This window comes from Pseudomonas sp. GW823-FHT02E01, assembly GCF_058797535.1.
In genome coordinates this window covers 363,824-475,509 of sequence record NZ_JBXAJS010000001.1, presented here as the reverse complement: position 1 = coordinate 475,509, position 111,686 = coordinate 363,824, and the positions used below count along the sequence as shown (strand labels likewise).

General features: G+C 60.5%; 111 protein-coding genes and 3 pseudogenes (1 of these 114 cut by a window edge). 50 read left to right on the top strand and 64 right to left on the bottom strand.

Annotated elements, in window-relative coordinates; translation table 11 throughout:
• From nuoL to AC1RDQ_RS02110, 21 genes are all read right to left on the bottom strand, one after another.
• A protein-coding gene (gene nuoL, locus AC1RDQ_RS02210) for an NADH-quinone oxidoreductase subunit L (RefSeq protein ID WP_057714154.1) crosses the window boundary here: on the bottom strand, nt 1-22 show its start. Its footprint begins 1,832 nt before the window's first position; only the first 22 of its 1,854 coding nucleotides appear in the window; its start codon is at nt 20-22; its stop codon lies off the left edge, out of view.
• Complete coding sequence (nuoK, locus tag AC1RDQ_RS02205) at nt 19-327, bottom strand: NADH-quinone oxidoreductase subunit NuoK (RefSeq protein WP_007946416.1); 309 nt, start codon at nt 325-327, stop codon at nt 19-21. The genes nuoL and nuoK overlap by 4 nt, the downstream gene beginning before the upstream one ends.
• 2 nt (nt 328-329) lie before the next feature.
• Nucleotides 330-833, bottom strand: coding sequence for an NADH-quinone oxidoreductase subunit J (gene nuoJ, locus AC1RDQ_RS02200; protein WP_053161453.1), 504 nt, complete (start codon nt 831-833; stop codon nt 330-332).
• A 9-nt stretch (nt 834-842) separates the two neighbouring features.
• On the bottom strand, nt 843-1,388 hold the full coding sequence (nuoI, locus tag AC1RDQ_RS02195) for an NADH-quinone oxidoreductase subunit NuoI (RefSeq protein WP_191622226.1): 546 nt from the start codon (nt 1,386-1,388) through the stop codon (nt 843-845).
• 12 nt (nt 1,389-1,400) lie between these two features.
• The gene (gene nuoH / locus AC1RDQ_RS02190) at nt 1,401-2,408 is read right to left on the bottom strand and encodes an NADH-quinone oxidoreductase subunit NuoH (RefSeq protein WP_090456620.1); all 1,008 of its coding nucleotides are present in this window, start codon (nt 2,406-2,408) and stop codon (nt 1,401-1,403) included.
• Nucleotides 2,405-5,119, bottom strand: coding sequence for an NADH-quinone oxidoreductase subunit NuoG (gene nuoG / locus AC1RDQ_RS02185; protein ID WP_218496202.1), 2,715 nt, complete (start codon nt 5,117-5,119; stop codon nt 2,405-2,407). Before nuoG ends, nuoH begins: the two co-directional genes overlap by 4 nt.
• A 136-nt stretch (nt 5,120-5,255) precedes the next feature.
• Nucleotides 5,256-6,611, bottom strand: a complete 1,356-nt coding sequence (gene nuoF, locus AC1RDQ_RS02180; RefSeq protein WP_057714158.1) for an NADH-quinone oxidoreductase subunit NuoF — start codon at nt 6,609-6,611, stop codon at nt 5,256-5,258.
• On the bottom strand, nt 6,608-7,105 hold the full coding sequence (gene nuoE / locus AC1RDQ_RS02175) for an NADH-quinone oxidoreductase subunit NuoE (RefSeq protein WP_008020715.1): 498 nt from the start codon (nt 7,103-7,105) through the stop codon (nt 6,608-6,610). The genes nuoF and nuoE overlap by 4 nt, the downstream gene beginning before the upstream one ends.
• Before the next feature lie 2 nt (nt 7,106-7,107).
• Entirely contained in the window at nt 7,108-8,892 is a 1,785-nt protein-coding gene (nuoC, locus tag AC1RDQ_RS02170; protein ID WP_492586115.1) for an NADH-quinone oxidoreductase subunit C/D, read from the bottom strand.
• A 72-nt stretch (nt 8,893-8,964) separates the two neighbouring features.
• The gene (locus AC1RDQ_RS02165; RefSeq protein WP_046037844.1) at nt 8,965-9,639 is read right to left on the bottom strand and encodes a NuoB/complex I 20 kDa subunit family protein; all 675 of its coding nucleotides are present in this window, start codon (nt 9,637-9,639) and stop codon (nt 8,965-8,967) included.
• A 10-nt stretch (nt 9,640-9,649) separates the two neighbouring features.
• The gene (locus AC1RDQ_RS02160) at nt 9,650-10,063 is read right to left on the bottom strand and encodes an NADH-quinone oxidoreductase subunit A (protein ID WP_003223812.1); all 414 of its coding nucleotides are present in this window, start codon (nt 10,061-10,063) and stop codon (nt 9,650-9,652) included.
• 644 nt (nt 10,064-10,707) lie between these two features.
• On the bottom strand, nt 10,708-12,033 hold the full coding sequence (gene aceA / locus AC1RDQ_RS02155) for an isocitrate lyase (RefSeq protein ID WP_034146910.1): 1,326 nt from the start codon (nt 12,031-12,033) through the stop codon (nt 10,708-10,710).
• 473 nt (nt 12,034-12,506) lie between these two features.
• Nucleotides 12,507-13,268: a secretin N-terminal domain-containing protein gene (locus AC1RDQ_RS02150; protein ID WP_057714160.1), complete on the bottom strand. Its 762-nt coding sequence runs from the start codon at nt 13,266-13,268 to the stop codon at nt 12,507-12,509.
• 362 nt (nt 13,269-13,630) lie between these two features.
• Nucleotides 13,631-14,056, bottom strand: a complete 426-nt coding sequence (locus AC1RDQ_RS02145; protein WP_057714161.1) for a GNAT family N-acetyltransferase — start codon at nt 14,054-14,056, stop codon at nt 13,631-13,633.
• A complete protein-coding gene (locus tag AC1RDQ_RS02140) occupies nt 14,049-15,218 on the bottom strand; it encodes a ribosomal protein uL16 3-hydroxylase (RefSeq protein WP_057714162.1) in 1,170 nt (389 codons plus the stop codon). Before AC1RDQ_RS02140 ends, AC1RDQ_RS02145 begins: the two co-directional genes overlap by 8 nt.
• Nucleotides 15,219-15,305: 87 nt before the next feature.
• Nucleotides 15,306-16,676, bottom strand: a complete 1,371-nt coding sequence (gene purB, locus AC1RDQ_RS02135; RefSeq protein WP_007972090.1) for an adenylosuccinate lyase — start codon at nt 16,674-16,676, stop codon at nt 15,306-15,308.
• A gap of 124 nt (nt 16,677-16,800) precedes the next feature.
• Complete coding sequence (gene hflD, locus AC1RDQ_RS02130; RefSeq protein WP_057714163.1) at nt 16,801-17,424, bottom strand: high frequency lysogenization protein HflD; 624 nt, start codon at nt 17,422-17,424, stop codon at nt 16,801-16,803.
• Entirely contained in the window at nt 17,421-18,554 is a 1,134-nt protein-coding gene (gene mnmA / locus AC1RDQ_RS02125; RefSeq protein ID WP_150812620.1) for a tRNA 2-thiouridine(34) synthase MnmA, read from the bottom strand. Before mnmA ends, hflD begins: the two co-directional genes overlap by 4 nt.
• Nucleotides 18,555-18,613: 59 nt before the next feature.
• Nucleotides 18,614-19,060 carry an NUDIX hydrolase gene (locus tag AC1RDQ_RS02120; RefSeq protein WP_057714165.1) on the bottom strand — a complete coding sequence of 149 codons (447 nt, stop codon included), beginning with the start codon at nt 19,058-19,060 and terminating at the stop codon, nt 18,614-18,616.
• 215 nt (nt 19,061-19,275) lie between these two features.
• The gene (locus AC1RDQ_RS02115; RefSeq protein WP_090456611.1) at nt 19,276-21,501 is read right to left on the bottom strand and encodes an NADP-dependent isocitrate dehydrogenase; all 2,226 of its coding nucleotides are present in this window, start codon (nt 21,499-21,501) and stop codon (nt 19,276-19,278) included.
• A gap of 327 nt (nt 21,502-21,828) precedes the next feature.
• A complete protein-coding gene (locus AC1RDQ_RS02110) occupies nt 21,829-21,996 on the bottom strand; it encodes a hypothetical protein (protein WP_167362871.1) in 168 nt (55 codons plus the stop codon).
• Here AC1RDQ_RS02110 and icd point away from each other — a divergent pair.
• On the top strand, nt 21,995-23,251 hold the full coding sequence (gene icd, locus AC1RDQ_RS02105; protein ID WP_057399856.1) for an NADP-dependent isocitrate dehydrogenase: 1,257 nt from the start codon (nt 21,995-21,997) through the stop codon (nt 23,249-23,251). The two genes, AC1RDQ_RS02110 and icd, sit on opposite strands and share 2 nt — an antisense overlap.
• An 80-nt stretch (nt 23,252-23,331) precedes the next feature.
• On the opposite strand, the gene cspD is transcribed toward icd, so the two are convergent.
• Complete coding sequence (cspD, locus tag AC1RDQ_RS02100; protein WP_057714167.1) at nt 23,332-23,598, bottom strand: cold shock domain-containing protein CspD; 267 nt, start codon at nt 23,596-23,598, stop codon at nt 23,332-23,334.
• A 224-nt stretch (nt 23,599-23,822) separates the two neighbouring features.
• Here cspD and clpS point away from each other — a divergent pair, with 224 nt between their 5' ends.
• Together clpS and clpA are read left to right on the top strand one after the other, a co-directional pair.
• Complete coding sequence (clpS, locus tag AC1RDQ_RS02095) at nt 23,823-24,206, top strand: ATP-dependent Clp protease adapter ClpS (protein ID WP_020799529.1); 384 nt, start codon at nt 23,823-23,825, stop codon at nt 24,204-24,206.
• Nucleotides 24,207-24,236: 30 nt separating this feature from the next.
• Nucleotides 24,237-26,507, top strand: a complete 2,271-nt coding sequence (gene clpA, locus AC1RDQ_RS02090) for an ATP-dependent Clp protease ATP-binding subunit ClpA (protein WP_057714168.1) — start codon at nt 24,237-24,239, stop codon at nt 26,505-26,507.
• A 363-nt stretch (nt 26,508-26,870) separates the two neighbouring features.
• Here clpA and infA read toward each other — a convergent pair whose 3' ends face one another.
• The 4 genes from infA to trxB all read right to left on the bottom strand — a co-directional run bounded on the left by infA (nt 26,871) and on the right by trxB (nt 29,668).
• Nucleotides 26,871-27,089 carry a translation initiation factor IF-1 gene (infA, locus tag AC1RDQ_RS02085; RefSeq protein ID WP_002553999.1) on the bottom strand — a complete coding sequence of 73 codons (219 nt, stop codon included), beginning with the start codon at nt 27,087-27,089 and terminating at the stop codon, nt 26,871-26,873.
• Nucleotides 27,090-27,200: 111 nt separating this feature from the next.
• Nucleotides 27,201-27,908, bottom strand: a complete 708-nt coding sequence (locus tag AC1RDQ_RS02080; RefSeq protein ID WP_102670534.1) for an arginyltransferase — start codon at nt 27,906-27,908, stop codon at nt 27,201-27,203.
• 57 nt (nt 27,909-27,965) lie between these two features.
• Complete coding sequence (gene aat, locus AC1RDQ_RS02075) at nt 27,966-28,646, bottom strand: leucyl/phenylalanyl-tRNA--protein transferase (RefSeq protein ID WP_057714170.1); 681 nt, start codon at nt 28,644-28,646, stop codon at nt 27,966-27,968.
• A 62-nt stretch (nt 28,647-28,708) separates the two neighbouring features.
• Nucleotides 28,709-29,668: a thioredoxin-disulfide reductase gene (trxB, locus tag AC1RDQ_RS02070; protein WP_429521614.1), complete on the bottom strand. Its 960-nt coding sequence runs from the start codon at nt 29,666-29,668 to the stop codon at nt 28,709-28,711.
• A gap of 307 nt (nt 29,669-29,975) precedes the next feature.
• On the opposite strand from trxB, the gene AC1RDQ_RS02065 reads away from it, so the two are divergent.
• From AC1RDQ_RS02065 to cysG, 6 genes are all read left to right on the top strand, one after another.
• Entirely contained in the window at nt 29,976-32,387 is a 2,412-nt protein-coding gene (locus tag AC1RDQ_RS02065) for a DNA translocase FtsK (protein WP_057714172.1), read from the top strand.
• A gap of 65 nt (nt 32,388-32,452) precedes the next feature.
• Nucleotides 32,453-33,076, top strand: coding sequence for an outer membrane lipoprotein periplasmic chaperone LolA (gene lolA, locus AC1RDQ_RS02060; protein ID WP_008049385.1), 624 nt, complete (start codon nt 32,453-32,455; stop codon nt 33,074-33,076).
• Between the two features lie 221 nt (nt 33,077-33,297).
• The gene (locus AC1RDQ_RS02055; RefSeq protein WP_090456609.1) at nt 33,298-34,620 is read left to right on the top strand and encodes a replication-associated recombination protein A; all 1,323 of its coding nucleotides are present in this window, start codon (nt 33,298-33,300) and stop codon (nt 34,618-34,620) included.
• A complete protein-coding gene (crcB, locus tag AC1RDQ_RS02050) occupies nt 34,620-34,994 on the top strand; it encodes a fluoride efflux transporter CrcB (protein ID WP_057714174.1) in 375 nt (124 codons plus the stop codon). The genes AC1RDQ_RS02055 and crcB overlap by 1 nt, the downstream gene beginning before the upstream one ends.
• Nucleotides 34,995-35,010: 16 nt before the next feature.
• Nucleotides 35,011-36,291, top strand: a complete 1,281-nt coding sequence (gene serS, locus AC1RDQ_RS02045; protein WP_057714175.1) for a serine--tRNA ligase — start codon at nt 35,011-35,013, stop codon at nt 36,289-36,291.
• Nucleotides 36,292-37,686 (top strand): siroheme synthase CysG, encoded by a 1,395-nt coding sequence (gene cysG, locus AC1RDQ_RS02040; protein WP_090456605.1) that lies wholly within the window; start codon nt 36,292-36,294, stop codon nt 37,684-37,686.
• A gap of 114 nt (nt 37,687-37,800) precedes the next feature.
• Here the strand turns inward: cysG and AC1RDQ_RS02035 are convergent, their stop codons facing one another.
• The 9 genes from AC1RDQ_RS02035 to AC1RDQ_RS01995 form a co-directional block, all read right to left on the bottom strand.
• Nucleotides 37,801-38,802: a glutathione S-transferase family protein gene (locus AC1RDQ_RS02035; RefSeq protein WP_492586113.1), complete on the bottom strand. Its 1,002-nt coding sequence runs from the start codon at nt 38,800-38,802 to the stop codon at nt 37,801-37,803.
• A gap of 91 nt (nt 38,803-38,893) precedes the next feature.
• Complete coding sequence (locus AC1RDQ_RS02030) at nt 38,894-39,895, bottom strand: glycosyl transferase family protein (protein WP_057714178.1); 1,002 nt, start codon at nt 39,893-39,895, stop codon at nt 38,894-38,896.
• On the bottom strand, nt 39,892-40,227 hold the full coding sequence (locus AC1RDQ_RS02025) for a TusE/DsrC/DsvC family sulfur relay protein (protein ID WP_057714179.1): 336 nt from the start codon (nt 40,225-40,227) through the stop codon (nt 39,892-39,894). The genes AC1RDQ_RS02030 and AC1RDQ_RS02025 overlap by 4 nt, the downstream gene beginning before the upstream one ends.
• Nucleotides 40,224-40,517, bottom strand: a complete 294-nt coding sequence (tusB, locus tag AC1RDQ_RS02020) for a sulfurtransferase complex subunit TusB (protein WP_492586112.1) — start codon at nt 40,515-40,517, stop codon at nt 40,224-40,226. The genes AC1RDQ_RS02025 and tusB overlap by 4 nt, the downstream gene beginning before the upstream one ends.
• On the bottom strand, nt 40,517-40,879 hold the full coding sequence (gene tusC / locus AC1RDQ_RS02015) for a sulfurtransferase complex subunit TusC (RefSeq protein ID WP_154861339.1): 363 nt from the start codon (nt 40,877-40,879) through the stop codon (nt 40,517-40,519). The genes tusB and tusC overlap by 1 nt, the downstream gene beginning before the upstream one ends.
• A 1-nt stretch (nt 40,880) precedes the next feature.
• Nucleotides 40,881-41,273 (bottom strand): sulfurtransferase complex subunit TusD, encoded by a 393-nt coding sequence (tusD, locus tag AC1RDQ_RS02010; protein ID WP_150814752.1) that lies wholly within the window; start codon nt 41,271-41,273, stop codon nt 40,881-40,883.
• 200 nt (nt 41,274-41,473) lie between these two features.
• Nucleotides 41,474-42,178, bottom strand: coding sequence for a YoaK family protein (locus AC1RDQ_RS02005; RefSeq protein WP_492586110.1), 705 nt, complete (start codon nt 42,176-42,178; stop codon nt 41,474-41,476).
• A gap of 25 nt (nt 42,179-42,203) precedes the next feature.
• Complete coding sequence (locus tag AC1RDQ_RS02000) at nt 42,204-42,533, bottom strand: DUF6388 family protein (RefSeq protein WP_102670523.1); 330 nt, start codon at nt 42,531-42,533, stop codon at nt 42,204-42,206.
• Nucleotides 42,534-42,552: 19 nt separating this feature from the next.
• Nucleotides 42,553-42,801, bottom strand: a complete 249-nt coding sequence (locus AC1RDQ_RS01995; protein ID WP_008015571.1) for a hypothetical protein — start codon at nt 42,799-42,801, stop codon at nt 42,553-42,555.
• A gap of 148 nt (nt 42,802-42,949) precedes the next feature.
• On the opposite strand from AC1RDQ_RS01995, the gene AC1RDQ_RS01990 reads away from it, so the two are divergent.
• Nucleotides 42,950-43,300 (top strand): hypothetical protein, encoded by a 351-nt coding sequence (locus tag AC1RDQ_RS01990; protein ID WP_492586108.1) that lies wholly within the window; start codon nt 42,950-42,952, stop codon nt 43,298-43,300.
• A 133-nt stretch (nt 43,301-43,433) separates the two neighbouring features.
• Here the strand turns inward: AC1RDQ_RS01990 and AC1RDQ_RS01985 are convergent, their stop codons facing one another.
• Entirely contained in the window at nt 43,434-43,859 is a 426-nt protein-coding gene (locus tag AC1RDQ_RS01985; RefSeq protein WP_407515614.1) for a GNAT family N-acetyltransferase, read from the bottom strand.
• Between the two features lie 146 nt (nt 43,860-44,005).
• Between AC1RDQ_RS01985 and AC1RDQ_RS01980 the strand changes: the two genes are divergently transcribed.
• Both AC1RDQ_RS01980 and AC1RDQ_RS01975 read left to right on the top strand, forming a co-directional pair.
• Entirely contained in the window at nt 44,006-44,443 is a 438-nt protein-coding gene (locus AC1RDQ_RS01980) for a hemerythrin domain-containing protein (RefSeq protein ID WP_218496225.1), read from the top strand.
• Nucleotides 44,444-44,509: 66 nt separating this feature from the next.
• Nucleotides 44,510-45,103: an NUDIX domain-containing protein gene (locus AC1RDQ_RS01975; RefSeq protein ID WP_492586106.1), complete on the top strand. Its 594-nt coding sequence runs from the start codon at nt 44,510-44,512 to the stop codon at nt 45,101-45,103.
• A gap of 168 nt (nt 45,104-45,271) precedes the next feature.
• Here AC1RDQ_RS01975 and AC1RDQ_RS01970 read toward each other — a convergent pair whose 3' ends face one another.
• A complete protein-coding gene (locus tag AC1RDQ_RS01970) occupies nt 45,272-45,787 on the bottom strand; it encodes a methylated-DNA--[protein]-cysteine S-methyltransferase (RefSeq protein ID WP_150814737.1) in 516 nt (171 codons plus the stop codon).
• A 137-nt stretch (nt 45,788-45,924) separates the two neighbouring features.
• Here AC1RDQ_RS01970 and ggt point away from each other — a divergent pair, with 137 nt between their 5' ends.
• Both ggt and AC1RDQ_RS01960 read left to right on the top strand, forming a co-directional pair.
• On the top strand, nt 45,925-47,652 hold the full coding sequence (ggt, locus tag AC1RDQ_RS01965) for a gamma-glutamyltransferase (protein ID WP_492586104.1): 1,728 nt from the start codon (nt 45,925-45,927) through the stop codon (nt 47,650-47,652).
• Nucleotides 47,653-47,721: 69 nt separating this feature from the next.
• Entirely contained in the window at nt 47,722-48,255 is a 534-nt protein-coding gene (locus AC1RDQ_RS01960) for a cysteine hydrolase family protein (protein ID WP_057714191.1), read from the top strand.
• Between the two features lie 226 nt (nt 48,256-48,481).
• Here AC1RDQ_RS01960 and AC1RDQ_RS01955 read toward each other — a convergent pair whose 3' ends face one another.
• Nucleotides 48,482-49,384 (bottom strand): LysR family transcriptional regulator, encoded by a 903-nt coding sequence (locus tag AC1RDQ_RS01955; RefSeq protein WP_057714192.1) that lies wholly within the window; start codon nt 49,382-49,384, stop codon nt 48,482-48,484.
• Between the two features lie 199 nt (nt 49,385-49,583).
• Between AC1RDQ_RS01955 and AC1RDQ_RS01950 the strand changes: the two genes are divergently transcribed.
• The 7 genes from AC1RDQ_RS01950 (at nt 49,584) to AC1RDQ_RS01920 (ending at nt 59,071) form a co-directional block, all read left to right on the top strand.
• Nucleotides 49,584-51,083 carry a purine-cytosine permease family protein gene (locus AC1RDQ_RS01950; RefSeq protein ID WP_492586102.1) on the top strand — a complete coding sequence of 500 codons (1,500 nt, stop codon included), beginning with the start codon at nt 49,584-49,586 and terminating at the stop codon, nt 51,081-51,083.
• Nucleotides 51,080-51,922 carry a nitrilase-related carbon-nitrogen hydrolase gene (locus AC1RDQ_RS01945; protein WP_492586100.1) on the top strand — a complete coding sequence of 281 codons (843 nt, stop codon included), beginning with the start codon at nt 51,080-51,082 and terminating at the stop codon, nt 51,920-51,922. The genes AC1RDQ_RS01950 and AC1RDQ_RS01945 overlap by 4 nt, the downstream gene beginning before the upstream one ends.
• Before the next feature lie 87 nt (nt 51,923-52,009).
• Nucleotides 52,010-53,032 (top strand): helix-turn-helix transcriptional regulator, encoded by a 1,023-nt coding sequence (locus AC1RDQ_RS01940; protein ID WP_492586098.1) that lies wholly within the window; start codon nt 52,010-52,012, stop codon nt 53,030-53,032.
• 202 nt (nt 53,033-53,234) lie between these two features.
• Nucleotides 53,235-55,031 carry an amidohydrolase gene (locus AC1RDQ_RS01935; RefSeq protein WP_492586394.1) on the top strand — a complete coding sequence of 599 codons (1,797 nt, stop codon included), beginning with the start codon at nt 53,235-53,237 and terminating at the stop codon, nt 55,029-55,031.
• Between the two features lie 18 nt (nt 55,032-55,049).
• Nucleotides 55,050-56,789: an amidohydrolase gene (locus tag AC1RDQ_RS01930; protein ID WP_492586097.1), complete on the top strand. Its 1,740-nt coding sequence runs from the start codon at nt 55,050-55,052 to the stop codon at nt 56,787-56,789.
• 106 nt (nt 56,790-56,895) lie between these two features.
• Nucleotides 56,896-57,636 carry a TorF family putative porin gene (locus AC1RDQ_RS01925; protein WP_150814730.1) on the top strand — a complete coding sequence of 247 codons (741 nt, stop codon included), beginning with the start codon at nt 56,896-56,898 and terminating at the stop codon, nt 57,634-57,636.
• A gap of 46 nt (nt 57,637-57,682) precedes the next feature.
• A complete protein-coding gene (locus AC1RDQ_RS01920; RefSeq protein WP_492586095.1) occupies nt 57,683-59,071 on the top strand; it encodes a purine-cytosine permease family protein in 1,389 nt (462 codons plus the stop codon).
• Nucleotides 59,072-59,216: 145 nt separating this feature from the next.
• On the opposite strand, the gene AC1RDQ_RS01915 is transcribed toward AC1RDQ_RS01920, so the two are convergent.
• The 7 genes from AC1RDQ_RS01915 to AC1RDQ_RS01885 form a co-directional block, all read right to left on the bottom strand.
• Nucleotides 59,217-59,936 (bottom strand): L,D-transpeptidase family protein, encoded by a 720-nt coding sequence (locus tag AC1RDQ_RS01915; RefSeq protein ID WP_154861330.1) that lies wholly within the window; start codon nt 59,934-59,936, stop codon nt 59,217-59,219.
• Nucleotides 59,933-60,691, bottom strand: coding sequence for a M15 family metallopeptidase (locus tag AC1RDQ_RS01910; protein ID WP_492586093.1), 759 nt, complete (start codon nt 60,689-60,691; stop codon nt 59,933-59,935). The genes AC1RDQ_RS01915 and AC1RDQ_RS01910 overlap by 4 nt, the downstream gene beginning before the upstream one ends.
• A 33-nt stretch (nt 60,692-60,724) precedes the next feature.
• Nucleotides 60,725-61,714, bottom strand: coding sequence for a lipoyl synthase (lipA, locus tag AC1RDQ_RS01905; RefSeq protein ID WP_492586091.1), 990 nt, complete (start codon nt 61,712-61,714; stop codon nt 60,725-60,727).
• A 167-nt stretch (nt 61,715-61,881) separates the two neighbouring features.
• Complete coding sequence (gene glyA / locus AC1RDQ_RS01900) at nt 61,882-63,138, bottom strand: serine hydroxymethyltransferase (RefSeq protein WP_407515604.1); 1,257 nt, start codon at nt 63,136-63,138, stop codon at nt 61,882-61,884.
• Between the two features lie 41 nt (nt 63,139-63,179).
• A complete protein-coding gene (gcvH, locus tag AC1RDQ_RS01895; RefSeq protein WP_057714203.1) occupies nt 63,180-63,563 on the bottom strand; it encodes a glycine cleavage system protein GcvH in 384 nt (127 codons plus the stop codon).
• A gap of 404 nt (nt 63,564-63,967) precedes the next feature.
• The gene (gene gcsR / locus AC1RDQ_RS01890) at nt 63,968-65,476 is read right to left on the bottom strand and encodes a transcriptional regulator GcsR (RefSeq protein ID WP_492586089.1); all 1,509 of its coding nucleotides are present in this window, start codon (nt 65,474-65,476) and stop codon (nt 63,968-63,970) included.
• A gap of 68 nt (nt 65,477-65,544) precedes the next feature.
• Complete coding sequence (locus AC1RDQ_RS01885) at nt 65,545-66,459, bottom strand: LysR family transcriptional regulator (protein ID WP_492586087.1); 915 nt, start codon at nt 66,457-66,459, stop codon at nt 65,545-65,547.
• A gap of 151 nt (nt 66,460-66,610) precedes the next feature.
• Between AC1RDQ_RS01885 and speB the strand changes: the two genes are divergently transcribed.
• The 5 genes from speB to AC1RDQ_RS01860 all read left to right on the top strand — a co-directional run bounded on the left by speB (nt 66,611) and on the right by AC1RDQ_RS01860 (nt 73,365).
• Complete coding sequence (speB, locus tag AC1RDQ_RS01880; protein WP_057714206.1) at nt 66,611-67,612, top strand: agmatinase; 1,002 nt, start codon at nt 66,611-66,613, stop codon at nt 67,610-67,612.
• A 53-nt stretch (nt 67,613-67,665) separates the two neighbouring features.
• Nucleotides 67,666-69,177, top strand: coding sequence for an aldehyde dehydrogenase family protein (locus AC1RDQ_RS01875; RefSeq protein WP_492586085.1), 1,512 nt, complete (start codon nt 67,666-67,668; stop codon nt 69,175-69,177).
• 237 nt (nt 69,178-69,414) lie between these two features.
• A complete protein-coding gene (locus tag AC1RDQ_RS01870) occupies nt 69,415-70,989 on the top strand; it encodes a purine-cytosine permease family protein (RefSeq protein ID WP_492586083.1) in 1,575 nt (524 codons plus the stop codon).
• Between the two features lie 17 nt (nt 70,990-71,006).
• Entirely contained in the window at nt 71,007-72,695 is a 1,689-nt protein-coding gene (gene betA, locus AC1RDQ_RS01865; protein ID WP_090457955.1) for a choline dehydrogenase, read from the top strand.
• Nucleotides 72,696-72,906: 211 nt separating this feature from the next.
• The gene (locus AC1RDQ_RS01860; protein ID WP_218496250.1) at nt 72,907-73,365 is read left to right on the top strand and encodes a GNAT family N-acetyltransferase; all 459 of its coding nucleotides are present in this window, start codon (nt 72,907-72,909) and stop codon (nt 73,363-73,365) included.
• Nucleotide 73,366: 1 nt separating this feature from the next.
• Here AC1RDQ_RS01860 and AC1RDQ_RS01855 read toward each other — a convergent pair whose 3' ends face one another.
• Nucleotides 73,367-73,684, bottom strand: coding sequence for an NIPSNAP family protein (locus AC1RDQ_RS01855; protein ID WP_057714210.1), 318 nt, complete (start codon nt 73,682-73,684; stop codon nt 73,367-73,369).
• 206 nt (nt 73,685-73,890) lie between these two features.
• Here AC1RDQ_RS01855 and AC1RDQ_RS01850 point away from each other — a divergent pair, with 206 nt between their 5' ends.
• The 6 genes from AC1RDQ_RS01850 to AC1RDQ_RS01825 all read left to right on the top strand — a co-directional run bounded on the left by AC1RDQ_RS01850 (nt 73,891) and on the right by AC1RDQ_RS01825 (nt 77,678).
• On the top strand, nt 73,891-74,226 hold the full coding sequence (locus tag AC1RDQ_RS01850) for a hypothetical protein (RefSeq protein WP_090456550.1): 336 nt from the start codon (nt 73,891-73,893) through the stop codon (nt 74,224-74,226).
• Between the two features lie 182 nt (nt 74,227-74,408).
• Nucleotides 74,409-75,071, top strand: coding sequence for an ATPase (locus AC1RDQ_RS01845; protein ID WP_492586081.1), 663 nt, complete (start codon nt 74,409-74,411; stop codon nt 75,069-75,071).
• A 67-nt stretch (nt 75,072-75,138) separates the two neighbouring features.
• Entirely contained in the window at nt 75,139-75,477 is a 339-nt protein-coding gene (locus AC1RDQ_RS01840; RefSeq protein WP_057714212.1) for a hypothetical protein, read from the top strand.
• Between the two features lie 276 nt (nt 75,478-75,753).
• The gene (locus AC1RDQ_RS01835) at nt 75,754-76,683 is read left to right on the top strand and encodes a Ppx/GppA phosphatase family protein (RefSeq protein WP_492586079.1); all 930 of its coding nucleotides are present in this window, start codon (nt 75,754-75,756) and stop codon (nt 76,681-76,683) included.
• 24 nt (nt 76,684-76,707) lie between these two features.
• Nucleotides 76,708-77,151: an arsenate reductase ArsC gene (locus AC1RDQ_RS01830; protein WP_057714214.1), complete on the top strand. Its 444-nt coding sequence runs from the start codon at nt 76,708-76,710 to the stop codon at nt 77,149-77,151.
• A gap of 137 nt (nt 77,152-77,288) precedes the next feature.
• Complete coding sequence (locus tag AC1RDQ_RS01825; RefSeq protein ID WP_057714215.1) at nt 77,289-77,678, top strand: c-type cytochrome; 390 nt, start codon at nt 77,289-77,291, stop codon at nt 77,676-77,678.
• On the opposite strand, the gene AC1RDQ_RS01820 is transcribed toward AC1RDQ_RS01825, so the two are convergent.
• On the bottom strand, nt 77,679-78,554 hold the full coding sequence (locus tag AC1RDQ_RS01820; RefSeq protein ID WP_057714216.1) for a LysR substrate-binding domain-containing protein: 876 nt from the start codon (nt 78,552-78,554) through the stop codon (nt 77,679-77,681).
• Between the two features lie 134 nt (nt 78,555-78,688).
• Here AC1RDQ_RS01820 and AC1RDQ_RS01815 point away from each other — a divergent pair, with 134 nt between their 5' ends.
• Genes AC1RDQ_RS01815 through AC1RDQ_RS01800 form a run of 4 tightly spaced genes read left to right on the top strand, consistent with a single transcriptional unit; the run spans nt 78,689 to nt 82,929 of the window.
• Nucleotides 78,689-79,741 (top strand): agmatine deiminase family protein, encoded by a 1,053-nt coding sequence (locus tag AC1RDQ_RS01815; protein WP_057714217.1) that lies wholly within the window; start codon nt 78,689-78,691, stop codon nt 79,739-79,741.
• Between the two features lie 4 nt (nt 79,742-79,745).
• On the top strand, nt 79,746-80,654 hold the full coding sequence (aguB, locus tag AC1RDQ_RS01810) for an N-carbamoylputrescine amidase (protein WP_057714218.1): 909 nt from the start codon (nt 79,746-79,748) through the stop codon (nt 80,652-80,654).
• A 1-nt stretch (nt 80,655) separates the two neighbouring features.
• Nucleotides 80,656-81,756, top strand: coding sequence for an extracellular solute-binding protein (locus AC1RDQ_RS01805; protein WP_492586077.1), 1,101 nt, complete (start codon nt 80,656-80,658; stop codon nt 81,754-81,756).
• A 48-nt stretch (nt 81,757-81,804) separates the two neighbouring features.
• Complete coding sequence (locus tag AC1RDQ_RS01800; RefSeq protein ID WP_492586075.1) at nt 81,805-82,929, top strand: agmatine deiminase family protein; 1,125 nt, start codon at nt 81,805-81,807, stop codon at nt 82,927-82,929.
• Between the two features lie 145 nt (nt 82,930-83,074).
• Here the strand turns inward: AC1RDQ_RS01800 and AC1RDQ_RS01795 are convergent, their stop codons facing one another.
• The 9 genes from AC1RDQ_RS01795 to AC1RDQ_RS01755 form a co-directional block, all read right to left on the bottom strand.
• A complete protein-coding gene (locus AC1RDQ_RS01795; protein ID WP_090456533.1) occupies nt 83,075-83,503 on the bottom strand; it encodes a nuclear transport factor 2 family protein in 429 nt (142 codons plus the stop codon).
• The gene (locus tag AC1RDQ_RS01790; RefSeq protein WP_492586073.1) at nt 83,496-84,239 is read right to left on the bottom strand and encodes an SGNH/GDSL hydrolase family protein; all 744 of its coding nucleotides are present in this window, start codon (nt 84,237-84,239) and stop codon (nt 83,496-83,498) included. The genes AC1RDQ_RS01795 and AC1RDQ_RS01790 overlap by 8 nt, the downstream gene beginning before the upstream one ends.
• A 6-nt stretch (nt 84,240-84,245) precedes the next feature.
• Complete coding sequence (locus tag AC1RDQ_RS01785; protein WP_492586072.1) at nt 84,246-84,818, bottom strand: chorismate mutase; 573 nt, start codon at nt 84,816-84,818, stop codon at nt 84,246-84,248.
• 81 nt (nt 84,819-84,899) lie between these two features.
• The gene (locus AC1RDQ_RS01780; RefSeq protein ID WP_057714224.1) at nt 84,900-85,190 is read right to left on the bottom strand and encodes a DUF7693 family protein; all 291 of its coding nucleotides are present in this window, start codon (nt 85,188-85,190) and stop codon (nt 84,900-84,902) included.
• A gap of 320 nt (nt 85,191-85,510) precedes the next feature.
• Nucleotides 85,511-87,064 (bottom strand): amino acid permease, encoded by a 1,554-nt coding sequence (locus AC1RDQ_RS01775; protein WP_223503343.1) that lies wholly within the window; start codon nt 87,062-87,064, stop codon nt 85,511-85,513.
• Between the two features lie 162 nt (nt 87,065-87,226).
• The gene (locus AC1RDQ_RS01770) at nt 87,227-88,387 is read right to left on the bottom strand and encodes an iron-containing alcohol dehydrogenase (RefSeq protein ID WP_492586070.1); all 1,161 of its coding nucleotides are present in this window, start codon (nt 88,385-88,387) and stop codon (nt 87,227-87,229) included.
• Between the two features lie 3 nt (nt 88,388-88,390).
• Nucleotides 88,391-89,782, bottom strand: a complete 1,392-nt coding sequence (locus AC1RDQ_RS01765; protein ID WP_492586068.1) for an aldehyde dehydrogenase family protein — start codon at nt 89,780-89,782, stop codon at nt 88,391-88,393.
• Nucleotides 89,783-89,789: 7 nt separating this feature from the next.
• A complete protein-coding gene (locus tag AC1RDQ_RS01760) occupies nt 89,790-91,163 on the bottom strand; it encodes a glutamine synthetase family protein (protein ID WP_154862433.1) in 1,374 nt (457 codons plus the stop codon).
• Between the two features lie 237 nt (nt 91,164-91,400).
• Nucleotides 91,401-92,993 (bottom strand): winged helix-turn-helix domain-containing tetratricopeptide repeat protein, encoded by a 1,593-nt coding sequence (locus tag AC1RDQ_RS01755; protein WP_492586066.1) that lies wholly within the window; start codon nt 92,991-92,993, stop codon nt 91,401-91,403.
• Nucleotides 92,994-93,252: 259 nt separating this feature from the next.
• Between AC1RDQ_RS01755 and AC1RDQ_RS01750 the strand changes: the two genes are divergently transcribed.
• The 4 genes from AC1RDQ_RS01750 (at nt 93,253) to AC1RDQ_RS01735 (ending at nt 97,246) form a co-directional block, all read left to right on the top strand.
• A complete protein-coding gene (locus AC1RDQ_RS01750) occupies nt 93,253-94,005 on the top strand; it encodes an SDR family oxidoreductase (protein ID WP_057714229.1) in 753 nt (250 codons plus the stop codon).
• A gap of 44 nt (nt 94,006-94,049) precedes the next feature.
• Nucleotides 94,050-94,463 (top strand): cupin domain-containing protein, encoded by a 414-nt coding sequence (locus tag AC1RDQ_RS01745; protein WP_057714230.1) that lies wholly within the window; start codon nt 94,050-94,052, stop codon nt 94,461-94,463.
• 96 nt (nt 94,464-94,559) lie between these two features.
• Entirely contained in the window at nt 94,560-95,657 is a 1,098-nt protein-coding gene (locus AC1RDQ_RS01740; RefSeq protein WP_492586064.1) for an HlyD family secretion protein, read from the top strand.
• A complete protein-coding gene (locus AC1RDQ_RS01735; RefSeq protein ID WP_492586063.1) occupies nt 95,654-97,246 on the top strand; it encodes a DHA2 family efflux MFS transporter permease subunit in 1,593 nt (530 codons plus the stop codon). Before AC1RDQ_RS01740 ends, AC1RDQ_RS01735 begins: the two co-directional genes overlap by 4 nt.
• A gap of 69 nt (nt 97,247-97,315) precedes the next feature.
• Here AC1RDQ_RS01735 and AC1RDQ_RS01730 read toward each other — a convergent pair whose 3' ends face one another.
• The 5 genes from AC1RDQ_RS01730 to AC1RDQ_RS01710 form a co-directional block, all read right to left on the bottom strand.
• Entirely contained in the window at nt 97,316-97,717 is a 402-nt protein-coding gene (locus AC1RDQ_RS01730) for a hypothetical protein (RefSeq protein WP_407515584.1), read from the bottom strand.
• Between the two features lie 149 nt (nt 97,718-97,866).
• Nucleotides 97,867-98,559, bottom strand: a complete 693-nt coding sequence (locus AC1RDQ_RS01725; RefSeq protein WP_492586061.1) for an RES family NAD+ phosphorylase — start codon at nt 98,557-98,559, stop codon at nt 97,867-97,869.
• Nucleotides 98,553-98,957, bottom strand: coding sequence for an antitoxin Xre-like helix-turn-helix domain-containing protein (locus tag AC1RDQ_RS01720; RefSeq protein WP_090456513.1), 405 nt, complete (start codon nt 98,955-98,957; stop codon nt 98,553-98,555). The genes AC1RDQ_RS01725 and AC1RDQ_RS01720 overlap by 7 nt, the downstream gene beginning before the upstream one ends.
• Nucleotides 98,958-99,054: 97 nt before the next feature.
• Complete coding sequence (locus tag AC1RDQ_RS01715) at nt 99,055-100,551, bottom strand: methyl-accepting chemotaxis protein (RefSeq protein ID WP_492586060.1); 1,497 nt, start codon at nt 100,549-100,551, stop codon at nt 99,055-99,057.
• Nucleotides 100,552-100,847: 296 nt separating this feature from the next.
• Nucleotides 100,848-100,982 (bottom strand): hypothetical protein, encoded by a 135-nt coding sequence (locus tag AC1RDQ_RS01710; protein WP_256355847.1) that lies wholly within the window; start codon nt 100,980-100,982, stop codon nt 100,848-100,850.
• A 322-nt stretch (nt 100,983-101,304) separates the two neighbouring features.
• Between AC1RDQ_RS01710 and AC1RDQ_RS01705 the strand changes: the two genes are divergently transcribed.
• Nucleotides 101,305-101,577: a hypothetical protein gene (locus AC1RDQ_RS01705; protein ID WP_090456510.1), complete on the top strand. Its 273-nt coding sequence runs from the start codon at nt 101,305-101,307 to the stop codon at nt 101,575-101,577.
• A 500-nt stretch (nt 101,578-102,077) separates the two neighbouring features.
• On the opposite strand, the pseudogene AC1RDQ_RS01700 reads toward AC1RDQ_RS01705, so the two are convergent.
• A pseudogene (locus tag AC1RDQ_RS01700) lies at nt 102,078-103,375 on the bottom strand (ABC transporter ATP-binding protein/permease); the annotation flags it as partial.
• Between AC1RDQ_RS01700 and AC1RDQ_RS01695 the strand changes: the two are divergent.
• Nucleotides 103,373-103,537 (top strand): annotated as a pseudogene (locus AC1RDQ_RS01695) (DMT family transporter); the annotation flags it as partial. The pseudogenes AC1RDQ_RS01700 and AC1RDQ_RS01695 sit on opposite strands and share 3 nt — an antisense overlap.
• Nucleotides 103,538-103,624: 87 nt before the next feature.
• Here the strand turns inward: AC1RDQ_RS01695 and AC1RDQ_RS01690 are convergent.
• The gene (locus AC1RDQ_RS01690) at nt 103,625-104,653 is read right to left on the bottom strand and encodes an AraC family transcriptional regulator (RefSeq protein WP_489338801.1); all 1,029 of its coding nucleotides are present in this window, start codon (nt 104,651-104,653) and stop codon (nt 103,625-103,627) included.
• 516 nt (nt 104,654-105,169) lie between these two features.
• On the opposite strand from AC1RDQ_RS01690, the gene AC1RDQ_RS01685 reads away from it, so the two are divergent.
• On the top strand, nt 105,170-105,664 hold the full coding sequence (locus AC1RDQ_RS01685) for a lecithin retinol acyltransferase family protein (protein ID WP_492586058.1): 495 nt from the start codon (nt 105,170-105,172) through the stop codon (nt 105,662-105,664).
• On the opposite strand, the gene AC1RDQ_RS01680 is transcribed toward AC1RDQ_RS01685, so the two are convergent.
• A complete protein-coding gene (locus AC1RDQ_RS01680; protein ID WP_167362845.1) occupies nt 105,643-105,804 on the bottom strand; it encodes a hypothetical protein in 162 nt (53 codons plus the stop codon). The genes AC1RDQ_RS01685 and AC1RDQ_RS01680 overlap by 22 nt on opposite strands.
• A 152-nt stretch (nt 105,805-105,956) precedes the next feature.
• On the opposite strand from AC1RDQ_RS01680, the gene AC1RDQ_RS01675 reads away from it, so the two are divergent.
• The 7 genes and pseudogenes from AC1RDQ_RS01675 to AC1RDQ_RS01645 form a co-directional block, all read left to right on the top strand.
• Nucleotides 105,957-107,201 carry a dienelactone hydrolase family protein gene (locus AC1RDQ_RS01675; protein WP_492586056.1) on the top strand — a complete coding sequence of 415 codons (1,245 nt, stop codon included), beginning with the start codon at nt 105,957-105,959 and terminating at the stop codon, nt 107,199-107,201.
• Between the two features lie 10 nt (nt 107,202-107,211).
• Nucleotides 107,212-107,997: an SDR family oxidoreductase gene (locus AC1RDQ_RS01670; protein ID WP_057714242.1), complete on the top strand. Its 786-nt coding sequence runs from the start codon at nt 107,212-107,214 to the stop codon at nt 107,995-107,997.
• 79 nt (nt 107,998-108,076) lie between these two features.
• Complete coding sequence (locus AC1RDQ_RS01665; RefSeq protein ID WP_057714243.1) at nt 108,077-109,315, top strand: styrene monooxygenase/indole monooxygenase family protein; 1,239 nt, start codon at nt 108,077-108,079, stop codon at nt 109,313-109,315.
• 25 nt (nt 109,316-109,340) lie between these two features.
• A complete protein-coding gene (locus AC1RDQ_RS01660) occupies nt 109,341-109,883 on the top strand; it encodes a flavin reductase family protein (RefSeq protein ID WP_492586055.1) in 543 nt (180 codons plus the stop codon).
• A gap of 176 nt (nt 109,884-110,059) precedes the next feature.
• Nucleotides 110,060-111,007: a SphA family protein gene (locus AC1RDQ_RS01655; protein WP_057714245.1), complete on the top strand. Its 948-nt coding sequence runs from the start codon at nt 110,060-110,062 to the stop codon at nt 111,005-111,007.
• Nucleotides 111,008-111,348: 341 nt separating this feature from the next.
• Complete coding sequence (locus AC1RDQ_RS01650; protein ID WP_492586053.1) at nt 111,349-111,516, top strand: hypothetical protein; 168 nt, start codon at nt 111,349-111,351, stop codon at nt 111,514-111,516.
• A pseudogene (locus AC1RDQ_RS01645) lies at nt 111,492-111,625 on the top strand (methyl-accepting chemotaxis protein); the annotation flags it as partial. The gene AC1RDQ_RS01650 and the pseudogene AC1RDQ_RS01645, both read left to right, overlap by 25 nt.
• Between the last annotated feature and the right edge of the window lie 61 nt (nt 111,626-111,686).

Below are 111,686 nucleotides of genomic sequence, written 5' to 3'. Positions count from 1 at the left end.
AAGTCAGATAGAGAAGATTCATCCGCGCATCTCACTGGCAGCGTCGATATCGAGCGTGTGGAAGCGGCGATACAGTTGCAGCAGGATCGCCAGGCCGATACTGGCCTCGGCGGCTGCCAGGCTGATCACCAGGATGAACATGATCTGTCCATCCGGCTGTGCCCAGCGGCTTCCGGCAACGATGAACGCCAACGCGGAGGCATTCATCATGACCTCCAGGCTCATCAGCACGAAAAGGATGTTGCGGCGGACCATCAGGCCGACCAGACCGAGGCAGAACAGGATGCCGGCGACCGCCAGACCATGCTCCATGGGGATAGCAGGCATCGTCATTGCTCCTTGGCTTCGTTGCGGCCCAAGTGGAACGCCGTGACGGCTGCGGCGAGCAGCAGCATCGAGGCGAGTTCGACCACCAGCAGGTACGGACCGAACAGGCTGATGCCCACGGCCTTGGCGTCTACGGTGGTATGGCCGATGGCTTCACCGGTCTGGTGGGAGAACAGCACGTACAGCAGTTCCACCAGCAGCAGCGCAGCGAGGAGCACCGGGCCGCCCCAGATACCGGGCTTGAGCCAGACGCGCTCTTGCTGAACCGAGGCCGGGCCAAGGTTCAGCATCATCACCACAAACACGAACAGCACCATGATGGCGCCAGCGTAGGCGATCACTTCCAGGACGCCGGCGAACGGCGCGCCGAGGGCGAAGAAGGTCATCGCCACGGCAATCAGCGAAATGATCAGGTAGAGCAGGGCGTGCACAGGGTTGGTGTTGGTGATCACGCGAAGCGTGGACACCACAGCGATACCCGATGCGAAATAGAAAGCGAATTCCATCTTTCTTCCTTAAGGCAGCAAGCTCTTCACGTTGATCGGCTGGGCTTCGTTCTGCGCGGAGCCTTTCGGCTTCCCGGCAATCGCCATACCTGCAACACGATAGAAGTTGTAATCAGGGTTTTTGCCGGGGCCGGAGATCAGCAGATCTTCTTTCTCGTAAACCAGGTCCTGACGTTTGAACTCGGCCATTTCGAAATCCGGTGTCAGCTGGATCGCGGTGGTCGGGCAGGCTTCCTCGCAGAGGCCGCAAAAAATGCAGCGCGAGAAGTTGATGCGGAAGAAGTCCGGGTACCAGCGACCGTCTTCGGTTTCAGCTTTCTGCAGCGAGATGCAACCGACCGGGCACGCCACGGCGCACAGGTTACAGGCTACACAACGCTCTTCGCCGTCGGGGTCGCGGGTCAGGACGATACGACCACGGTAGCGCGGCGGCAGGTAGACCGGTTCTTCCGGGTACTGCAGCGTGTCGCGCTTGCGGAAGGCGTGGCCGAAAATCATCACCAGGCTGCGAAGCTGGGTGAAGAAGCCATGCACGATGTCAAATATGTACTTCATGATTCTCTATCCTCACTGAGCCGCGACGGCGGGCGTGTTGAGCAACACGATCGCAGCGGTCACCAGCATGTTGACGAGGGTCAGCGGCAGGCAGAACTTCCAGCTGAAATCCATCACCTGGTCATACCGTGGGCGCGGAATCGAAGCGCGCAACAGGATGAACATCATGATGAAGAACGCGGTTTTCAGTGCGAACCAGATGAACGGGATCTGCGGCAGGATGCCGAACGGACCGTGCCAGCCACCGAAGAACAAGGTCACCAGCAGCGCCGAGATCAGCACGATGCCGATGTACTCGCCGACGAAGAACATGCCCCATTTCATGCCGGCGTATTCAATGTGGTAACCGTCTGCCAGTTCCTGTTCCGCTTCCGGCTGGTCGAACGGGTGACGGTGAGTCACGGCCACGCCAGCGATGAAGAAGGTCAGGAAGCCGAAGATCTGCGGAATGATGAACCACAGGTTCTGCGCTTGATATTCAACGATGTCGCGCATGTTGAACGAGCCGACCTGGATCACGATGCCCATCAGCGACAGGCCCATGAACACTTCGTACGACACGGTCTGCGCCGAGGCGCGCAAGCTGCCCAGCAGGGCGAACTTGTTGTTGCTCGACCAGCCGGCGAACAGCACCGCGTAGACCGACAGGCCAGCCATGGCGAAGAAGAACAGGATACCGATGTTGATGTCCGCCACGCCCCAGGTCGGGGTGATCGGGATGATCGCGAAGGCAATCAGCAGGGCGCTCATGGCCACTACCGGTGCCAGGGTGAAGATCATCTTGTCGGCGAATGGAGGCGTCCAGTCTTCCTTGAAGAACATCTTGATCATGTCGGCGGCGATCTGGAACGCGCCGAACGGACCGACGCGGTTCGGACCGTAACGGTCCTGCCAGAGGGCGAGCAGACGACGCTCGACCCAACTCAGCAGGGCACCGCAAACCACCACGGCGAGCAGAATCACCACGGCCTTGAGGACCGTGATGATGATGTCGATCACTTCAGGAGTGAACCAGGTCATTGAGCTGCCTCCTGCAGACCGTCAACGGATTTGCCAAAGATCGCTGGCGGAATGCCGGCGATGCCCGCAGGCAGTGCCACCAGACCGGCGCCCAGCTCTTCGTTGATGCGCAGCGGCAGACGCAGGGTCTGGCCAGCGACATTCAAGCTCAGCATCGCGCCGTCATTGACACCCAGGCGGTCGGCTTCGGACTTGGCCAGCGACACGTAGGCGGCCGGGATGCGTTCCTGAACCGGAGCGGCTTTCGAAGAGTTCTCTTCGCTGCCGAACAGGTGGAAGAACGGCACGACTTGCCAGGTGCCTTGTGCCGGGTTGAACGCGCGCGGAACACTGGCGAACCAGTTCAGCGAGTCACCGCTGCTTTCGATCAGGCGGGTGCCCGGGTCGCCAGCGCGGATGTGACCACCGACTTCGTCCTGGAACTTGTTCCAGGCCTGCGGCGAGTTCCAGCCCGGAGACCAGGCGAATGGCACTTGCTGACGCGGTTCGACCGAGCCCGAGTAACCTTCCATCGAGAAGTTGAACGCGGTGTCGTTGTCTTGCGGGGCACGCGGTTCGTGCACGTTGATGTCAGCGCGCATGGCGGTACGACCGGAGTAACGCAGCGGTTCGCGGGCCAGTTTCATGCCCTTGATGCGGAACGCGGCGGACGGTGCGGCATCGACGATGCGATTCAGGATCGAAGTGCTGGAAGCGACGGCGGCGGTGGCGTGGTCCAGTTGGGTCCAGTCGATCGGCTGGTTCAGCAGGGTCGCGCGCAGGGCATGCAGCCAGCGCCAGCCTTCGTGAACCAGGATGCTCGCGTCCATGTACTTCGGATCGAAGACCTGGAAGAAGCGCTGGGCGCGGCCTTCCTGGCTGACCAGGGTGCCGTCGCCTTCAGCGAAGCTGGCGGCTGGCAGAACCAGGTGCGCGCGATCGCTGGTGGCAGTCTTCTGATGGTCGGCGACGATCAGTACTTTGGCGGCGGTCAGGGCGGCATCGACCTTGGCCTTGTCGGTACGGGTATACAGATCGTTTTCCAGCACGACGATGGCGTCGGCACGGCCATCGATCACGGCTTGCAGCGCGGCGTCGACCGATTCGCCACCGAGCATGGCCAGGCCGAGGCTGTTGGCCTCTGGCACGATCAGGCTGATGGAACCGTTCTTCTCGCGCAGCTTCAACGCTTTGGCGATGTTCGCAGCAGCTTCGATCAACGCCTTGGAACCCAACGAGGTACCGGCAATGATCAATGGACGCTTGGCAGCGAGCAGGGCGTCGGCAATGCGCTTGGCCAGTTCGAGTGCTTCAGCATCCAGGCCTTCAACGGCCGGAGCGCTGGCGTCGAGGGCGTGAGCCACGGCGAAACCGATGCGGGCCAGGTCGTCTGGAGCGGCGTGAACGCATTCTTCAGCGATGTCGTCGAGCTTGGTTTCAGCCAGGCTGGCGATGAACAGCGGGTTCAGCGCGTGCTGGCCGATGTTCTTCACCGCGGCGTCGAGCCAAGGCTGGACGCGCATGGCGTCGGCCATGTCTTCGGCCTTGCCCTTGACCGATTGACGCAGGGACAGCGCCATGCGCGCAGCAGTCTGGGTCAGGTCTTCACCGAGGACGAACACGGCGTCGTGGTCTTCGATGTCGCGCATGTTCGGTACTGGCAGCGGGCTGTCTTTGAGCACTTGCAGGACCAGGCGGATACGCTCCAGCTCGGCAGCTTCGATACCGGAGTAGAAGTGCTCGGCACCGACCAGTTCGCGCAACGCGTAGTTGCTTTCGAGGCTGGCGCGGGGCGAACCGATACCGACGATGTTGCGACCGCGCAGCAGGTCCGCGGCTTTATCCAGCGCTTCGTCGAGGCTCAGCTTGGTGCCGCCCGCCAACTGCGGCTGGCGTGGGCGGTCTTCGCGGTTGACGTAGCCATAGCCGAAACGGCCACGGTCGCACAGGAAGTACTGGTTCACCGAACCGTTGAAACGGTTTTCGATACGACGCAGTTCGCCGTAACGCTCGCCCGGGGAGATGTTGCAACCGCTGGAGCAGCCATGGCAGATGCTCGGCGAGAACTGCATGTCCCACTTGCGGTTGTAGCGCTCGGAGTGAGTCTTGTCGGTGAACACACCGGTCGGGCAGACCTCGGTGAGGTTGCCGGAGAACTCGCTTTCCAGGGTGCCGTCTTCAACGCGACCGAAGTACACGTTGTCGTGGGCGCCAAACACACCAAGATCGGTGCCGCCGGCGTAGTCCTTATAGAAGCGCACGCAGCGGTAGCAGGCGATGCAGCGGTTCATTTCGTGGGAAATGAACGGGCCCAGTTGCTGGTTCTGGTGGGTACGCTTGGTGAAGCGGTAACGGCGCTCGTTGTGGCCGGTCATTACCGTCATGTCTTGCAGGTGGCAGTGACCGCCTTCTTCACAGACCGGGCAGTCGTGAGGGTGATTGGTCATCAGCCATTCGACAACACTGGCGCGGAAGGCCTTGGATTCTTCATCTTCGATGGAGATCCAGGTGTTGTCGGTGGCAGGGGTCATGCAGGACATCACGATACGACCACGGGTGTCGTTCTCGTCGGTGTACTGCTTGACCGCGCACTGGCGGCAAGCGCCAACGCTGCCGAGGGCAGGGTGCCAGCAGAAATACGGAATATCGAGGCCCAGAGACAGACATGCCTGTAACAGGTTGTCTGCCCCATCGACTTCGAGCGCTTTGCCGTCTACGTGGATAGTGGCCATGGTTCAAAGTTCTTCGTTGGCCCGGTGTCAGCGGGCGTGGCTAATGGAATCTTGTTATCCGCGTGAATCAACACAGCCGTTAAAGGCGTCATCACACGAAAAGCGAAGGGCACGGACCCTTCGCTTTTTTAAGCGTTTACGCGCCGACTACGATCGGCCTTGCCAGAGGCGGGACGGCGGCGCTGACTGGCGCGATACCGGCTTCGAACTCATGGCGGAAGTATTTGATTGCGCTGCCCAACGGCTCCACGGCGCCCGGTGCGTGAGCACAGAAGGTCTTGCCTGGGCCGAGGAAACCGACCAGACCCAGCAGGGTCTCGATGTCGCCTGGCTGGCCCTCACCGTTCTCGATGGCCATCAGGAGCTTGACGCTCCATGGCAAGCCATCGCGGCAAGGGGTGCAGAAGCCGCAGGATTCGCGGGCGAAGAACTGCTCCATGTTGCGCAGCAGGGACACCATGTTGACGCTGTCGTCCACCGCCATGGCCAGGCCGGTACCCATGCGGGTGCCCACTTTGGCGATGCCGCCGGCGTACATTTGCGCGTCCAGGTGTTCCGGCAACAGGAAACCGGTACCGGCGCCGCCAGGCTGCCAGGCCTTGAGCTTGTAACCGTCGCGCATGCCGCCGGCGTAGTCTTCGAACAGCTCGCGACCGGTGACGCCGAACGGCAGTTCCCACAGACCCGGGTTCTTGACCTTGCCGGAGAAGCCCATGAGCTTGGTGCCCATGTCTTCGCTGCCTTCGCGAGCCAACGATTTGTACCAGTCCACGCCGTCGGCAATGATCGCCGGCACGTTGCACAGGGTTTCGACGTTATTCACGCAAGTCGGCTTGCCCCACACGCCAACGGCGGCAGGGAAGGGCGGCTTGGAGCGCGGGTTGGCGCGACGGCCTTCGAGGGAGTTGATCAGTGCGGTTTCTTCACCGCAGATATAACGCCCGGCGCCGGTGTGAACGAACAGCTCGAAATCAAAACCCGATCCCAGGATGTTCTTGCCCAGCAGGCCGGCTGCCTTGGCTTCTTCCACAGCACGGTTCAAGTGCTTGGCGGCGGTGGTGTATTCGCCACGCAGGAAGATGTAGCCACGGTAGGTTTTCAGTGCGCGGGCACTGATCAGCATGCCTTCGATCAGCAGATGGGGCAGTTGCTCCATCAGCATGCGGTCTTTCCAGGTGTTGGGCTCCATTTCATCCGCGTTGCACAGCAGGTAGCGGATGTTGATGGATTCGTCCTTTGGCATCAGGCCCCACTTCACGCCAGTGGGGAAGCCTGCACCGCCGCGGCCTTTGAGGCCGGAGTCTTTCACGGTCTGGACGATGTCGTCCTGGGCCATGTCGGCGAAGGCCTTGCGCGCAGCGGCGTAACCGTTCTTGGCCTGGTACTCGTCGAGCCATACGGCTTCGCCGTCGTCACGCAGACGCCAGGTCAGCGGGTGAGTCTCGGCCGAACGCTTGATGCGGTTGGCCGGACCGAAGGAAGTCAGGGTCATACGTAGCCCTCGAGCAATTTGGCAACGCCTGCAGGCTGCACATCACCGAAAGTGTCGTCGTCGATCATCAACGCCGGCGCCTTGTCGCAGTTGCCGAGGCAGCAGACCGGCAGCAGGGTGAAACGACCGTCGGCGGTGGTCTGACCCAGGCCGATGCCGAGCTTGCTCTGGATTTCGCTGACCACGGACTCGTGGCCGCCGATGTAGCAGACCATGCTGTCGCAGACGCGGATGATGTGACGGCCCACTGGCTGACGGAAGATCTGGCTATAGAACGTCGCCACGCCTTCAACGTCGCTGGCCGGGATGCCGAGGATCTCGCCGATGGCGTACAGGGCGCCGTCCGGCACCCAGCCGCGTTCCTTCTGGACGATCTTCAGGGCTTCGATCGACGCCGCGCGCGGGTCTTCGTAGTGATGCAGCTCGTGCTCGATGGCCGAGCGCTCGGTTTCACTCAAGGTGAAACGGTCTGTCTGGATAAGCGTGCTGTTCATGCTTAGCGGTCCACGTCGGCCATAACGAAATCGATACTACCCAGGTACGCAATCAAGTCCGCGACCATGCTGCCTTTGATCACCGAAGGGATCTGCTGCAAGTGCGGGAAGCTTGGGGTACGAATCCGGGTGCGGTAGCTCATGGTGCCGCCATCGCTCGTCAGGTAATAACTGTTGATGCCCTTGGTCGCTTCGATCATCTGGAAGGATTCGTTGGCCGGCATGACCGGGCCCCACGAAACCTGCAGGAAGTGCGTGATCAAGGTTTCGATGTGCTGCAGGGTGCGCTCTTTCGGCGGCGGCGTGGTCAGCGGGTGATCCGCCTTGTACGGGCCTTCCGGCATGTTGCGCAGGCACTGGTCGATGATCCTGATGCTCTGGCGCATCTCCTCGACACGCACGATGCAGCGGTCGTAGGCATCGCCATTGGCGGCCAGCGGCACTTCGAATTCGAAGTTCTCGTAGCCCGAGTACGGACGCGCTTTACGCAGGTCGAAATCGCAACCGGTCGAACGCAGGCCGGCACCGGTGACGCCCCATTCCAGGGCCTCTTTGGTGTTGTAGTCGGCGACGCCGATGGTCCGGCCACGCAGGATGCTGTTGTCCAGTGCGGCTTTCTGGTATTCGTCCAGACGCTTGGGCATCCACTCGACGAAATCCTTGACCAGTTTTTCCCAACCACGCGGCAGGTCGTGGGCGACGCCACCGATGCGGTACCAGGCCGGGTGCAGGCGGAAACCGGTAATGGCTTCGATCACCGTGTACGCGCGCTGGCGGTCGGTGAAGGTGAAGAACACCGGGGTCATGGCGCCGACGTCCTGGATGTAGGTACCCAGGAACAGCAGGTGGCTGGTGATCCGGAAGAACTCGGCCATCATGATGCGGATGACGTCGACCTTCTCCGGTACCTTGATGCCGGCCAGCTTCTCGACCGAAAGCACGTACGGCAGGTTGTTCATCACGCCGCCGAGGTAGTCGATACGGTCGGTGTACGGGATGAAGCTGTGCCAGGACTGACGCTCGGCCATCTTCTCGGCACCACGGTGGTGGTAACCGACGTCCGGTACGCAGTCGACGATCTCTTCACCGTCCAGTTGCAGGATGATGCGGAACGCACCGTGCGCGGACGGGTGGTTCGGGCCGAGGTTGAGGAACATGTAGTCCTCGTTCGGGCCGGAACGCTTCATGCCCCAGTCTTCCGGCTTGAAGCGCGCGGACTCTTCCTCGAGCTGTTGCTTGGCCAGGTTCAGGGTGAACGGGTCGAACTCGGTGGCACGGGCCGGAAAGTCCTTGCGCAGCGGGTGACCTTCCCAGGTCGGCGGCATCATGATGCGCGACAGGTGAGGGTGACCTTTGAAGTCGATGCCGAACATGTCCCAGACTTCACGCTCGTACCAGTTGGCGTTCGGCCAGATGCTGGTGACGGTCGGCAAGTTGAGGTCGCCCTCGGACAAGGCAACCTTGATCATTACGTCACTATTACGTTCGATCGACATCAAGTGATAGAACACGGAGAAGTCGACGCCGTTCGGCAGCCCTTGACGCTTGGTGCGCAGACGCTCGTCCACGCCGTGCAGGTCATAGAGCATGACGTACGGCTTGGGCAGGTTGCGCAGGAAGGTCAGGACTTCGACGAGTTTGGCGCGGGCAACCCAAAGCACCGGCATGCCGGTACGGGTCGGCTGGGCGGTGAACGCCTCCGGGCCAAAACGGTTGTTCAGTTCGACGACCACATCCTGGTCGTCTGCCTTGTAAGGCGGGATGTACAGAGCACTGCCTGTAGTCATGGTTATTTATCGCTTTCGGTCAACGTAAAGAATGAAGCCAGGTTCTCGTTCTATTTAAGAAGCAGATCTGGATCAGACTTCGTCGGGGCTGCGCAGGTTGGTGACTGCGATTCGCTGTTCGCGGCGCTTTTCCTTCTCGGAAGGCATCTCGGCGCGATAGACGCCTTGATCACCAACGACCCAGGAAAGCGGGCGACGCTCCTGTCCAATCGACTCCTGCAACAGCATCAAGCCTTGCAGGAAAGCCTCAGGGCGGGGCGGGCAGCCAGGCACGTAGACGTCCACGGGCAGGAACTTGTCCACCCCTTGAACGACGGAGTAGATGTCGTACATGCCACCGGAGTTGGCGCACGAACCCATGGAGATGACCCATTTAGGTTCGAGCATTTGCTCGTAGAGACGCTGAATGATCGGCGCCATCTTGATGAAGCAGGTACCGGCGATAACCATGAAATCCGCCTGGCGCGGCGATGCCCGGATAACCTCGGCGCCAAAGCGCGCGATGTCGTGGGGCGCCGTGAAGGCGGTGGTCATTTCCACGTAGCAGCACGAAAGACCGAAGTTATACGGCCACAGGGAGTTCTTGCGCCCCCAGTTGATCGTGCCGTTAAGCACGTCTTCGAGCTTGCCCATGAAAATGTTTTTGTGGACTTGATCTTCTAACGGATCGGAAACGGTTTCCCGCTGGCCAATCGGATACTGCTCGTTAGGAGCATCGGGGTCGATCCTGGTGAGATTGTATTGCATTGCCAAAGCCTCATTGTTTCAGCTTCGCTTGCCGCTTGCGCCGAGCTTCCGGAGCCCAGTCAAGGGCGCCCACTCGGAATAGGTAGACAAGGCCTGCCAACAGAATTGCTATGAAAACGAGAGCTTCGACGAATCCGGTCCAGCCGCTTTCGCGGACGGACACAGACCATGCAAAGAGAAAGAGGGCTTCGATATCGAAGATCACGAACAACATCGCGACCAGATAGAATTTGGCTGAGAGCCGCAAGCGGGCGCCACCTGTAGGTAGCATGCCGGACTCGAACGGTTCGTTTTTGCTGCGGCCCCAGGCTTTTGACCCAAGGAGGCTGGAGACGCCCAGCATGAAGGCACAGAGGCCGACGACGCCTAGAAGGAAAATGGCAAAGCCCCAGTTGTGGGCCATGAGTCCTGTCGCTTCGGGCATGCTGGTAATCCTTAACAGAGAGCAAAGGTCTCTGAGCTTGAAAAGAAACAAAAGCAGTGACGATATGTCGCAGCAATCAATCCCGCTGATTTTATGGCTAAACACCCGGCAAGTAAAATTCCTATAGCGAAATTATTTATAGGAATAAGGACATAGCGCGCTTCAAAAGCCCCGCAGGCCTTGCGCCTTGGGCATTAGCCGGCATTTCGTCAATTATGTTTTGTAGGGAATGTAACGAACATAGTTGGCGCTAAATGATAATCAATATTGTTTGGCTTGGTTTTTAAACTGCTTATCCTTCGGATACTCCGGAAGTTGTCTTATATGGGCGTTACAGCAAGTAGCGGCGGAGAGCGTTTTAGCGGATTTTTCTGACGGTCGTAGCGCTCTGGATCAATGTTTTTCCAGGTCGCCACCATCCCCTGTAGGAGCGAGCCTGCTCGCGATGGTGGTCAACGATGACGCTGGGGGCCTGAAACCCAGCGGCGTCCTCAGGTTCATCGCGAGCAGGCTCGCTCCTACAGAGGGGCGCTCATTGAATCGCAGGCAAAAAAACGCCCCGAACCAGTCGGGGCGTCAGAGGTGCAGCGCTGCGGTTAGCTTTCTATTCGGCCCGCAGCGGCTGATGTCTCAGGTGAAGCAGATCAGTGGAACTGTTCTTCTTCGGTCGAACCGGTCAGTGCGGTTACCGAGGACGAGCCACCCTGGATCACGGTGGTCATGTCGTCGAAGTAGCCGGTGCCCACTTCCTGCTGGTGCGCCACGAAGGTGTAACCCTTGGAAGCGTCAGCGAATTCCTGCTCTTGCAGCTTCACGTAGGCAGTCATGTCGTTGCGGGCGTAGTCGTGCGCCAGGTTGAACATGCTGTGCCACATGTTGTGAATGCCGGCCAGGGTGATGAACTGGTGCTTGTAACCCATGGCGGACAGTTCGCGCTGGAACTTGGCGATGGTCGCGTCGTCCAGGTTTTTCTTCCAGTTGAAGGAAGGCGAGCAGTTGTACGACAGCAGTTGGTCCGGGTATTCCTTCTTGATCGCTTCAGCGAAGCGACGAGCCTCGTCCAGATCCGGCTTGGCGGTTTCGCACCAGATCAGGTCGGCGTACGGAGCGTAGGCCAGGCCACGAGCGATGGCTTGATCCAGGCCGGCGCGCACTTTGTAGAAGCCTTCCTGGGTACGTTCGCCAGTCACGAATGGCTGGTCGTACGGGTCGCAGTCGGACGTCAGCAGGTCAGCGGCGTTAGCGTCGGTACGGGCCAGGATGATGGTCGGAGTACCGGCAACGTCAGCAGCCAGGCGAGCAGCGGTCAGCTTCTGTACGGCTTCCTGGGTAGGAACCAGTACCTTGCCGCCCATGTGGCCGCATTTCTTCACGGAAGCCAGCTGGTCTTCGAAGTGAACGCCGGCGGCGCCTGCTTCGATCATGCTCTTCATCAGCTCGTAAGCGTTCAGTACGCCACCGAAACCGGCTTCGGCGTCAGCCACGATTGGCGCGAAGTAGTCGATGTAGCCGTCGTCGCCCGGGTTCTTGCCGGCTTTCCACTGGATCTGGTCGGCACGACGGAACGAGTTGTTGATGCGCTTGACCACGGTTGGAACCGAGTCCACCGGGTACAGCGACTGGTCCGGGTACATCGATTCGGCGGAGTTGTTGTCCGCAGCCACTTGCCAGCCAGACAGGTAGATCGCCTGGATGCCGGCCTTGACTTGTTGTACAGCCTGGCCGCCGGTCAGGGCGCCCATGCAGTTGACGAAATCTTTCTCAGGACGGAAGGCTGGCTTGGCACCCTGGGTCACCAGGTTCCACAGCTTCTCGGCGCCCATTTTTGCAAAGGTGTGCTCAGGTTGAACCGAGCCACGCAGGCGGACGACGTCAGCAGCGGAGTAAGTGCGTGTCACGCCTTTCCAGCGCGGGTTTTCAGCCCAGTCTTTTTCGAGGGCTGCAATTTGCTGTTCGCGTGTCAGTGCCATGGGAGATAAACCTCGTCGCGTCTTTATGAAAAGTTGTTCTGCGGTGGAAAATTCCTGCGCTCGCTGACCAGAAGCTTAAGCGGTCAAGTCGGATTCGGCGGGGAGGGCGACGGGATGAACGATCGGCTCGAGGGGAAGTGAGCAGGTAAAGGCGAACTGCGGGCGCATTCGGGCGTCGTGGGCCTTGGTGCGAACATCAGTGTGGTGCCGGGTTACCTATTACGCTTCCGTCCCTCGGGACAACTTCGTTCCAGTCGACAACCTCGTCAAACACACCTTGTGGGCGGTACAGACACGAAGCGGTTCGCGGGGTAGGTGCGAACATCGCCTCGAAGGCCCTTGCCAGGGCCTCTGATTAGCGGGAGCGAGGCCATCATGCCTTCGCTTTTTTGGCTCGTCAAACGTTTTGTAGTGCTTTTTTTCAGGCACTACATCTTTGGTCTAATACGACTCGTCAGTCAGTTTTTGGTGCTTTAGTCCAAGGTGTCGACTTTCACCCGCAAAGTCATGTCGTTGCGGCTCTGGGTCGAGTAGCTGCGGGTCAGGCCCTGTTTGTCGGCCTGGGTCTGGCCGTTGACCCCGGCCAGCAGGATCCACTCACCGAGGTGGCCGGTGACGGTTGTGTCGGTGCTTTGTACGTTCACTACATCGGGACGTTCCTGGCTCATGCGGTCACGGTTGGTACTGATCGACAGATGAACGATGTCGCCGGTGACGTTTGCGGTGACGTAGAAGCCCTGAGTGACGTTGCGGTATTCGGTCTGGCTGCGCAGGTCGCCGTAGGAATCGGTCTGCGAACTGGTCAGCGGCACGCTCTGGCCGACCTGGATCAGCGCCGGTGTGCCTTCGCTGGCCTGCACCTGCTGAATGCCGCCGTCACGAGTGTCGGTGGTGTAGTTGATGATGCGGGTCTGGCTTGGCTTGGCGCCGTTCACCGAATGACCCTGGTCACCCTGGAAGTTGTTGTCGCTGGTGTCGACGGTGATCAGCAAGCGCTTGGGTGCGGTGTCGAGTTGGGAAAGAAGGGCTTTAAGTTCGTCGATCTTGCGTTGATCGGCGTTGACGATCAATTGATTACCGTAGGCGCTGACCTGTCCGTCCTTGCCGACGAAATCCTGCGCCACCGGCAGCAGGTCGGCACTGGTGTGGTATTTGAGGGGGATGATTTCTGTGGCAGCCAGCACCGAAAAACTACAGCCGAGCAGTAGGGTGGTGAGCAGGGTGCGTAGGGACATGTCCGTTATCTCCGCGTTCTAAAGGCTTGATATTGCCACTTTGTCGGCCCGGGGTTTGTAGGAGCGAGCTTGCTCGCGATGGGCGTGAACGATAATGCTGGAAGTCTGACACCCTCGCGGCGTTCTCAAGACCATCGCGAGCAGGCTCGCTCCTACAGTTTGTCGGCCCGGGGTGGGGTAAGTTGAATCGTAGACAGCAAAACGCCCCGGCATCTGGAGATGGCGGGGCGTTTTGTGGTGTTTCGTCGGGCCTCATCGCGAGCAAGCTCGCTCCCACAGGGATCGATGGTGTTGCTGAAATCTTCAGCAACTCACAAATCCAATGTGGGAGCGAGCTTGCTCGCGATGGCGGCACCTGGGCCTTATGCCGAATGGCGAACCATGTCCACGTGCGGAATCCCGGCTTCCAGGAACTCCTCACTGACCATGTGAAAGCCCAGCCGCTCATAGAACGCCGTGGCTTGTACCTGGGCGCTGAGCATCTGCTGCTTCAGCCCGCGCTCTTCGGCTTCACCAATCACTGCGTGCATCAGCGCATCGCCGACTTTCAGGCCGCGCCAGTCCTTGAGTACCGATACCCGGCCGACGTGACCGTCAGGCAGCAGGCGGGCGGTGCCAATCGGAAAGTCGCCTTCGAGGGCGAGGAAATGCACGGCCGTTACATCATCGGCATCCCATTCCAGCTCGGGCGGAACGGATTGCTCGGCGACGAACACCGTCTCACGAATGCGCCGGATCTCGGCGTTGTCCTTCTGCCAGTCTGCGACACGTACGTGAATCTTATTCATCGGCAAACCCCAGGCTTCCTTGCTTGACCAGTTCGCACAGCAGCCCGCGACCGTCTTCGTCGCTCAGCCAGTCGCCAAGGTTGTCGGCGTGCAGCGCGTCGGCGGCGCAGATCATCTTCAACAATTCGCGCAGTTTGCCCGGCAGGTAACGGCTCTGGCCGCTGGCGAACAGCAGCAGGTCGTCATCGACTTCAGACCACGCCAGGCGTGCGCTCGGGTTGCGAATCAGGATCGCGCCTTGTTCCAGGGCGGACATGAAGTCCTCTTCTTCGACGTCTTCCGGGCCCACCACCAGTTCCGGGTAGCGTGGCTCGGTCATGAACTGGCCGAACCAGGTCAGCAGCAGGCGCTCGTCGCTCATGTGCTCGGCCAGCAGGCCTTTGAGGCGGTCGAGTGCGTCGCGCTGGATCTGGTGAGGGTCGGCGGCCGGCAAGGCGTCGGCGTCGGTGTAGCGTTCTTCGTCCGACAGGAACTGGCTGAGGAAGTCGGTGAAGTGGGTCAGCACTTCAGCGGCGCTCGGTGCGCGGAAGCCGACCGAGTAGGTCATGCATTCATCAACGGCAACGCCGCAATGGGCCAGGCGCGGTGGCAGGTAGAGCATGTCGCCCGGTTCCAGCACCCATTCATCGGTGGCTTCGAATTCGGAGAGGATGCGCAGGTCGGCGTGGGCCAGCATCGGGCTCTCGGTGTTGCACATCTGGCCGATCTTCCAGTTGCGCTTGCCGTGGCCTTGCAGCAGGAACACGTCGTAGTTGTCGAAGTGCGGACCAACGCTGCCACCCGGTGCGGCGTAGCTGATCATCACGTCGTCGATGCGCCAGCTCGGCAGAAAGCGGAAGTTTTCCAGCAGTTCGCTGACTTCCGGGACGAACTGATCCACGGCTTGAACCAGCAGGGTCCAGTCAGTTTCAGGCAGCTTGCTGAATTCATCTTCGGCGAACGGGCCGCGACGCAGTTCCCACGGGCGCTCGCCATTCTCGATGATCAGTCGCGATTCGACTTCTTCTTCCAGCGCCAGGCCGGCCAGTTCGTCGGCGTCGATCGGGCTTTCGAAATCAGGAATGGCCTGACGGATCAGCAGCGGCTTTTTCTGCCAGTAGTCGCGCAGGAATTCCCGTGCCGTGATGCCGCCCAGAAGTTGAAGAGGAATATCAGGATTCATGTGTAACCTATTGAAAAAATGCACTTTTCAGACGGGAATAAAAACGCCCGGCGCGGCCGGGCGTCTTATATAGGGTCTAGCGGTCGATCAGATGCGTTTGGCTTGTTCTACAGCGTTGCCGATGTAGTTCGCCGGGGTGAGCAATTTCAGCTCGGCCTTGGCGGCGGCTGGCATGTCCAGGCCGTCGATGAAAGTCTGCAGCGCTTCCGGGCTGATGCCCTTGCCGCGGGTCAGTTCTTTCAGCTTTTCGTACGGGTTTTCGATGTTGTAGCGACGCATCACGGTCTGGATCGGCTCGGCCAGTACTTCCCAGCAGGCGTCCAGGTCAGCGGCAATCTTCTGCTCGTTGAGCTCAAGCTTGCTGATGCCCTTGAGGCTGGCTTCGTACGCGATCACGCTGTGGGCGAAGCCGACACCGAGGTTGCGCAGTACGGTGGAGTCGGTCAGGTCGCGCTGCCAGCGGGAGATCGGCAGTTTGCTCGCCAGGTGCTGGAACAGTGCGTTGGCGATACCCAGGTTGCCTTCGGAGTTTTCGAAGTCGATCGGGTTGACCTTGTGCGGCATGGTCGACGAACCGATTTCGCCAGCGATGGTGCGCTGTTTGAAATAACCCAGGGAGATGTAGCCCCAGATGTCGCGGTCGAAGTCGATCAGGATGGTGTTGAAGCGGGCGATCGCGTCGAACAGCTCGGCAATGTAGTCGTGCGGTTCGATCTGCGTGGTGTACGGGTTGAAGCCCAGGCCCAGCTCGTCTTCGATGAAGGCGCGGGCGTTGGCTTCCCAGTCGATCTCAGGGTAGGCCGACAGGTGGGCGTTGTAGTTGCCGACAGCGCCGTTGATCTTGCCCAGCAGCGGAACGGCAGCGACTTGAGCGATCTGGCGCTCCAGGCGGTAAACCACGTTCGCCAGCTCTTTGCCCAGGGTGGTCGGCGAGGCCGGCTGACCGTGGGTGCGCGACAGCATCGGCACGTCGGCGAAACGGATGGCCAGTTCGCGGATGGCGTTGGCAGTCTGGCGCATCAGCGGCAGCATCACGTCATCACGGCCTTCGCGCAGCATCAGGGCGTGGGACAGGTTGTTGATGTCCTCGCTGGTGCAGGCAAAGTGGATGAATTCACTGACCTTGGCCAGCTCCGGCAGCTTGGCCGCTTGCTCTTTGAGCAGGTACTCGATGGCCTTGACGTCGTGGTTGGTGGTGCGCTCGATCTCTTTGACGCGCTCGGCGTGCTCCAGAGAGAAGTTTTCCGCCAGGGTGTTGAGCACAGCGTTGGCTTCGGCGGAGAACGCCGGCACTTCACTGATGGCAGGGTGAGCGGCCAGGCGCTGGAGCCAGCGCACTTCAACCAGAACGCGGGCACGGATCAGGCCGTACTCGCTGAAAATTGGGCGCAGGGCCTGGGTTTTGCCGGCGTAGCGGCCGTCAACAGGGGAAACCGCAGTGAGCGAAGAAAGCTGCATGGGGTGTTCTCGGACAGTCGGGCAACGAAATGGGGCGCGTATCATACATGAAAAAATCCGCCGGTCCGTCGCCAACTGACCGGCGTATTACGCGTATTGCTGAGTTCGGTTCTGTCGATGCGGGTTATTCGTTACGCATCAAGGGGTAAAGCTCTTTGAGCAACTTGCGGCGGCTGATCACCAGTTGCCAGCGATGACCGCCCAACTGCCGCCACAGGCGTGCTGAGCGAATGCCGGCCAGCAGCAGGGCGCGAATTTTCGAGGCGTTGCTCGGTTGTTGCAGGTTGCGCATGTCGCCGTGCACCTGAATGCGCTGGCGCAGTGTGCTCAGGGTGTCCTGATACAGCGCGCCGCAGGCGGCGATCACGTTTTCGTGGGCCGGGCCGAAGTGTTCGACCTGGGACTGAATCTGCGGCAGGCGTTTGCCGATCACGTCGAGCATGTCGCCGCGTTTGGCCAGTTGACGCTCAAGGCCGAGCATGGCCAGGGCATAACGCAGTGGCTCGCGCTGCAGGGCACTTGGGTCGCGTTCGAGGGCGCCGATCAGCGCGCGGTAGCCTTCGCGCAGGTTGATGTCGTCGCCACCATAGACTTCCAGCGTGTCCTTGGGGTCGCGGATCAGCAGGCTGCCGAGCATGCAGCTCAGGCCGGCTTCGTTGGTCTGGCCGGTCTTGGCGATCCTGTCCACCAGCACCGCGGCGAGAAACACCCCACCCAGTGCCGTCAGTTGCTCCTGAATCGGGTTCATAGGGCCTGGCCCTTGCTCGTCCACGGCTCGGCTACTTCAATCACGCCGCCGCCGAGGCAGATTTCACCGTCATAGAACACCACAGACTGGCCTGGAGTGACCGCGCGTTGCGGATCATCGAAGGTCGCGCGATAACCGGTGGCGGTTTTTTCCAGGGTGCAGGGCTGGTCGCTCTGGCGATAACGCACCTTGGCGGTCAGTTTGCGCGGCTCGGTCAAATCGATCGGGTTGACCCAATAGATGTCCGAGGCGAGCAGGGCGCGGGAGAACAGGTAAGGGTGATCATTACCCTGGCCAACGATCAGTTCGTTGTGTTCCAGGTCTTTGATCAGCACATACCACGGCTCGTCACCGGCGTCTTTCAGGCCGCCGATGCCCAGGCCCTGACGCTGGCCGATGGTGTGGTACATCAGGCCGTGGTGACGACCGATGACTTCGCCTTCGGTGGTCTTGATCTCGCCTGGCTGGGCCGGCAGGTATTGCTTGAGGAAGTCGCTGAAGCGGCGTTCGCCGATAAAGCAGATCCCGGTGGAATCCTTTTTCTTCGCGGTCGCCAGCTCGTACTTCTCGGCAATGGCGCGCACTTGCGGTTTTTCCAGCTCGCCGACCGGGAACAGGGTCTTGGCGATCTGTTCGCCACCGACGGCGTGCAGGAAGTAGCTCTGGTCCTTGTTCGGGTCCAGGCCCTTGAGCAGTTCGGTGCGACCATCGATGTCGCGGCGACGCACGTAGTGGCCGGTGGCGATCAGGTCGGCGCCAAGCATCATGGCGTAGTCGAGGAACGCCTTGAACTTGATTTCGCGGTTGCACAGGATGTCCGGGTTCGGCGTGCGTCCGGCCTTGTATTCGGCCAGGAAATGCTCGAACACGTTGTCCCAGTACTCGGCGGCGAAGTTGGCGGTGTGCAGCTTGATGCCAATCTTGTCGCACACGGCCTGGGCGTCCGCCAGGTCATCCATGGCGGTGCAGTATTCCGTTCCATCGTCTTCTTCCCAGTTCTTCATGAACAGGCCTTCCACCTCATAACCCTGCTCGATCAGCAGGAGGGCGGAAACGGAAGAGTCCACGCCGCCGGACATGCCGACAATGACGCGCTTCTTTTGTGTGTCAGAAGGGGCTGGATCACGCATAGGGATTCAATGAGTGTCTTGAAAAAGGACGCGATTCTAGCAGGCTCGGGCCCGCAAGGCTAAAGAGAAGGACGGATCAATTCGAGGCCGAAGTGTTGGCCTGCCAGATAGTCGTCGATGCAGCGGATGATCAGCTCGCTGCGCCAGTTGTCGCGCTGCTCGATTAATTCCTCGCGGGTCAACCACTTGGCGCCGACGATGCCGTCATCCAGTTGATAATCCGCGTGGTGTTTCAGTGGTTTGGCGATGAAGCAGACCCGCTGGTAGGTCACGCCATTGCTCGGGGCGGTGTAGAGGTAAATGCCCAGTACGCCGGTCGGTTCGACGTCCCAACCGGTTTCCTCGAGGGTTTCGCGCACGGCGGCTTCGGTCAGGGTTTCATTCGGATCCAGATGGCCCGCGGGCTGATTGAGCACCACGCGTCCGTGCTTGAGTTCCTCGACCATCAGGAAGCGGCCGTTGTCTTCGACGATGGTGGCGACGGTGATGTGGGGTTTCCAGTCCATAAAACTTCCTCGGTTTTGAATGTTGAAACACTATCCCTATGGGGGCGAGCTTGCTCGCGATGGCGGCGAGTCAGTCACCAGAGGTGTTGGATGATATACCGCTATCGCGAGCAAGCTCGCTCCCACAGGGGGTGTGTGTTTATTCGGTATTGTGTGAGGTCCGGAAAACACAAACCCCGGCACAGGGCCGGGGTTTGTGATGTTCCCTTACAACCTTAAACCAGCGCAGCAACAGCCGCGTTGAAGGTTGCGCTTGGGCGCATGGCCTTGCTGATCAGCTCGGCGTCGGCGTGGTAGTAACCGCCGATGTCCACTGGCTTGCCCTGAACGGCGTTGAGTTCGGCAACGATGGTCGCCTCGTTCTCGGTCAGGGTCTTGGCCAGGGTCGCGAACTGCGCTTGCAGTGCAGCGTCTTCGGTCTGGGCAGCCAGGGCCTGAGCCCAGTACAGCGCCAGATAGAAGTGGCTGCCGCGGTTGTCGATGTTGCCGACTTTGCGCGATGGCGACTTGTTGTTGTCCAGGAACTGGCCGGTGGCCTGGTCCAGGGTCTTGGCCAGAACCAGCGCCTTGGGGTTGTTGTAGGTCACGCCCAGGTGTTCCAGGGACGCGGCCAGGGCCAGGAATTCACCCAGCGAATCCCAGCGCAGGAAGTTTTCTTCCAGCAGTTGCTGAACGTGCTTCGGAGCCGAACCGCCGGCGCCGGTTTCGAACAGGCCACCGCCGTTCATCAGCGGCACGATCGACAGCATCTTGGCGCTGGTGCCCAGTTCCATGATCGGGAACAGGTCGGTCAGGTAGTCGCGCAGTACGTTGCCGGTTACCGAGATGGTGTCCTTGCCGGCGCGGGTACGCTGCAGGGTGGACTTCATCGCGTCGACCGGGGCCATGATCTGGATGTCCAGGCCGGCAGTGTCGTGGTCCTTCAGGTAAGCCTGAACTTTCTCGATCACTACGCCGTCGTGGGCGCGCATCGGGTCCAGCCAGAAGATCGCCGGGGTGCTGCTGGCGCGAGCACGGTTGACGGCCAGTTTGACCCAGTCCTGGATCGGCGCGTCTTTGGTCTGGCACATGCGGAAGATATCGCCGGCTTCAACAGCCTGTTCCATCAGCAGGTTGCCCTTGCTGTCGGTGACGCGAACAACGCCGTCAGCCTTGATCTGGAAAGTCTTGTCGTGAGAGCCGTACTCTTCGGCTTTCTTCGCCATCAGGCCAACGTTCGGCACGCTGCCCATGGTGGTCGGATCGAACGCACCGTTGGCTTTGCAGTCTTCGATCACGGCCTGGTAGATGGTGGCGTAGCAGCGATCCGGGATCACGGCTTTGGTGTCGTGCAACTGGCCGTCGGTGCCCCACATCTTGCCGGAGTCACGGATCATTGCCGGCATCGAGGCGTCGACGATCACGTCGCTCGGCACGTGCAGGTTGGTGATGCCTTTGTCGGAGTTGACCATCGCCAGGGAAGGACGAACGGCGTAGACCGCCTGGATGTCAGCTTCGATCTGCGCTTGCTGCTCGGCAGGCAAAGCCTTGATGCGAGCGTACAGGTCGCCGATGCCGTTGTTCAGGTTGAAGCCGATCTGTGCCAGCACGTCAGCGTGCTTGGCCAGTGCGTCTTTATAGAACTCGGCAACGATCTGGCCGAACATGATCGGGTCGGAGACCTTCATCATGGTGGCTTTCAAGTGAACCGACAGCAGCACGCCTTGTGCCTTGGCGTCTTCGATTTCAGCCGCGATGAAGCTGCGCAGGGCGTTTTTGCTCAGTACCGCGCAATCGAGGATCTCACCGGCTTGTACGCTGGTCTTTTCTTTCAGGACGGTCGCGGTGCCGTCTTGGGCGATCAGTTCGATCTTCACGGCGTCAGCGGCGTCGATCAGGGCGGCTTTTTCGCTGCCGTAGAAATCGCCGGTGCTCATGTGCGCGATGTGGGACTTGGAGTCCTTGGCCCACGCGCCCATTTTGTGCGGGTGCTTGCGTGCGTAGTTCTTGACCGACAACGGCGCGCGGCGGTCGGAGTTGCCTTCGCGCAGGACCGGGTTCACGGCGCTGCCCTTGATCTTGTCGTAACGCGCCTTGGCTTCCTTGTCGGCGTCGCAGGTCACGGTTTCCGGGTAGTCCGGCAGTGCGTAGCCCTGGGCTTGCAGCTCTTTGATCGCGGCTTGCAGTTGCGGAACCGAGGCGCTGATGTTCGGCAATTTGATGATGTTGGCTTCAGGCGTAACGGCCAGGGCGCCCAGTTCGGCGAGGTGGTCGGCTACGGCTTTGTCACCCAGTTGCTCGGGGAAGCTGGCCAGGATGCGCCCTGCAAGAGAGATATCGCGGGTTTCAACGGCGATATCAGCCGAGGCGGTGAACGCCTCTACGATAGGCAACAGTGAATAGGTGGCGAGGGCAGGAGCTTCGTCGGTGAAGGTATAGATGATCTTCGAGCGGGTGGGCATATTCGGATTAACTCTCTCTTCTTTGCTAAAGCGTGCGCAGAAACTCGAGGGCGCCGGGTAAGCGCGTTCGTTCAAAGTCATCCATGAGCCGAATATCGAGGTTTCGTTGCTGTGATGTTGGGTGCATCAGTAGGGCGTCAAGTAGCCGGACTGCGATAACAGGCCGGCTTGCCGGGCGGAAAGTCTCATCGTAGAGCACTTCAGCCGTCGTGACCCTGTGGTCAGCGGGCGGCATTATACATAGGTAGCTGGCAATCTGCCGATGGTTCATATGCAACGAATGTCGTCCATTGGTCTAAAGGTCGCAGGGGCGAGCAGGGCGTAAGGTCACTCGTCGTGCTTGGTTTTGGCGCTTTTCCCTTTGCTTTCAGGCTTGTAGCGCGCGAGTTGCAAGGCTTTGCGCCAGATCGATGGAACATAGGGTTTGCGCGCCGATTCAACTGGGTTACGCTCGAACCAAGCCAGATGTTCAATCCAATCAATGGAGTTCAGCATGGGTTACAAGAAGATTCAGGTTCCAGCCGTCGGCGACAAAATCACCGTCAATGCAGACCATTCTCTCAATGTTCCTAATAACCCGATCATCCCCTTCATCGAAGGTGACGGCATTGGTGTCGACATCAGCCCGGTCATGATCAAGGTTGTCGATGCTGCTGTTAAGAAGGCCTACGGTGGCGAACGCAAGATTTCCTGGATGGAGGTGTACGCCGGGGAGAAAGCGACTCAGGTTTACGATCAGGACACCTGGCTGCCTCAGGAAACCCTGGACGCGGTCAAGGATTACGTGGTTTCCATCAAGGGCCCGCTGACCACTCCGGTCGGTGGTGGCATCCGTTCCCTGAACGTGGCCCTGCGTCAGCAGCTCGACCTGTACGTCTGCCTGCGCCCGGTGCGCTGGTTCGAAGGCGTGCCTAGCCCGGTCAAGAAGCCAGGCGATGTCGACATGACCATCTTCCGCGAGAACTCCGAAGACATCTACGCGGGCATCGAGTGGAAGGCCGGTACGCCGGAAGCCACCAAGGTCATCAAGTTCCTGAAAGAAGAAATGGGCGTTACCAAGATCCGTTTTGACGAGAACTGCGGTATCGGCGTCAAGCCGGTGTCCCTGCAGGGCACCAAGCGTCTGGCGCGAAAGGCCCTGCAATATGTGGTCGACAACGATCGCGATTCGCTGACCATCGTGCACAAAGGCAACATCATGAAGTTCACCGAAGGTGCCTTCAAGGAATGGGCCTACGAAGTGGCGGCTGAAGAGTTCGGCGCGACCCTGCTCGACGGTGGCCCGTGGATGCAGTTCAAGAACCCGAAAACCGGCAAGAACGTCGTCGTCAAGGATGCCATCGCCGACGCCATGCTCCAGCAGATCCTGCTGCGCCCGGCCGAGTACGATGTGATCGCGACCCTGAACCTGAACGGCGACTACCTCTCCGACGCCTTGGCGGCGGAAGTGGGCGGTATCGGTATTGCGCCGGGTGCCAACCTGTCCGACACCGTCGCCATGTTCGAAGCCACCCACGGTACGGCGCCGAAGTACGCCGGCAAGGACCAGGTCAACCCGGGGTCGTTGATCCTGTCGGCTGAAATGATGCTGCGCCACATGGGCTGGACCGAAGCGGCCGACCTGATCATCAAGGGCACCAACGGCGCGATTTCCGCCAAGACCGTGACCTATGACTTCGAGCGTCTGATGGAGGGCGCCAAACTGGTGTCGTCTTCCGGCTTCGGTGATGCGCTGATCTCGCACATGTAAGAAAACGCAGGCACACAAAAACCGCCTGATTCAAGTAGATGAGTCAGGCGGTTTTTTTATGGCGCTATGACGGTGTGGACTTACACTGTAACGGTCTGTTGCGGGGCGGATGCCGTCGCTTTCGAAGCGCCCACCGGGCTGCCGATGTTGACCGCGTGCAGGCCTTTGGGGCCCTGGATGATGTCGAATACGACAGCTTGCCCGGCTTTCAGGGTTTTATAACCTTCCATCTGGATGGCGGAGTAGTGGGCAAACAGGTCTTCTGTCTTGCCGTCCTCATTGATGAAACCGTAACCCTTGGCATTGTTGAACCATTTGACCTTGCCGCTGACCTTGCCGCCTGACATACCCAACTCCCTCTGCAACAGACTCCATCACTGGAGTATCATCCAGTACATCCGCAGTCGAATCTGTAAATAAGATTGACTCCGCGGACCTTTTTTACCCACTGTGGGCTCTATTGGTTGTAACACCGTTTTGCCGATAGTCAAGCTGACCCGGCAGTCGGAGTTGAAATCGCTGATAGCCGCCCCCACCACTGTATTTGAACAACTGACGAACCTTTCTTTCCATGCATGCAATCAGCCAGATTCGACTAACATTCAATCAGGATCGCCCGACTCTCCAGAAGGATCGCCCGGAGGAACACGACGACGATTCCGCAGGCATTGCTGTTCAGGAGGCCAAGCCTGCTTTACAGGCGCCGCCGATGTACAAGGTGGTTTTGTTCAATGATGACTACACACCGATGGATTTCGTCGTCGAAGTGCTCGAGGTGTTTTTTAACCTGAATCGCGAGCTGGCGACCAAGGTCATGCTGGCCGTCCACACAGAAGGACGGGCAGTATGTGGAGTGTTTACCCGCGACATCGCCGAGACCAAGGCCATGCAGGTCAACCAGTACGCCAGGGAAAGCCAGCATCCGCTACTCTGTGAAATCGAGAAGGACGGTTAATCGCCGGACACTTGGGTATGAGGTGAAGCTATGTTAAACCGCGAGCTCGAAGTCACCCTCAATCTTGCCTTCAAGGAAGCTCGTTCGAAGCGTCATGAGTTCATGACCGTCGAGCACCTCTTGCTGGCCCTATTGGACAATGAGGCTGCCGCCACCGTTCTGCGTGCGTGCGGCGCAAACCTCGACAAACTCAAGCATGACCTGCAGGAGTTCATCGACTCCACCACGCCATTGATCCCTGTTCATGACGAGGATCGCGAAACCCAGCCAACCCTGGGCTTCCAGCGTGTGCTGCAACGTGCTGTGTTTCACGTACAGAGCTCGGGCAAACGCGAAGTGACTGGCGCCAACGTGCTGGTCGCGATCTTCAGTGAGCAAGAGAGTCAGGCGGTGTTCCTGCTGAAACAGCAGAGCGTTGCCCGTATAGATGTCGTCAACTACATCGCCCATGGCATTTCCAAAGTGCCGGGGCATGGCGATCACTCTGAAGGTGAGCAAGATATGCAGGACGACGAGGGCGGTGAGTCTTCTTCCTCAGGCAATCCCCTGGATGCTTATGCCAGCAACCTCAACGAGCTCGCGCGCCAGGGTCGCATCGATCCGCTGGTGGGGCGTGAGCTGGAAGTCGAGCGCGTTGCGCAGATCCTGGCGCGTCGGCGCAAAAACAATCCGCTGCTGGTGGGCGAGGCGGGCGTGGGTAAAACCGCGATTGCCGAAGGCTTGGCCAAGCGCATTGTCGACGACCAGGTGCCGGATCTGCTGGCAAACAGTGTTGTTTATTCCCTCGATCTTGGCGCTCTGCTCGCGGGCACCAAGTATCGTGGCGATTTCGAGAAGCGCTTCAAGGCGTTGCTCAATGAACTGAAAAAACGTCCGCAGGCGATCCTGTTCATCGACGAGATCCACACCATCATTGGTGCGGGTGCCGCGTCCGGTGGCGTCATGGATGCCTCGAACCTGCTCAAGCCGCTGCTGTCCTCGGGTGATATCCGCTGCATCGGTTCAACCACCTTCCAGGAATTCCGTGGCATCTTCGAGAAGGATCGTGCCTTGGCCCGACGCTTCCAGAAGGTCGATGTGTCGGAGCCTTCGGTGGAAGACACCATTGGCATTCTGCGCGGCCTGAAGGGGCGTTTCGAAAGCCATCACAATATCGAATACAGTGATGAGGCCCTGCGCGCGGCTGCCGAACTGGCCTCGCGTTACATCAACGACCGTCATATGCCGGACAAGGCCATCGATGTCATCGACGAGGCGGGTGCCTATCAGCGCCTGCAACCGGTCGAGAAGCGTGTGAAGCGCATCGAAGTGCCGCAAGTCGAGGACATCGTCGCGAAAATCGCGCGGATTCCGCCAAAACACGTCACCAGTTCCGACAAGGAGCTGCTGCGTAACCTGGAGCGTGATCTGAAATTGACCGTGTTCGGTCAGGATGCCGCGATCGATTCGCTGGCAACCGCGATCAAGCTGTCCCGTGCCGGCCTCAAATCCCCTGACAAGCCTGTCGGTTCGTTCCTGTTCGCAGGGCCTACCGGTGTCGGTAAAACCGAAGCGGCGCGTCAGTTGGCCAAGGCCTTGGGTGTCGAGCTGATTCGTTTCGACATGTCCGAATACATGGAGCGCCACACCGTATCGCGTCTGATCGGTGCGCCTCCTGGTTATGTCGGATTCGATCAGGGCGGTCTGCTCACCGAAGCCATTACCAAGCAGCCACACTGCGTGTTGTTGCTCGATGAAATCGAGAAGGCGCATCCGGAAGTCTTCAACCTGCTGTTGCAGGTCATGGACCACGGTACGTTGACCGATAACAACGGGCGCAAGGCGGATTTCCGTAACGTGATCGTCATCATGACGACCAACGCCGGTGCCGAGACTGCAGCCCGCGCTTCGATCGGTTTCACCTATCAGGATCACTCGTCCGATGCGATGGAAGTGATCAAGAAGAGCTTCACGCCGGAATTCCGCAACCGTCTGGACACCATCATCCAGTTTGGTCGCCTCAGTCATGAGGTTATCAAGAGCGTGGTGGACAAGTTCCTTACCGAGCTTCAGGCGCAACTGGAAGACAAGCGTGTGTTGCTGGAAGTCACCGATGCAGCCCGCAACTGGCTGGCCGAAGGTGGCTACGACGCGGCGATGGGGGCTCGCCCAATGGCTCGCCTGATCCAGGACAAGATCAAGCGTCCGCTGGCGGAGGAGATTCTCTTTGGCGAACTGGCCGAGCATGGCGGTGTGGTACACATCGACATCAAGGACGGAGAGCTGACCTTCGAGTTCGAGACCACGGCCGAGATGGCCTGACGTTCAAAAGCAAAACAAAAAGGCGCCGAGAGGCGCCTTTTTGCTGTCTGTTGATCGGCATGTCTGCTGTCTGTGGGAGCGAGCTTGCTCGCGATGGTCGTCAACGATGATGCGGGGAGTCTGACTTGACGTGGTGCTCTCAGGTTTTTCGCGAGCAAGCTCGCTCCTACAGGAGGTGGGGGGGGTAAATTACAGGCAAACAAAAACGCCCGGCATAAGCCGGGCGTTTTGTATTGACTTGCTTAGCGAGTGAGCCCTATCTCTGTAGGAGCGAGCTTGCTCGCGATGTTCGTCAATGATGATGCGGGGACTCTGACTTGACGCGGTACCGTCAGGTTTTTCGCGAGCAAGCTCGCTCCAACCTTATCGAGCGCGGTAAGTGATGCGCCCTTTGCTCAAGTCATAAGGAGTCAGCTCTACGCGCACTTTGTCGCCGGTAAGAATACGGATGTAGTTCTTGCGCATCTTGCCGGAGATGTGCGCGGTTACGACGTGCCCATTTTCCAACTCCACACGAAACATGGTGTTGGGCAGGGTGTCGACGACAGTGCCTTCCATTTCGAAGCTGTCTTCTTTCGACATGCAGTAAAGCCCTCGGTGTCCAATGAATGGCCCGGTGCAACTGCGCCAGGCAAAAGCGGCGTGCATTGTGCCCGAAAAATGGGGTTTAAGCCAAGGGGTTTAGGGGCGGCTCTAGTTTAGAACCACCCAGCGCTGATTAATCAGCAACTCAATAGGGCGATATTGAGTCTTGTAGTTCATTTTTTTGCAGTTTTTGATCCAGTAGCCGAGGTAGACCGCATCCAGCCCCAGCCGCCTGGCCTCGGCGATTTGCCACAGGATCGCATAGCGCCCAAGGCTGCGGCGCTCTTCGGCCGGTTCGTAGAAGGTGTAGACCGCCGAAAGACCGTTCGGCAGTAAATCGGTGACGGCGACGGCCAGCAGCCGGCCATTCAGGCGAAATTCATAAAATCTTGAAAACGGCAGGTCCCGCACCAGGAACGTCGAAAACTGGTCGCGACTCGGCGGGTACATGTCGCCATCGGCGTGACGCTGTTCAATATAGCGCTGGTAAAGGTCGAAGTATTCTTCGTTGAAGCCGGGCTTGGCTGGACGTACCTGCAAATCCACGTTGCGCTTGAAGATGCGTTTCTGTTGCCGGTTGGGCGTGAACTGTCCCACGGGAATGCGCGCCGGAACGCAGGCATTGCAATTCTGGCAATGCGGCCGATAGAGATGATCGCCACTGCGACGAAACCCCATCTCCGACAGGTCTGCATAGACATGCACATCCATGGGCTGGCTAGGGTCGAGGAACAGGGTTGTGGCCTGCTCCTCCGGCAGATAACTGCAAGAGTGCGGCTGAGTGGCATAGAACTTCAATCGCGCCAACTCGGTCATGATCAACCCTCGGGATAATGCTTTTGAATAAGTGTAAGCCACCTGCGCAAAAGTCGCTCAGCAAACCCAGCTAGCGCGATTGGGCTGGTCCAGATGCCTGGCCAGATAGTTGGCAAATTCATGGCGGGGTATCGCCCGGGCTCCGAGACTGTGCAGGTGATCGGTGGGCATCTGGCAATCGATCAGTACAAAACCCGAGTCTTTCAGATGCCGCACCAGTGTGGCAAAGCCGAATTTCGAGGCGTTGTCAGCGAGGCTGAACATGGACTCGCCGAAAAACAGCTGGCCCATTGCCAGGCCGTAGAGCCCGCCCACCAGTTCGTCCCCGTCCCACACTTCCACCGAGTGCGCGTGGCCACGCCTGTGCAGTTCGATGTAGGCGTCCTGCATGGCCTCGGTGATCCAGGTGCCGTCGGCGTAATCCCGGGGCGCGGCACAGGCGCGGATGACGGCGGCGAAGTCCTGGTCAAAGGTCACTTGATAGCGTTGCTGGCGTAGCAGTTTGTTCAGGCTGCGCGAGACGTGCAATTCGTCGGGAAACAGCACCGTACGCGGGTCCGGAGACCACCAGAGGATTGGCTGGCCCTCGGAAAACCAAGGGAAGCAGCCGTGGCGATAAGCCGAGATCAGCCGATCGGCGGACAGATCACCACCGGCAGCCAGCAGTCCGTTGGGGTCGCGCATGGCCTTTTCCAGTGGAGGGAAATGCAAGGTATTGCGTTGTAACCAAGTCAGCATGGCATCCGGGCTTGCAGAAGGGGAGGGCAGTGGCGGGTGTTGGCCCGCCATAAAGTTTGCCTTCAAACGGTTGGAATGTCGTCCAGGTATTTTTCAGCGTCCAGCGCCGCCATGCAACCGGCACCGGCAGATGTAACGGCCTGGCGATAAACGTGGTCGGCCACGTCACCGGCGGCAAACACACCTGCAATCGCCGTAGCGGTGGCATCGCCTTCGCTGCCACCCTTGACCTGCAGATACCCGTCGCGCATTTCCAGTTGGCCCGTGAACAGGTCGGTGTTGGGTTTGTGGCCGATGGCGATAAACACCCCGGCCAGCGGCAGCTCCCGGGTTTCACCTGTGTGACTGTCCCGCAGGCGGGCACCGGTCACGCCGCTGGCATCGCCGAGCACTTCGTCCAGGTTTTGGTTCCAGTGCAGGCGAACATTGCCGTTGGCGGCCTTTTCAAAGAGTTTGTCCTGGAGGATTTTCTCCGAGCGCAGTTTGTCGCGCCGATGGATCAGGTGCACTTCTTTGGCGATGTTCGACAGGTACAAGGCTTCCTCGACCGCCGTGTTGCCGCCGCCGACCACAGCAACCACTTGATTGCGATAGAAAAATCCATCACAGGTCGCGCACGCCGAAACTCCTTTGCCGGCGAACGCTTCTTCCGACGGCAGGCCCAGGTATTGCGCGGAGGCGCCGGTGGCAATGATCAAGGCGTCGCAGGTGTAGGTGCCGCCATCGCCGATCAGCTCGAACGGTCGTTGTTGCAACTTGGCGGTATGGATGTGGTCGTAAACGATCTCGGTGGCAAAGCGTTCGGCGTGTTTTTGCATGCGATCCATCAGCACCGGTCCGGTCAGGCCTTCAACGTCGCCTGGCCAGTTATCCACTTCGACGGTGGTGGTGAGTTGACCACCTGCCTGGATGCCGGTAATGACAACCGGCTTGAGGTTGGCGCGGGCGGCATAAACTGCCGCGCTGTAACCGGCAGGGCCGGAGCCCAGGATAATCAGGCGGGAATGCTTCGCTTCGCTCATAAAAAACACCTCATAAGCCTTTGTCACCAAAGAGAATGCATGCTCAAATTGAATGGCATGTCATGTGCTGTTGACTATGCTGCATCCAAGGGTCTCAAGCATGGCGTCGTGCGTACAAACCCGTACAATGCCCTGCGTGTTACATATATTCAGTGTGCGCCGTGTTTATAGAAACAGGGGTGCAGTGTTAAAAGTAGTCCCGGTTACACGTGCTAACTTTATTACCTGCCTGGATTGGGCAGTTTTTTCGCGGTTTTTATAGACATTCACCAGATGGACGCGCCATTGGCGCAGGAAAAGAAGCGTTTTGAAGAAATCCACCGCAGCACCCAAACCAGCCGTCGTGCCGCTCTGGCGCCAGCACTTGCACTACCGACTCAAGGAAGGTGCGCTGATCGCCATCGGTGCCTTGTGCCTGTTCCTGATGATGGCCTTGTTGACCTATGGCAAGGACGATCCGGGCTGGAGTCATAACAGCAAGATCGACGATGTACAGAACTTCGGCGGGCCAGCGGGCTCCTACAGCGCCGATATCCTGTTCATGGTGCTGGGTTACTTCGCCTACATCTTTCCGTTGCTGCTGGCCATCAAGGCGTACCAGATCTTCCGCCAGCGTCACGAGCCGTGGCAGTGGAGCGGGTGGCTGTTCTCCTGGCGCCTGATCGGCCTGGTGTTCCTGGTGCTGTCGGGCGCCGCTCTGGCCCATATCCATTTTCATGCCGCGACCGGTCTGCCGGCCGGTGCGGGCGGTGCGCTGGGGGAAAGCCTCGGCGAACTGGCCAGGAACGCCCTGAATATCCAGGGCAGCACGCTGTTGTTCATTGCGTTATTCCTGTTCGGCCTGACTGTGTTTACCGACCTGTCGTGGTTCAAGGTGATGGACATCACCGGCAAGATCACCCTCGACCTGTTCGAACTGTTCCAGGGCGCCGCCAATCGCTGGTGGGCGGCCCGTACCGAGCGCAAACAGCTGGTTGCCCAGTTGCGTGAAGTCGACGACCGTATGGATGAAGTGGTTGCGCCGACCGTCACCGACAAACGCGAGCAGGCCAAGGTCAAGGAGCGCCTGATCGAACGTGAGCAAGCCCTGAGCAAGCACATGTCCGAGCGCGAGAAACAGGTGCCGCCGGTGATTGCGCCCGCGCCGCCAAAGCCCGCCGCACCGAGCAAACGCGTCGAAAAAGAGAAGCAGGCGCCGCTGTTCGTCGACAGCGCCGTGGAAGGCACCTTGCCGCCGATTTCGATTCTCGATCCGGCGGAAAAGAAACAGCTCAATTACTCGCCTGAATCCCTGGCTGCGGTTGGCCACTTGCTGGAAATCAAGCTCAAGGAATTCGGCGTTGAAGTCGCAGTGGATTCGATCCACCCGGGCCCGGTGATCACCCGTTATGAAATCCAGCCGGCGGCCGGGGTAAAAGTCAGCCGAATCTCCAACCTGGCCAAAGACCTGGCCCGTTCCCTGGCCGTGACCAGCGTGCGCGTGGTGGAAGTGATTCCGGGCAAGACCACGGTCGGTATCGAGATTCCCAACGAAGATCGGCAGATCGTGCGTTTCTCCGAGGTGTTGTCGACTCCGGAGTACGACAACTTCAAATCCCCGGTCACCCTGGCCCTGGGCCATGACATCGGCGGCAAGCCGGTCATCACCGACCTTGCGAAAATGCCGCACTTGCTGGTGGCCGGTACCACCGGTTCCGGTAAGTCGGTGGGTGTGAACGCGATGATCCTGTCGATCCTGTTCAAATCTGGCCCGGAAGACGCCAAGCTGATCATGATCGACCCGAAAATGCTGGAACTGTCGATCTACGAAGGCATTCCGCACCTGCTGTGCCCGGTTGTCACCGACATGAAGGACGCCGCCAACGCCCTGCGCTGGAGCGTTGCCGAGATGGAGCGACGCTACAAGTTGATGGCCAAGATGGGGGTGCGAAACCTGTCGGGCTTCAACGCCAAGGTCAAGGAAGCCCAGGACGCCGGCGAGCCGTTGAGCGATCCGCTGTACAAGCGCGAAAGCATCCACGACGAAGCGCCACTGCTGCAGAAGCTGCCGACCATCGTGGTCGTAGTCGACGAATTCGCCGACATGATGATGATCGTCGGCAAGAAGGTTGAAGAACTGATCGCCCGTATCGCGCAAAAGGCTCGTGCGGCCGGTATCCACTTGATCCTTGCGACCCAGCGTCCGTCGGTGGATGTGATCACCGGTCTGATCAAGGCCAACATCCCGACCCGCATGGCGTTCCAGGTATCGAGCAAGATCGACTCGCGGACCATCATCGACCAGGGCGGCGCCGAACAACTGCTGGGCCACGGTGACATGCTCTACATGCCGCCGGGTACCAGCCTGCCGATTCGTGTTCACGGTGCTTTCGTGTCCGACGATGAGGTTCACCGTGTGGTGGAAGCCTGGAAGCTGCGGGGTGCGCCGGAATACAACGACGACATCCTCAATGGCGTCGAAGAGGCGGGCAGCGGCTTTGAAGGCAGCAGCGGTGGCGGCGACGGTGACGATCCCGAGGCCGACGCGCTGTACGACGAAGCGGTCCAGTTCGTGCTGGAAAGCCGTCGTGCCTCCATTTCCGCGGTTCAGCGCAAGCTGAAGATCGGCTACAACCGCGCTGCGCGCATGATCGAAGCCATGGAAATGGCCGGGGTCGTGACGTCCATGAACACCAACGGTTCGCGTGAAGTCCTGGCCCCGGGGCCGGTGCGCGACTGACCCGAGTATGAAAGGGGGGGCGCCTTTGCGCCTCCCGCACTCCCACGAATGTTATGAGGACTCCCATGCGTCTGATCCGCATGCTGTTGCTGCCGGTACTGGCCTTGACCACGCTCCAGGCTAACGCCGATGACAAGGACGTGGCGCGCCTGACCCAACTGCTGGAAAAATCCCAGACCCTGACCGCACGTTTCTCGCAACTGACCCTTGATGGCACAGGCACCCAATTGCAGGAAACCGCCGGCGAGATGTCCCTGCAGCGTCCGGGCCTGTTCTACTGGCACACCGATGCGCCGGCCGAACAGACCATGATCTCCGATGGCAAGAAAGTCACCTTGTGGGACCCGGACCTGGAACAGGCCACCATCAAGAACCTCGACCAGCGCCTGACCCAGACCCCGGCCTTGCTGTTGTCCGGTGACGTGTCCAAGATCAGCCAGAGCTTCGACATCAGTGCCAAGGAAGCCGGCGGCGTGATTGACTTCACCCTGAAGCCGAAAACCAAGGACACCCTGTTCGACAGCCTGCGCCTGTCGTTCCGCAATGGCCTGGTCAATGATATGCAACTGATCGACAGCGTCGGCCAGCGCACCAATATCCTGTTCACCGGGGTGAAGGCGAACGAGCCGATCCCTGCGTCCAAGTTCAAGTTCGACATCCCCAAGGGAGCGGATGTGATCCAGGAATAAACGGCTGATGCAAAACCTGTGGGAGCGAGCTTTTGTGGCGAGGGGGCTTGCCCCCGTTGGGTCGCGAAGCGGCCCTAAAACCTGCTACTGCGGTATATCAGACATGCCGTGTGTAATGGTTTTGCGACTGCTCCGCAGCCGAACGGGGGCAAGCCCCCTCGCCACAGGATGTTTGACAGGCTTGAGTACCACGTAATAACCCGAGGTTTTAAACGTACGTCATGGATCTGTTTCGCAGCACCCCCATCGCCCAGCCCTTGGCCGCCCGCCTGCGTGCGGCCAATCTGGACGAGTACGTCGGTCAGGAACACGTGCTCGCTCGCGGCAAGCCCCTGCGCGAGGCGCTGGAGCAGGGTGCCCTGCATTCGATGATTTTCTGGGGGCCGCCGGGCGTGGGCAAAACCACCCTGGCGCGATTGCTCGCGGAAGTCTCGGACGCGCACTTCGAAACGGTCTCGGCAGTGCTGGCCGGGGTCAAGGAGATCCGTCAGGCGGTGGAAATCGCCAAGCAGCAGGCCGCGCAGTACGGCCGCCGCACCATTCTGTTCGTCGACGAAGTGCATCGATTCAACAAGTCCCAGCAGGATGCGTTCCTGCCCTATGTCGAAGACGGTACGCTGATTTTCATCGGCGCAACCACGGAAAATCCCTCGTTCGAACTCAACAACGCCTTGCTGTCGCGGGCGCGGGTCTATGTGCTGAAAAGCCTCGACGAAGCGGCCCTGCGCAAACTGGTGCACCGCGCGCTGACCGAAGAGCGTGGCCTGGGCAAACGTAACCTGACACTCAGCGACGAAGGCTTCCAGATGCTGCTGTCGGCCGCCGATGGCGATGGTCGGCGCCTGCTCAACCTGCTGGAAAACGCCTCGGACCTGGCGGAAGACAACGGCGAAATCGGCACCGATCTGCTGCAAAGCCTGCTCGGTGACACCCGCCGACGGTTCGACAAGGGCGGCGAAGCGTTCTACGACCAGATTTCCGCACTGCATAAATCGGTGCGCGGCTCCAACCCCGACGGCGCCTTGTACTGGTTCGCACGGATGATCGACGGCGGTTGCGACCCCTTGTACCTGGCCCGGCGCGTGGTGCGCATGGCCAGCGAAGACATCGGCAATGCCGACCCCCGCGCCCTGAGCCTGTGCCTGGCGGCCTGGGAAGTGCAGGAGCGCCTCGGCAGCCCCGAAGGCGAGCTGGCGGTGGCCCAGGCCATCACCTATCTGGCCTGCGCGCCAAAGAGCAACGCGGTGTACATGGGCTTCAAGACGGCATTGCGCGCCGCCGCCGAGCACGGTTCGCTGGAAGTGCCGCTGCACCTGCGCAACGCGCCGACCAAGCTTATGAAACAATTGGGCTACGGCGATGAATACCGTTATGCCCACGATGAGCCGGACGCCTATGCCGCTGGCGAAGACTATTTCCCGGAAGAACTCGACCCGATCCCGTTCTATCAGCCCGTGCCCCGTGGCCTGGAGTTGAAGATCGGCGAAAAACTCAATCACCTGGCGAAACTCGACCGTTTAAGCCCAAGGCAGCGGAGAAAATAGTGCTTCCCTTGATCGTTGCGGTTTCCGTCGGCGGGATGGCCGGCACGTTGTTGCGCTTCGTCACGGGCAACTGGATCAACGCGAATTGGCCTCGGCACTTCTATACCGCGACGCTGGCCGTTAATATCGTGGGCTGTTTGCTGATCGGCGTTCTATACGGTCTGTTTTTGATACGCCCGGAGGTGCCCATCGAGGTGCGTGCCGGGTTGATCGTTGGCTTCCTCGGGGGGCTGACGACTTTTTCATCCTTTTCACTGGATACGGTGCGCCTGCTGGAAAGCGGGCAAGTGCCGCTAGCCCTGGGCTATGCGGCGCTCAGCGTATTCGGCGGGCTGCTTGCCACCTGGGCCGGCCTGTCCTTGACCAAACTTTGATAAACGAGAAACCGACATGCTCGATTCCAAACTGTTACGTAGCAACCTTCAGGACGTAGCGGACCGCCTGGCATCCCGTGGCTATACCCTGGATGTTGCGCGCATCGAAGCGCTGGAAGAACAGCGCAAGACCGTCCAGACCCGCACCGAAGCACTGCAGGCTGAACGTAATGCGCGCTCCAAATCCATCGGTCAGGCCAAGCAGCGCGGCGAAGACATCGCGCCGCTGATGGCGGACGTCGAGCGCATGGCGGGCGAATTGAGCGCGGGTAAAGTCGAACTGGACGCGATCCAGACCGATCTGGACTCGATCCTGCTGGGTATCCCCAACCTGCCGCACGAATCGGTACCGGTCGGCGAAGACGAAGACGGCAACGTCGAAGTGCGCCGCTGGGGCACCCCGACTGCCTTCGATTTCCCGGTTCAGGACCACGTCGCCCTGGGCGAGAAGTTCGGCTGGCTGGACTTCGAAACCGCCGCCAAGCTGTCCGGCGCCCGTTTCGCCCTGCTGCGCGGCCCGATTGCCCGTCTGCACCGCGCCCTGGCGCAGTTCATGATCAACCTGCACGTCACCGAGCACGGCTACGAAGAGGCCTACACGCCTTATCTGGTCCAGGCCCCGGCGCTGCAAGGCACCGGCCAGCTGCCGAAGTTCGAGGAAGACCTGTTCAAGATCGCGCGCGAAGGCGAAGCCGATCTGTACCTGATCCCGACCGCCGAAGTGTCGCTGACCAACATCGTCGCCGGCGAAATCGTCGATTCGAAACTGCTGCCGATCAAGTTCGTCGCCCACACGCCGTGCTTCCGCAGCGAAGCCGGCGCATCGGGCCGCGACACCCGCGGCATGATCCGCCAGCACCAGTTCGACAAGGTTGAAATGGTGCAGATCGTCGAGCCATCGAAATCCATGGAAGCGCTGGAAGGCCTGACCGCCAACGCCGAGAAAGTCCTGCAACTGCTGGAACTGCCTTACCGCACTCTGGCGCTGTGCACCGGCGACATGGGCTTCAGCGCGGTCAAGACCTACGACCTGGAAGTGTGGATCCCGAGCCAGGACAAGTACCGCGAAATCTCGTCGTGCTCCAACTGCGGCGACTTCCAGGCCCGCCGCATGCAAGCGCGTTTCCGCAACCCGGAAACCGGCAAGCCGGAACTGGTACACACCCTGAACGGCTCCGGCCTGGCGGTGGGCCGTACCCTGGTCGCGGTGCTCGAGAACTATCAGCAGGCCGACGGTTCCATCCGTGTACCTGAAGTCCTCAAGCCCTACATGGGTGGCCTTGAGGTCATCGGCTAAATGAACTATCTGCCGCTGTTTCACAACCTTCGCGGCAGTCGTGTGTTGGTCGTCGGCGGGGGGGAGATTGCCTTGCGCAAATCCCGCCTGCTGGCCGATGCCGGTGCGCTGCTGCGGGTGGTTGCACCTGAAATCGAAGCGCAATTGCGCGAACTGGTTGCCGGCAGCGGTGGCGAGTGCCTGTTGCGTGGCTACGCCGAGGCGGATCTGGACGGTTGCGGGCTGATCATTGCCGCCACCGACGATGAAACGCTGAACGCACAAGTCTCCGCCGATGCCCATCGGCGTTGCGTGCCGGTCAACGTGGTGGACGCGCCGGCCCTGTGCAGTGTGATCTTCCCGGCCATCGTCGACCGTTCTCCCTTGATCATTGCAGTGTCCAGCGGCGGCGATGCGCCGGTGCTGGCGCGTTTGATTCGCGCCAAGATCGAAACCTGGATTCCTTCCACCTACGGTCAATTGGCCGGGCTGGCTGCGCGGTTCCGTCATCAGGTCAAAGGCCTGTTTCCGGATGTGCAGCAGCGTCGGGCGTTCTGGGAGGATGTTTTCCAGGGCCCGGTTGCCGATCGGCAACTGGCTGGGCAGGGCGGTGAAGCCGAGCGGTTGCTCCAGGCGAAAATCGATGGTGAGGCGCCAGTGGCGACCGGTGAAGTCTATCTGGTGGGTGCAGGGCCAGGTGATCCCGACCTGCTGACGTTCAAGGCATTGCGTCTGATGCAGCAAGCCGACGTGGTGCTGTACGACCGTTTGGTGGCACCGGCGATTCTCGAACTGTGCCGTCGCGACGCCGAGCGGGTTTACGTCGGCAAGCGCCGATCCGATCACGCGGTGCCGCAGGATCAGATCAACCAGCAATTGGTGGATCTGGCCAAGCAAGGCAAGCGTGTGGTGCGATTGAAGGGCGGCGATCCGTTCATCTTCGGTCGTGGTGGCGAGGAGATCGAAGAACTGGCGGCCCATGGCATCCCGTTCCAGGTCGTGCCGGGGATCACGGCAGCCAGCGGTTGCGCGGCCTATGCCGGGATTCCGCTGACCCACCGCGATTATGCGCAGTCGGTGCGTTTCATCACCGGCCACCTCAAGGACGGCTCCAGCGATTTGCCATGGGCCGATCTGGTCGCCCCGGCGCAAACCCTGGTGTTCTACATGGGGCTGGTGGGCTTGCCGATCATCTGCGAACAGTTGATCAAGCATGGTCGTGCTGCCGATACCCCGGCGGCACTGATCCAGCAGGGCACCACGGTCAACCAGCGGGTGTTTACCGGTACCCTGGCGGACCTGCCACGACTGGTGGCAGAGCATGAAGTGCATGCGCCGACCTTGGTGATCGTGGGTGAAGTGGTGCAACTGCGCGAGAAACTGGCGTGGTTCGAAGGGGCTCAGGGGCAGGTCTGAGACCGAGTTGCCCCATCGCGAGCAAGCTCGCTCCCACAGGGGATTTGTGAACGACACAAATCAATTGTGGGAGCGAGCTTGCTCGCGATGAGGCCTTCAAGTCCTCCGAAAATCTCAGGCCTTGCGCCAAACCCCTTTCCCACTCAACCGCTCCCGATCATGGGCCGCGGTGAAGTCCTGGGCTGGGCCTTTCGGCACCACACCCGTCGGGTTGATGGTGCGGTGGCTGGCGTAGTAGTGATTCTTGATGTGTTCAAAATCCACCGTCTCGGCAATCCCCGGCCACTGGTAAATCTCCCGCAGCCAGTTCGACAGGTTCGGATAATCCGCAATCCGCCGCAGGTTGCACTTGAAGTGCCCGTAGTACACCGCGTCGAAGCGAATCAGCGTGGTGAACAGGCGGATGTCCGCTTCGGTCAGGTACTCGCCCGCCAGATAGCGGTTGGCGCCCAGCAGCAGCTCCAGTCGGTCCAGCTCGGCAAACACATCATCGAAGGCTTGTTCATAAGCCTGTTGCGACGTGGCAAACCCGGCGCGGTACACGCCATTGTTCACCGCCGGGTAAATCCGCTCGTTCAACGCATCGATTTCTCCCCGCAGCGGCGCCGGGTAGAAGTCCAGGTCGTTACCGGTCAGATCGTCGAAGGCGCCATTGAACATGCGGATGATTTCCGATGATTCATTGTTGACGATGCGCTTTTGCTGTTTGTCCCACAGCACCGGCACGGTGACGCGACCGGTGTAGTCGGCGGTGTCGGCGGTGTAGCGCTGGTGCATGAATTCGAAATGGTCGAGCTTGTCGCCGGTCGACCCCAGGTGCTGGTCGAAGGTCCAGCCGTTTTCCAGCATCAACCAACTGACCACCGAAACGTCGATCAGGTTTTCGAGGCCTTTGAGTTTGCGCAGGATCAGTGTGCGATGGGCCCACGGACAGGCCAGGGACACGTACAGGTGATAGCGCCCGGGTTCGGCCGCGAAACCGCCGATGCCGGTCGGTCCCGGCTTGCCGTCAGCGGTCAGCCAGTTGCGACGCTGCGCCTGTTCGCGCTGGAACGCGCCGTCCTTGCTGCTTTCGTACCACTTGTCCTGCCAGCGGCCATCCACTAACAAACCCATGTTCAAGACTCCCGAAACCCATAATCGATGGAGTCGAGTCTATTCCGATGAGTTCGAACAAAAAGCGCAAAGATCGGGCGCGAATGATCGATTAAATCGATTTGTCCCGCGCAGCCCAGTATTTTTCAGCGGTTTCGAAGGCCTGTTCGCGGGTCTGGCCGAGGCCACGCAGGGCCAAGGCCATGGTCGAGATCAGGGCCATTTGCGGGTAGCTGTCGACCACGTCGCCACGCCAGACCGCTTTCAAATGCTCAGGATCAAGCGAGGCAGGTTTGACGTGACGCTGCGCCGACAACTGCGGCCATTCCTCGTCCCAGCTCTCGCCCCCGGTGGTGCCGTACAGGTGACTGTCGGCGTCCGGGTTGATCTCGATCTCGCCGCCATCGCCCTTGATCACAATGGCGGTATCACCGAGCAATCCACTGGCGTCGCGATGCACGGCCTGATAACCCGGGTGGAAAATGCTCTGCAGGCCACAACGGGCGCCCAGTGGGTTGAGGATCCGCGCCAGCGAGTGGATCGGCGAGCGCAGGCCCAGGGTGTTGCGCAGATCGATCATGCGTTGCAGCTGTGGCGCCCAGTCCATCAATGGCATGAAGGCCAGGCCGCCGTTATCCAGCGCCGAACCCACCTGTTGCCAGTTACGGCACAACGGGATGTTCAATTCGCCCAGCAGTTGCTCGCTGTACAAGCGTCCGGCCGTGTGGGCGCCGCCGCCGTGCATGAAAATCCGCACGCCGTTTTGCGCCAGGCACTTGGCCGCCAGCAGATACCACGGCAAGTGCCGCTTCTTGCCGGCATAGGTCGGCCAATCCAGATCCACTGCCATTGCCGGAGGATTCAGGCGTTCGCGCAATGCCTCGGTGAAACCCGCCATCTCCTCGAAGCTTTCTTCCTTGTGCCGCAACAGCATCAGGAAGGCGCCGAGCTGGGTTTCCTCGACCTTTTCATCGAGCACCATGCCCATGGCTTCGCGGGCCTCGACCCGGGTCAGGTCACGGGCGCCGCGCTTGCCTTTGCCAAGGATCCGTACGAACTGGGCGAACGGGTGCTCGGCGGGCGTTTCGAGTGTCAGTGCTGGGTAATCGGTCATAAGCAATTCGTCGGTTTGGGCAGGCCCGCCAGTTTCGCGGCGAGTTTGGCGGGAGTGCCTTTGAACAGTCGGTTTAGGTGCAGGCTGTTGCCTTTTTCCGGACCGAGTTTCAGGGCGGTGTACTTGATCAACGGGCGGGTGGCCGGTGACAGCTGGAATTCGGCGTAGAAACTGCGCAGCAGTTCGAGGACTTCCCAGTGTTCGGGCGTCAACTCGATGTCTTCGGCAGCCGCCAGGGCACTGGCCACATCGGCGGACCAGTCACTCAGTTCGACCAGGAAACCGTCCTTGTCCAGTTCGATGGCGCGGGGGCCGACCGTCAATGCCTTCATAGCCAACTGTTGACCTTGTCGTAGTGAATCGACAGCTCGACGAAGGCCGGGTAATCGATGGCACTGGCCCAGTCTGGAACCGCAAGCGCACGGGCCCGGGCATCTTCGGCCAGCACGAACAGCTTCAGGCCACGTGCGCTGAGCGCAGTGAACGGCGCGGTGCCTGGTTGCAACGCATAGGCGGCATCACCGGACAACAGCAACCCGTCGTTGGCGCCGATCACGCGCAGGCAACTGGTCAGGCGTTCGTCGCCGAACGGGGAATGAGACAACACATGCAAAGTCGACATCAGAGGGTGATCACCTGGTCGTAACGGTCAATGAGGGCGGTGATTTCGTGGGCGGCCAATACCTGGGCTTCTTCCAGCGACAGGCCGCTGGGGTCCAGGCCACGCTGGGTGATACTGTCGCCACAGGCAAACAGTTCCTCGACACCGAACATCGGCAGGGCTTGCAGGTTGGCGCTCAGGTCTTTCTGTTGCAGGGCCTTGGCGTTCTGACCGGCGGCCAGCTGGAACACGCCGTCATCGAGAAACAACAGGCCGATCGGCAGATCGAAAGCGCCCCCGGCCAGCACGATATCCAGCGCTTCCCGCGCGCCTGGGCCGGACCATGGCGACTGGCGGCTGATGATCAATATGGATTTGGCCATGTCATGCGCCTCCGAAACAGATCAGACGGTCGGCATCCTGCGCCGCGTCATGCAATTGGCCGAGGCCGGACAATTCCCACGGTGCGCCGACGGCTACAGCCTCACGCTGATAGCGCCTGGCTTCTTCCTCGTTCAACACGCCACGACGCAGCGCGGCGGCGATGCACACCACGCCATCGAGTTGATGGTCACCGACAAAGGCACGCCATTGCTTGGGCAGGTCCAGTTCATCCTGGGGCGTGACCACGCTGGCGGACGCGTTGTAGACGCCGTCCTGATAGAAAAACAGCCGGACAATCTCGTGCCCACCGGCCAGCGCGGCCTGGGCGAACAGCAGGGCGCGGCGCGAGGAGGGCGCATGGGCGGCGGAAAATACGGCGATGGCGAACTTCATGACGGACTCGATCAGCGAAACTGCCGCCATGATAATGCTTTATCGGCGGGGCGGCTAAAGTGATGTTGTCTGGGCGGGCCTCATCGCGAGCAAGCTCGCTCCCACAAGGGATTTGCGTCGGACACAAAATCAGCAACCACCACAGGTCCACTGTGGGAGCGAGCTTGCTCGCGATGAGGCCCGCCCAGTCAACACCAGACTCAGCGCGGCATATACCCCAACTGCCAACGCCGCGGGATCTTCAACGACAACACCCCGAGCCCGGCAGCCAGCAGGCCACTGGCAAACAACGCCTTGAGCCCCAGGTGATGTTCCAGCACGGCACCGAGTACCGCGCCGGCGAACATGCCGGTCCAGGGGATCAACTGCACCCGCCAGCCGCTACGGCGCTCGCCGAGCATCCAGCGGCCCAGCCCGCGGCCGAAACGCGACAGGGCACCGGTAACGTAGGTCAGGCCCACCGGCAGGCCATTCACTTCTTCCACCGCGGCGTTGAGCATGCCCATGGCGATGATCGCCGCCAGCAGGGCTGGCAGTTGCTCGTCATACGACCAGGCCGCGGCGGCGCACAGCAGGCCGGCAATGCACAGTAACAAGGGCAGGGTCCGGCGCCTGCCAAGGCGGCTGACGATAATGCCCAGCGCGTTGCCGACGATGAAGGTGGCGATGAGGATCACCAGGCGCAGGGTCAACCCAAGGTCGCCAGTACTGATGGCGACCGCCATCCGGGTGGTATTGCCGCTCATGAACGAGACGAAGTCGCCGCTGGCCATGAAACCGATGGCGTCGGTCATGCCGGCGAGTACCGAGAGCATGGCCACCAGGCTCAAGCCTATGCGCCCGCGCCATTTCTGTGTGTGCAAATGACCTGGGCTGGCGTGGGTCCTGGCGGTGTTGGGCAGCATCGGCGATGGCCTCCATGAACAGTGTTTACGGTTTTATCCCATTCAACTCGCAATATTCCAGCCAGTCCATGCCGGCCATTTCCGCCACTTCCCGGTGCACTTCAAGGCGCTGCGCTTCGTAGTCCCGGGGCGTGGCGGCAGTTAACTGCAACGTCAGTTCCCAGGCGAACAACTGCTGGCGTTCAGCTTCAGCTTCAAATGCTTCGTGCAGCCGTTCTTCGCGATACTGTGCCGCCGTTTCACCCTTGGCCTGGGCCAACAGCGGGTTGAGGTGGTCGAGTTCTTCGCGCAACTCGGGGCGCGCATCAAGAAACCGCTTCAGTGCCTGCTCATGTTGCTGCTCGGTTGCCGCCATGGTCGCTCCTTGGATGGGATTACGAAGACTGCTTCTTACTGGCCTTGGCCGCTGCCGCCAGACATTCGAGGGCAAACTGTTCGGTGTAGGTCATCTGGATCGGCGTGGTTTCGCCTTTGACGGTTCTTTCGCCGTCGAGGATGTAGCGAATCCGCTTGTCGGTGACGCCGATTCGCTTGGCAATCCAGGAAGGCGTCTGACCGATCTGGCTGATCAGCTTGTCGGCATATTCAGTGCTCGGTTTGTAGAACTCGGCATTAGGTGTCATCAGGGTTCCAGTCATGGGTGCGATGGGGCGTTATTGGCGCGACAGGGTGCGCGAATCGTTGCGCGCTGTCGCGGTATAAATGCAGTAAAGCAGAACGATACGGCCCGCCGGGGTGATAAAGTCCGCTTTTTCCTGATGAGTGAATGCAATGCGAATTCTGATGGTGGCGCTGGCCGTGACGTTGCTGGTCGGATGCGCCGGCTCGGCGATGAACGACGCCCGCACCAAGGCCCCGTACAAGACCCTGAACTCGGAAAAACCGGGCAAAGACGTCGCCCAGTGCGTGCAGTTTTCCTGGCAGGACGAGGCCGTGTTCGGCGTCGATGCCGCTGCCTATCTGCAACCAAGGGAGAAGGGCGGAACGACCGTTTACACCCGTTCGGCGGAGTCTTTCGTCGACGTGACCACCGACGCCTCGGGCACGGTGTTGAGCTACTACGCACAGAAGGACGATTTCGTGGCCAAGCGCCGCTTGGCGGCGTTGGCGACTTGCCTCTGATTTGACGCTGTACCCCCTGTAGGAGCGAGCTTGCTCGCGATGGTCATCAACGAAAACGCTGGATGCCTGACACCCCGCGGCGTTCCGGTTTTTTTCGCGAGCAGGCTCGCTCCTACAGGGGGGGCGGTATGGATCAGTAGCTCAAGCGTTTCTGGAAGAAGAAGTGCTTGTGGCCCGGCGGGTAATCGGCAATGTGCCCGATCTCGCTGTAGCCGCATTTCTTGTAGAACCCAGGTGCCTGGAATTCGAAGGTGTCGAGCCACAGCCCGACGCAGCGCCGTTCCCGCGCCAGGTCTTCGGCCATCTGCATCAGTTTCGAACCCAGGCCCTGTCCCCGGGCCTGTTCCGGCACCACCAGCAAGTCGATGTACAGCCACTGGTAAAACAATCGGCCATGCAGGCCGCCGAGGATCTCGTCGTTGTCGTCGCGCACCAGCAAGGCGATGTGCTCGGGCACGTTGCCTTCGGCTTTCGAGCTGTTGTACGCGCGCAATGGCTTGAGGATGGCCTGGCGTTGTTCTTCCGTGGGGTTTTGCGACAGTTCGATACGCAGGTTCATGGCTATATCCTTATGGCAGTGAAACCGCAGCCTAGCGTGGTCGCCGCGAATGTTCCATCGGCACAAAGCAGGTGGAACCGTCGCCTGCGCGCAGATGTCACTCATTAGTACGCGTCATTCCAGAGTGCGACCGATGAGGACACGCCGTGAATATTTTCGAAGCCCTGCGCGAAAGCCATGAACGCCAACGTACTTACGCCAAAGCCCTGATCCACACCAGCGGCGACAGCCCCGAACGCGTCGAGGCCTACAAACAACTCAAGTCAGAACTGCAAGCTCACGCCACGGCCGAAGAGCGGCATTTCTACATCCCGTTGATGGAGCTCGACAACGGTGTCGACCTCAGCCGTCATGGCATCGCCGAACATCACGAAATGGACGAAATGATGGAGGAACTGGACGACACCGAGATGTCCAGCCCGGCCTGGCTGGTGACCGCGAAGAAACTCTCGGAGAAAGTGCATCATCACCTCGAGGAAGAAGAGCAGAAGTTCTTCCAGATGGCTGGCAAGCTGCTCAACGACAAACAGAAAGAGTCATTGGCCGGACAATACGAGAAGGAGTACAAGGCGCAGCTTGCCTGAGGGGGCAAAGGCTGTGCGTTTTCACTTAACATGTGGACCCTCAGACAAATAACAGGACGCGTTGTCATGTCGAACACAGCCGAGCGGGTCAACATCCTTGAGTCTCAGGTGTTGTCCCACGACTGGTACCTGCTCAAGAAAATCACCTTCGATTACCAACGCAACAACGGCGAGTGGCAACGCCAGGTCCGGGAGGTCTACGACCGTGGCAATGGCGCGGCGATTCTCCTGTACAACCGCGAAAAGAAAACCGTGGTACTGACCCGGCAATTTCGCCTGCCGGTATTCGTCAACGGTCACGATGGGCTGTTGATCGAAGTCGCGGCGGGGTTGCTGGAAGGCGCGGCACCTGAAGACCGCATCCGCGATGAAGCGGAGGAGGAGACGGGTTACCGCGTGCACCATGTGCAGAAGGTGTTCGAGGCGTACATGAGCCCCGGTTCGGTGACGGAAAAACTGCACTTCTTCATTGCCGAATACGACGCGAAGTCAAAAGTCAGTGACGGTGGCGGGCTGGAGGCGGAAACCGAAGAGCTGGAAGTGCTGGAGTGGAGGTTCGAGGACGCGCTCGAAGCGTTTTACCGTGGCGAAATCTGCGACGCCAAGACCATCATGCTGTTGCAGTATGCGGCGATGAAAAACCTCTTCGCCCCAACCTGATCCTGTGGTGGAAGGGCTTTTGTGGCGAGGGGGCTTGCCCCCGTTCGGCTGCGAAGCAGTCGTCATCGCGGAGCGTGCGAACGTCCAGAATAAAAGTACAAATGCTTTTGGGACCGCTGCGCAGTCCAACGGGGGCAAGCCCCCTCGCCACAAAGATGCAGTGCGTCCCTAAAACAAATCATCCATGCGACTGGCGCCTGACCACTCGCAGCCCTCCAGGGTCAGCAACAACGCCTTCGCCTCAAGCCCACCGGCAAACCCGGTGAGCTTGCCTGACGCGCCAATCACCCGATGACAGGGCGCCACGATCGAAATCGGGTTCTTGCCATTCGCCGCACCCACCGCCCTGACTGCCGCCGGGTTGCCGATCTGTTCGGCGATCTGGCTGTAGCTGCGGGTCTCGCCGAACGGGATGGTCAGCAGCGCCGCCCAGACCTTCTTCTGAAATTCCGTGCCGGCAAAATCCAGATCCAGTTCGAAGCGATCGCGGGTGCCGGAAAAATATTCGTGTAGCTGCGCAGCCGTACGCACCAGGATCGGATTGTCCGGCGCTTCGCTCATCGGTCCCAGGCACACCCGCCCGGGTTTGTCGTTTTCCCAGAGGATGGCCGCCAGTCGTGAACCGTTCGCGACCAGCTTCAACTGGCCCACGGGGGAGGCCACGGTGGTGCAGGTATAGGTCATGCAAGGGCTCGCGCAAAATTGCTGAACAGGCGTTAAGGATACTGCCTCGGCGGGGAGGCGCAATACGTAATCCCGACCATACTTGCCTACTGCTTTCGAAACGTTCCCCCTGTTTAATAACAAGAAGAGACCGACTCATGAAGTACGAACCTTTTGCCAAATCGCTGATTGCGACCTCCTTGGCGCTCAGCTGCCTGACCGCCCATGCCGCCTCCGTGGCCCCGGCTACCGGGGAAAACGGCATGGTGGTCACGGCCCAGCACCTGGCCAGCCATGTGGGCGTGGATGTGCTCAAGAACGGCGGCAATGCCGTGGATGCGGCGGTCGCGGTCGGCTATGCGCTGGCAGTGGTGTACCCCGCGGCAGGCAACCTTGGCGGCGGTGGTTTCATGACCATTCAACTGGCGGACGGGCGCAAGACCTTCCTCGACTTCCGTGAAAAAGCCCCGCTGGCCGCAACCGCCAACATGTACCTGGACAAGGAGGGCAATGTCGTCCCCGATCTGAGTACCCGTGGCCACCTGGCCGTGGGTGTGCCGGGCACGGTATCGGGCATGGAACTGGCGCTGTCCAAGTACGGCACCAAGCCGCGCAAGGAAATCATCGCCCCGGCCATCAAGCTGGCCGAAGACGGTTTCGTGCTGGAGCAGGGGGATGTCGATCTGCTGGATTACGCCACCGACATGTTCAAGAAGGACATCAAGGATTCCGGCTCGATCTTCTTGAGTAACGGCGAGCCGATGCAGGTCGGCCAGAAACTGGTGCAAAAGGACCTGAGCAAAACCTTGCGGGAGATCTCCGAGAAAGGCGCCGACGGTTTCTATAAAGGCTGGGTGGCCGACGCCATCGTCACCTCCAGTCAGGCCAACAAGGGCATCATCACCCAGGCCGACCTCGACAAATACAAGACCCGTGAACTGGCGCCCATCGAGTGCGACTACCGTGGCTATCACGTGGTTTCCGCACCGCCACCGAGCTCCGGCGGCGTGGTGATCTGCGAGATCATGAACATCCTCGAAGGCTACCCGATGAAGGAACTGGGCTACCACTCGGCCCAGGGCATGCACTATCAGATCGAGGCAATGCGCCATGCCTATGTGGACCGCAACAGTTACCTGGGCGACCCGGATTTCGTGAAGAACCCGATTGCCCATCTGCTGGATAAAAACTACGCGACCAAGCTGCGCGAGGCGATCAAACCACAAAAAGCCGCGGTATCCAGTGAACTCAAGCCCGGCGTAGCGCCCCATGAAGGCAGCAACACCACCCATTACTCCATCGTCGACAAGTGGGGCAACGCGGTGTCGGTGACCTACACCCTCAACGACTGGTTCGGTGCCGGCGTGATGGCGAGCAAGACCGGGGTCATCCTCAACGATGAAATGGACGACTTCACCTCGAAGATCGGCGTACCGAACATGTACGGCCTGGTGCAGGGCGAGGCCAACGCCATCGCGCCCGGCAAGGCGCCGCTGTCGTCCATGAGCCCGACCATCGTCACCAAGGACGGCAAAGTGGTGATGGTGGTCGGCACTCCGGGCGGCAGCCGCATCATCACCGCGACATTGCTGACCATGCTCAACGTGATCGACTACGGCATGAACATCCAGGAAGCGGTGGATGCACCGCGTTTCCACCAGCAGTGGCTGCCGGAGGAAACCAACCTGGAAACCTTCACCACCAGCCCGGACACGGTGAAAATCCTCGAGAGCTGGGGCCACAAGTTCGCCGGTCCCCAGGATGCCAACCACCTGGCGGCGATCCTGGTCGGCGCGCCATCCCTGGGTGGCAAACCGGTAGGCAATAACCGTTTCTACGGGGCGAACGACCCACGGCGTAACACCGGGTTGTCGCTGGGTTATTGAGGGTTGTGTCCGGAGGGGGACGGGCTTATGTTCGTCTCCTGACCCCTCGACATATCAAGGAAGGAAATCATGACCACTGCGTTGTTAATCATCGACGTCCAACAGGCTTTGTGTTCCGGGGAGTACGAGTGCTTCGAGATTGGACGGGTCATCAACACTATCAATGACCTGTCTGCCCGGGCGCGCAAGGCCGGCGTTCCGGTGGTGCTGATCCAGCATGAAGAAGCGGGCAGTCCGCTGGCGCATGACGCTGCCGGTTGGCAACTGGCGGAAGGGCTGCAAACCTCGCCAAAGGACCACCGCGTGCGCAAGACCACCGGGGATTCGTTTTATCAGACCAACCTGCAACAGTTGGTGCCGGTACAGGACTTCGAACGCTTGGTCATCTGCGGCCTGCAGACCGACTATTGCGTCAACGCCACCGTGCGCCAGGCCCTGAAGCTGGGCTACGACGTGGTGTTGGCGGCAGACGCACATTCCACCGTCGACAACGGCAACCTGACCGCCGAAGACATCATTTCCGAGCACAACAAGGACCTGGCGCACCTGACCGGTTCCGTGGCGCGGATCGACGTGGTTCCGGCCAAGGATATCCACTTCTGAAACCACCGCATTTCCCCTGTGGGAGCGAGCTTGCTCGCGATGACGTCATTACAGCCAGCATTGATGTCGGCTGAACCTCCGCTATCGCGAGCAAGCTCGCTCCCACAGTGATTTCGGTTGCTGGCAGATGTTGCGTACACCCACCACCCCCTGTGGGAGCGAGCTTGCTCGCGATGGCGTCATTACAGCCAGCATCGGGTTGACTGACCCACCGCTCCCACAGGACCTACACCGCTCCGAAAATCTCGATCAGCTCGTTCAGGAACGCACTCACCAGGTCCCGCTGCCGCGCCGAATGCCGCACCGCCGCATGAAAACTTACCTCATAGCGCAGCAGATCCGGGTTCAGCGGGTGCAACTGCCCCAGCTGTTCATGCCGGGTCGCGTAGTGCTGCGGCAGAAACCCCAGGTGCTGGCCAGACAGAATCAGCAGGGCCGCGCCGTCCATGCTGTCGGTGAGCACGGTCAGGCGTTCGATGGAGGTGGGGGCCGGCATTTCCGGCAACGGATGGCTCGGCCAGACCCAGTCAAACCCGCTGACATCTTCCCGGGTCAGCGCGCCAACCTGGTCGAACAGTGGATGCGATGGCGCGCAGTAGGCAATCTGGGTTTCCGGGAACAGCGGGAAATAATCGATGCTGGGCAAGCGGTGCCAGAAGTAACCGATGGCCAGGTCGATATGGCCATTGATGATTTTTTCTTCCAGCAGCGACGACGACAGCTCGGTGAAGTGGAAGTACAGCCCCTCGTGCCGCGCCCGCAAACGGGCAATGGCCTGGCCGATTTTCCTGTTCGCCACCGGGTCGATTTGCCCTAGCAAACCGATGTTGATGCTGCCCGAGACTTTGCGGTTGATGTGTTGCACTTCCACCCGGAAACCCTCGGCAGCCGCCAGCAGGCGTCGGGCCGCCTCGATGAATTGAGTACCTTTGGGCGTCACGGAAAACCCGCCGCGCCCACGCTCGCACAGGCGGAAACCGACCCGCGCTTCCAGCGTTGCCAGTTGCGCGCTGATCGTGGGTTGCGTGGTGTTGAGAGCGGTTTGTGCCGCCGAGATGCCGCCCGCTTCGACGACGGTCAGAAATACCCGGATCAGACGCAGATCCAGCTCCGTTACAGTTCCCAGCATGGGGGCTCCCGATTCTCGCTTACATAGGTGCTGATCTATGTGAACAGTGTGCCTGCGATATTTTACTGCCAGAACTCACGCCCTACATTGCCGTGAAACCAGCGTCATCGTCAGCTTTTTCCGGAGTTTCACCTGATCTGGACGTCGTAGCGAGCGCTGTACCCACAAAAACAACAAACAACAGCATAGGAACAATCGTATGTCAGGTTCCCCAGTGTCTGCGCACGCCACCGAGGCGGGCGGCGGGTTGGCCATCGAAGGCCACTCCATCGATTACATTCCGGAAAACGAACGTCACGCCAAACTCAGCAGCCAGGGCCCATTCTGGTTCCTCGGCAATTTCCACTTCTTCACCATCTCCATCGGCTTTGTTGGCCCGAGTCTCGGCTTGTCGGCGCTGTGGACCATGCTCGCCGGTGCCCTGGGCATCATGTTCGGCACCATTTTCATGGCGTTCCACGGCTCCCAGGGCCCGGAAATGGGCCTGCCGCAGATGATCCAGTCCCGTGCGCAGTTCGGTTATCGCGGGGTGATCCTGGCGTTGATGGCGACGATGTTTGTGTTCGTGGGTTTCAACGTGGTGAACATCTCGCTGATCATGAACGGCCTTGAACATGTGTTCGGCATCGACCCGACCATCGTCGCCGTGGCCGTGGTGCTGATCGGCGCACTGTTGTCGATCTACGGCCACGACCTGATGCACAAGGCCTTCAAGTGGGCCTTGCTGGCGACCTTGCCGCTGTACGCACTGGTGACCATCGCCCTGATGTTCGGCGCAGGTTCCGAAGGCGTCACCCCGGCAACCAACCTGGGCTTCAACTGGGTGGCCTTCGCCACGTTGTTCGCCATCGGTGCCAGCTACAACATTTCCTATGCACCCTACGTGTCCGACTATTCCCGTTACCTGCCGAAAAACACCAGCCGGACGAAACTGATTGCGGCGGTGTTCATCGGCGCCTCGTTGTCGGGCAGCTGGATGATCGGCCTCGGTGCCTGGCTGGCGCAGCAATTGAAAGCGGCGGATGCGCTGGTGGCGTTGAATCAGGTCGGCTCGTCGATGATTCCAGGGCTGGGCAATCTGCTGGTGATCGTTTCGGTGGCGGGCTTCCTGCCGATCATCGCGCTCAACACCTACAGCGCCATGCTGACGCTGCTGACCGGCGTCGACTCGATCAAAAAAATCACCCCGACACCCCGCGCCCGTGTGCTGTCGATCAGTGTGATCAGCGTCATCCTGTTGACCTGCGTGCTGTCGATCAAAGGTGACGGCATCGCTCTGCTGAACACCTTCCTGGTGTTGCTGCTGTACTTCCTCGTGCCGTGGACCGCCGTCAACCTGGTGGACTACTTCTTCGTGCGCAAGGGCCGTTATGCGATCCCGCATTTCTTCACGCCAAAAGGCATCTACGGCGCCTGGCAATTTCGCGGCATCGTTTCGTACCTGATCGGCTTCGCCGCGATGGTGCCGTTCTTCTACATCTTCAACGCAGCGGCCAACAAGGAAGTGTTCGTTGGTCCGTTGGCGCGGATGCTTGAAGGCGTGGACATCGCCTGGCTGGTGGGGCTTGTGGTGTCGGGGCTGACCTACTACCTGCTCAGTCGCTCGATTGATCTGGCCGCCGAACGCCGGGTGATCGACGCGCTGAGCGAAAGCGACATCGTCGCCATGACCCATTCATCTGCGGAGACAGTGCGTTGAACAACGCTAAAAACACAGTGGTCGCCTGCTGCCAACTGGCACCGAAAATAGGCGACCTGGCCTACAACCGCACGCTCACCGAACGCGCGATTCGCCAGGCAGCCTTTCAGGGCGCGCAAGTCGTCGTGCTGCCCGAACTGGTGCAGAGCGGCTATCTGTTTGCCGACCGCTTTGAGGCGCTGGGCCTGGCGGAAACCGTTGATGGTCCGACCTTGCAACTGTGGCAGGCCCTGGCCCGTGAGTTGAACCTGGTGATCGTCGGCGGCTTCTGCGAGCGCCTGCCCGCTGATGAATTGGCCAACAGCGCGGCGATGATCGACGCCAACGGCCTGCGCGCGGTGTACCGCAAGGCGCATCTGTGGGATGCCGAGAAGGACATCTTCACGGCCGGCGATGCGCCACCGCCGGTGGTCGAAACGCTGCTTGGACGGCTCGGTATGCTGATTTGCTACGACCTGGAGTTCCCCGAGTGGGTGCGTCTTGCGGCGCTGGCCGGGGCCGAACTGTTGTGCGCGCCGGTCAATTGGCCCGACGGTCCGCGGCCGCAAACCGAGCGCCCGGCCGAAGTGCTGCGGGTGCAGGCCAATGCCTCGGTCAACCGCATGTTCATCGCCGCCTGCGATCGCTATGGCCATGAGCGTGGAGTCGCTTGGGTCCAGGGCTCGGTCATCGTCGATGCCGACGGCTACCCGTTGGCCGGGCCGGCGGAGCAGGGTGGCGAGCAGATGTTGCTGGCCACGCTGAACCTCGCCGAGGCGCGCAACAAACGCATCAGCGCCCGCAATGACCTGCATCAGGACCGCAGGCCACAGCTGTACGGGTTGCACAGCACTTTGTAACCGATGATGTCATTGCGTGCTGGACGCTCGTCACGGGCCTATGGCATCGTCGAAACCAAAGGCCATGCAGTGAACGGGAACGCAATGATGGGGGAGGGAAATAAAGTCGAGGGCGACGCAACGATGGTCACGCTCAAGGCGTTCAATCATTGCGTATTGCACCTGGGCCGGCTGGCGCGGGAGAGCGGGGCGTCGCGATTCATCGCCGATGGCCTGCAGGCATTCGGTCAGCTGGTGCCCTTCGCATCTGCCTGGTGGGGCGAAATGTCTGCACCAGGTCCTGAGGTGCCCATGCAAAGCTGGATGCATGGCAGCATCAATCTTCCTGAATCCTTTGCCGCCGAATGGCATCCGGTGGCGGCCAACGATCAGTTCTCCTACGCCACGCTCAATCGTCCCGGTGAGGTGGTGTGCGACACGGGTTTCAACGACCCTTGCGAGGCGGTCAATGATTTCGCCCGGCGCTTCGACCTCTATCACTTGATGAGCATCACCTACGAATTGCCCGAAAGCGGCCTGATGTTTTTCGTCTGCCTCTACCGGGGGCAGGATGAACAGGCGTTCGAGGAGAACGAAGCCGAGCTGTTTTTGGCGTTCTGCGATCACCTGTTCCAGCTGTGGCGGTTTCAGGTGCAGGACATGATTCGCTTCGACAGCGAAAACGGCGCGAGTGATTTTGGCGTCGCACGCATGGACGGCAGTCTGCTCTATGTGGGGGCCAGGCTGTGCGTCGCCATCCAGCGCGAACTGCCCGGCTGGAGCGGTTCCACGCTGCCACCGGAGGTGATCGCGCAATTGTCCAAAGCCCCCTGCGTGATCCGTCTGGGCCGCTGCGCCCTGACCCTGAGCCCCAACGCCGAACACGTCATCCTGTCCCTGGAAGCACCCTCGGGCGGGGACGGCCTGGCACCTCGGGAGCGCACGGCGGCGATGCTGTTCGCCGCGGGCCACTCCTACAAGGAAATCGCCAGAATGCTCGCCTTGAGCCCGTCGACCGTGCGCACCTACCTGCGCAATTGCTACTTGCAACTCGGTGTGAAAAGCAAGGTGGAACTGGGCTCCGTCCTGCGTTCGCCGGGCGCGCTGACGGAGTCCGTGCGCCGGGACTGATCCCCGCCGTTTCAATTATTTGCCTGACCCCTCCTCATTTGCAGAGGTCCATTCGAACGCTGCGCCCTATAGGGTAGGCCTTGTCTATACAAGGGCTGGCGCAGTCGCTTCGGGCCGCTTCAAAACAATAAGAACAGGGGTGAGGCATTTGAAACTTTCCAGGTTGTTCATCGCCGTTGCGTCGACAACGGCGTTTTCCTGCATGGCATTGGGCGCGACGCCCGCCGACACGGTCCTGCGCAATGGCTACGTCTACACCGTCGATGGCCAGAATTCCGTGCAGCAGGCCATCGCCATTTCAGGTGGCAAGATCGTCTATGTCGGCAGCGATGCCGGGGTCGACGGCTACATCGGCAAGCAAACACAACTGATCGACCTGGCCGGACGCATGCTGATGCCGGGCTTCGTCGATGCACACATGCACCCCGGGGATGGCGGTCGAGCCATGACCTTGTGCGACCTGAAATACCAGACCATGACCCGCGCGCAGTTTCAGGCAAGCATCCAGGCCTGCCTCGATGCCGAAAAGGACAAGGGCCCGGACGTCTGGCTGGAAGTAGGCAGCTGGGACCGCATGGGCATGACCGGGCTCGACGGCGACGCCGACAAATCGACCCTGGACGCGCTCAAGACCCAGCGTCCGATCCAGGTGCGCTCCACCGATTTCCACACCGTGCTGACCAACTCCCGCGGCCTGGAACTGGCCGGGATCAACAAGAACACCGCCGACCCCGAGGACGGCAAATACCGACGCGACAGCGCCGGCAACCCGAACGGTATTTGTGAAGACGGCGCCGCCGAATCGTTGGCCGCCGTGGTGCCGCCGGCGACCGACGCGGAAAAACTCAATCAGATGCGAGCGGCCCTCGACGCCATGCGCCAGCAAGGCATCACCAGTTTCTTCGATGCGCTGGCGGGGCCGGAAAACGGCAAGGCCTTCACCAGTCTGCAAAAGTCCGGCGAACTGACCGCCCGGGCCTTGCTGGCGATCAAGCTGGACCCGGCCGCCGCGGCCGCCGACCCGGTGAAAACCATCGCCGAGGCCAAGGCCCTGGCCAGCACCTACGACCAGGGCGACGCGAAGGTCGCGCCGGGCGTGAGCATGCGCCACGTCAAACTGTTCTTGGACGGCATCATCAATGCCCCGGCGGACACCGGCGCCATGTTGACCCCGTACCTGCACAACAGCGGCACCGACAAGGCGCCGCAGTGGACGCCGGGCAAGAACCTGGGCGAGCTGTACTTCCCGCCGCAGGTGCTCAATCCACTGGTGCTGCAAGCGGTCAAGGCCGGTCTCGATCCGCACCTGCACGCCACCGGCGAGCGTGCGGTGCGCGATGCACTGGACAGCGTCGCCTACGTGCGCAAGGAACTGCCCGGTCAAGACTTCCGCCCGGCCATCGCTCACGCCGAGTCAGTCGACCCTGCCGACTACGCACGCTTCAAGGCACTGGACGTCACGGCCACCATGTCGTTCCAGTGGGCACAGCAGGCACCGTCCACGGTCGACGGCACCAGCGATCACCTTGGCGCCGCGCGATTTGCGCGCATGGAACCCTCGGGCAGCATCGCCCATGCCGGCGGTCGCGTGGCGTTCGGCAGCGATTGGCCAGTCGATCCCCTCGATGAGTTCCTGGCGCTGAAAGTCGGTGTCACCCGTTCCGGCGACCCGACCAATCCGCACAGCTATGGGCCCAAGTATGCCGGGCGACTCAACGCCGATCCGGCGCTGTCGCGAGCCGAGGTGCTGCGCAGCATCACCCTCAGCTCCGCCGAACAGCTGAAGCTGGACGCGGTGCTGGGCTCGGTCGAAGTCGGCAAGTTCGCTGACCTGATCGTGCTCGACAAGAACTTCATGCAGGTGCCCGAGGAGGAGCTGGGCCGTAATGACGTGCTGCTGACGCTGGTCGGCGGCAAGGTCGTGTGGGCCAAGGTGCCGTTCCTGGGACTGGCGCCACAGGTTGTTTCCCAAGTTGTCACTTCTCGATCCGTCCAATAAAAACTAGAGAGCGTTCCGATGCGATTTATTCCAAACCTGTTGGCCGCCGCGCTGGCCTTGTCGTCGGTGCAGGCGATGGCCGCCGCTGACCTGGTGTTGTTCAACGGCAAGGTCTTTACTGCCGAACCCGGCCAGGCGCTGGTGCAGGCTGTTGCGGTGCAAGACGGCAAGATTCTGAAAGTGGGCAGCGATGCCGAAATCAATGCCCTGGCCGATGCCAAGACCCAGCGCATCGACTTGGCGGGCAAAGTGTTGATGCCGGGCATGATCGACACCCACAGCCACCCGGTGGTGGGCGCTTTCGACAGCATGAAAGCCAACCTGCTGGACGAGGTCAAACCCTTACCGGAACTGGAGCAATGGTTGATCGAAGAAGACAAGGCCGGACGCGCACGCGCCGGTGATGTGATCAGCGTGGCCGGGGTCAGTTCGGCTTACTGGGAGAAAAGCCGTGAACTGGGCAAGGTGTTCAACCAGGGACGCTGGGCGGACCAACCGATTGTCTTCAGTGGCATCGACGGGCACACCGGTTGGGCCAACAACGCGATGCTCAAGCGCCTGGACATCGACACGGCGCTGGTCAAGAGCCTGCCGGAAAAGGAACGCGGTTACATCGGCCATGAAGCGGACTTCACCCCTAACGGCTACTTTGCCGAATCCCGTTGGGACGTGGTGCGCAACGGCATTCCTGCGCCAAGCCCCGAGACCATGCTTAAAGCCGCGAAAGAGGCGGTGAGGGTCAACAATCAATACGGCGTCACCGCCTGGATGGACGCAGCGGCAAACGGCGGCAGTGAAGATTCGCTGTTCGATTTCCATGCCACCGCCGAAAGTGTCGGCGTGCTGCCGCTGTACAAGGAACTGGCGCAGAACGGCGAACTCAGTGCCCACGTCGCCGCGCTGATGGTCACCAATCCGAAGAGCAAACCTGCCGACCTGGAGGTGATCGCCACGGTAATGAAACAGTTCGAGGGCGTGCCTAACCTGACGTTCCCCGGCGTCAAGGTGTTTGTCGACGGCATTCTCGAATTCCCGGGGCAAACAGCGGCGGTCGTCGTGCCGTACAAGAACAGCAACAAGGACGGTCAGCTGCTGACCGACCCGGCGCACTTTGGCGAACTGGTGGTGGCAGCGGAAAAACGCGGCTGGATCGTGCACATGCATGCCGTCGGCGACCGCGCGGTGCGTGAAGCGCTCAATGGCGTGGCGTATGCGCGCAAGCTCAGCCCGACACCCGTGCCCCACAGCATCGCGCACCTGCAACTGGTCAACCCCAAGGAGTTTGCGCGCTTCAAGCAACTGGGCGTGATTGCCTCGATGCAACTGCTGTGGGCCACCGGCGAGTCCTACACCGTCGAACTGGTCAAACCTTACATCAGCGCCTTTGCCTACGGTTACCAGTATCCCGCGCGGTCCTTGCATAACGCCGGCGCGACGATTGCCGGTGGCAGTGACTGGCCGGTGTCGAGCGCCAATCCGTTCAACGCCATTGCCCAGGCCAGCACGCGCAAGGGTCCGTTGGGCGTACTCAATGCCAAGGAAAGCATCGACCGCCAGACCATGTTCTACGCCTACACCATCAACGCGGCGAAAACCCTACGCCTGGATCAGCAGATCGGTTCGCTGGCACCGGGCAAGCAGGCCGACCTGATCATCCTCGACCGCGACGTGTTCAAAGTCAGCGATGACGACCTGTTCGAAACCAAAGTCCTGAACACCTTCTTCGCCGGCAAGCAGGTCTACGCCCCCGCGTCCTGACCTGCGTACACCCAGCACACGCAAAAACCGCCAGCCCCTCGTAGCGCGAGGGGCCTGGCATCGCCATGCCTGAAATTCCCGTACGCCATAACAACAAGAGAATTGTATGAACGCACTTTCAGCATTGACCCTCGCGACACTGGCATTGATCCCCCTGAGCAGCCAGGCCCTGACCCTCAACGATGATTTCAGCCTGGACATGACCCTGGGCGTGGTCAGCGATTACCGCACCCGGGGCATCTCGCAAACCCTGGGCGATCCGGCAGTACAGGGCGGCGCAACGCTGTTGCACAGCAGCGGCCTGTACATCGGAGCCTGGACCTCCAACGTGGATTTCGGCGGCGGATTCGATACCCGCCAGGAGCTTGAGTACTACGCCGGTTATTACTGGCAGGCGACCGACGCAATCAGCCTGGATCTGGGCTACATCAAGTACGACTACCCGAAGAATTCCGACTTCAACCTCAGCGAGGTCTACGCCGTCCTCGACCTGTACGGCGTGAAGCTGGGTGCCTATTACTCCAAGGACACGCCGAACTTCTTCGGCGAGGACCAGGACACTCTTTACACCTACCTGGGCTACAAAATCGATTTGCCGGCCGAAGTCGGCCTGGACCTGCGCTTTGGGCGCAACGATGTAAATGACCCCGCGTTCTGGTCCGCCAATGGCGATAGCCGTGAGTCTTACTACGAGTGGGAAGCCAAGCTGACCCGCGACTTCGTCGGTGTCACCTGGGGCCTGAGCTATATCGACACGGACTTGTCGAAAAGCGAGTGCGCCAGTTGGTACGGGTATGACGACCTCTGCTCTGCAACGGTTGTAGCCAGTGCAACCAAGACGTTCTAACTTCCATCCCTGACAACAAAAACAGTTCCTCAAAGGAAACATCGTCATGAGTGCGCAACGAAGTCCGCTGATCGAGACTCGCTCGATCGATTTCATTCCCGAGGCTGAGCGTCACGGCAGCCTCTATAGCCAGTTCACCTTGTGGCTCGGCGCCAACCTGCAGATCACCGCCATCGTCACCGGCGCTCTCGCCGTGGTGCTGGGCGGCGATGTGTTCTGGTCACTGATCGGCTTGCTGATTGGGCAGGTGCTGGGTGGTGCCGTAGTGGCGCTGCACGCGGCGCAAGGTCCGAAGCTCGGACTGCCGCAAATGATCTCCAGCCGAGTGCAGTTCGGGGTGTATGGCGCGGCAATCCCGATTGTGCTGGTGTGCCTGATGTACCTCGGTTTCAGCGCCACCGGCGCGGTGCTGTCGGGGCAGGCGATTGCGCAATTGATCAGCGTCAGCGACAGCGCCGGCATCCTGATTTTCGCCGCGTGCATCGCGTTCCTGACGATCTTCGGTTATCGGGTGATTCACCTGGTCGGGCGGGTGGCCAGCGTGCTGGGGATCATCGCGTTCGCCTACCTGTTCACCCGGTTGATGACCCTCAACGACATCGGCTTGCTGCTCGACAATCGTCATTTTGGCTGGAGCACCTTCCTGCTGGCGGTTTCGCTCTCGGCATCCTGGCAGATCGCCTTCGGCCCCTACGTGGCGGACTACTCACGTTACCTGCCGAGCAAGACTTCGTCGTGGAAAACCTTCGCCGCCGTGGGCCTCGGCACCGTGCTGGGGGCCCAGACTTCGATGGTGCTGGGGGTGTTCGCCGCCGCACTGGCCGGGGCGAATTTCCGTGGGCACGAAGTGGCGACCGTTGTCGGCCTGGGCAGTAGCGGTGTGATCGCGTCCTTGCTGTACCTGAGCATTGTGTTCGGCAAAGTCACGGTGTCCACCCTCAACGCCTATGGCAGTTTCATGTGCATCGCCACCATCATCAGTGGCTTTCGCCGTCGCCTGGAAATCACCGCCCGCCAGCGCATGCTGTTTGTGCTGCTGATTGTCGCGGCATCCACCGCGCTGGCATTGCTGGGGCAGTACTCGTTCCTCAACTCGTTCAAGTACTTCATCCTGTTTTTGCTGACGTTCTTCACCCCGTGGAGTGCGATCAACCTGGTGGATTACTACTTCATCAACAAGGAACGTTACGACATTCCTGCGTTGTCCGACCCGAACGGTCGCTACGGTCGCTGGAACGTGCTGGGGATCAGCGTGTACGTGATCGGCGTGTTGATCCAGTTGCCCTTTGTCGACACCCATTTCTACTCCGGGCCGATGGTTGCGCAACTGGGCGGCGTGGACATCTCCTGGATCGTCGGGCTGCTGGTGCCGGGTGTGATTTATTACGCGCTGGCCAAGCCGTCGATGAGTGGCGTGGTGGTTGAGCGGGGTTAAATCCCGCATTTGTGGCGAGGGGGCTTTTGTGGCGAGGGGGCTTGCCCCCGTTGGACTGCGTAGCAGTCCCTTTTTTGGGTGCACTTCGTGCCCCAACGGGGCGATGCGGCGTTCCGACAAGCCCCCTCGCCACAGGGTTCAGCGTTTACTCGCGTTCGGGAAGTTCCCAGCGCTGGCGCAACTGTTCGTACTGCGCTTCGGGCAGTTGCACCAGCATCGGGGATTTTCCCGGGTCCAGCCAGTTGAACAACCGCGCGATATCCGCCGGGTCCATGGCCGTACAGCCACGGGTCGGCGCCGTGGGGCCGCGCCAGATGTGGAAGAAAATGCATGATCCGGCAGCGGGAGTGGCCAGGGTGTTGTGCCGGATGAAAATGCCCTGGCGATACAAGTCATCGCTGCGGCGCATGCGTTCGGAACTGTTCCAGTCTCTTGCAATGACCGAGCTGTCGACCAGCTCGTTGTAGCGAGCCGACTGGCTGTCGTCCACGCATTCGATGGTCGCTGTCAGCGCCAGGTAGGGCAGGCGGGTATTGGCCGAAGGCTCGTAGCCAAACGCCGTGCCCAGGCTGAACATCCCGGCCGGCGCCTTGCCGTCGCCTTCCTTTTTGATCGGCCCTTCAGGTCGCCCGGGGTTGAGTTGGCCCTTGCCCCAGCCCATGCCATTCTTGCCGAGCACCACTGCAAAGGGCGCTTCGAATTTCTGCAAGGTCTGCCCGTGCCGTTCATAGCGCTGGGCAGTACCCTGGATGTCATCCCAGCCTTTACTGGTGACCACGATCAGTTGGTCACTGCCGTCGAGTCCCTGGGCCATGGCGGCCAGCGGAAAAAACGCCACCAACAGGGTCTTGAAGAGAATGTTCATGGTGCGAGCGGCGTGATGGGGAAGTTCATGACGTCCGGCTTCGGCGGATTCCCGCTGTACGTGAAGTGCCACCACTCGGCCGAATAACCCACAAAGCCTTCCTTGGCCATGGCACTGGTCAGCCGCTGGCGATTGGCCTTGGCCGTGGCGTTGATCAGCGCCGAGTCGGTGTGCGCCCGCTCATCGAAGCAATCGAAACCGGTGCCCATGTCGAGCGCGCCGTCGTGCCAGCGCTCGCCGTAGGGGGCGGTGCAATCCGCCGGTATCGCCGAAGGTGTCCAGGTGTCGGCGGGCAGGGCGTCGGGGCCGGTCAGGGTCAGGTCGACGGTGTTGCCTCGGGAGTGATTGGACACCCGGGCCACATAACCCAGGCGCCAGAAGTCCTGCTTGTCGACCCGTGGATAGAACTCGGTCTTGAGCGGGTCGCCGGGTTCGCTGGCGAAGCGTCCCATGTCCGCCACCGCGCGGGTCGGGCGATAGCAGTCGAATACCTTCAAGCCGTAGCCTTCGGCTTTCAGTGAGTTTTGCACTCGGGCTAACGCCTTCGCCGCGTCCTGCGACAGCAGGCACTCCGCCGCCTGGTAGCCGTCGAGCGGGTGCCCGGTGAAGTTGTGCGCGCTGGCGTAGCGGATGTCCTGCGCGATGCCCGGGTCGACGCTGCGCACATACACCATGTGCCCGGGTTTCGACTCGTCGGCCATGCACGGCGTGGCAAGGCTCAGGCACAGCAACATCAGACAGGGTGAACGCGACATCGGGAACGGCTCCATGCATGACCGGTCATTCCATCATGGCTTGAAACCGTCCGTACCTCCATGAAGTTGTTGATCGGCGTGATAGGACGAACGCACCAGCGGCCCGGACGCTACGTTCTTGAAGCCCATGCGCGTGCCTTCTTCGGCGAACCAGGCAAAGGTGTCCGGGTGCACGAAGCGCTGGACCGGCAAGTGGCTGCGGGACGGTTGCAGGTACTGGCCGAGGGTCAGCATGTCGATGTCGTGCTCGCGCATGCGCTTCATGACTTCGATGACTTCTTCGTCGGTCTCGCCCAGACCCAGCATCAGGCCGGACTTGGTCGGAATGTGCGGCATCATCTGCTTGAATTTCTGCAGCAGGTCCAGCGACCACTCGAAGTCCGACCCCGGCCGCGCGGCCTTGTACAGGCGCGGTACCGTTTCCAGGTTGTGGTTGAACACATCCGGCGGCTCATTGGCGGTGATCGCCAGGGCCACGTCCATGCGTCCGCGATAATCCGGCACCAGGGTTTCCAGTTGAATGCCGGGCGACAGCTTGCGGATCTCGCGCAGGCAATCGACAAAGTGTTGGGCGCCGCCGTCGCGCAAATCGTCGCGGTCCACCGAGGTGATCACCACGTACTTCAGGCGCAGCTCGGCGATGGCCACGGCGAGGTTCATCGGCTCGTTGGCGTCCAGCGGCTTGGGCCGGCCATGGCCGACATCGCAGAACGGACAGCGACGGGTGCAGATGTCGCCCATGATCATGAAGGTCGCCGTGCCACCGGAGAAGCACTCGCCCAGGTTCGGGCAGGACGCCTCTTCGCAGACGCTGTGCAGCTTGTGTTTGCGCAACAGTTGCTTGATGCGGTCGACCTCGGGAGAGATCGGCATGCGCACGCGAATCCAGTCGGGTTTGCGCGGGAATTCATCCGTGGGAATGATCTTCACCGGAATCCGCGCAACCTTTTGCGCACCGCGCAGTTTGGTGCCGACCTCCACTTTGGCTGGACCTTTTTGCGCCGCTTCAGCAATGACAGTCATGGTTTTTCCTTGTGCAGACAGCTAATCAGGCAGGGCACGGAACCTGTGGGAGCGAGCTTGCTCGCGATGGCGGACTTTCATTCAACATCAATGCTGAATGCATTGGCCTCATCGCGAGCAAGCTCGCTCCCACAGGGTTTTTCCCACAGGGTTTTTGTGTGGTGTGATCAGTCGCGATAGACCGGGAAGTCGGCACACAGGGCGGCAGCCTGCCGTGCGACATTGGCCTCGATATCGGCATCGCCCAGGTGATCGAGGATGTCGCAGATCCAGCCAGCCAAGGCAATGCTCTGCGCCTCCTTGAAGCCACGGCTGGTGATTGCCGGGGTACCGATGCGCAGGCCGGAGGTCACGAATGGCGATTGCGGATCGTTGGGCACGGCGTTCTTGTTCACGGTGATGCCGGCGCGACCGAGGGCGGCGTCGGCGTCCTTGCCGGTCAGGCCCTGGCGGATCAGGCTGACCAGGAACAGATGGTTGTCGGTGCCGCCGGACACCACGTCATAACCACGCTCGATAAACACCTGCGCCATGGCCTGGGCGTTGCGGATCACTTGCGCCTGATAGGTCTTGAAGCCGGGCTCGAGCGCTTCCTTGAAACACACGGCCTTGGCGGCGATCACGTGCATCAGCGGGCCACCCTGACCACCTGGGAACACCGCGGCGTTGAGCTTCTTCTCCAGTTCCGGATTGGCCTTGGCCAGAATCAGACCGCCACGGGGGCCGCGCAGGGTCTTGTGGGTGGTGGTGGTGACCACGTCGGCGTAGGGCAGGGGATTGGGGTACAGACCGGTCGCCACCAGGCCGGCGACGTGGGCCATGTCGACGAAGAAGTACGCGCCGACCTTGTCCGCGATCTGACGGAAGCGCGGGAAGTCCAGGGTCTTCGAATAGGCCGAGAACCCGGCGATGATCATCTTCGGCTTGTGCTCGACAGCCAGGCGCTCGACTTCGTCGTAATCGATCAGGCCCGTGGTGGTGTCGATGCCGTATTGCACGGCGTTGTACAGCTTGCCGGAAAAACTCACCTTGGCGCCGTGGGTCAGGTGACCGCCGTGGGCCAGGCTCATGCCGAGCACGGTGTCGCCGGCTTGCAGCAGGGCCAGATAAACCGCCGCGTTGGCCTGGCTGCCGGAGTGCGGCTGGACGTTGGCATAATCGGCGCCGAACAGCTGCCTGGCGCGGTCGATGGCCAATTGCTCGACCACATCGACGTGCTCGCAACCGCCGTAATAGCGCTTGCCCGGGTAGCCTTCGGCGTACTTGTTGGTCAGGCCGCTGCCCTGGGCTTGCATCACCCGCTGGCTGGTGTAGTTCTCCGAGGCGATCAGTTCGATGTGGTGTTCCTGCCGCGCATCCTCGGCGTTCATCGCCGCCAGCAGTTCGTCGTCATAGCCTTTGATCTGGTCGTGCTTGCTGAACATGGTGTGGTCCTTTTTCGGATTCGGGAAATGCGTAGGGGGCTTCAAGCGTCGGCGTGTTCTGCGGTCAAGCGTTCATAGGCGTCTTGATCCAGTAGATCGCTCAACGCCTGGACATCGACCGGTTTGAAGCGAAAGAACCAGCCTTCGCCCAATGGGTCTTCGTTGACCAGTTCCGGGGTGTTCTCCAGTGTCGCGTTGATCTCGACCACTTCACCGTCCAGCGGCATGCCGATACTGCTGGCGGCTTTCACCGATTCCAGCACCGACACTTCAGCGCCTGCATCGAAGGCGCCCAGCTCAGGCACCTGAACGAATACCACATCCCCCAGCGCCTGCTGGGCAAACGCCGTGATGCCGACGGTGACCAGGCCATTGCTCTCAAGGCGCAGCCATTCGTGATCGACGGTAAAACGCAATTCGCTCATCTCAACTCCTTATTGTTTTAAGGCTCGTGGCGGGGCGACGAGCGGGGTTGGAGGAGTGATAGCAAGGGTGGTGCCAATGTTTTTTATTTGTTTTAAATCAATAGGTTGAGTCGTTTGTGCGGAGTTTGTGACATCTCGCTCGTATTGAATTCAATACAAGCAGGTATGGCCTTGGGGGCAAGCGCCGTGATTGCAGGCGTGGAAGGGATTGTCTTGATTTCGCTACGCTGTATCGATTTACAGACGAAGAATTCAGCAACACCACTGATCCCCTGTGGGAGCGAGCTTGCTCGCGATTGCGGTGTGACAGGCAAAATTGATATCGACTGACACGGCCTCATCGCGAGCAAGCTCGCTCCCACAGGGGAATGTGTTGTCGGTGACAATGTGTTCCGACAGATCACTCAGGGCTTGGCGGGAATGCCGTACTTGCGCAGGCGAATGGCAATGGCGCTATGGGACGTCTGCAATCGTGCAGCGAGCAACCGGCTGGACGGGTAGCTGCGATAAAGCTGTTCCAGCAGATTCTTTTCAAAGTCACCCACAGCCTCTTCCAGGCTGCCGACTTCGCCGTCATTTTGCCGCTCTACCGCCGTGCGGGCGATGTCCAGATCGTCGATGTCCACCAGCGGATTTTCGCAAATCGCCGCTGCACGGAAGATCACGTTCTGCAATTGCCGCACATTGCCCGGCCAGCGGTTGCCGAGCAGGGCGCTGAAGGTGCTCGGTGCCAAACGACACGCCGGTCGCTGGATCTGCGCACAGGCCTGTTGCATGAAGTGATTGGCCATCAGCAGGATGTCGTGACCGCGCTCGCGCAGTGGCGGCACTTGCAGGTTGAGCACGTTGAGGCGGTAGAACAGGTCTTCGCGAAAACGCCCTTCGGCGACCATTTTTTCCAGGTCGCGGTGGGTCGCGCTGAGCACCCGCACATTGACCCGGACCTCTTTATCGCCACCGACCCGACGGAAGCAGCCATCGCTCAAAAAACGCAGCAACTTGGCTTGCAGGTACGGCGACATTTCCCCGACTTCATCGAGGAACACCGTGCCCTGGTCGGCCAGTTCCAGCAGGCCGAGCTTGCCGCCCCGTTGCGCGCCGGTGAAGGCGCCGGGAGCGTAGCCGAACAGCTCGCTCTCGGCCAGGCTCTCCGGCAGTGCCGCGCAGTTCAGGGCCAGAAAAGGCGCGTCGTGCCGTGGGCTGATGGCGTGGCAGGCGCGGGCCACCAGTTCCTTGCCGGTGCCGGTTTCGCCCTGGATCAACAGCGGCGCATCAAGGGCCGCCACTCGTTGGGCACGCGCCTTGAGCGCGCGGATCGGCGGTGATTCGCCCAGCAGTGCATCGAAGCCTTCGGCATGGTCATGGTGCAGCGCCGACAGGCGTTCGCCGATGCGATTGGGTTGATACAAGGTGAGCAGGGCGCCGGCGTCGGTGATCGGCATCGCGTCCAGGAGCAAGGTCTGGCCACCGAGGCTGACCTCGTGCATCGGCAGGCGGAAATGGTGAGCGATCAAGGTGCGTTGCAAATCGACATCGTCGAACAGCGCGGTCAGCGATTCACCGGCCGGTTCGCGCCCGCACAGGGCGATCAGCGCCGGGTTGGCCAGCAGCACATGACCCCGGTCATCCACCGCCAGCACCGGGTCTGAACTGGCTGCCAGCAACGCGTCCAGTTGCAGGCGCCGGCGTTGCCCCGGAAGGATGTCGACCATGGTCACCGCTTGCACGCCGCGCACACCGAAAAGCGCCTCCCGCAGTTCTTCGAGCACGTCGGCGCCGAGGGTCGGGGCGTCGATGTAGACGTTCGGCGGCACCATCTCGACGGCGTCCAGATTGAAACTGCGTCCACCGAGCAGGGCCAGCACTTCCTGGGTGATTCCGACGCGGTCGATGAAGGTGACGTGGATGCGCATGACGGGCCTGCAAGGTTGGCGAACCGAATCAGTATGCCCGGCAAAATTTGAATTTGGCGAGTGTCACCTCACGGCTTGCCGGTTTTACGGGTGCTGGCGGCCAGGTCCTCGAGGAACGCCTGGAGGATCGGTGGCGGTGCCGTGCCGCGACGGGTGATCACGTCGAACGGCGATTTCAGGCGCAGGCTTGCGGGTGCCAGTTGGTGCATCTCGCCGCTTTTCACCCACTGGCTGGCGAAGTGCTCCGGCAGGAAACCCACATAAGCGCCGGAGATGATCAGGATGGCCGACGCCTCGATGTTGTCCACGGTGGCCGCCGCTTTGGTGATACCCAGGTGTTCCAGGTCGTATTGCTGCATGTAGCCGCGCACGACGATGCGCCCCGCGCCGACCTCTTCGAGCAGCTCGGCGCCCTCGGCCTGGCTGCCGTACAACGGGTGACGCCGCCCGCAATACAAGCCCAGGGCTTCCTGGTACAGCGGTGATTGCAGCAGGCCCGGCACATGGATCGGGAAGTGCCCGATGGCCAGGTGCAGGCGACCGTCGAGCACCCGTTCTTCGAGTTCCGCCGGGGTGCCGACGTACACGTTCAGGTGCACGTCATGCCCGCGGGAGACGAAGCGCTGGGTGGTGCGCGGAATCGGCGAGTCGGGGTCGGTAATCGTGGTGTCGATGATCCCCAGGTTGAGCTTGCCGCTGATGTGCTGCTTGAGCACGTCGGCGTCCATGCAGAAGTTTTCCACCGCCGACAGCAGGCGCTGGGTGGCTTCATGAATCGCCACCCCTTGTTCGGTCAGGCGAAAGCCGCTGCGCCCACGCTGGCAGAGTTTCACCCCAAGACGGGTTTCCAGGTGGGTCATCTGTTCGCTGATGGTCGACTGCCCGGCATTCAACGCCGCCTGCGCGGCCGAGAAGCCACCGCAGCGCACAATCGTGGCAAACACCCTGAGCAGTTTCAGGTCGACGTCGTGCAGCTGGATCATCTTGGACCTCCGGCATGTGGATGCATCGGGAATGCCGATATGAGTATCTGATGTTTAGCATTTTTTCCACGAAAACCTGCGCCCATAGTCTTTCCAACGGCGGTCGCCTTGCAGTCCGTCAAGCCGATAACAAGAAGTGGAGAGGCTAGAAATGTCGAACAACGGTTATGAATCCGGTCGCCTGAACCTGCCATTCGTGGGTCATTGCACCTTTGGCAAATCCCCGGTGTGCACCGATTGGGATGCACTGGATGCCGACGTCGCGGTGCTTGGCGTGCCCAACGACATGGGCACCCAGTGGCGCTCCGGCGCACGCTTCGGACCACGCGGGATTCGCGAAGCATCGACGCTGTTTTCCTTCGGCCACGCCGGCGCCTACGATCATGAAGATGACGTGATGTACCTCACCGCATCGGACGTGCGCATGGTTGACGTCGGTGATGCCGACATCGTCCACACCGATATGGCTACCAGCAACAAGAACACCGAGTACGCCGTGCGCAAGATCCTCGACGCTGGTGTCATGCCGGTTGTTCTCGGCGGCGACCATTCGGTGCACGCACCAGTGATCAAGGCCTTCGAGGGCCGTGGCCCGATCCACATCATTCACTTCGATGCGCACCTGGATTTCGTCGACGAGCGCCACGGTGTTCGCTATGGCCACGGCAACCCGCTACGCCGCGCCTCGGAAATGAACCACATTGTCGGCATGACCCAAATGGGCATTCGCAACGTGTCGTCGTCCAACCGTGATGACTACGAAGCGGCCCACGAAGCCGGCTCGAAAATCCTCTCGGTGCGCGATGTGCGTCGCCTCGGCGTCGAAGGCGTGCTGGCGCTGATCCCGCAGAACATCAACTACTACATCACCATCGACATCGACGGTTTCGACCCGTCCATCGCCCCTGGTACCGGCACCCCGAGCCACGGCGGCTTCCTCTACTACGAAGTGCTGGAAATCATCCAGGCCCTGGCCAAGCGCAGCAAGGGCAACATCGTCGGCATGGACCTGGTGGAAGTGGCACCGGTCTACGACCCGACCGGCATGACCTCGATCCTGGCCGCACAACTGCTGCTCAACAGCATCGGTTTCATCTTCCACGAACGAGGCAAGGTGCGGGCGGCCGCCGAAAGCGAAACCGCATCAGCCTGATCATCGAAACCAGTGACCCGGCAGGCTCTGACTGCCGGGCAGAGAGAACAAAAATGGACACGATCGTCAAAAGTTACCTGCAAAAATTCGGCGTCAGCGAAGCCACCCAGACCTTCCTTGGCAAGGTCCAGAAAATGTTCATCGGCGGCGCCTGGGTCGAGGCCAGCGACGGCCAGACTTCCGATGTGATCGAACCCTCGACCGAAGGCCTGATCACCCGCATTCCCATGGGCACCACCGATGACCTGGACCGTGCCGTGCAAGCCGCCCGCGCCCAGTTCGACGGCGGCGCCTGGCGCCAGGCCAAACCGGCGGAACGCGAGCGCATGATGCAGCGCCTGGCCGACCTGATCGAGCAGAACGCTGATGAACTGGCGCAAATCGAATCCATCGACATGGGCAAATCGGTTGCCTTCGCCAAGGACGTGGACATCCAGGGCACCGTGGATACCCTGCGCTACTTCGCCGGCTGGGCCACCAAGCTGCACGGCCGTACTGTCGAACCTTCGCTGCCGGGCAACTACCTGGCCTATACCCGCAAGGAAGCGGTAGGTGTGGTCGGCGCCATCGTGCCGTGGAATTTCCCGCTGCAAACCATGGCCTGGAAGCTCGGCGCGGCGCTGGCGACCGGTTGCACTGTGGTGGTCAAGCCCGCCGAACTGACTTCGTTGTCGGCCCTGCGCTTCGCTGAACTGGTGCAGGAAGCGGGCATCCCTGACGGCGTGATCAACATCGTCACCGGGCGCGGCAGCGTGGTCGGCGCGGCCATGGCCACCCATCCCGGCATCGACAAACTGACCTTCACCGGATCGACCCCGGTCGGCCAGACTGTCGGCCGCGCAGCGCTGGATGACATGAAGCGGCTGACGCTCGAACTCGGTGGTAAATCACCGGTCATCGTCTGTGCCGACGCCGACATCCCGGCCGCCGCCCAAGCAGTCGCCAACGGCGTGTTTTTCAACTCCGGGCAGGTATGCGACGCCGGTACACGGGCCTATATTCATAGCAGTGTCTACGACGAATTCCTGCGTGAGCTGATCGCCTACACGCGCACCCTGAAAATGGCCCCGGGCCTGGACCCGGACTGCTTCATCGGCCCGCTGGTCTCGGCCCTGCAAAAGCAGCGCGTGACCGAGTACATCGAAACCGGCAAGGCCGAAGGCGCCGAACTGGTCTACGGCGGTCAACCGGTCGATGGCCCTGGCTTCTTCGTCGAGCCGACCATTTTCGCCCACTGCCGTAATGACATGCGCATTGTCCAGGAAGAAATCTTCGGTCCGGTGCTGGTCACCGCACCGTTCGACGATGAAGAGCAGGCACTGGCCCTGGCCAACGACTCGCCTTACGGCCTGGCTGCCGCACTGTATTCCAACGACCTCGGGAAAGTGCACAGCCTGATCCCGCGCCTCAAGGCCGGTTCGGTCTACGTCAACGCCCACGGCACCCTCGACCCGTCGATGCCGTTCGGTGGCTACAAGCAGTCCGGATTCGGCAAGGACCTGGGCGCCGAGCAGCTCGACTACCTGCTCGAAACCAAGGCGGTGTGGATCACGCTGCCGAGCTGACGATCGTCATTTGTAGGAGCGAGCTTGCTCGCGATGAACCCAAGGACAACACGGGGTGTCAGGTTGCCAGCGTTATCGTTGACGACCATCGCGAGCAGGCTCGCTCCTACAAGGTTATTCACCATCTGCGCCATCGGCGCCTTTGAAAAAACGGGAACGGCAAGGAAGCTCCCGGGCGTCGTTCACCCGAAAGAACGCGGTTATCTCGTCATGATCTTCCAACAATAAGAGTCCATCATGAACACTAACGCCAAGTCCGCCCCGAGCGTGTCCAGCCTCGATGAAAAATCCGTCGTCGAGGGGCATTCGATCGACTTCATCCCCGAGAACGAGCGCACCGACAAACTGTCGAGCCAGGGCCCGTTCTGGTTTCTCGGCAATTTCACCTTCTTCACCATGACCATCGGCTTCGTTGGCCCAAGCGTCGGCCTGACCGCGCTCTGGACCACGCTCGCCGGCACGCTGGGCATCATGTTCGGCACGCTGTTCATGGCGTTTCACGGCTCGCAAGGCCCGCACCTTGGCCTGCCGCAGATGATCCAGTCCCGCGCGCAGTTCGGTTATCGCGGGGTGATCCTGGTGCTGCTGGCGACGCTGTTCGTGTTCGCCGGCTTCAACATCGTCAACCTGGTGCTGATGATGCAGGGGCTGCACACACTATTCGGGTTCAACCCCGCGGTGATCGCGGTGGCGGTGACCATACCGGCGGCGGTGCTGGCGATTCTCGGCCATGACTGGATGCACCGCAGCTTCAAATGGGCGTTGTTCCTGTCGCTGCCGCTGTATGGCCTTGTCACCGTGGCGGTGTTGATGGGTTGGGTGCCGGACGCGGTAATGCCGGCGCTGGCGGCGGGCGAAGTGGCCCGGGAGCCGCTGGGTTTCAACTGGACCGGTTTCATCGCGCAGTTTGCGGCGGCCGCCAGCTACAACATCGCCTATGCGCCTTATGTGTCGGACTACTCGCGCTACCTGCCGAAGAATACTTCCAGCGGCAAGCTGATCGCCGTGGTGTTCCTTGGGGCGTCGCTGTCCGGTGCGTGGATGATTTCCGTGGGTGGCTGGCTGGCCGATCACCTGCACTCCACTGACGTGCTGGTGGCCCTCGGGCAAGTCGGCAACACCGTGTCGCCGCTGGTGGGCACGGCGGTGGTGGTCGTCACCATCCTGGCGTTCCTGCCGGTGATCGCGATGAACATCTACAGCGCCAAGCTGACCACGCTGACCTGCGTCGACTCGATCAAGCACATCGAGCCAACCCGCAAGGCACGCATCCTGGCCATCGGCTTCGTGATCCTGCTGCAACTGGGCGTGGCCCTGAGCATCCAGAGTTCCGGCAAAGGCCTGTCGGTACTGGGGATCTACCTGGTGGTGATGCTGTACTTCCTGGTGCCCTGGACCTCGGTCAACCTCACCGACTACTTCTTCGTGCGCAAGGGCCGCTACGCCATCCCGCACTTCTTCATGCCCCACGGCAACATTTACGGCAGCTGGGGGCTGCGCGGTATCGCCGCCTATGCCATCGGTTTTATCTCGATGATCCCGTTCTTCTACATCTTCGACGGCGTTGAACAGCGCGAGGTGTATGTCGGTCCGCTCGCCAAGGCGCTGGGCAGCATCGACATCGCCTGGCTGGTCGGGCTGATCGTATCGGGCCTGGCGTACTACTGGCTGAGCCGCTCGCTCGACCTCAAGCGCGAAGAAGCGGTGATCCAGCAGATTGAGAAAAACTCCCCGCAATACACCACCGGCGACACGCTGACCCACAAACAGCAGCCTATGCCGGTATTCACTGAATCAACGGTCGGGAGATAGTCATGACCACGCAAAAAATGGCTACGCAAAAATACGACTACATCATCATTGGCGCAGGCTCGGCAGGTTGTGTGTTGGCCAACCGCCTGAGCGAAGACCCGGCCACCTCGGTGCTGGTCCTGGAATTCGGCGGCAGTGACAAGAGCGTAGTGATCCAGATGCCGAGCGCATTCTCGATCCCGATGAACACCAAGAAGTACAACTGGCGTTACGAAACCGAGCCGGAGACCCACCTCAACGGCCGGCGCATTCACTGCCCGCGGGGCAAGGTGCTGGGCGGCTCTTCGTCGATCAATGGTCTTGTGTACATCCGTGGCCATGCACTGGACTTTGACGAGTGGGAATCCCTGGGTGCCGAAGGCTGGGGCTATCGCAACTGCCTGCCGTACTTCAAGCGCGCCGAGAGCTACGAGTCGGGTGGTGATAGCTATCGCGGGCAAACCGGGCCGCTGCACACCACCAACGGCAACCATATGAAAAACCCGCTGTACGGTGCCTGGGTCGAAGCCGGCGCGGAAGCGGGCTACATCAAGACCGAAGACTGCAACGGCTACATGCAGGAAGGTTTCGGCGCCATGCACATGACTGTGAAGAATGGCGTGCGCTGCTCCACGGCCAACGCCTATCTGCGCCCGGCCATGGGCCGTCCGAACCTGACGGTGATCACCCATGCGATGACGCGCCAGGTCATCCTCGAAGGCAAGCGTGCGGTGGGGGTCATGTATGACCACGGCGGCCAGACCCACCAGGTGTATTGCAACCGCGAAGTGCTGATCTCGTCCGGGCCGATCGGTTCGCCGCACCTGCTGCAACGCTCGGGCATCGGCCCGGCGGACGTCCTGCGCAAGGCCGGGATCGGCGTGCGCCATGACCTGCCGGGGGTAGGGGAGAACCTGCAGGATCACGCCGAGGTGTACATCCAGTTCGGTTGCAAGGAGCCGGTGACCCTCAACAGCAAGATGGATCCGCTGAGCAAGCTGATGATCGGTCTGCGCTGGCTGCTGTTCAAGGACGGCCTGGGCGCCACCAACCATTTCGAGGCCGGTGGTTTCATTCGCTCCGAGAAGGGCCTGCGCTGGCCGGACATCCAGTTCCACTTTTTGCCGGCGGCGATGCGCTACGACGGCAACAAACCGATCAAGGGCCACGGCTTCATGGTGCTGACCGGGCCGAACAAACCGAAAAGCCGTGGTTATGTGCGCGTGCGCTCGGCCGATCCGTACGAGCATCCGGAAATCCGCTTCAACTATCTGGAGCGGGAAGAGGACCGTGAAGGTTTCCGCCGCTGCATTCGCCTGACCCGCGAGATCATCGGCCAGAAAGCCATGGACCGCTTCCGCGACGGCGAAATCGCCCCGGGGGCGCAAGTGACCAGCGATGAAGACCTCGACGCCTTCGTGCGTGACAACCTGGAAAGCACCTACCATCCGTGCGGTTCGTGCCGCATGGGCGAGGACGACATGGCGGTGGTCGATTCCGAGTTGCGCGTGCGTGGCATCGCCGGTCTGCGGGTGATCGATTCGTCGGTGTTCCCGACCGAGCCGAACGGCAACCTCAATGCGCCGACCATCATGCTCGCCGAACGGGCATCCGACCTGGTGCGTGGCGTGCAGATGTTGCCATCGGCGGATGTGCCGGTGGGGCTGGTCGAGGGCTGGGAAAGCAGCCAGCGTACTTCGCTGCCGGGGCGTAATGTGCGGGTCTGACCACAATCTGCAATCCAATGTGGAAATCCAATGTGGGAGCGAGCTTGCTCGCGATGGCGGAGTGTCAGGCAGCGTCAATGTCGACTGATCCACCGCCATCGCGAGCAAGCTCGCTCCCACAGTGGACGGCGGTGCTTTCAGAAAATTTTACGTCGCTGTTGCCTCGCCATTGCTAGTCTGTAATTCCTTGAGACCGCAATGGAGCACCCTCATGGCTATTCAGGCCCTGCGCGCCGACGCATCGCACATCGACCAGATCGCCCCTTTGTTTGACGCCTACCGGATGTTCTACCAGCAGCCGTCGAATCTTTCGCAATCGCGCGCCTTTATCGCCGAGCGCCTCGCCCGGGATGAATCGGTGATTTTTCTTGCCCGGGACAGCGATGGTGAAAACCTCGGCTTCGTCCAGCTGTTCCCGACCTTTTCCTCGATCGACGCCCATCGCACCTGGCTGCTCGGTGACCTGTTCACCACACCCGCCGCCCGGGGCAAAGGCGTCGGCACCGTGCTGATGAACACCGCCCGGGATTTTGCGAAGCTGGCCGGTGGCAAAGGCATGACCCTGGAAACCGCCACCGACAACTTCACCGCCCAGCGCCTGTATGAATCCCTGGGCTGGGTGCGCGACCCCGGTTATTACACCTATTGCCTGGATCTGCAAAAAGGCTGACTCAGCGCGCCTGCTCGCCAAACACCGGCCGCATGAATGAACGCTCGTAGCTGAGGATGAATTTCTTCTCCTCCGCGTACTTGAAGGCTGCGATGCACTCTGGATCGTTCATCGACTGCTGCCGGTAATGTTCGTACGCCGCCAGGCTGGGGAAGGTGAACAGCGCCAGGGCGATGTTGTTGGCACCCTCCGACGGCAAAAAGTAGCCGTGGTGCTGGCCGCCGAACTTTTCCACCAGGGGAATCCACAACTTGCCGTAGTGCTCGAACGCTTCGAGCTGGTAGGGATCGAGCACGTATTTCAGGTAGCAAGTGACCATTGTTTCTCTCCTTGATAAAGCGTCTGACTATCCGCTGATTGCAGCTGTCGCCACAGCAATGTATGCGCCATAGACCGGTAAATTTGCGCCAACTGAACACTATTGCTGTGGTCAGCTTCAAGGGTGATATCAATGAGGCATCATTTTCGCTAGGATGCGCACCGCCCGAGAATTGATCTCGGGCGTTCCCCCTCTGGAGTTGTTCAGTGAAATACCTCAGTAAAGTGGCTGCCGTTACCCTGTTCGGTCTGGTACTGGCCGGTTGCAACAGTGCCCCGATGAATACCCAGCATTACGACAGCAGTCAGTACACCGTGCTGGGCCACAGTGAAGCGAGCGCCACCGGCCTGTTGTTGTTTGGCATCATCCCGATCCGTCAGAACAGTCGTTTTGTGCGCGCACAGGACGAGGCAATCAAGGCCAAAGGCGGCGATGCCATGATCAACACACAGGTGCAGGAGCGCTGGTTCTGGGCGTGGGTCCTAACGGGTTACACCACCAAGATTTCCGGTGATGTGGTTAAGCTGAAGAACGTTCAATAAACGCAATACCTGTCGCGTTGACGTGAAAAGCCCGGTCGAGCCGGGCTTTTTTTCGCCCGCGGGAACCCCGCCGCCACACTATTGGTTCAATCAATAGTCACCATCAAGAATCGCAAGTTCTGTTTTGTGCGCAAAGGCGGAAAATTGCCTGCATTGAACACGCTGCTCAAGGAACCTGCGCGATGAAAATCTTGACCCGACTGGCTGTGATTGCCCTGTTACTGGGCAGTGTTGCGTCCACCGCATCGGCCTTTGCCGAAGATGCACGCGCCTGCCATCTGCCGCCGATCACCGGCGGTCACAGCGGGCTGCAATACGGTCAGACGGTCGGGGTGCTCTACAGCGACAACACTGTGGAAAACCTGCAATACCTTGAGCAATACCACTCGGTGGCCGTCAACGGTGCGAAGAACGCACTGGATACGCGGATTCGCCAGGCGTTCGTCAACAGTTCCGATCCGGACCTGGCCATCGACTGGCTGATGGGTTCGTTGCACCACACTTTTCTGTCGGTGACGGTCTACGACAATCTCGATGCCCTGGTGCAGGCCCATCCCGATGTGGTGGTGATGCTCGATACCCACAATCAGTTGCTGACTCAGCGTAACGACCGGGTCGAGGCGCGTTTCGCCGCGCGGTTCTACGACGCCAACCTGCAGTACATCGGCAAGGCCGAAGGCGCGGTGGAAAAACAACTGCCGTCGGTATGGGTGCATGACAAGACCGCGCCCGAGATCGCCGCGCAAATCGAACAGCAACGCGACCTGCAACTGACCGCGCTGAAACAGTTCGATGCGTCGTTGAAGGCGCTGGTAACCGCCGGATTGACCGCAACAACAAACTAACAAGCCCGACGTCCATTGAGCGGCGGGCAACCCGATCCACCGTGGATTTCTATTCAGGACCTGATTCATGCGCACTGTTTTTGCCCCGACCCTGGCCTTCGCTTCGCTGCTGCTGGCCGGTTGTGCCACGCCGAACGATCCGACCATGACCTTGCAGACCAGCAAGTCGCCGGAGGAGTACACCCATTGCGTGGTGCCGAAGTTGCAGCACGATGCGCTCAACCCAACGGTGTCGCAGACCCAGCGCAGCTACCGGATCGTCGTATCAAGCAAAGTGTCGGCGGACAACGTGCTTGAAACCTATAAAGCCTCGAACGGCGGCAAGGTATTCCTGTACGAGCGCAAGCTGCTGGCGTCGACCTTCGTGCCGTCGACGTTCGAGCGTGCGGCGCAGGAGTGTTTGTAAGGGCAATTTCAGGCAAAAAAAAGCTGCCGGGACTGGCAGCGGAAAGTTAAAGCACGCATTGGATGGACTGAGTATGGCGCTCGGTCCATGACGATTCGATGACAGCTTCATGGCCATCCATCAGGATGCCGAAAATCCTGCCACTGTTGTGGTGTGGGTCAGAACTCCAGGCCTGTCATCCGGGTGTCATCAAAGCAATGGCAAGATCCTCGCAATCCGTCTTGAGTGACCGGCGGCCGTCAGTCCGCCGGCAGATGAATGTGCAAGGAACCCCGTATGAAAGACGCCCCGCTGTTTGCCGCCATCGACCTGGGCTCTAATGCGTTTCGCCTGATGATTGGCCAGTCGGTGAGACGGAACCAGCAGATGGTCATCCAGGAAGTGAAAACCCTGCGTGAACCGGTGCGTCTGGCCGAGGGCCTGCAGGGCGGGGCGCTCGATGAATTGGCGCTGGACCGTGGCTGGCAGGCGCTGGCGCGATTCGGCAAGAAACTGCGCGGCTTCGAGGCCGGGCGCGTGCGGGCGGTGGCCACCAGCGCGGTACGCGAAGCGGACAATGCGCCGCTGTTCCTGGCCAGTGCCGAGCGGCACCTGGGCTTTCGCATCGACGTCATTTCCGGTCACGAAGAGGCGCAACTGGTCTACGCCGGCGTCGCCCACACCTTGCCGGCGCAAACCACGCGGCTGGTGGTGGATATCGGCGGTGGCTCCACGGAAATGATCATCGGCCGTGGCGACCGGTTGCTGGTCACCGAGAGCATTGCCATCGGCAGCGGCACCTTCGGTGCGCATTACTTCCACGGCGGGCGGATCGTGGCCGAAGCGCTGCTGGAGGCCGAACGCGCAGCCACCGTGCAATTCGAACGCATTGCCCGCCGCTATCGCGCCATGGGTTGGCAGCAGGCGATCGGTTCTTCAGGGACGGCGCGGATGTTGGCCAAGGTGCTCAAGGCCAATGGCCTCAATGATGAGGGCCAAGGCGGCATCACCTACGGTGGCCTGTTGCGCCTGTCGTTGCGCCTGCTGGAAGTCAAACATGTGAAACACCTCAAGTTGGCCGGTTTGCCCATCCACCGCCTGAGCATTCTGCCCGGTGGTCTGGTGGTGATGCTGGCGGCGTTCAAGGTGTTCGGGATCACGCATATGATTGCGTCGGAACCGGGTCTGCGGTTCGGCGTTCTGCATGGATTGATGAGCAAACACTAAAAACCTGCCAGCCGAGGTAAACCCATGACCGACCCCCGTCGCGTGCTGTTCGTCTGCGCTCGAAACGATGTCCGCTCACCCATGGCTGAAGCCCTGCTTCGCCACACCGATCCTGCCGATTTCCAGGCCTTCAGCGCCGGGCTTGAGGCCAGCGAGATCGACCCGCGCACATTCGAATCCCTCGATCACATCGGCGTCGATGCCAGCGGCTTGCGCAGCAAGTCCCTTGAAGATTTCGAAGGCCAGGAATTCGACTACGTCATCACCCTGTGCGACAAGTCTTGCGAAGAGGCCTCACGCATGCCGTTTACCGGTGAAGTGATGGTCTGGAGCTTCGAAGACCCGACCACCAGCGAAAGACACGACCCGTTCCGCCATACCCTCCAGGAAATCGGCGACCGCATCAAAATGTTCGTCACCGTGAAAACCCGCCCCGTGCCCCAGGCGCCGTCAGGCAGCGATTCCTGAAACCCTCGAACACCGTCTACCCTCATCGGTCACAACCATCATGATGAGCACAGGGATTGCGTCCATTTGACCACTTGGGATATCCCCGGCCCGCATGTTCCAATAGCCATCCGGCAACACCCGACTGGAAACGGAACATGAAGAAACTCGCAGCACTGACCCTCGCCTCGGCGCTCACCGCGGGCCTGTTCAGCACACCCACCCTTGCTGCGGGCGATGTCCAGGCCGGGGAGAAAGTGTACAAGCGCCTGTGCAGCGGCTGCCATCAGATCGGTGAATCGGCTCGCGCCTTCTTTGGCCCGCAACTCAATGGCGTGATCGGTCGCCATTCCGCCGTCACCACGGACTACGTGTATTCCGACGCGATGAAATCCGCCAACCTGGTCTGGGACCGCGAAACCCTGATCGCCTACCTCGAAGCGCCGAAGAAAGTCGTGCCCGGCACCCGCATGATTTTCTGGGGCCTCAGCGACCCGGAAAAAATCGAAGACCTGCTGGCCTACCTGCAAACTTTCCCGGCGCAATGATCACGCCGTGGTCTGCTGCTCGGCCGCCAGGTTGTCGACCAGCCACTGGGTAAAGGCCCGCGCCATCGGGATGTTCTCGCTGTCACGGTGGGTCAGCAGCGCCCAGTTCGGGCCGCGGATGGTTTGCTCCACCATCGGCTGCAACAGCCCGGTGGCCCGTGCCTGCCGACTCAGCAACTGGCTCACCAGCGCAATGCCCAGTCCGGTACAGGCTGCGTCCAGCAGCAAACCCGGATCGGAAAAATTCAGCCCCTGATCCATCTGCCCCACATCTATGCCCGATTCCACCGCCCAGTGGCTCCAGTCCATTTCCCGCTCGCCATGCAAGGTGGTGCGCTGTTCCACGGGCACGGCCAACAGGCTCGGGTGACACGCCGGGTAGAGGCGGTCGGCGTGCAGCACCTTGAAACTGCATTCGGCCTGGGAACTGATGTCGTCGCGCACCGCCAGGTCGATGGTCTGGCTGGCCATGTCCGGCACTTCATCGGTGCTGAAAATCCACAGATCGACCTGCGGATGCTGTCGGCGGAAATCCCCCAACCGTGGCAACAACCAGTGCCGGGCAAACGCCGGTGTGGTGTTGAGCACCAGTTGATTGGGCTTCTGGTATTGCCCCAGGCGGCGAATGCCCACCGCCAGTTGCTGCAACAACGCCTGGGTGGTGCTGAGCAAGTCGTGACCGGCATCGGTCAGGCTGACGCTGCGCCCGCTGCGATGGAACAACGGTTGCTCCAGGTACGCCTCAAGGCTGCGGATCTGCTGGCTGATCGCCGATTGGGTGAGGTGCAACTCGTCGGCAGCCTTGTGAAAACTGCCCAGCCGGGCGGCGGCTTCGAAGCCGCGCAGGGTGCTCAGGGGCGGCCAGTGTTTGAGCATATCGATAAGCTCCTCTAATCAGTTGTCTGCAAAATCCATCGTTTGTTTGCCTGTTTTTCCAGCCGTAGCATGCATGCCAAGACCGCCAAGGCCGTTTTCATTGAACACAATGACTTAACTCAGAGGTGCTTGTCATGCAGCAGAACGTAATTCAAAACAGCGGTTGGACGATGCCGGCCGAGTGGGTCACTCACGCCGCCACCTGGATGGTCTGGCCGCACAACAAGACCCTGTGGGAGTCAGGCTGGCGGGTGACACTGCCACAGGTTCAAGAAGATTTCGCCCGGGTGGCCAACGCCATCGCCCGCTTCGAACCGGTGAAACTGGTGGTCGATCCTTCAGCTATCGCCAGTGCCAAAGCCTTGTGCGGACCGAACATCGAGTTGATCGAACTGGCGGTCAACGACAGCTGGTGCCGCGACTCCGGCCCGAGCTTCGTCTGCCACCCGCAGCAAGGCCTGGCCGGTGTGAGCTGGCGCTTCAATGCGTGGGGCGGCAAGTCGGCTCACGATCTGGACGAAAGCCTGGCCCGCCGTGCGCTCAATCATTTGGGACTGGAGTGCTTCGGCACGGCGTTGAGCAACGAGGGTGGCGCGATTCATGTGGACGGCGAGGGCACGCTGATCACCACCGAATCGGTGTTGCTCAACCCCAATCGCAACCCGGGCGTGAGCAAGGCCGAGATCGAAGAGATCTTCACCCGCCTGCTGGGCGTGAAGAAAACCATCTGGCTGCCGGGCGATCCGGACTATGTGACCGGCGACATGACCGACGGCCACGTCGATGGCGTGTGCGCCTTTGCCCGTCCCGGCGTGTTGCTGGTGGACGCCACCCACGACAAGCAGTCGGTGTACGCCGAAGTGGCCCGGGAGAACCGCCGCGCCCTTGAACTGGCCACCGACGCCCAGGGCCGCCAGTTCGAACTGATCGAACTGTTCGAAGCCACCGATGCGGTGGACACCGAGGCCGAAGTGTTCTGCGCCTCCTACACCAATTTCTATATCGCCAACGGCGCGATCATCATGCCGGCCTACGGCATCGATGCCGACAAGGTCGCTGCCGAAGTGCTGGCGCAGGCGTTCCCCGGTCGTGAAGTGGTGCCGGTGCGGATCAACCATCTGGCCCATGGCGGTGGCGGTGTGCATTGCATCACCCAGCAACAGCCGGCCTGGCCGGTGCGGGGTTGATGCCATGACACTGCTGACCATCGCCACCACCCAGATGCCCTGCACCTGGGACCTGAAACACAACCTCGACCAGGCCGAGCAACTGGTCCGCGAAGCTGCGGCCAAGGGCGCGCAGGTCATCCTGTTGCAGGAGCTGTTCGCCACGCCGTATTTCTGCATCGAGCAACACCACAAACACCTGGCACTGGCCGAGGAGTATCGCGAAAGCCACGTGCTCCAGCGCTTCGCCGCATTGGCGAAAGAGTTGGGCGTGGTGCTGCCGCTGAGCTGGTATGAGAAGGCCGGCAACGCCTACTTCAACTCACTGAGCGTGGCCGACGCCGACGGGCGCCTGTTGGGTGTGTACCGCAAGACCCACATCCCCAACGCCATCGGCTATCAGGAGAAAGAATACTTCAGCCCCGGCGACAGCGGTTTCCGGGTCTGGGACACCGCGTTCGGGCGCATCGGCCTGGGCATCTGCTGGGATCAGTGGTTCCCCGAAACCGCTCGCTGCCTGGCGTTGATGGGGGCCGAAGTGCTGCTGTTCCCGACGGCCATCGGCTCCGAACCGGGTTGTGCCACTCTCGATTCCCGGGATCACTGGCAGATGACCATGCGCGGCCACGCCGCCGCCAACCTGCTGCCGGTGGTGGCGGCCAACCGGGTCGGCCGGGAAGCGGCGACCACCGACCCGACTCTGCAAATGAGCTTCTATGGCTCGTCGTTCATCTGCAACCACAAGGGCAAGTTGCTCGCCGAAGCCGACCGCGACAGCACCGGCGTGCTGGTCCACAGCCTGGACCTGGCGGCTATGCGCGAGGACCGCCTGACCTGGGGTATCTACCGCGATCGCCGTCCGGAAATGTACGGCGCCTTGTTGACCCAGGACGGTCGTCAGATCCACTCACGCTGGGCAACCCAAGGGGTGTGACATGAACACGATCAACAAGCTGTGGCTGGCCATGGGGCTGGCGCTGAGCTGTGCGGTGCCTGCGTTGCACGCCGAAGAGAAAACCCTGCGGCTGTACAACTGGGCCGACTATTTCGCCGAGGACACCTTGAGCAAGTTCACCGCCGAAACCGGCATCAAAGTGATCTACGACGTGATGGACGGCAGTGAAACCCTGGAAGCGAAAATGCTCGCTGGCGGCAGTGGCTACGACCTGATCTTCCCCGGTGACACCGTGGCCGAACGCCTGATGCGCGCCGGCAGTTTGCAGCCCTTGGATCAGTCAAAACTTACTGCTCTGAACGACGTCGAGCCAGGGTTGCAGAAATTGCGCTCGCACTACGAGCAGTCGCGCCAGGCCACGGTCCCGTACACCTGGGGCACCATCGGCCTGACCTACAACGCCGGACAGATCGCCCAGCGTGCGCCGGATGCGCCGGTCGACAGCCTGGACATGCTGTTCAAACCGGAACTGGCGGCGAAATTCGCCGACTGCGGCATCTCGATGATCGACTCGCCGGACGAAGTGCTGGCCGTGGTGCTCAATTACCTGGGCCGCGACCCGCGGAGCGCCAAACCGGCGGACCTGGCGGCGGCCAGTGACTTGCTGATGAAACTGCGGCCGTACATTCGCAAGTTCCAGTCGCAACCGGTGACCGACCTGGTCAACGGCAACCTGTGCATGTCCCTCGGCTACAGCGGCGACATGACCCAGGCGCAACGCACGTCTGATAGTGCCGGCAAGAAAACCGCCTTCCACTACCGCATCCCCCGCGAAGGCACCACGGTGTGGATGGACACCATGGCCATTCCCGTCGACGCCCGGCATCCGGAGTACGCCTACGCGTTCATCAACTTCGTGATGCGCCCGCAGAACATGGCAGCCATCAGCAACTTCACCGGCTACCCGACCTCCAACGCCAAGGCACGCCCGGATGTCGATGCCGCGATGCGCAACAACCCGGACATCTATCTCGATGATGCCACCTACGCGCGGCTGATTCCCGGCAAGGACATTCCCCAGGCCGACATGCGGGCACGCATGCGCACCTGGACCAAATTCAAGACCGCTACAGTCAAATGATCACTGGCCGGCCCGAGGGCCGGCCAAACCTCGATTTCAGGAAACCACATGCCGACACGTCGAACATTCATCAAGCAGGTATCGGTCGCAGCCGCAATGGGCACGGTGGCGTCCATGGGATTGGGCCTTGGGTCCATGCCCGCGCGAGCGGCCGGCAAAGGCAATTGGTACATGCCCGATGAAGGGGACAAACACCAGCGGGCCTTCATCGCCTTCGGGGCACAGGCCGCGATCTGGGAGGACTTCACGCCCCACGTGCAAGACGCCCTTGGCCGGATCGCCCGCAGCATTGCCCAATACGAGCCGGTCACCGTGTTCTGTCGCCAGAGCGAACGGCGCCTGGCCGAAGCCAAATGCGGCAGCCACAACACGACCTTCGTGATCACCGAACTGGATGACATCTGGATGCGCGACATCGGCGCCAATTTTGTCGTCGACGGAAGCGGCGGCCTTGCTGCCGTGGACTTCAACTTCAACGGCTGGGGCAACAAACAGCAGCATGCGGACGATGCGCAACTGGCCGCCCTGGTCGCCGAAAACGCCAAGGCGGATTACCAGCGAAGCGAACTGGTGGGCGAGGGCGGTGGCATCGAAGTGGATGGCCACGGCACAGGGATCATGACCGAAAGCAGCTGGATCAACCGCAATCGCAATCCGGACTGGAGCAAGGCTGAGGTCGAAGAGGAACTGAAAGAACGGCTGGGCTTGCGCAAAATCATCTGGCTGCCGGGCATCAAGGGCAAGGACATCACCGACGCCCATGTCGATTTTTATGCGCGCTTCGTCAAGCCCGGCGTGGTGATCGCTAACCTCGACAATGACCCCGAGTCCTACGACTACAAGGTCACTCGCGCCCATCTGCAGATCCTGGAAAACGCCACGGATGCCGATGGCCGCAAGTTGCAGGTGCATACCGTGTCGCCGCCGCTCAACCCGCGCAACAGCCGGTTCAGCAACGACAACCCGGACTTCGCCGCGGGCTACATCAACTACTTCGTGATCAATGGCGCGATCATCGCTCCGCAATTCGGCGACGAAGAAGCCGATGCCAAGGCCTTCGACCTGCTGTCCGAACTCTACCCGCAGCGCAAGGTGGTGCAACTCGACATCGACGCGATCTCCGCAGGCGGTGGCGGCATTCACTGCGTGACCAGTCACCAGCCGATGGTGTGATGACTTCCGGTTTTACACAAAACCTGTACCTGTAGGAGCGAGCTTGCTCGCGATGGACTCAAGAGCGCCGCGTTGAGCCAGCAAGCACGCGTTTTTGTTAACGCCCATCGCGAGCAAGCTCGCTCCTACAGGGGGGATCAGGATGTCAGGCTTTTGTGGCCTTCAGGTAAGCCCCCAACCGCCGCCCCATTTCCTCACCCAGCGCCTGCAAGCCACTGAGCGGCCGCACCATCACTTCAAACTCGACAATCTTGCCCTGTTCGTTGAAGCGGATCATGTCGATACCCTTCAGTTCTTTCTCGCCGACCCTGGCGCTGAATTCGAGAATCACGTTCAAGCCATCCGCCGTCGCCAGCTCACGGTGATAGGCAAAATCCTCGAACACGTCCATGACCGTATTGAGGATCATCGACACCACCGGCGCTCCCGGATACGGCGTGTGCGCCATCGGCGAACGGAACACCGCCTGCGGATCGAGCATTTCGGGCAAACCGCTCAAGTCGCGGTTGTCGAGCATCGCGTGCCACTGCTTCAGGGACGCTGCGACATTGGGGTTCAGTTTCAGCTCAGACATCTTCAACTCCTGTTTTTATTGTTGTGGTGCGAAAGCGTTGGTCGATCACCCTGGCGGCATCGTCGGCCCATTGCCGATAAAGCATCGGCCCCGGATGAAAACCATCGCTGGCCATCAAGCCCGGTTCGGGCGCCAGCGGGGTGGTCAGCATCGTACATTGATCCAGGCGTGCGGCCAGATCCGCAAGATGTGCATTGAACCGCCGCGCCCTGAAACCCAGAAACCAGCGCAGCGGCTGGGGCAGCGCGGGGAACAAATGCATCGGCGGAAGCGGCGACACCACGATCTGCCTCACCGCGTATTTATCGCACAGCAGCGCCATCAAGCGCCGTTGCCGAGCGAGCCACTGATCCAGGGTGAGAGAGCTGGTGACATCGTTGACGCCAATCGACAACAGCGCCACATCGAACGGCTCGGGGGCGTGCTGTTCGAGCAGCTCCAGCAACCCTTGTGAATCCAGCCCCGAGTGCGCCCAGAGTTTCCACGACAACTGGTAATCATCGGCCAGGCGCGCGACCAGCCGACCACTGAGGGCTTCACCTTGAGTCGCCGCACCCACCCCCGCTGCGGCGCTGTCGCCGACAATCAACAAGCGCAGCACGTCACCGCTGCCGGCCTGGCCCTGGCGGTCACCTTCGGCCTCCGGCAACCTGGGCGTCACCCGCCGCGTATACAGGCCCTGCGCCAGCAACAACGGGCCGAGCAGGATTTTGGCGAGGGTTTCAATGTGGCTCATTTGACGTTATCGCCCTGCAATACACAGCTCCCCGGTCGCACGAATCATCGCCTGGCCATGCAAATAATCCTTGATCAGCGCGGAACGTTCGGTGGCCAGCCATTGAGGGCAGTTCGGGTCGTTGCGGTAGGGCAGGAACGCGGCGTACTGCGTGAGCAGCAGGTTCTGCAGGTTGTCGAGCTTGGGCCGGATGTCGTTGCCCAGGTCTGGCCGTGGCGTGTCCGGTGCCTTGTGCGCCGCTTGCCATTGTGCGAGCCGGCCGTATTGCACCAGTTTGCTGGCTTCAATCTGGGCGGCGATCAGGACGGCGACATCGTCGGGGTCAAGCTGGCGTTCGGCCGCCTGCTTCCTGGCGTTGGCGATGACTTGCGCTTCCCGGGTGTTGTCCTGGACCGGTTTGCCGCTGTCCCACTTGGTCAGCGCCACCAGTTCGCTGATGTTCAACCGCTCATTCATCGTCGCCAGCAAGGGCTGCAAGGCATCTGGCGCCGGGGGGGGCGTGCCGGCTTGGGCGCTGCCAGCGAGCAAGCCGAGCAGGGCGCAGGCCAGCCAGTGCGGCAGGTGCAGGGAACGGGGCATGGGCAGAACCTCCTTGGACGCGAAAATCACTCCGGCTTGTGTATCACAAGTGCGGCCAGGGAACGACAGGTTGCGGAAGATTCAGGCCAGTAGCCGTTCAATCTGCGCCAGCTCCCAGGTGCTGAGCAAACTCACCGGGTCGGTGCCGAAGCGCTGCCCGTTGTCGAACACATATTCTCGGCCATCGGGGCTTTGGCCGTGCAGGCAGTGGCGCAGGTGACCGGCGTCGACGTCGAGCGTCAGGCGCCAGCCGTCGATGTCGACCTGTACATGGTCAGGCTCGCAGGCGTCGTCGACTCGCTTGAAGGTGCAGATGCCTTGAGCGGCATCGCGCAACGGCTGGTAAACCTCGCGGGCGGTGAGGGCGGGCACAGGTGTCTCCGGGGCTGAATCGGGGAGGCACAGGATAGATCATCAGCCTGCAAAAAAGCCCGGAAACGCCAAATAACCTTGTGGGAGCGAGCTTGCTCGCAATTAGGCCGGCACATCCAACATCGATGGCGCCTGACACACCGCCATCGCGAGCAAGCTCGCTCCCACAGGGGAATGCAGCCACCCGCAAAGCCCGGAAATGCCAAACAACCTTGTGGGAGCGAGCTTGCTCGCGATTAGGCCGGCACATCCAACATCGATGGCGCCTGACACGCCGCCATCGCGAGCAAGCTCGCTCCCACAGGTTAATCAGCACGCGCCTATTTCCTGTCCAACGCCGCCTCCGCCGCGGCAATTTCAGCCTGGCGCTTGACGATCATGTCGCCCACCGGCGGCCCCTGGAAGCGCCGGGCTTCAAAACCGAACCAGACGATGGCCGTCAGGATCAGGAAACCGATGGTGATGTACAGCGCCCAATCGTTCGGTGGCTGGATGCCGATGACGAAAATGATGATCATCGCCAGGATCGAGAGGATGGCGAACACCGAGTACCAGAAACGCCCCATGTTCCACGGCCCCATGGTCGGCCACTTCGACGTACCAAAGGTAAACAGGCCGAGCGCGATGGGAATGGCGAAGGAGAAGAACAGGAAGATCACCGTGCAGGACACCACGATGGTATAGACCGGCGTTGTCCCGATCGAGATCACCGACGATCCCCAGACGAACAACACCGCTAGGGTGGCACCGGTCCAGATCGCTGCCACCGGGCTGCGATGGGTCGATGAGACCGAGGACAGCGCTTTTGAGCAGGGCAGGCCTCCGTCCCGGGAGAACGCGAAGATCATCCGTGAAACCGAGGTGACGGTGGCCAGCCCGCAGAGCACCTGCGAAATGAAGATCGCCACGAAAAGCACCAGTTTCAAGGTCGGGTCGACCTGGGTGTTCATGGCCCAGAAAAACACGTTCCAGCCTTGCTTGGCCGCCTCGTCCATGTTCGGCAGCATCAGCACGAACGCGCTGAGCATCAGCCAGCCGAACAGCAACGACCAGACCACCGACATGACCATGCCGCGCGGCACCGACATGGCCGCGTTGCGGGTTTCCTCGGAGGTATGCGCAGAGGCGTCATAGCCGGTGATGGTGTAGATCGGCAACAGCAGGCCGAGCATGAACACCCAGCCGTTGGAGACCTGCGGCCAGACGCTGCCACCCGCTTCGCCGGAATAGTTGCCGAAGGTCCACAGCCGTGCGAATTCATAGCTGGGTGCCGATATCAGGCAGACGATGGTCAGGGCCAGCGCCGTGGCGAAGATCAGGTAACCTGAGAAGTCAGTGAGTTTGGCGGTCAGGCCGATACCCAAGTGGTTGCACAAGGCCTGCAGGCCGGTGAGGATCGCCAGGAAAATCACCCTGACCGTGGTCGTGTCTTCCATGCCCAGTGCCGGCCCGAAGGCACCGAAAAAGAAGTAATAGGTACCGACGTTGATCGCGCCCAGCACCGTGACCAGCCCCAGCAGGTTGAACCACGCGGTCAGCCATCCGGTGAAGCGGTTACCCAGGATCGAGCCCCAGTGGTACAGGCCGCCAGCGGTGGGGTAGGCCGAGGAAATCTGCGCCATGGCCATGGCGAATACCCCGGAGATCAGGCAACCGATTGGCCAGCCGATCCCGATGGATGCCCCGCCCGCGCCCGAGGTGCCCTGGGCCAGGGAGTTGATGCCACCCGAGAGGATGCAGATGATCGAAAAGGAAATGGCGAAGTTGGAGAAAACCCCCATTCGTCGTGAGAGTTGCTGGGCATAGCCCATGCTGTGCAGCACCTTGACGTCATCGTCGTGCGTTTCGGTGCCCGGCTGGCTTGCTGGGTTCATGATGTGTGCCCCTTTTCAGGTTTTGGACAGGCCGAACTAAGCCGCCGTAGGCTCGACCTTGGTTTTCTGTAGGAGCGAGCTTGCTCGCGATGAACGTCAACGATGACGCGGGGAGCCTGACACCCCGCGTCATCCTCAAGTCCATTGCGAGCAGGCTCGCTCCTACAGACGGCCGTGAAGTGCCGCGTCGAAAATCTTTGCCACGCCGTCCCGGGTCAATGGCAGCGGGTTGCCGCCAGCGGAAGGGTCGACAATCGCCATGTCGGCGATCAGGTCGGCCTGCCGGTCATCCACGCCCAGTTCAACCAGGGTATGGGGCACGCCGATGTTCTTGCGCAGCTTGAGGACGAAGGCCAGGAAACTGTCGAACCCCGGGGAGGGCAGGCGCAGGTACGCCGCCAGGCGGGTGATGCGCTCCTCGATGGCCGAGCGATTGAAGTGCAGGACATAGGGCATGAAGGTGGCATTGGTCATGCCGTGATGGGTGTCATACAACGCACCCACCGGATGGGAGAGCGCATGCATCCCGCCCAGGCCTTTCTGGAATGCCGTGGCGCCCATGGCCGCCGCCGCGAGCATTTGTGCGCGGGCCTCAAGGTCCGACGGCGTGTGTACCGCCTTCACCAGTGAGTTGGCCACCAGGCGCATGCCCTCCACGGCAATGCCATCGGCCAGGGGGTGAAAGCCGGGGGCGCAGTACGCTTCCAGGCAATGGGACAGCGCGTCCATGCCGGTGCCTGCGGTGATTTTGGCGGGCATGCCGACGGTGAGGGCCGGATCGCTGATCACCACGCGGGGCATCATTTTCGGGTGGAAGATGATGCGTTTGGTGTGGGTGCGCTCGTCGATGATCACCGCCGCACGGCCGACTTCGGAACCGGTTCCCGCCGTGGTCGGCACGGCAATGACCGGGGCGATGCGGCTGTCGTCGGCGCGGGTCCAGTAGTCGCCGATGTCTTCGAAGTCCCAGACCGGACGGGTCTGGCCGCTCATGAAGGCAATGAGCTTGCCCATGTCCAGGCCACTGCCGCCGCCGAACGCGATCACGCCATCGTGCTGGCCGGCACGCCAGGCATCGAGCCCGCCAGCCAGGTTGGCTTCCACCGGATTGGGCTTGAGGTCACAAAACAGCGCCACGCCAAGACCGGCGGCGCGCAATGCGTCCAGTGCCGCCGTGGTGATCGGTGCGCGCGCCAGGCCGCTGTCGGTCACAAGTAAAGGTCGCTGGATACCCTGGCTGCGACAGACCTCGGCCAGTTCGGCGATGCGCCCGACACCGAAACGAACGCTCGTGGGGTAGTTCCAGTTTCCTGTCAGGTTCATGGTCTACACCTCGTGACGCAGATGAAAGGATTTGGCCCGGGTCAGGTGCTCGTAGCCCAGTGGCGACAGGGTGACGCCGCGACCGCTGTTCTTCACGCCGGTCCAGGCCAGTGCCGGGTCCAGGTAATCGCAGCGGTTCATGAACACCGTGCCGGTGGCGATCTCGTTGCCCAGGCGTTCGGCCGCTGCGAGATCCCGGGTCCAGATGGAAGCGCTGAGCCCGAACTCACTGTCATTCATCAAGGCGATGGCTTCTTCATCGCTGGCCACCGGCATGATGCCGACCACCGGGCCAAAGCTTTCGTCGCGCATGACCGACATTTGATGGTTCACGTCCACCAGCACTTGCGGTGCCAGGTAGGCGCTGCCCGGCACGTCGGCGGGAAAGGACTTCGGATCGATCAGCGCTTTGGCGCCCTGGGCCAGCGCATCGGCAATCTGGCCACGAACGAAGAATGCGGCGCCCGGTGTCACCAGCGGACCGAGGGTGGTGGCTTCATCCAGTGGGTTGCCCAGCACGTACTGGCGGGTCAGTTCGGCGAAGCGCTCGACAAACACCGGGTAGATTTTCCGGTCGACGTAGATGCGTTCCACGGCGCAGCAACTCTGCCCGGAATTGAAGAAACTGCCGTCCACCAGATTTTCCACCGCCTGTTCAAGGTTGGCGTCTGCCCGGACATAGGCCGGGTCTTTTCCGCCGAGCTCCAGGCCCATACCGAGAAATTGTCCGCTGGCGACGCTTTCCATGACTTTTCCAGCCTCCACGGAACCGGTGAAGTTCACTTGTTGCACGCGCCCGCAAGCAATGATCGCCCCGGTCGACACATGGTCGAGCAGCAGATTCTGGAACAATCCCTCGGGCAGTTTTGCGCGACGCATGGCCTCGGCGAAGCGCTCGCCCACCAGCAGTGTTTGCGAAGCATGCTTGAGGATCACGCTGTTGCCGGCCATCAGCGCCGGGATAATCGTGTTCACCGCCGTCAGATAGGGGTAATTCCACGGAGCGACCACCAGCACCGTGCCCAGCGGTTCGCGTTTGATATAGCGACGAAATCCCGCGACAGGCTCGGGCTCTACCCGGTCAAGGACCTGCGGTGCGATAGCGATCATGTGCCGGGCGCGTTCGGCGAAACCGCGCAGTTCGCCGGCGCCAAAACGCACCGGGCGGCCCATTTGCCAGGCCAGCTCCGGCACGATGTCGGCCTGCATCGACAGCATTGCGTCCACCGCGGCAGTGCAAAACGCCGCGCGTTCGCTCAGTGAGCGGCGTTGCCATGCCGCCTGTGCGCTGGCAGCGGCCGTCAGCGCCTGCTCGACCTGCGCCGCATCGGCCACCTCGCGCTCGGCGTACACCCGGCCATCGACCGGGGAGATCAATTGAACCTTCGCAGTCATGATGTTCTCAATAGCGCTCGAAACCGCGCTGCAATTCCCAGTCGGTGATTCGCCGGTCGTACTCTTTCTGCTCCCACTCGGCGGTGTGCACGTAATGGTCGACCACCTCATCGCCGAACGCCTTGCGCAACATGCCGGAGGCCTTGAGTGCGGCGCTCGCCTCGCGCAATGTCTTGGACACTTCCGGCAAATGCTCATCCAGGTAGGCGTCGCCTTCGAACGGCGGCGCCAGTTCGAGCTTCTCGTCGATACCGGCCAGGCCCGCCGCGATCAGCGCGGCGAAGGCCAGATAGGGGTTGAGATCGGCACCGCCGATGCGGCATTCGATGCGGATGGCCTTGCTGCCTTCGGCACACAGGCGAAAGCCGGCGGTGCGATTGTCGCGGCTCCAGACCGCCCGCGTCGGCGCAAAAGTGCCAGCCTGGAAGCGCTTGTAGGAGTTGATGTAGGGCGCGAGAAAACAGGTGATGTCGTTGGCGTACTTGAGCTGGCCGGCGACCCAGGAACGCATCAGTTTCGACATGCCGAATTCGGCTTTCGCGTCGAAGAACAGCGGCTTCTTGGCGTTCTTGTCCCACAACGAATTATGGATGTGACTGCTGGAGCCGGCAGCGTCGTAGCGCCACTTGGCCATGAAGGTGATCGCCTTGCCCTGCAATTGCGCGATCTCTTTGCAGGCGTGCTTGATGATGACGTGGTGGTCGGCCATGGTCAGGGCATCGGCGTAGCGAATGTTGATCTCTTCCTGCCCCGGGCCCCATTCACCCTTGGAGTTTTCCACGGGAATGCCCGAGGCCTGCAAGTGCTTGCGAATCGCCCGCAGCACCGGCTCTTCGCGGGTGGTCTGGAGGATGTTGTAGTCCTCGATGTAATGGCCGGCGGTTTTCGGTTTGTGATAGTTGCGCTTGTGGATCGCCTCGTAACTCTCATCGAACAGATAGAACTCGAGCTCCGAGGCAAACATGCCGGTGTAGCCACGCTCGCGCAGGCGCTCGACCTGTTTTTTCAGAATCGCCCTTGGGCTGTGGGGCAGGTCCTGGCGATGGTGATGATCGAGCACGTCGCACAGCACCAGCGCCGTGCACTCAAGCCAGGGCACGCGCCGCAGGGTGGACATGTCGGGCTTGAGCACGAAATCGCCGTAACCCTTGCTCCAACTGGCCGCGGCGTAACCCGGCACCGGCTCCATGTCGATGTCATCGGCCAGCAGGTAGTTGCAGCAGTGGGTTTCTTCGTGGCCGCTGTCGATGAAAAACTCGACCTGGAATCGCTTGCCGACCAGGCGTCCCTGCATGTCGACCATGCAGACCAGTACGGTATCGATTTCGCCGGCAGCCGCGGCGCGCTTGAGTGCATCAAAGCTGAGGAGGGGCTCTGTCATCACGGCAATCCTGCGTGAAAGGTTTGGGACAGTCTGGGATAGCTGTTGCAGACGCTCTCCAGAAAAACCCAAACCTGCAGAACCGAGCATCATGAGCAACGAGTTGCTCAAAGCTTAGCCTACGTTATAGGAGCGAGCTTGCTCGCGATGAACTTGAAGACACCGCGTTTAATCAGAAAACCCGCGTCATCGTTGGCGACCATCGCGAGCAAGCTCGCTCCTACAGGTTAGTCGCCTTCACTCTGGCAATCCCGCCAGCCGCAGTCCGTCGACGAAACGGGCGAAATCTTCAGGCCGTTGAATGGGCAGCCAGTCCTTGAGGGTGCACAGACGCAAAGAAGGATCCAGCTTTTGCAGACGCTGCATCGCCAGATTCGCTTTTTCCATTCGACCGCCGAGCGCATCACTGGCCGCCACCAGCGCCGCCGCGACCAGCAGACTGGGCAGGTTACCCAGGGCCTTTTCCGCCCACTGCGCAGCGGCATCGAAGTGCCCGGCGAAGAAATACGCGAGCGCCATCCCCACCTGCATCCTGAACATTTCCGGATCCAGCGGACTCAAGCGAACGGCATGGTTCAAATGCTCGATGGCGGCGTCTGTTTCACCGTGCAGTGCCCGCAGGATGCCGCCCAGAAACCAGGCGGGGGCGAGGTTGGGATTGAGCAGGCGCGCCCTGTCGAGCAGCGCAATGCCGCCGTCGACTTCGCCGGCGAGATGAGCAAGCGCATGTCCGCCCCGGGTCAACGCGACGGCATCGTCGCGGCCGAGGGTCACCGCCAGACGCGCCAGGCGTATGCCCTCGGCGATTTCTGCGGGTCGATCGCTCATCCAGCCATTGAGCTTGCGCCAGAAGTGGCACCAGGCGGCCATGCCATAGGCCGAAGCGAATTCCGCATCGAGTTCGATGGCCTGGTAGAACATCGGCAGCGCCTGCTCGATGGCTTCGCGGCTGCCGCTGTGCAGTTTTGCCATGGCCCGCAGGTAGTAGTCGTAGGCGTCCAGGCTTTCCGTCGGCTTGCGCTTGGCGCGTTCGATTTCTGCCCGCTCCAGTTGCGGCGCGATGGCACCGACGACGCTTTCGGTGATTTGGTCCTGCAGCTCGAAGAGGTCGTCGAGCAGGCCTTCGAAGCGCTCCGCCCAGATATGCGTCCCGCTTGTCGCGTCGATCAGTTGCCCGGTAATGCGCAGCCGGTTCCCGCACTTGCGCACGCTGCCTTCGAGCACATAGCGCACGCCCAGTTCCTGGCCGACGCCCTGGGCGTCCACGACCTGGCCCTTGTAGGTGAAGCTCGAATTGCGCGCAATGACGAACAGCCAGCGGATACGCGACAGGGCCGCGATGATGTCCTCCACGACGCCATCGGCGAAATACTCCTGCTCCGGATCGCCGCTCAGGTTCTGGAAGGGCAGGACGGTAATCGAGGGTTTGTCCGGCAGGACGAGCGTAGGGGAGGGGATTTGTTTCGGGGCAGCGCTTGCGCGTTCGTCGATGTCAGGCTGTGGTGGTGTTTGCCCGCTCAAGTCGTCGTTGATCCGACCAACGAAGCGGTAGCCCTTGCGGGGGACGGTGCGCACCAGGCGCTGCTCCTCACCGGTATCACCAACGGCCTTGCGCACCGCATTGATGTGGCTGGTGATCGTCGATTCCGAAACGATCCGGTCGCCCCACACCGCCTTGAGCAACTCGTCCTTGCTGACGACGCGGTCGGGATTGTTGACGAACAGCAGCAACAGATCGAAAACCTGCGGTCCGACGGCCACGATTTGCCCGCGCAGGGTCAGCTCCCGGCGCTCCTGATCGAGTACGTAGTCTTCAAACGTGAATGGCAAATTGAGCATCCCCTGGCGAAGCGCCCTCAACTCCGTGTCCCAGGCGGCTGTCGGTTGGTAACTGAGGCAGATGATACGGCAGCTCGACACCCGCTGCACCGTCTGCGGCAAGGGCGGCTGGACGAACGTCAATGGCTTTGGACATAAAACCAAGCACTCGCCAAGGCAAACCCAAGCCCGGCGCAAGGACTTGCCTGGTGCGCGCAGGCACTCTTTCTACACCGACGCAATGGTTGCAGTCGACAAGTGGAGAAAAGTCATGAAGATCGTCGTCATCGGAGGCTCCGGCCTCATCGGATCGAAACTTGTGAACACCCTGCGCGAGCGCGGCCATGATGCGCTCGCCGCCAGCCCCAGCACGGGCGTGAACAGCATCACCCGCGAAGGCCTGGCCGAAGCGATGGATGGTGCTGATGTGGTGGTCGACGTGGCGAACGCACCGTCGTGGGAGGACCAGGCAGTTCTCGATTTCTTTGAAACGTCGAGCCGTAACCTGCTGGCCGCCGAAGCCGCTGCCGGGGTTCGTCATCACGTAGCCCTGTCGATTGTCGGCAGCGAACGGCTTCCCGATACCGGCTATTTCCGGGCCAAGGTCGCGCAGGAAGCCCTTATCAAGGCATCCGGCGTTCCTTACACCATTCTACGTGCCACGCAGTTCTCCGAGTTTGCCGGCGGCATTGTCCAGTCGTTCGCCGTTGGCGAGGAAATTCATGCTTCGCCGGCGCTGATCCAGCCGATAGCGTCCGACGACGTGGTAGCGGCGCTGGCCGATGTCGTGCTGGCAGCACCGGTCAATGGCACCGTTGAAGTCGGTGGCCCGGAAACCATGCCGATCGACGAACTGGCCAGGCGTTATCTGCGGGCGACCCAGGACAACCGCAAGGTCGTGCCGGATGTACATGCCCGTTACTTCGGCGCCGTGCTCGACGATCAATCGCTGGTCACCGGCAAGAACGCACGCCTGGGGGCGATCCGCTTCGACGACTGGCTGGCCCGGTCGATGGCGCAGTAACGGATCGCACCCGCACATTTCCCTACGAATCCAGGAGAAATCCCATGGTTACCCGATTGCTAATGGCCGCTGTCTTCGCGGCGCTCTCGATCAGCGCCGCAACAGCCGCCGAGCCGCCCCCCGGCAAGGTGACGGTGGTGTTCGACCGTCCCATTCCCAACATCCCTGGCAAGAGCATGAGGGGCGTGGTCGTCGAGTATGGGCCGGGTGCCGCATCGCCGGCCCACACCCATCCGAAAACGGCCTTCATCTATGCAACGGTCCTGGAGGGTTCGTTTCGCATCCAGGTCAAAGGCGAGCCGGAAAAGATCTACAACGTCGGCGAAAACTTCGTAGAGGAACCGGGCTCCGTGCACCTGGTCAGCGCCAACGCCAGTGACACCCAACCTGCACGCCTGTTGGCGGTGTTCGTCCTCGACACCGAGGAAAAGGTACTCGTGACACCGATCAAACAGTGAGCCGATCACGCGCTCATGAAGGCTCGACCGCCGGGCGGCAGACCACTGTCGCCCAGTGGCTGAGTCAGTTCTTGGCACTGAACAGGAAATGAAAAAATGAACTCGCTCCTGGACAAGGCCGCCATTGCCACCAGCGCAAGTAGCGGCACGCCTGTGGTCGTGGTGCGGCGAAGCAAGCGCAAGACCATCGGCCTGTTGCTGTGCGTCGCGGCCTTGATGGTCGTGGCGGTTTGGGGAGCCATGGCGTTTTCAGGTGGCGTGACCTCGACCGACAACGCGTATGTCCGCGGGGACGTCACCTCACTGGCCGCCAAGGTCGCCGGCTATGTCACGGCGGTCGAGGTCCGGGACAACCAGGCCGTGCGTGCCGGTGATGTGCTGTTTCGAATCGATGACCGCGACTACCGCGCCAAACTTGCGCAAGCCGAGGCCAATGTCAGCGCCGCCCAGGCGCGCCTGACCCATGTCGACGCACAGATCCAGCTCCAGCATGCGCTGATCAGGCAGGCCGAAGCGCAAAGGCGCTCGGCCACCGCCGACATGAGCCTGGCGGCCAAGACCCACGACCGCAGCCGCAAACTGATCGTCAGCAATGCGGTCAGCCAGGCCCTGGTCGATGAAACCGGCACCGCGCAATCCAGAGCCGCGGCCTCGGTTTCGGCCGCTTCGGCAACGGTCGAGGCGCAACAGCAGCGCATCACGGTGTTTGTAGCCGAGCGCGAGGCTGCCGTGGCCGCTGTGAGCCAGGCAGAGGCCGCACGTGACCTCGCCCGGATCGATCTCGAGCACACCGTGGTACACGCCCCTGTGGATGGCGTGGTCGGTAACCGTCAGGTTCGCCTCGGTCGTTTCGTCACACCGGGTGTTTCCCTGCTCGATATCGTGCCGGTCAATGATGTATGGGTCGTGGCGAACTTCAAGGAAACCCAACTGGAACATATTCGCCCCGGTCAGCCGGTGCGCGTCACGGTCGATGGCTACCCCGATGCGGCACTCGATGGCGTGGTCGACAGCTTTGCACCAGGCAGTGGCTCGGCGTTCAGCCTGCTGCCGCCCGACAACGCCACCGGGAACTTTGTGCGTGTCGTGCAGCGCGTTCCGGTGAAGATCCGCCTGGCTGAAAACCCGCTGCCGGGGCGCATCGTGCCGGGCCTGTCCGCGCGGGTGGAAGTTGCACAAGGGGCCGGCTCATGAGCAGCGTTGCCTGCGCCACGCCGAGCAGCGCCAGGACAACGAACGGCGTGCTGCTCATGGTGGGCATCGTGCTGGCGACGTTGACGGAAGCGATCGCCAGCACCGTGCTGGCCCTCGGTCGCGGCGACATCATCGGCGACACCTATGCCACGCCTGACGAGTTCGCCTGGCTGGATGTCGGTTACATCGCGCTCAAGCTGATCGGGTTCATGATCGCCCCTTGGCTGATGCAGCGATTTTCTGCGCGAAACGTGATCATCGGCGCCACCCTGGTGATGGGCCTGGCGTGCTGCGTGGCTGCCGTTACCGCCTGGCTGGAACTGCTGATCGCATTGCGCATCCTGCAAGGCTTCGCGGGAGGTGCCTTGCTGGTGGCGGGCCAGGCGATCATCTTTCGCGGCTATCCGCGCGCGCTTCAGCCGATCCTGCAAGCCCTGTTCGCCATGGCGGCGGTGGTCGCGTCGGCGACCCTCGCGCCAGCCCTGCAAGGGTGGTTGATCGACAGCCAGTCCTGGACCTGGATTTTCTTCAGCGTGGTGCCGCTGGCCCTGGCGGCGACCGGCCTCTTGCTCATCGCCGACCACCCCATGCCCGCCAGGGTCCGGCAACATTCGTTCGACTGGCTCGGGTTCTCGCTGCTCTCTGCGGCCCTGTTCTGTTTCACCTACGTGCTCAGCCAGGGCAGCCGCTGGGACTGGTTCGAGGAACCGCGCATCCTGGCACTGACGGTGATCGGTGCCGCCGCGCTGCTGGCCTTTCTCGGTCAACAGGTGTTGGCCAACGGCCAGGGGTTGCTCGATTTCAGCCTGTTCAAAACAAGCGATTTCACCTTTGCCTTTATCGTCAGTTTCGTCGCCGGTGCCGCCCTGTTCGGCAGCGCCTACCTGATCCCGGCGTTCGCCCTGTCGGTACTCGCGTTCACGCCGACCGATGCCGGCCTGCTCCTGTTGCCCAGTGGCGGTTTTTTTGTCGGTTCGCTGCTCATCGCCGCCTATCTGTTCAGCGTGCGTCGCGTGCCGCCGGTGGCGACCGTGCCGTTGGGTATCCTGCTGATCATGGGGGCGATGTGGATGCTGTCCGGCTCCAACAGCGAAAGCGGCACCGACGACATGATGGCGGCCATCCTGTTGCGCGGCCTGGGCCTTGGTTTCCTGTTTCTGTCGATCACGCTGATTGCTTTCAGCCACCTCAACAGCCGCAACCTGGCCAGCGGCATCGGCCTGTTCAACACAGGGCGCCAGTTGGGAGGCTTGATGGGCGTCGCCGGGCTGCAGACCTTGATTGACCATCAGGTTGTCAGCAATGGCGTGGTCCTCGGCGCCAACGTCACCCCAGGGGGACACGCGGTCATCGAACGGCTGATGACCACAACCGCGATGCTGGCAGGGAAGGGCATGGATCAGGTGGCCGCTGGCCGGGCAACCACGAGCCTGCTGGGCAAGGCGGTATCAGGTCAGGCCACGGTGATTGCTTTCGATACGGCGTTCTTCGCCGTGGCCCTGCTGTTCGTCTTTGCCGCGCCCGTGCTAGTCGGCATCAAGATTGGCCTCTCGCGATCCGCGAAAGTGCATGAACAACGGGCGAATTGATAACCCCCACGAAAAAGCCCGGCTGATGAGGCCGGGCTTTTCGTTGAGTCCTGCGGTCAAGCACTGCATTCAGACAGCGCGGCTTTCGATCAAACGATCCGAACCACCTTCAGCGACGCGGTTTTGCAGGAGCTTGTCGGAGCCACCTTCAGCGACGCGGTTTTGCAGGAGCTTGTCGGAACCACCTTCAGCGACGCGGTTTTGCAAGAGCTTGTCGGAACCGCCTTCGGCGACGCGGTTTTGCAGGAGCTTATCGGAACCGCCTTCGGCAACACGGTTTTGCATCAACTTGTCGGAGCCACCCTCGGCGACGCGGTTTTCGATCAGGCGATCGGAACCACCCTCGGCCACACGGCTTTCAATCAGACGATCCGAGCCGCCTTCAGCGACCACAGGTTGAGCAGAGGTAGCGGCGAAAGCGTTAACTGCGAAAACCGAGAAAGCGATGCTGAGGAGGGTTTGGCGTTTCATGATGGTGTGCTCCGGGGTGCTTATGGGTTGGTATGGAGCAGATGTTACGCCGGGGAATTTTTAAGAGAACTTCATTGAAATGATGGTGACTATCGATGCGCTCAATGGATCGCAGATCCCACAGGTTTTCATGTGCCTGACAACGGGGCTCAAGCCTCACTGATCTGACTGACACTGGTGATCTGCCCATTCCAGACCATCTCGTAATGCGCCGTCTGCACAATCGACGAAACCGGCCTCGGCGTCATCAACGCCCAGCAATGACTGCCCGGCATCCGCACCGAGTGATAACGCAAACCGGGGCAACCGGCATCGCGCACCGCCTGCCCCAACACACGGGAGTGGCTGTAGTCGTCCGGCGCATACACCGGATCGCTCATCGACAGGGCCGTGGCGTCCTTCATCCCGCCATCGCCAAATGCACAGGCCAATCCACGAAACACAAAGCGCTCATAGTTCAGGCTCGGCACCCTCGACCAATACAGCGCCTGGTGATGCCGCACCTCGGCCAGCGCCGCTTCCATCGACTCCGCCAGGTACAACACCCCAAAACGGCCATCGCTGAAACGCGAGCCCGCCGGGTTGACGTGGGTAAACGGCGCAATGGCGTAGGAGCAACCCCGAATGCCGAACGGGATCTCGCTGCGCGCAATCAACTCCAGCTGACCCACCTCATTCTTCAACCGCGGATTGGTCAGCGCCTGAATCTCGAACAACACCTCGAACTCGGCCGCATCCGCCACATCATCAAACAACGCAATGGGCGGAAACTTCGAATTGACCAGGCGATAAGCCTGCAACGACTGACCGGCAAACACCGCCAGCTCACTCGCCATCACCATTGCGCACCCCGCAGCATGTCGATGCGGCGGAAGGTTTCGTACAGCGAAATCATGTCGCCCTGGGCCATGATCTCCAGCGGCGAACGCCCGTTGAAAAACTCGTTGTCATTGGCCATCGAGGCAAAGCCGTACACGTTATCCGGGTTGTCGAACACCAGCCGCAACGTCGCGTGAATGTTCAACACAAAACTGATGCGCTGCATCTGGTCCGCATCCAGCGCCACCGCCCAGTCCGGGTCTCGCTGCCGGGCGCGGGTGTAGGTGCTGCGGGAAATACGCAGGATGCGACAGGCCTGGTCACTGTTGGCCTTCCACTTTTCCAGAATGCTCACGGCGGCACGCAGGCCGGTGACGCATTGGTTTTTGCTGAAGGATTGGGGTTGCAGGGGGACGGCCATGATCAATACCTATCTTGACTCCATAGACTCAAAGATAGGTTTATTGAGTCTGTAGAGCAAATCGGTTCGACCAACGGAAAACTTCTCCCGTCGAGCATCATTGATGAAACGTCCGCCCCAACGCATCCAACCGGATCGCAATGGGCGGCAAGCGCCGACTGCTCAGCGCCAGTGTCTCCACATCATCCGCCGTGTTTTGCGCAATGCTCTGCACCGACTGCAAGCGCCCGACAATCTCGAAACTCGCCGTGGACTGTTCGCGGGTCGTCGTGACGATCCGCCCATTGAGCTCATCGATCTGCGAGATGTCGCTGCCGACGGCTTGCAACATTGCCGCGGCCACCTGACTGTCCTCGACGCAGCGCACTACACCTTCGCGGCTGTCCTGCATGGCCTCGACGGCTTTGCGGCTGCCTTGCTGCAAGGCTTCGATAATGGTGCGGATTTCCTTGGTGGACACTGCCGTGCGTTGCGCCAGGCTGCGCACCTCATCGGCCACCACCGCAAAGCCCCGGCCTTGCTCGCCGGCGCGCGCCGCTTCAATCGCCGCGTTGAGCGCCAGCAAGTTGGTCTGCTCGGCAATGCTGCTGATCACCTCCAGCACCGTACCGATCTGCTGCGCCTGCCCGGCCAGTACCTGCACGGTCTGGTTGGTGCCTTCCAGGCGTGAGGCCAGTTGAGTGATTTCCTGCCGCGCACGGTTCACGCTTTCCTGGCCGCGGGTGACTTGCGCGCTGGCTTGGCCAGCATGGGCAACGGCATGCTCGACATGCACCACAATGTGCTCCATCGCATCGCCCATGCGCTGCATCGACCCGGTCATCTGCGCGATTTCCGTCAACTGATGCCTGGCGCCTTTCTCAAGCGTGTTACTGGCCTTGGCCAACTCCTGACCCAACTGACCCAAACCCTGAGAGTCACGCACCACGCCGTCCACCAAGGCGGTGATCTGCATCAAAAACTGATCGAAGCGCTGTGCCAGCGACACATGCACTCGCGCCTTGTCACCTTGGCCGGCACCCGCGGTGAACTGGGACGTGGTCGCCAGCATCTTGTCCAGCATGTCCTGGCTCTCCACCGCATCGGCCTGGCTGTGCACCGCCAGATAGAGCAGCGCGACCGTCTCCATCACCACATAAAAAGCGTGAACGAACACCATCGTCCAGCCACCGTGATGGGCCATCACAAACACCGGAAACCCCTGATGCTGCAGCGCATGAAACACCACGTGATGCAGCGCAATCGTCACCGCCGCCACCAGAATCGGCAGCCAGTCCCGATAAAACGTCAGCACTGCCAACAACGCAAAAATCCCGAAGTGCGACTCAATGACCCCCTCGGCCTGATTGATATGCAACGCCGCCATCACCATCAAACCCACGCCCAGCAGACAACGCATCAACCGCGTTCCGCCGATGGCTCGATACAACAGCGTCAACAACACACTGGTGCCACCGCCCACCAGCAGCGCCTGCTTCAACGTGTCGTGCCAGAACGCCAGGCCGATAGCGAACGCGAACATCAGCCAGATCAGGCCCAGCATGATGCGGTCGGCTTTGCGGTAGTGGTCGAGGAAACGAGGGGGGAAGGGCATGTACGCTTACTCCATGTAAATGAGCCAGAAAAAAGCAGGGTTTATGGCAACACGGGACATCGCGAAGGCTTGGGTACGTTAAGGGGCAGACGTTTTCAGAGTCAGGGATGCGAATCTGTTGGCGGCATGGTCGAGCTGTATTTGAGATGTCGTGGAGAGCGTAGCCTTTGGCCATCATTCTAGGCAGCTACGACGTCGCTCGTGGAAAACAATGTCCGATATAGAGGCAAGTAATGCTGAAGTGACGGGGGAGTGCGACAGACTCCGTTGCAAAGCCTGTCGTACACCCGAGGCAGTTACGACTTCTTCGGCGGATAGTTACCGCGCAAGCCACCGGACTTGTTGCCGGTTTTGCTCGGCAGGTTCGGCACCAACGGACGGGATCTGGGTTGGGGGTTGGAGCGGCTTTGGGGTTGCGGTTGTTTGCTCATGTTCGCCTCCTGAATTTTCAGGGATTCGCGAAGTGGGTTACTGATGAAGTTTAGCTAATTGACAGTGGGCTGGGTTGTTTGGCGCTTGGGGAGGCTGTTTTGAGCAATCGACCTTTCTTTTTTGACCCCATTGATCCCTCACGCAATTCTCGGATTTTGCCTACAGCTTCAGCAGGGGTTACCCGCTATTCCAAAAATGAAAAACCGGAAATGCTGAAGGGGCAGAAAGGGGAAGCACCGAACTGCTCTATACGCCTGATGCTATAGAGGCGTATCGAGAACAAAGTGAACGAGAGTACAAGGAACTTGGAGGGGTAAAATAATGAGCGTCATTGCAACTATCGTGCTTAACGAAAAACCTGAAGAGGTAATTCTATTTCTTACCAAAAATGAATTAGGCATTTCTTTACCTGGGCTTGACGGCCTTTATAATCTGGCTAACTGGGCGCATGTGGAGAACAACTTAGGGCTGTTGAACCTTGTCAAGAAAATGAGTGATGCCGGTTTTATCAAATACAGTGGGACCGGAGTTGTGAGAGGGCCCAACTGGAGAGAGCCGGCATTCATGCTTGAGGGAAAATATACCTTTGATTGACAGCACCAAGTGCCTGAACGCAGGTGCCAGAGAACGGTGACAGTTGCCATCATTTCGTGGTCGTCCGGTTCTCTTGTCCAGTCGCTTAAATCATCGAAGGTTCCCAGGCTGAGCCGCTGCCGCAGCGGCTCTTCTCATTGTTACGGGCATATTGAGTATCTTCGCCTGATTGGTTTTTCGTGGCCTTGAATCAAGCTGACGGGTAACCCCTTTCTGAAGTAGCAAATAAAATGGGCGCGAGAGCACCCGGTTTTCTTTACTCCGCCGCCGCCATAGTCGTCCGACTGCTCTAGTCTCTTGTCCTCCCCCTGATGGCTGGGGCGTCTTGTTGATTCATACGAATTGAATCGAGCAGACGAAAAAAAGCCCGCGATGGGGAGAGCGGGCTGGAAATCACAAAGGAGCTGGATCCACCGTATGCCAATGGATGTGAAAATACTGTGATAGATGTCTGATTACTTGCCCGCGTTCGATTTGACGTAGCTGTGTGCCCCGCGAAGTCATACCGGTTGCATCACCTTTCGATGCACCCACTGAGCCTCGCTTTGCAGTTCCAGAACTTGCCAATGGAGGCGTTCCAGCGAGGCATTGTGGCCGACGCTGATCAGGATCGTCTCCGGCAGCGTTTGTTTGAGTAACTGATAGCAGCGCGCCTCGTTCGCCGCATCCAGCGCCGAACTGCTCTCGTCGAGGAACAGCACCGCGGGGCGGGCCAACAGGGCGCGGACGAAGGCACAGCGTTGCTGTTCGCCAACGCTCAGGATTTGCGACCAGTCCAGTTCGTCATCCAGTTGCTCGCTCAAGTGTTGCAGGCCGACGTGCTGCATGTGCAGGCGTAACGCGGCGTCTGCATCACGATCCGGTTGATTGGGGTACCAGAGTGCTTCGCGCAGGCTGCCTAGCGGCAGGTAAGGTTTCTGCGAGAGTGTCAGGGCACGCTCACGGTCGTAACTGGCGCAGCCGCGAGCGTGAGGCCAGAGTCCTGTGACCGTGCGTATCAACGTCGACTTGCCGTAGCCGGACGGTGCGCTGATCAGCAGGCTGTCACCGGGCTCAAGTGAAAGGTTGAAGCTGTTGAGCAAGCGCCGACCGTTCGGCAACCAGATGTCCAGATCCTTGATTTGAAGGCCCTTGGGCTGCTGCCCCACAACGACATTCGACTTGACTTCGACCTTGTCCAGGCGCTCCTGGAAACCAATCAACCGGTCGATCACCGATTTCCATGCCGACAGCTCCGGGAACACCTCTACGAGATAGGCAATGGCCGAGTGCACTTCGCCGAAGGCAGCGCTGATCTGGGTCAGGCGCCAAGAGGAAACGCGCCGGCGAAGAACTGCGGCGCCATGATGAACATCGGTATGACCGTGGCACTGCGCAGGTAGAAGGTCGAATAGCCCATGATCAGCTTCTGCTTTTTCACCAGCGTCCAAAAGTTTTCCAGCGCCGCCTCCAGGCGTTGGTTGAAGCGTGCGTTTTCTGTCGCTTCACCCCGGTACTGGGCCACCGAGTCGGCGTTTTCCCGCAGGCGCATCAGCGAGAAGCGAAAGTCGGCTTCGCGCCGCTGTTGCATGAAATTGAGCCGCGGCAATGCGCGCCCCAACCAGAACGCCAGCCCCGTGCCCAGAAGGGCGTAGACGAGGGCGATCCACACCAGCAACCCCGGAATGACTACGGACTCACCGGCGAACGGCACGCTAACCAGGCCGGATGCCTGCCAGAGGATGTGCAGGAAGGAAAACAGTGACACCACCGAAGTTAGCAATCCCAGGCTCAGCTTGAGCGATTTGACGATAAGGAGCTGACCGAGCCACTGTTCGCCGCGCTGCTGGCGTTTGTGGCGCTCAATGAAGTACCGCGCGAAAGCCTGTACGCGGGAGCGGCAATGATCATCGTCGGCCTGTGTTTCTCCAATGAACTAATCCGCTTTGGCAGCAAAGCATCCGTCCCTTCGACCGAGTGAGCTATTTTCGGATCCTGATTACTTTGCCGGGGCGAAGCTTGAGGCAGCATTGAGATTGCCCCGGATCTTGCACTGTGAATCCTGAGTTCAGCTTCGGAATCTAAGCGTGGTTGAGGGCGCCTCGCCAAAACGTTTTTTATATTCTTGGGCAAACCGTCCCAAGTGGACAAAGCCCCACTTGAACGCGATGTCGGTTACCGAAGCGTCATGACTCTGTGTGCTTAACTCAAGGTGCACCTGTTCCAGTCGCAGGTTGCGCAGATAGGCCATGGGCGTGGTGTCGCAAAAATCGCGGAAGCCGGCAAATAGTGTGCGTACGCTCACCCCGGCGTGCTCGGCCAACTGCTCGATGCTCAGCGGTTCATTCGCATGAGTCCGCATATATTCCTCGGTCCTTTTGACGAAATAGGGCAAAAGCGCTTTTGGTTTACTGGCGCTCTCCAGTTGTTCCCGCAGATTGTTGGGTTGGCCATAGATCAATGCATTGATCAGGACTGACTCGAACTGCTTGAGCACCAGGGAGTGGTGAAGCGGGTGCTGGTTAGATGTAATCGCGTCGGCCAACATGGCGATCAGCTGGAGAAAGTAGCTTCCGCTTGGGGTCGTCAGGTCGAGTTCTGGCTGGAACTCCAGTGATCTGTCCATCACATGCCCAAGGTGCTGGGCACAATGGTATTCAACTTCACTGCGTTCGATGCGAAGGGCCAATTGGGGGGCGTTGGCATCCCAGCACATCGATAACGGCAGGTTGGGTGAAATCAAAGAGGCCTTATAAGGGGTGGAGATAAAGTCATGGTCGCCGCAGATGATGTGCGCTTTGCCACTGATGGGGATCTGGATCAAGAAAAAATCTTCCAGACGACCGGGATCAATGTTGACTCGGGCTCCATACTCCAGCCGGTTCAAGGACAGGCGCCCACGATTGACGTGGTGCATCCGTGCGCTGATGCGGTCGGTTTCCTGGATGCAGCGCAGCTCGTGATTTTTGAACACGCTGCTGACGCCTTTACGAATGGCATCCAGGTCATTGAGAAGGAATAGCTGATTTTCAGGGGTGAACAGGGAAGCTCTGTTAAAGAGACTGCCGCAATTCTCTGGAATGAGATTCAGGCTCATGGTCACCTCACTTGCATGCACGGTTTCGAGGCATGGCACACAAAGCGTTACCGAGGGTCTGCAGGATAAGGATAGTCGCTGCGCTAATCGGATAGCCCGTGGGCATGTCTGTTTCTTTTAGCGCCCTTGATCGGGCTTTCTACCGACTCTGGCAAAAGTTATGCCAGGCGGCTTTCAGGTTGGCTGGCCGCTGCGAGACCTTACTCATTCGCCCCTGGAATCCCCCCGTAAATATTAGGCGTCCAATGTTTTTTCCTTGGCGGTGTCGGGCTTTTGAGGGGCGAAAAGCGGGGTATCTGAATCAGTCGCGAAGTACTGTTGCCGGATCGACTTTCGGTGCAGGTCGAATTGACCCTGGGGATGGGAATCAGAAAACTTCCTGCAGGCCATGGACAGGTTTAGCGCCCAGCGGATAGTCCCTCTCGATGCAGATGTTCAACATCATTCCAACGCTTCTGAATTAACTGAGGTGGGAGTGCCGACCAGAGCGCTCATCCACTCCCGGTAAGGCGGAACATGATGAACATCTCCTATAGAACCGCTCCGGTAGACGAACTCCGTACCAGTCAGTGCTATGAGTGGGACTGGGAAACTGACGCAGAGGTCCCACCTGGAAGCCACCTCATCAACTCACGAAATGGCTACTACCATCACGGGATCTACTTGGGTGGGCATCAAGTCGTTCACTATTCCGGGCTTTGTGCAGGCTTGCACGCAGGGCCTGTAGAAGTGCTGACACTGCATCGGTTTGCGTCAGGGAAACCGATCTGGGTCAAGAGCACCCGGCAGCTTGGATTTGAACGAGACGAAGTCGTCCGAAGAGCCCTCTCACGGGTAGGAGAAAATCAATACCGACTTCTGACCAACAACTGCGAGCATTTCTGCAATTGGTGTCTTTACGGCGAAAGCCGTAGTGATCAGGTCTGCAACTTTTCAGTTCATCCTCTCGCAGCACTGCGACTTCTTCTGAAGACCCTGCCCGGACTTCTTCAGCAAACCACCATCGCCTGATCCTTCACCTTTGCCTTCCATCGATTGCGCTGAGCAGGTTTTCGTACGTCGACATCTGTGACGAAATCTTCAAGGCACTGTTCTTCATCAACCTGTTGGTTGATGAAGTCAGTAGGTAGCGTCAGCGCTTTCAGCGCCACTCCCAAAGCTTTGTTTCATTGTGCGCATCAGATCCGGTACGCATGGGCAACTTCCTGCATGCCACGGACAGGCATCGCATTCAGCGGATAGTCCGCATCGCCGAAGGTGCCCAATATCATCTCCAACGTTCCTGAACCATTGGAGATTCGAAATGAAAGGCCAGTATGTCAGCGTGCAGGTTCCTTCCGGGGGGCACTTCCAGGCTTACCTTGCGACCTCTGTCGATGGTCGCGGGCCGGGCGTCGTGCTCTGTCAGGAAATCTTCGGCGTTAACCAGGCCATGCGCGAAGTCGCCGACCTGTTGGCCGAAGAAGGTTACACGGTGCTGGTTCCGGACCTTTACTGGCGCCAGGAGCCTGGTGTCCAGTTAGGCTACACCGAGGAAGACTTTGGTCGTGCCTATGAACTCTACCAGGGTTTCGACGAGGCGCTTGGCATTGATGACATTCGTGCCAGCCTGAATGCCTTGGAAGCCTTGCCCCAATGTCAACCGGGCGACTTGGGTGTCGTGGGTTATTGCCTGGGTGGCAAGCTGGCTTATCTGGCGGCCTGTCGGTTACCTGAAGTGGCCTGTGCCGTCGGTTACTACGGCGTGGGCATTGAAAACGCCTTGTCGGAAATCGAAGGGTTACAGGGGCGTCTGGTGCTCCATATGGCCGAACAGGATCAGTTCTGTCCCGCCGAGGCTCGGTCCGCGATCCAGGAGACTTTGCAGAATAAGCCGGGTGTCGAACTCTACGTTTACCCGGGAGTGGATCACGCCTTTGCTCGCCCCAACGGTCATCACTATCACAAGCCGTCGGCGCTGTTGGCTCACGAACGGACCATTGCCGCATTGCGTCGGGTCCTGGGGCCGGACTACAACCTCTCCGATCTCTGGGACGAACACGTGCGTCACGAGTTCGACACCCGCGACGTACCCGCCACCATGGCTACCATGGTCGCTGAACCTTACGTCAACCACATCCCGACCATGACCGGTGGCGTGGGTGCCAAAGAGTTGAGCCGCTTCTACCAGCATCACTTCGTCCATGGCAATCCCAAGGACATGGCGCTGACACCGCTGTCACGCACGGTGGGTGCATCGCAGATCGTTGATGAGTTCATCATGAGTTTTACCCACGACACCGAGATCGACTGGATGCTCCCAGGGGTGGCACCGACCGGGCGTTATGTCGAGATCCCGATGCTGGGTGTCGTCAAGTTTCGTGGGCCCAGGCTTTATCACGAACATATCTACTGGGATCAGGCCAGCGTGCTGGTTCAGATCGGCCTGCTTGACCCGACGGGTCTGCCGGTGGCGGGTGTGGTGACTGCGCAAAAACTGCTCGATGAATCGCTGCCTTCCAATACGTTGATGCCGAGTTGGGCCTCCAGCGCCAACAAGCCGGTTTAAGGAGATAACCATGTCTCATCTACAGAATAAGATCGCCGTGATCAGTGGCGGCGCGACCCTGATCGGCTCCGCCGTGGCTCGGGCGTTTATTGACGCTGGGGCTAGCGTTGCGCTGTTCGATATCGATCGTGAAGCGGGTCTCAAGGCGGCGGCCGAGCTTGGCGAGAGAGCGGTTTTTTTTCACCTCGATGTGACGGATGACGAACTCATTGCGCATGCGGTCGAAGAGGTGCGTGCGCGTTTCGGCGGGATCGACTTCCTGATCAACCTGGCCTGCACTTACAGCGACCAAGGCTTTGCCTCCACGCGCCAGGATTGGTTGCACGCACTTGATGTGAATCTGGTTTCTGCAGTGGCGTTGACTCAGGCGGTACATCAGGACCTCAAGGCGCGATGTGGTGCGATCGTGAATTTCGCTTCCATCTCGGCCAAGTGTGCCCAGACCGGGCGCTGGCTTTATCCGGTATCAAAAGCCGCCATGGTGCAGTTGACTCGCAGCATGGCCATGGACCTGGCAGCCGACGGCATCCGCGTCAATTCGGTATCGCCTGGCTGGACGTGGTCGCGGGTGATCGCCGAAGCCAGTGGCGACAATCGTAAAAAGGCTGATGCAGTCGCCGCTTCTTATCACCTGTTGGGGCGCCTGGGAGAACCCTCCGAGGTGGCCAATGTGGTGGCGTTCCTTTGTTCACCCGCCGCCAGCTTCGTGACGGGCGCGGATTACGCCGTCGACGGGGGCTACTCGGTCATGGGACCGGAGCAGAACCTGCCAGCGATACCGCGGCTTGCCGAGTAACGCATAACACTGACAAGAAACCCTGTTCGGCGACTGCCGAATGCTGCACCTGTAACCGTCGATAACCAGGAGAATAACAATGCGTCGAATCGCCATCGTCGGAGCCGGTCAAGCCGGCCTGCAACTCGCTCTAGGTTTGCTCGCCAAGGGCTATCACGTGACCCTGACCACTAATCGCAATGGCGAGGACATTCGCAACGGTAAAGTGATGTCCAGTCAGTGCATGTTCAATGCCGCTCTGCAAAGTGAGCGCGATCTGGGGCTGAACTTCTGGGAAGACCAATGCCCGGCTGTTGAAGGTATCGGTCTGACTGTGCCTGACCCTGAGAACCCGAATGAGCCACTGTTCAGCTGGAGTGCTCGGCTGGATCGCTACGCTCAATCAGTCGATCAACGTCTGAAAATGCCGGTGTGGCTGGACGAAGTCGTGAAGCGTGGCGGCGAGGTCGTTATCCAGGACGTAGGTGTGGCTGAATTGGAGCAGTTGTCGGCGAGTCATGACCTGGTGCTGCTTGCTGCGGGTAAAGGTGAGATCGTCAACCTGTTCGAAAAAGATACCGAACGGACGCAGTTTCAGCAGCCGCAACGGGCGCTGTCATTGACCTACGTGAAGGGCATGACACCGATGTCGCCGTTTTCCAGGGTCAGCTTCAACTTGATCCCGGGCGTGGGCGAATACTTTGTGTTCCCTTGCCTGACGACCACCGGTCCTTGCGAAATCATGGTTTTCGAAGGGATTCCGGGCGGGCCGATGGATTGCTGGCAGGGGATCACATCTGCCGAGCAACATCTTGAGAAAAGCCTGGAACTGGTCAATCGCTACGTACCCTGGGAGGCCGAACGTTGCCGGTCCGTGGAACTGACTGATGACAAGGGTTTCCTGTCCGGACGATTTACGCCGATGGTGCGCAAACCGGTTCTGACGCTGCCGTCGGGGCGCAAGGTGTTCGGCATGGCCGACGCACTGGTGGTCAATGATCCTATTACTGGCCAGGGGTCGAACAATGCCGCCAAGTGCAGCAAGGTTTATCTGGACGCGATTGTCACCCGTGGCGCGCAAAACTTCGGCCCGGAGTGGATGCACGATACCTTCGAGCAGTATTGGAGTTATGCCCGGCACGTAGTGAAGTGGACCAATACGATGCTCACGCCACCGCCTCAGCATCTGCTCGAACTGCTCGGGGCCGCCAGCCAGTCAAAACCTCTGGCATCGGCCATCGCCAATGGCTTCGATGATCCACGCAACTTTGCCCCTTGGTGGTTCGACGCCCAGTCGTGCCAAGCCTTCATTCAGGAAAAGACCCATCAGGCCGCTTGAGTCGCCATCGAGCCAGGAGTTCAACATGAATGCCTTTACCGCAGAATCCATCCAGCATGATCTGGTCAACGCTCAGGACTGCGATCCGCGCGAATTACGCAATCTGCTTGGGCAGTTTGCCACTGGGGTGACCGTCATCACCACGCGTACGAACGATGGACGCAATGTTGGCATGACCGCCAACTCCTTTTCGTCGGTTTCACTCGATCCGCCACTGGTGCTTTGGAGTATTGCCCGCAGTGCGCCGAGTCTGCCGGACTACCTGTCGTGCGAGCATTTTGCGATCAACGTCCTCGGTGCAGATCAGCACGATATTTCCGGACGTTTTGCACGACCTGCGCCAGACAAGTTTTCGGGTGTGGCCTTCAAGGCCGGAGAGTCCGGGGTGCCTCTGCTCGATGGCGTGATTGCCACGCTGGTCTGCCGCAATGTCACTCAGTATGAGGGCGGTGACCATTTGATATTCCTTGGACAAATCGAACACTACCGCCACGGCGCAGGGGAACCGCTGGTGTTTCACGGCGGGCAGTATCGAGTGGCTGCGCAACATCCCGGGGTGAATCGATAAGTCAGGGCTTGAACCTCGCAAAACACTAATACCAGCTGAACATCCTACAGGCGTTGAGACTTGTTGATGCGCTGGCCTGTGCGGCAAGGGTTCAACGTTATGTGGTAACGGACAGCCTTTGCACGCCCATTGCTACGTTCAACTTCTCCGCCTTTAGCCTTGCTGTGGAGAGCGTCATGAAAATAAAAAGAAAACTGCTATCGGTATGTGTGTTGGGCACTGGCCTCTTGGGAATTGAAGCCGCGCAGGCGTATGACCTGCCAGTCGTCAATCTGGGTTTAACATCTTTTCTCGATGGCGCGCCGCCAGCGGGTGCGGGGTGGTACTTTCAGGAATACTTCCAGAACTACAGCGCCAATCGTTTTAGGGATCAAAATGGCAAGTCGCTGGGCTTGCCCAGGCAGGAGCTGGATTATCAGGTCGCTGTTACACAGGTCAGCTATTTTTCCGACCTTCGCTTGGGCAACGCGACGCTGGGCATGAACGCCGTGCTTCCTTTTGTAACGAGCATGGATGTTGATGACGGACTCAATAACGCGGCGCTGAAGGCTCAAAGTGGTATGGGCGATCTGCTTTTGGGCCCGATGATTCAGTTTGATCCAATCATGGGACCCGATGGACCGCGTTTCGCGCACCGCATTGAGTTGCAGGTGAACGTGCCGACTGGCAAATACGACAGTAAGCATGACATCAATCCGGGCGCCAACGCTTGGTCGTTTGATCCCTATTGGGCCGCCACTTATTGGTTTACTCCAAAATGGACGGCATCCGTTCGTGCTCATTATCTTTACAACGGCAAGAACGATGATCCGGGCCCAGGGTTTGGTGGCGCTGACGATATTCAAGCCGGCCAGGCTTTACACGCAAACTTTGCTACCGAGTATGCGGTGACGCCACAGCTGCGTCTGGGTATCAATGGCTATTGGCTGAAGCAAATCACCGATACCAAAGTTGACGGTCATGAGGTTTCCGGCCGTCGCGAAAAGGTATGGGCTGTCGGGCCTGGGGCGATGTACAGCTTTTCCAAAGAGGATCATGTGTTTGTGAATGCGTACTTCGAACAGGACGTCGAGAATCGTCCTGAAGGTAGTCGTGTGCAAGTGCGGTATGTCCATCACTTTTAAGACCGCCACAGTCATTGTGCTCCATAGCTTCGATTACTTTGGTCTTCTGCCTGCCCCTGGGGGGCGGGCTTTTTTTGGGGTCCCTCTACCGGGACCCTTTTTTATTGCGCAATGGTTTGGAGGTCACTTCATTTTCGACTCGGACGCGGTCTCGTGCAGGAGCTGGCTCCTACAGTTTCCCGGGATTGGATGAAGAACCTTTTTTTTCCTTTTCGGGACCTTCAGCCATGTCGGCATCTCCTGCTGCTTCTGACCATGTTGATTGCCCTGGTTGCAGAAGAGCGTCGCCTGCAAAGCACATTGTCACGAATAGGGACGACTGGGGCGTCGTAGAGCAGCAGGTGGTTGAGCTTGCCCGGTTGATCCAGGGCGAAACCCTGCGCCTCGAACGTCGACGCGATGAAACCGACTTGTCGGTGACCGCCCTCAGCGAATTGGTCACCACCCTTCAGGAAGTTGCCAGCAACGTTCAGGCCGCCCATCCAGACAAACCAATCTACTGGCTGTGAACGCGGCTATTGAAGCAGCTCGCGCCGGCGAAGCGGGCAGGGGGGCAGTGTCGTTGCCGACGAGGTACGGCAACTGGCAACTCGGACTCAGGAAGGATTGGCGAGGATCTGCTCGTTCAGGCCAAAGCGCTACGGCATTTGGCAGATCGTTTTGATCGCCGAGAGTTCGA

Bases quoted from the DNA above. Each gene is read 5' to 3' on its own strand.
- infA (WP_002553999.1), bottom strand. From the start codon at position 27,089: ATGTCGAAAGAAGACAGCTTCGAAATGGAAGGCACTGTCGTCGACACC.
- AC1RDQ_RS01655 (WP_057714245.1), top strand. From the start codon at position 110,060: ATGAAAATAAAAAGAAAACTGCTATCGGTATGTGTGTTGGGCACTGGC.
- speB (WP_057714206.1), top strand. From the start codon at position 66,611: ATGTCGAACAACGGTTATGAATCCGGTCGCCTGAACCTGCCATTCGTG.
- hflD (WP_057714163.1), bottom strand. From the start codon at position 17,424: ATGAACCCGATTCAGGAGCAACTGACGGCACTGGGTGGGGTGTTTCTC.
- AC1RDQ_RS01705 (WP_090456510.1), top strand. From the start codon at position 101,305: ATGAGCGTCATTGCAACTATCGTGCTTAACGAAAAACCTGAAGAGGTA.
- tusC (WP_154861339.1), bottom strand. From the start codon at position 40,879: ATGGCCAAATCCATATTGATCATCAGCCGCCAGTCGCCATGGTCCGGC.
- AC1RDQ_RS01885 (WP_492586087.1), bottom strand. From the start codon at position 66,459: ATGATCCAGCTGCACGACGTCGACCTGAAACTGCTCAGGGTGTTTGCC.
- AC1RDQ_RS01875 (WP_492586085.1), top strand. From the start codon at position 67,666: ATGGACACGATCGTCAAAAGTTACCTGCAAAAATTCGGCGTCAGCGAA.
- AC1RDQ_RS02140 (WP_057714162.1), bottom strand. From the start codon at position 15,218: ATGAATCCTGATATTCCTCTTCAACTTCTGGGCGGCATCACGGCACGG.
- AC1RDQ_RS01915 (WP_154861330.1), bottom strand. From the start codon at position 59,936: ATGAACATTCTCTTCAAGACCCTGTTGGTGGCGTTTTTTCCGCTGGCC.
- AC1RDQ_RS01725 (WP_492586061.1), bottom strand. From the start codon at position 98,559: ATGGTGATGGCGAGTGAGCTGGCGGTGTTTGCCGGTCAGTCGTTGCAG.
- AC1RDQ_RS01940 (WP_492586098.1), top strand. From the start codon at position 52,010: ATGGGGGAGGGAAATAAAGTCGAGGGCGACGCAACGATGGTCACGCTC.
- AC1RDQ_RS01995 (WP_008015571.1), bottom strand. From the start codon at position 42,801: ATGACACCTAATGCCGAGTTCTACAAACCGAGCACTGAATATGCCGAC.
- AC1RDQ_RS01835 (WP_492586079.1), top strand. From the start codon at position 75,754: ATGAAAGACGCCCCGCTGTTTGCCGCCATCGACCTGGGCTCTAATGCG.
- AC1RDQ_RS01800 (WP_492586075.1), top strand. From the start codon at position 81,805: ATGCCGACACGTCGAACATTCATCAAGCAGGTATCGGTCGCAGCCGCA.
- AC1RDQ_RS02110 (WP_167362871.1), bottom strand. From the start codon at position 21,996: ATGCTGAACTCCATTGATTGGATTGAACATCTGGCTTGGTTCGAGCGT.
- nuoI (WP_191622226.1), bottom strand. From the start codon at position 1,388: ATGAAGTACATATTTGACATCGTGCATGGCTTCTTCACCCAGCTTCGC.
- AC1RDQ_RS01760 (WP_154862433.1), bottom strand. From the start codon at position 91,163: ATGACAGAGCCCCTCCTCAGCTTTGATGCACTCAAGCGCGCCGCGGCT.
- AC1RDQ_RS01815 (WP_057714217.1), top strand. From the start codon at position 78,689: ATGCAGCAGAACGTAATTCAAAACAGCGGTTGGACGATGCCGGCCGAG.
- mnmA (WP_150812620.1), bottom strand. From the start codon at position 18,554: ATGCGTGATCCAGCCCCTTCTGACACACAAAAGAAGCGCGTCATTGTC.
- glyA (WP_407515604.1), bottom strand. From the start codon at position 63,138: ATGTTCAGCAAGCACGACCAGATCAAAGGCTATGACGACGAACTGCTG.
- AC1RDQ_RS01825 (WP_057714215.1), top strand. From the start codon at position 77,289: ATGAAGAAACTCGCAGCACTGACCCTCGCCTCGGCGCTCACCGCGGGC.
- lolA (WP_008049385.1), top strand. From the start codon at position 32,453: ATGCGTCTGATCCGCATGCTGTTGCTGCCGGTACTGGCCTTGACCACG.
- AC1RDQ_RS01860 (WP_218496250.1), top strand. From the start codon at position 72,907: ATGGCTATTCAGGCCCTGCGCGCCGACGCATCGCACATCGACCAGATC.
- AC1RDQ_RS01690 (WP_489338801.1), bottom strand. From the start codon at position 104,653: ATGAGCCTGAATCTCATTCCAGAGAATTGCGGCAGTCTCTTTAACAGA.
- AC1RDQ_RS01670 (WP_057714242.1), top strand. From the start codon at position 107,212: ATGTCTCATCTACAGAATAAGATCGCCGTGATCAGTGGCGGCGCGACC.
- AC1RDQ_RS02145 (WP_057714161.1), bottom strand. From the start codon at position 14,056: ATGAATAAGATTCACGTACGTGTCGCAGACTGGCAGAAGGACAACGCC.
- AC1RDQ_RS01745 (WP_057714230.1), top strand. From the start codon at position 94,050: ATGGTTACCCGATTGCTAATGGCCGCTGTCTTCGCGGCGCTCTCGATC.
- aguB (WP_057714218.1), top strand. From the start codon at position 79,746: ATGACACTGCTGACCATCGCCACCACCCAGATGCCCTGCACCTGGGAC.
- AC1RDQ_RS01720 (WP_090456513.1), bottom strand. From the start codon at position 98,957: ATGGCCGTCCCCCTGCAACCCCAATCCTTCAGCAAAAACCAATGCGTC.
- AC1RDQ_RS02030 (WP_057714178.1), bottom strand. From the start codon at position 39,895: ATGACCGATTACCCAGCACTGACACTCGAAACGCCCGCCGAGCACCCG.
- aat (WP_057714170.1), bottom strand. From the start codon at position 28,646: ATGCTGACTTGGTTACAACGCAATACCTTGCATTTCCCTCCACTGGAA.
- AC1RDQ_RS01830 (WP_057714214.1), top strand. From the start codon at position 76,708: ATGACCGACCCCCGTCGCGTGCTGTTCGTCTGCGCTCGAAACGATGTC.
- tusD (WP_150814752.1), bottom strand. From the start codon at position 41,273: ATGAAGTTCGCCATCGCCGTATTTTCCGCCGCCCATGCGCCCTCCTCG.
- cspD (WP_057714167.1), bottom strand. From the start codon at position 23,598: ATGTCAGGCGGCAAGGTCAGCGGCAAGGTCAAATGGTTCAACAATGCC.
- AC1RDQ_RS01820 (WP_057714216.1), bottom strand. From the start codon at position 78,554: ATGCTCAAACACTGGCCGCCCCTGAGCACCCTGCGCGGCTTCGAAGCC.
- lipA (WP_492586091.1), bottom strand. From the start codon at position 61,714: ATGACTGTCATTGCTGAAGCGGCGCAAAAAGGTCCAGCCAAAGTGGAG.
- purB (WP_007972090.1), bottom strand. From the start codon at position 16,676: ATGCAGCTTTCTTCGCTCACTGCGGTTTCCCCTGTTGACGGCCGCTAC.
- AC1RDQ_RS01870 (WP_492586083.1), top strand. From the start codon at position 69,415: ATGAACACTAACGCCAAGTCCGCCCCGAGCGTGTCCAGCCTCGATGAA.
- AC1RDQ_RS02000 (WP_102670523.1), bottom strand. From the start codon at position 42,533: ATGGCGGCAACCGAGCAGCAACATGAGCAGGCACTGAAGCGGTTTCTT.
- AC1RDQ_RS01845 (WP_492586081.1), top strand. From the start codon at position 74,409: ATGAAAATCTTGACCCGACTGGCTGTGATTGCCCTGTTACTGGGCAGT.
- AC1RDQ_RS02025 (WP_057714179.1), bottom strand. From the start codon at position 40,227: ATGAAGGCATTGACGGTCGGCCCCCGCGCCATCGAACTGGACAAGGAC.
- gcvH (WP_057714203.1), bottom strand. From the start codon at position 63,563: ATGAGCGAATTGCGTTTTACCGTCGATCACGAATGGCTGCGCCTTGAG.
- AC1RDQ_RS01985 (WP_407515614.1), bottom strand. From the start codon at position 43,859: ATGAACCTGCGTATCGAACTGTCGCAAAACCCCACGGAAGAACAACGC.
- AC1RDQ_RS01920 (WP_492586095.1), top strand. From the start codon at position 57,683: ATGAGTGCGCAACGAAGTCCGCTGATCGAGACTCGCTCGATCGATTTC.
- AC1RDQ_RS01955 (WP_057714192.1), bottom strand. From the start codon at position 49,384: ATGCTGGGAACTGTAACGGAGCTGGATCTGCGTCTGATCCGGGTATTT.
- AC1RDQ_RS01840 (WP_057714212.1), top strand. From the start codon at position 75,139: ATGCGCACTGTTTTTGCCCCGACCCTGGCCTTCGCTTCGCTGCTGCTG.
- AC1RDQ_RS02080 (WP_102670534.1), bottom strand. From the start codon at position 27,908: ATGACCGAGTTGGCGCGATTGAAGTTCTATGCCACTCAGCCGCACTCT.
- cysG (WP_090456605.1), top strand. From the start codon at position 36,292: ATGAACTATCTGCCGCTGTTTCACAACCTTCGCGGCAGTCGTGTGTTG.
- AC1RDQ_RS02160 (WP_003223812.1), bottom strand. From the start codon at position 10,063: ATGCCCGAAGCGACAGGACTCATGGCCCACAACTGGGGCTTTGCCATT.
- AC1RDQ_RS01930 (WP_492586097.1), top strand. From the start codon at position 55,050: ATGCGATTTATTCCAAACCTGTTGGCCGCCGCGCTGGCCTTGTCGTCG.
- clpS (WP_020799529.1), top strand. From the start codon at position 23,823: ATGCATGCAATCAGCCAGATTCGACTAACATTCAATCAGGATCGCCCG.
- ggt (WP_492586104.1), top strand. From the start codon at position 45,925: ATGAAGTACGAACCTTTTGCCAAATCGCTGATTGCGACCTCCTTGGCG.
- AC1RDQ_RS01855 (WP_057714210.1), bottom strand. From the start codon at position 73,684: ATGGTCACTTGCTACCTGAAATACGTGCTCGATCCCTACCAGCTCGAA.
- AC1RDQ_RS01935 (WP_492586394.1), top strand. From the start codon at position 53,235: ATGGCATTGGGCGCGACGCCCGCCGACACGGTCCTGCGCAATGGCTAC.
- AC1RDQ_RS01675 (WP_492586056.1), top strand. From the start codon at position 105,957: ATGAAAGGCCAGTATGTCAGCGTGCAGGTTCCTTCCGGGGGGCACTTC.
- nuoC (WP_492586115.1), bottom strand. From the start codon at position 8,892: ATGACTACAGGCAGTGCTCTGTACATCCCGCCTTACAAGGCAGACGAC.
- AC1RDQ_RS01660 (WP_492586055.1), top strand. From the start codon at position 109,341: ATGAATGCCTTTACCGCAGAATCCATCCAGCATGATCTGGTCAACGCT.
- betA (WP_090457955.1), top strand. From the start codon at position 71,007: ATGGCTACGCAAAAATACGACTACATCATCATTGGCGCAGGCTCGGCA.
- AC1RDQ_RS01775 (WP_223503343.1), bottom strand. From the start codon at position 87,064: ATGAACCCAGCAAGCCAGCCGGGCACCGAAACGCACGACGATGACGTC.
- AC1RDQ_RS01750 (WP_057714229.1), top strand. From the start codon at position 93,253: ATGAAGATCGTCGTCATCGGAGGCTCCGGCCTCATCGGATCGAAACTT.
- AC1RDQ_RS01740 (WP_492586064.1), top strand. From the start codon at position 94,560: ATGAACTCGCTCCTGGACAAGGCCGCCATTGCCACCAGCGCAAGTAGC.
- AC1RDQ_RS01925 (WP_150814730.1), top strand. From the start codon at position 56,896: ATGAACGCACTTTCAGCATTGACCCTCGCGACACTGGCATTGATCCCC.
- AC1RDQ_RS01790 (WP_492586073.1), bottom strand. From the start codon at position 84,239: ATGAGCCACATTGAAACCCTCGCCAAAATCCTGCTCGGCCCGTTGTTG.
- serS (WP_057714175.1), top strand. From the start codon at position 35,011: ATGCTCGATTCCAAACTGTTACGTAGCAACCTTCAGGACGTAGCGGAC.
- AC1RDQ_RS01960 (WP_057714191.1), top strand. From the start codon at position 47,722: ATGACCACTGCGTTGTTAATCATCGACGTCCAACAGGCTTTGTGTTCC.
- AC1RDQ_RS02005 (WP_492586110.1), bottom strand. From the start codon at position 42,178: ATGCTGCCCAACACCGCCAGGACCCACGCCAGCCCAGGTCATTTGCAC.
- AC1RDQ_RS01715 (WP_492586060.1), bottom strand. From the start codon at position 100,551: ATGCCCTTCCCCCCTCGTTTCCTCGACCACTACCGCAAAGCCGACCGC.
- clpA (WP_057714168.1), top strand. From the start codon at position 24,237: ATGTTAAACCGCGAGCTCGAAGTCACCCTCAATCTTGCCTTCAAGGAA.
- icd (WP_057399856.1), top strand. From the start codon at position 21,995: ATGGGTTACAAGAAGATTCAGGTTCCAGCCGTCGGCGACAAAATCACC.
- gcsR (WP_492586089.1), bottom strand. From the start codon at position 65,476: ATGCGCATCCACGTCACCTTCATCGACCGCGTCGGAATCACCCAGGAA.
- trxB (WP_429521614.1), bottom strand. From the start codon at position 29,668: ATGAGCGAAGCGAAGCATTCCCGCCTGATTATCCTGGGCTCCGGCCCT.
- AC1RDQ_RS02150 (WP_057714160.1), bottom strand. From the start codon at position 13,268: ATGTCCCTACGCACCCTGCTCACCACCCTACTGCTCGGCTGTAGTTTT.
- AC1RDQ_RS01970 (WP_150814737.1), bottom strand. From the start codon at position 45,787: ATGACCTATACCTGCACCACCGTGGCCTCCCCCGTGGGCCAGTTGAAG.
- AC1RDQ_RS02035 (WP_492586113.1), bottom strand. From the start codon at position 38,802: ATGGGTTTGTTAGTGGATGGCCGCTGGCAGGACAAGTGGTACGAAAGC.
- AC1RDQ_RS02115 (WP_090456611.1), bottom strand. From the start codon at position 21,501: ATGCCCACCCGCTCGAAGATCATCTATACCTTCACCGACGAAGCTCCT.
- AC1RDQ_RS02120 (WP_057714165.1), bottom strand. From the start codon at position 19,060: ATGGACTGGAAACCCCACATCACCGTCGCCACCATCGTCGAAGACAAC.
- nuoK (WP_007946416.1), bottom strand. From the start codon at position 327: ATGCCTGCTATCCCCATGGAGCATGGTCTGGCGGTCGCCGGCATCCTG.
- AC1RDQ_RS01990 (WP_492586108.1), top strand. From the start codon at position 42,950: ATGCGAATTCTGATGGTGGCGCTGGCCGTGACGTTGCTGGTCGGATGC.
- nuoH (WP_090456620.1), bottom strand. From the start codon at position 2,408: ATGACCTGGTTCACTCCTGAAGTGATCGACATCATCATCACGGTCCTC.
- aceA (WP_034146910.1), bottom strand. From the start codon at position 12,033: ATGGCACTGACACGCGAACAGCAAATTGCAGCCCTCGAAAAAGACTGG.
- nuoG (WP_218496202.1), bottom strand. From the start codon at position 5,119: ATGGCCACTATCCACGTAGACGGCAAAGCGCTCGAAGTCGATGGGGCA.
- AC1RDQ_RS01805 (WP_492586077.1), top strand. From the start codon at position 80,656: ATGAACACGATCAACAAGCTGTGGCTGGCCATGGGGCTGGCGCTGAGC.
- nuoJ (WP_053161453.1), bottom strand. From the start codon at position 833: ATGGAATTCGCTTTCTATTTCGCATCGGGTATCGCTGTGGTGTCCACG.
- nuoF (WP_057714158.1), bottom strand. From the start codon at position 6,611: ATGACCCTGACTTCCTTCGGTCCGGCCAACCGCATCAAGCGTTCGGCC.
- AC1RDQ_RS01795 (WP_090456533.1), bottom strand. From the start codon at position 83,503: ATGTCTGAGCTGAAACTGAACCCCAATGTCGCAGCGTCCCTGAAGCAG.
- AC1RDQ_RS01910 (WP_492586093.1), bottom strand. From the start codon at position 60,691: ATGTCGCGTTCACCCTGTCTGATGTTGCTGTGCCTGAGCCTTGCCACG.
- AC1RDQ_RS01975 (WP_492586106.1), top strand. From the start codon at position 44,510: ATGTCGAACACAGCCGAGCGGGTCAACATCCTTGAGTCTCAGGTGTTG.
- AC1RDQ_RS02055 (WP_090456609.1), top strand. From the start codon at position 33,298: ATGGATCTGTTTCGCAGCACCCCCATCGCCCAGCCCTTGGCCGCCCGC.
- AC1RDQ_RS01950 (WP_492586102.1), top strand. From the start codon at position 49,584: ATGTCAGGTTCCCCAGTGTCTGCGCACGCCACCGAGGCGGGCGGCGGG.
- AC1RDQ_RS01785 (WP_492586072.1), bottom strand. From the start codon at position 84,818: ATGCCCCGTTCCCTGCACCTGCCGCACTGGCTGGCCTGCGCCCTGCTC.
- AC1RDQ_RS01730 (WP_407515584.1), bottom strand. From the start codon at position 97,717: ATGAAACGCCAAACCCTCCTCAGCATCGCTTTCTCGGTTTTCGCAGTT.
- AC1RDQ_RS01665 (WP_057714243.1), top strand. From the start codon at position 108,077: ATGCGTCGAATCGCCATCGTCGGAGCCGGTCAAGCCGGCCTGCAACTC.
- AC1RDQ_RS01770 (WP_492586070.1), bottom strand. From the start codon at position 88,387: ATGAACCTGACAGGAAACTGGAACTACCCCACGAGCGTTCGTTTCGGT.
- nuoE (WP_008020715.1), bottom strand. From the start codon at position 7,105: ATGAACAGCACGCTTATCCAGACAGACCGTTTCACCTTGAGTGAAACC.
- AC1RDQ_RS01765 (WP_492586068.1), bottom strand. From the start codon at position 89,782: ATGACTGCGAAGGTTCAATTGATCTCCCCGGTCGATGGCCGGGTGTAC.
- AC1RDQ_RS02165 (WP_046037844.1), bottom strand. From the start codon at position 9,639: ATGCAATACAATCTCACCAGGATCGACCCCGATGCTCCTAACGAGCAG.
- AC1RDQ_RS01685 (WP_492586058.1), top strand. From the start codon at position 105,170: ATGATGAACATCTCCTATAGAACCGCTCCGGTAGACGAACTCCGTACC.
- AC1RDQ_RS01735 (WP_492586063.1), top strand. From the start codon at position 95,654: ATGAGCAGCGTTGCCTGCGCCACGCCGAGCAGCGCCAGGACAACGAAC.
- AC1RDQ_RS01710 (WP_256355847.1), bottom strand. From the start codon at position 100,982: ATGAGCAAACAACCGCAACCCCAAAGCCGCTCCAACCCCCAACCCAGA.
- tusB (WP_492586112.1), bottom strand. From the start codon at position 40,517: ATGTCGACTTTGCATGTGTTGTCTCATTCCCCGTTCGGCGACGAACGC.